121 protein-coding genes, 12 tRNA genes and 2 riboswitches are annotated in these 114,408 nt (G+C 48.2%); of the genes, 46 read left to right on the forward strand and 87 right to left on the reverse strand.

Annotated elements, in window-relative coordinates; genetic code table 11:
- Positions 1-397: 397 nt before the first annotated feature.
- From H615_RS0119945 to H615_RS0120005, 13 genes are all read right to left on the reverse strand, one after another.
- Positions 398-474 (reverse strand) — tRNA-Ile (locus H615_RS0119945).
- 17 nt (positions 475-491) lie between these two features.
- Positions 492-565: transfer RNA gene (locus H615_RS0119950), tRNA-Gly, on the reverse strand.
- Between the two features lie 23 nt (positions 566-588).
- A tRNA-Pro gene (locus tag H615_RS0119955) sits at positions 589-665 on the reverse strand.
- 6 nt (positions 666-671) lie between these two features.
- Positions 672-748 (reverse strand) — tRNA-Arg (locus H615_RS0119960).
- Positions 749-836: 88 nt separating this feature from the next.
- Positions 837-924 (reverse strand) — tRNA-Leu (locus H615_RS0119965).
- Positions 925-963: 39 nt separating this feature from the next.
- Positions 964-1,045, reverse strand: a tRNA-Leu gene (locus H615_RS0119970).
- A gap of 7 nt (positions 1,046-1,052) precedes the next feature.
- Positions 1,053-1,128, reverse strand: a tRNA-Lys gene (locus H615_RS0119975).
- A gap of 108 nt (positions 1,129-1,236) precedes the next feature.
- Positions 1,237-1,311 (reverse strand) — tRNA-Gln (locus H615_RS0119980).
- Between the two features lie 7 nt (positions 1,312-1,318).
- Positions 1,319-1,395 (reverse strand) — tRNA-Asp (locus tag H615_RS0119985).
- Between the two features lie 20 nt (positions 1,396-1,415).
- Positions 1,416-1,487 (reverse strand) — tRNA-Glu (locus H615_RS0119990).
- A gap of 10 nt (positions 1,488-1,497) precedes the next feature.
- Positions 1,498-1,588: transfer RNA gene (locus H615_RS0119995), tRNA-Ser, on the reverse strand.
- Between the two features lie 4 nt (positions 1,589-1,592).
- Positions 1,593-1,667 (reverse strand) — tRNA-Asn (locus H615_RS0120000).
- 174 nt (positions 1,668-1,841) lie between these two features.
- Positions 1,842-2,294 (reverse strand): SprT family protein, encoded by a 453-nt coding sequence (locus H615_RS0120005; protein ID WP_244877783.1) that lies wholly within the window; start codon positions 2,292-2,294, stop codon positions 1,842-1,844.
- Positions 2,295-2,368: 74 nt separating this feature from the next.
- On the opposite strand from H615_RS0120005, the gene cmpA reads away from it, so the two are divergent.
- Positions 2,369-2,479 carry a cortex morphogenetic protein CmpA gene (gene cmpA, locus H615_RS22465; protein WP_156896544.1) on the forward strand — a complete coding sequence of 37 codons (111 nt, stop codon included), beginning with the start codon at positions 2,369-2,371 and terminating at the stop codon, positions 2,477-2,479.
- A gap of 34 nt (positions 2,480-2,513) precedes the next feature.
- On the opposite strand, the gene H615_RS0120015 is transcribed toward cmpA, so the two are convergent.
- From H615_RS0120015 to acpS, 15 genes are all read right to left on the reverse strand, one after another.
- Positions 2,514-4,685 (reverse strand): Tex family protein, encoded by a 2,172-nt coding sequence (locus H615_RS0120015; RefSeq protein ID WP_027956776.1) that lies wholly within the window; start codon positions 4,683-4,685, stop codon positions 2,514-2,516.
- A 129-nt stretch (positions 4,686-4,814) separates the two neighbouring features.
- Entirely contained in the window at positions 4,815-5,390 is a 576-nt protein-coding gene (locus H615_RS0120020) for a SpoIIE family protein phosphatase (protein WP_244877784.1), read from the reverse strand.
- A 20-nt stretch (positions 5,391-5,410) separates the two neighbouring features.
- Positions 5,411-6,190, reverse strand: a complete 780-nt coding sequence (gene sigB / locus H615_RS0120025; RefSeq protein ID WP_027956778.1) for an RNA polymerase sigma factor SigB — start codon at positions 6,188-6,190, stop codon at positions 5,411-5,413.
- Positions 6,162-6,638, reverse strand: coding sequence for an anti-sigma B factor RsbW (gene rsbW / locus H615_RS0120030; RefSeq protein WP_027956779.1), 477 nt, complete (start codon positions 6,636-6,638; stop codon positions 6,162-6,164). Before rsbW ends, sigB begins: the two co-directional genes overlap by 29 nt.
- 2 nt (positions 6,639-6,640) lie before the next feature.
- Entirely contained in the window at positions 6,641-6,967 is a 327-nt protein-coding gene (locus tag H615_RS0120035; RefSeq protein WP_027956780.1) for an STAS domain-containing protein, read from the reverse strand.
- Between the two features lie 62 nt (positions 6,968-7,029).
- On the reverse strand, positions 7,030-8,040 hold the full coding sequence (locus tag H615_RS0120040) for a PP2C family protein-serine/threonine phosphatase (RefSeq protein WP_027956781.1): 1,011 nt from the start codon (positions 8,038-8,040) through the stop codon (positions 7,030-7,032).
- A 14-nt stretch (positions 8,041-8,054) separates the two neighbouring features.
- Positions 8,055-8,456, reverse strand: coding sequence for an anti-sigma regulatory factor (locus tag H615_RS0120045; protein ID WP_027956782.1), 402 nt, complete (start codon positions 8,454-8,456; stop codon positions 8,055-8,057).
- Positions 8,457-8,458: 2 nt separating this feature from the next.
- Positions 8,459-8,815: an STAS domain-containing protein gene (locus tag H615_RS0120050; protein WP_027956783.1), complete on the reverse strand. Its 357-nt coding sequence runs from the start codon at positions 8,813-8,815 to the stop codon at positions 8,459-8,461.
- 5 nt (positions 8,816-8,820) lie between these two features.
- Positions 8,821-9,690, reverse strand: coding sequence for an RsbT co-antagonist protein RsbRA (locus H615_RS0120055; RefSeq protein ID WP_027956784.1), 870 nt, complete (start codon positions 9,688-9,690; stop codon positions 8,821-8,823).
- Positions 9,691-9,916: 226 nt separating this feature from the next.
- Positions 9,917-10,267, reverse strand: a complete 351-nt coding sequence (locus H615_RS0120060; RefSeq protein WP_027956785.1) for a type II toxin-antitoxin system PemK/MazF family toxin — start codon at positions 10,265-10,267, stop codon at positions 9,917-9,919.
- Between the two features lie 5 nt (positions 10,268-10,272).
- Complete coding sequence (locus H615_RS0120065; RefSeq protein WP_027956786.1) at positions 10,273-10,554, reverse strand: CopG family ribbon-helix-helix protein; 282 nt, start codon at positions 10,552-10,554, stop codon at positions 10,273-10,275.
- 160 nt (positions 10,555-10,714) lie between these two features.
- Positions 10,715-11,872, reverse strand: a complete 1,158-nt coding sequence (gene alr, locus H615_RS0120070) for an alanine racemase (RefSeq protein ID WP_027956787.1) — start codon at positions 11,870-11,872, stop codon at positions 10,715-10,717.
- A gap of 162 nt (positions 11,873-12,034) precedes the next feature.
- Positions 12,035-13,063: a LolA family protein gene (locus H615_RS0120075; protein WP_027956788.1), complete on the reverse strand. Its 1,029-nt coding sequence runs from the start codon at positions 13,061-13,063 to the stop codon at positions 12,035-12,037.
- A 42-nt stretch (positions 13,064-13,105) separates the two neighbouring features.
- On the reverse strand, positions 13,106-14,599 hold the full coding sequence (locus H615_RS0120080; RefSeq protein ID WP_027956789.1) for a bifunctional ADP-dependent NAD(P)H-hydrate dehydratase/NAD(P)H-hydrate epimerase: 1,494 nt from the start codon (positions 14,597-14,599) through the stop codon (positions 13,106-13,108).
- A gap of 62 nt (positions 14,600-14,661) precedes the next feature.
- Positions 14,662-15,027 carry a holo-ACP synthase gene (acpS, locus tag H615_RS0120085; RefSeq protein WP_027956790.1) on the reverse strand — a complete coding sequence of 122 codons (366 nt, stop codon included), beginning with the start codon at positions 15,025-15,027 and terminating at the stop codon, positions 14,662-14,664.
- A gap of 130 nt (positions 15,028-15,157) precedes the next feature.
- On the opposite strand from acpS, the gene H615_RS0120090 reads away from it, so the two are divergent.
- Positions 15,158-15,928 carry a rhomboid family intramembrane serine protease gene (locus H615_RS0120090; RefSeq protein WP_027956791.1) on the forward strand — a complete coding sequence of 257 codons (771 nt, stop codon included), beginning with the start codon at positions 15,158-15,160 and terminating at the stop codon, positions 15,926-15,928.
- A 76-nt stretch (positions 15,929-16,004) separates the two neighbouring features.
- Here the strand turns inward: H615_RS0120090 and cshA are convergent, their stop codons facing one another.
- Complete coding sequence (gene cshA, locus H615_RS0120095) at positions 16,005-17,477, reverse strand: degradosome RNA helicase CshA (protein WP_027956792.1); 1,473 nt, start codon at positions 17,475-17,477, stop codon at positions 16,005-16,007.
- A 217-nt stretch (positions 17,478-17,694) separates the two neighbouring features.
- On the opposite strand from cshA, the gene H615_RS0120100 reads away from it, so the two are divergent.
- Positions 17,695-18,612, forward strand: a complete 918-nt coding sequence (locus H615_RS0120100; RefSeq protein ID WP_027956793.1) for a DMT family transporter — start codon at positions 17,695-17,697, stop codon at positions 18,610-18,612.
- Positions 18,613-18,661: 49 nt separating this feature from the next.
- On the forward strand, positions 18,662-19,516 hold the full coding sequence (locus H615_RS0120105; RefSeq protein ID WP_027956794.1) for a DegV family protein: 855 nt from the start codon (positions 18,662-18,664) through the stop codon (positions 19,514-19,516).
- A 63-nt stretch (positions 19,517-19,579) separates the two neighbouring features.
- Here H615_RS0120105 and H615_RS0120110 read toward each other — a convergent pair whose 3' ends face one another.
- From H615_RS0120110 to H615_RS0120135, 5 genes are all read right to left on the reverse strand, one after another.
- Complete coding sequence (locus H615_RS0120110; RefSeq protein WP_027956795.1) at positions 19,580-19,813, reverse strand: hypothetical protein; 234 nt, start codon at positions 19,811-19,813, stop codon at positions 19,580-19,582.
- A gap of 251 nt (positions 19,814-20,064) precedes the next feature.
- Positions 20,065-21,330, reverse strand: a complete 1,266-nt coding sequence (locus H615_RS0120120) for an MFS transporter (protein ID WP_027956797.1) — start codon at positions 21,328-21,330, stop codon at positions 20,065-20,067.
- The gene (locus H615_RS0120125; RefSeq protein WP_027956798.1) at positions 21,327-22,037 is read right to left on the reverse strand and encodes an alpha/beta hydrolase; all 711 of its coding nucleotides are present in this window, start codon (positions 22,035-22,037) and stop codon (positions 21,327-21,329) included. The genes H615_RS0120120 and H615_RS0120125 overlap by 4 nt, the downstream gene beginning before the upstream one ends.
- A gap of 72 nt (positions 22,038-22,109) precedes the next feature.
- Positions 22,110-22,493 carry a YppG family protein gene (locus H615_RS0120130; protein WP_027956799.1) on the reverse strand — a complete coding sequence of 128 codons (384 nt, stop codon included), beginning with the start codon at positions 22,491-22,493 and terminating at the stop codon, positions 22,110-22,112.
- A gap of 123 nt (positions 22,494-22,616) precedes the next feature.
- Complete coding sequence (locus H615_RS0120135; protein WP_027956800.1) at positions 22,617-22,895, reverse strand: glutaredoxin family protein; 279 nt, start codon at positions 22,893-22,895, stop codon at positions 22,617-22,619.
- A gap of 193 nt (positions 22,896-23,088) precedes the next feature.
- Between H615_RS0120135 and H615_RS0120140 the strand changes: the two genes are divergently transcribed.
- Positions 23,089-24,183 (forward strand): SDR family oxidoreductase, encoded by a 1,095-nt coding sequence (locus H615_RS0120140; RefSeq protein WP_027956801.1) that lies wholly within the window; start codon positions 23,089-23,091, stop codon positions 24,181-24,183.
- A gap of 62 nt (positions 24,184-24,245) precedes the next feature.
- Here H615_RS0120140 and abc-f read toward each other — a convergent pair whose 3' ends face one another.
- From abc-f to H615_RS0120160, 3 genes are all read right to left on the reverse strand, one after another.
- Positions 24,246-26,081 carry a ribosomal protection-like ABC-F family protein gene (gene abc-f / locus H615_RS0120145; RefSeq protein WP_027956802.1) on the reverse strand — a complete coding sequence of 612 codons (1,836 nt, stop codon included), beginning with the start codon at positions 26,079-26,081 and terminating at the stop codon, positions 24,246-24,248.
- Positions 26,082-26,354: 273 nt separating this feature from the next.
- Complete coding sequence (locus H615_RS0120155) at positions 26,355-26,819, reverse strand: MarR family winged helix-turn-helix transcriptional regulator (RefSeq protein ID WP_027956803.1); 465 nt, start codon at positions 26,817-26,819, stop codon at positions 26,355-26,357.
- Between the two features lie 94 nt (positions 26,820-26,913).
- Positions 26,914-27,837, reverse strand: a complete 924-nt coding sequence (locus tag H615_RS0120160) for a YegS/Rv2252/BmrU family lipid kinase (RefSeq protein ID WP_027956804.1) — start codon at positions 27,835-27,837, stop codon at positions 26,914-26,916.
- A 395-nt stretch (positions 27,838-28,232) separates the two neighbouring features.
- On the opposite strand from H615_RS0120160, the gene H615_RS0120165 reads away from it, so the two are divergent.
- From H615_RS0120165 to H615_RS21710, 7 genes are all read left to right on the forward strand, one after another.
- Positions 28,233-28,685 carry a MarR family winged helix-turn-helix transcriptional regulator gene (locus tag H615_RS0120165; RefSeq protein ID WP_035532851.1) on the forward strand — a complete coding sequence of 151 codons (453 nt, stop codon included), beginning with the start codon at positions 28,233-28,235 and terminating at the stop codon, positions 28,683-28,685.
- Positions 28,682-30,058: an MATE family efflux transporter gene (locus H615_RS0120170; protein ID WP_027956806.1), complete on the forward strand. Its 1,377-nt coding sequence runs from the start codon at positions 28,682-28,684 to the stop codon at positions 30,056-30,058. The genes H615_RS0120165 and H615_RS0120170 overlap by 4 nt, the downstream gene beginning before the upstream one ends.
- Positions 30,059-30,234: 176 nt before the next feature.
- Positions 30,235-30,906, forward strand: coding sequence for a hypothetical protein (locus tag H615_RS0120175; RefSeq protein ID WP_027956807.1), 672 nt, complete (start codon positions 30,235-30,237; stop codon positions 30,904-30,906).
- A gap of 22 nt (positions 30,907-30,928) precedes the next feature.
- Positions 30,929-32,200, forward strand: a complete 1,272-nt coding sequence (locus H615_RS0120180; RefSeq protein WP_027956808.1) for an efflux RND transporter periplasmic adaptor subunit — start codon at positions 30,929-30,931, stop codon at positions 32,198-32,200.
- A gap of 257 nt (positions 32,201-32,457) precedes the next feature.
- Entirely contained in the window at positions 32,458-33,468 is a 1,011-nt protein-coding gene (locus H615_RS0120185) for an LLM class flavin-dependent oxidoreductase (protein ID WP_027956809.1), read from the forward strand.
- A 140-nt stretch (positions 33,469-33,608) separates the two neighbouring features.
- Positions 33,609-34,556, forward strand: coding sequence for a BMP family lipoprotein (locus tag H615_RS0120190; protein ID WP_027956810.1), 948 nt, complete (start codon positions 33,609-33,611; stop codon positions 34,554-34,556).
- A 17-nt stretch (positions 34,557-34,573) separates the two neighbouring features.
- Positions 34,574-36,289 carry a methyl-accepting chemotaxis protein gene (locus tag H615_RS21710; RefSeq protein ID WP_051254792.1) on the forward strand — a complete coding sequence of 572 codons (1,716 nt, stop codon included), beginning with the start codon at positions 34,574-34,576 and terminating at the stop codon, positions 36,287-36,289.
- 13 nt (positions 36,290-36,302) lie between these two features.
- On the opposite strand, the gene H615_RS0120200 is transcribed toward H615_RS21710, so the two are convergent.
- Together H615_RS0120200 and H615_RS0120205 are read right to left on the reverse strand one after the other, a co-directional pair.
- Positions 36,303-36,554: a DUF2164 domain-containing protein gene (locus H615_RS0120200; RefSeq protein WP_244877785.1), complete on the reverse strand. Its 252-nt coding sequence runs from the start codon at positions 36,552-36,554 to the stop codon at positions 36,303-36,305.
- Between the two features lie 27 nt (positions 36,555-36,581).
- The gene (locus tag H615_RS0120205) at positions 36,582-37,169 is read right to left on the reverse strand and encodes a class I SAM-dependent methyltransferase (protein ID WP_027956812.1); all 588 of its coding nucleotides are present in this window, start codon (positions 37,167-37,169) and stop codon (positions 36,582-36,584) included.
- 161 nt (positions 37,170-37,330) lie between these two features.
- Between H615_RS0120205 and H615_RS0120210 the strand changes: the two genes are divergently transcribed.
- From H615_RS0120210 to H615_RS0120230, 5 genes are read left to right on the forward strand one after another with little or no spacing between them, the layout of a single operon-like run.
- A complete protein-coding gene (locus H615_RS0120210) occupies positions 37,331-38,557 on the forward strand; it encodes an ABC transporter substrate-binding protein (protein WP_027956813.1) in 1,227 nt (408 codons plus the stop codon).
- A complete protein-coding gene (locus H615_RS0120215; protein ID WP_027956814.1) occupies positions 38,538-39,398 on the forward strand; it encodes an ABC transporter permease in 861 nt (286 codons plus the stop codon). The genes H615_RS0120210 and H615_RS0120215 overlap by 20 nt, the downstream gene beginning before the upstream one ends.
- Positions 39,395-40,195 (forward strand): ABC transporter permease, encoded by an 801-nt coding sequence (locus H615_RS0120220; RefSeq protein WP_027956815.1) that lies wholly within the window; start codon positions 39,395-39,397, stop codon positions 40,193-40,195. The genes H615_RS0120215 and H615_RS0120220 overlap by 4 nt, the downstream gene beginning before the upstream one ends.
- Positions 40,192-41,163, forward strand: coding sequence for an ABC transporter ATP-binding protein (locus H615_RS0120225; protein ID WP_027956816.1), 972 nt, complete (start codon positions 40,192-40,194; stop codon positions 41,161-41,163). Before H615_RS0120220 ends, H615_RS0120225 begins: the two co-directional genes overlap by 4 nt.
- Complete coding sequence (locus H615_RS0120230) at positions 41,156-41,800, forward strand: TVP38/TMEM64 family protein (protein WP_027956817.1); 645 nt, start codon at positions 41,156-41,158, stop codon at positions 41,798-41,800. The genes H615_RS0120225 and H615_RS0120230 overlap by 8 nt, the downstream gene beginning before the upstream one ends.
- Before the next feature lie 54 nt (positions 41,801-41,854).
- On the opposite strand, the gene H615_RS0120235 is transcribed toward H615_RS0120230, so the two are convergent.
- The 4 genes from H615_RS0120235 to H615_RS0120255 form a co-directional block, all read right to left on the reverse strand.
- Positions 41,855-42,937: an FAD-dependent oxidoreductase gene (locus tag H615_RS0120235; protein WP_027956818.1), complete on the reverse strand. Its 1,083-nt coding sequence runs from the start codon at positions 42,935-42,937 to the stop codon at positions 41,855-41,857.
- A gap of 58 nt (positions 42,938-42,995) precedes the next feature.
- Entirely contained in the window at positions 42,996-43,313 is a 318-nt protein-coding gene (locus tag H615_RS0120240) for a thioredoxin family protein (protein WP_027956819.1), read from the reverse strand.
- Positions 43,314-43,394: 81 nt separating this feature from the next.
- A complete protein-coding gene (locus tag H615_RS0120245; protein WP_027956820.1) occupies positions 43,395-44,213 on the reverse strand; it encodes a DUF368 domain-containing protein in 819 nt (272 codons plus the stop codon).
- A 122-nt stretch (positions 44,214-44,335) separates the two neighbouring features.
- Complete coding sequence (locus H615_RS0120255) at positions 44,336-45,853, reverse strand: glycine betaine uptake BCCT transporter (protein WP_027956821.1); 1,518 nt, start codon at positions 45,851-45,853, stop codon at positions 44,336-44,338.
- Positions 45,854-46,197: 344 nt separating this feature from the next.
- On the opposite strand from H615_RS0120255, the gene H615_RS0120260 reads away from it, so the two are divergent.
- Both H615_RS0120260 and H615_RS21715 read left to right on the forward strand, forming a co-directional pair.
- Entirely contained in the window at positions 46,198-46,749 is a 552-nt protein-coding gene (locus tag H615_RS0120260) for a GNAT family N-acetyltransferase (protein WP_027956822.1), read from the forward strand.
- A gap of 103 nt (positions 46,750-46,852) precedes the next feature.
- Positions 46,853-48,385, forward strand: a complete 1,533-nt coding sequence (locus H615_RS21715; RefSeq protein WP_035532856.1) for a BCCT family transporter — start codon at positions 46,853-46,855, stop codon at positions 48,383-48,385.
- Between the two features lie 44 nt (positions 48,386-48,429).
- On the opposite strand, the gene H615_RS22470 is transcribed toward H615_RS21715, so the two are convergent.
- The 6 genes from H615_RS22470 to H615_RS0120295 form a co-directional block, all read right to left on the reverse strand.
- The gene (locus H615_RS22470) at positions 48,430-48,579 is read right to left on the reverse strand and encodes a hypothetical protein (protein ID WP_156896545.1); all 150 of its coding nucleotides are present in this window, start codon (positions 48,577-48,579) and stop codon (positions 48,430-48,432) included.
- Positions 48,580-48,591: 12 nt separating this feature from the next.
- Positions 48,592-49,617 carry an AimR family lysis-lysogeny pheromone receptor gene (locus tag H615_RS0120275; protein ID WP_027956823.1) on the reverse strand — a complete coding sequence of 342 codons (1,026 nt, stop codon included), beginning with the start codon at positions 49,615-49,617 and terminating at the stop codon, positions 48,592-48,594.
- Between the two features lie 108 nt (positions 49,618-49,725).
- The gene (locus H615_RS0120280) at positions 49,726-50,337 is read right to left on the reverse strand and encodes a metal-dependent hydrolase (protein WP_027956824.1); all 612 of its coding nucleotides are present in this window, start codon (positions 50,335-50,337) and stop codon (positions 49,726-49,728) included.
- A 69-nt stretch (positions 50,338-50,406) separates the two neighbouring features.
- Positions 50,407-50,691, reverse strand: a complete 285-nt coding sequence (locus H615_RS0120285) for an iron-sulfur cluster assembly accessory protein (RefSeq protein WP_027956825.1) — start codon at positions 50,689-50,691, stop codon at positions 50,407-50,409.
- A 116-nt stretch (positions 50,692-50,807) separates the two neighbouring features.
- The gene (locus H615_RS0120290; RefSeq protein WP_027956826.1) at positions 50,808-51,224 is read right to left on the reverse strand and encodes an organic hydroperoxide resistance protein; all 417 of its coding nucleotides are present in this window, start codon (positions 51,222-51,224) and stop codon (positions 50,808-50,810) included.
- A gap of 71 nt (positions 51,225-51,295) precedes the next feature.
- Entirely contained in the window at positions 51,296-51,577 is a 282-nt protein-coding gene (locus H615_RS0120295; protein ID WP_027956827.1) for a YkvA family protein, read from the reverse strand.
- 186 nt (positions 51,578-51,763) lie between these two features.
- On the opposite strand from H615_RS0120295, the gene H615_RS0120300 reads away from it, so the two are divergent.
- Positions 51,764-52,315 carry an NADPH-dependent FMN reductase gene (locus tag H615_RS0120300; protein ID WP_027956828.1) on the forward strand — a complete coding sequence of 184 codons (552 nt, stop codon included), beginning with the start codon at positions 51,764-51,766 and terminating at the stop codon, positions 52,313-52,315.
- A gap of 445 nt (positions 52,316-52,760) precedes the next feature.
- On the opposite strand, the gene H615_RS22855 is transcribed toward H615_RS0120300, so the two are convergent.
- Positions 52,761-53,402 (reverse strand): lytic transglycosylase domain-containing protein, encoded by a 642-nt coding sequence (locus H615_RS22855; protein ID WP_027956829.1) that lies wholly within the window; start codon positions 53,400-53,402, stop codon positions 52,761-52,763.
- A 524-nt stretch (positions 53,403-53,926) separates the two neighbouring features.
- Between H615_RS22855 and H615_RS0120315 the strand changes: the two genes are divergently transcribed.
- Complete coding sequence (locus H615_RS0120315; protein WP_027956831.1) at positions 53,927-54,118, forward strand: hypothetical protein; 192 nt, start codon at positions 53,927-53,929, stop codon at positions 54,116-54,118.
- Positions 54,119-54,147: 29 nt separating this feature from the next.
- Here H615_RS0120315 and H615_RS0120320 read toward each other — a convergent pair whose 3' ends face one another.
- The 7 genes from H615_RS0120320 to H615_RS0120350 form a co-directional block, all read right to left on the reverse strand.
- Positions 54,148-54,576, reverse strand: a complete 429-nt coding sequence (locus H615_RS0120320) for a YueI family protein (RefSeq protein WP_027956832.1) — start codon at positions 54,574-54,576, stop codon at positions 54,148-54,150.
- Positions 54,577-54,669: 93 nt separating this feature from the next.
- Positions 54,670-55,557 (reverse strand): diacylglycerol/lipid kinase family protein, encoded by an 888-nt coding sequence (locus H615_RS0120325; RefSeq protein ID WP_027956833.1) that lies wholly within the window; start codon positions 55,555-55,557, stop codon positions 54,670-54,672.
- 26 nt (positions 55,558-55,583) lie between these two features.
- Positions 55,584-56,066: a GNAT family N-acetyltransferase gene (locus tag H615_RS0120330; RefSeq protein WP_244877786.1), complete on the reverse strand. Its 483-nt coding sequence runs from the start codon at positions 56,064-56,066 to the stop codon at positions 55,584-55,586.
- Positions 56,067-56,086: 20 nt separating this feature from the next.
- Positions 56,087-56,362 carry a GNAT family N-acetyltransferase gene (locus tag H615_RS0120335; protein ID WP_027956835.1) on the reverse strand — a complete coding sequence of 92 codons (276 nt, stop codon included), beginning with the start codon at positions 56,360-56,362 and terminating at the stop codon, positions 56,087-56,089.
- A 97-nt stretch (positions 56,363-56,459) separates the two neighbouring features.
- Positions 56,460-57,902, reverse strand: coding sequence for a carbon starvation CstA family protein (locus H615_RS0120340; protein WP_027956836.1), 1,443 nt, complete (start codon positions 57,900-57,902; stop codon positions 56,460-56,462).
- Positions 57,903-58,040: 138 nt separating this feature from the next.
- Entirely contained in the window at positions 58,041-58,769 is a 729-nt protein-coding gene (locus H615_RS0120345; protein WP_027956837.1) for a LytR/AlgR family response regulator transcription factor, read from the reverse strand.
- A complete protein-coding gene (locus tag H615_RS0120350; RefSeq protein WP_027956838.1) occupies positions 58,766-60,511 on the reverse strand; it encodes a sensor histidine kinase in 1,746 nt (581 codons plus the stop codon). Before H615_RS0120350 ends, H615_RS0120345 begins: the two co-directional genes overlap by 4 nt.
- A 114-nt stretch (positions 60,512-60,625) precedes the next feature.
- Between H615_RS0120350 and H615_RS0120355 the strand changes: the two genes are divergently transcribed.
- A complete protein-coding gene (locus tag H615_RS0120355) occupies positions 60,626-61,408 on the forward strand; it encodes a carbon-nitrogen family hydrolase (protein WP_027956839.1) in 783 nt (260 codons plus the stop codon).
- 141 nt (positions 61,409-61,549) lie between these two features.
- Here the strand turns inward: H615_RS0120355 and H615_RS0120360 are convergent, their stop codons facing one another.
- Positions 61,550-62,626: a nitric oxide synthase oxygenase gene (locus H615_RS0120360; protein ID WP_027956840.1), complete on the reverse strand. Its 1,077-nt coding sequence runs from the start codon at positions 62,624-62,626 to the stop codon at positions 61,550-61,552.
- Between the two features lie 67 nt (positions 62,627-62,693).
- Entirely contained in the window at positions 62,694-64,025 is a 1,332-nt protein-coding gene (locus H615_RS0120365) for an FAD-dependent oxidoreductase (protein ID WP_027956841.1), read from the reverse strand.
- A gap of 149 nt (positions 64,026-64,174) precedes the next feature.
- On the opposite strand from H615_RS0120365, the gene H615_RS0120370 reads away from it, so the two are divergent.
- Both H615_RS0120370 and H615_RS22475 read left to right on the forward strand, forming a co-directional pair.
- A complete protein-coding gene (locus tag H615_RS0120370) occupies positions 64,175-65,347 on the forward strand; it encodes a pyridoxal phosphate-dependent aminotransferase (RefSeq protein WP_027956842.1) in 1,173 nt (390 codons plus the stop codon).
- A 159-nt stretch (positions 65,348-65,506) separates the two neighbouring features.
- Positions 65,507-65,674 carry a hypothetical protein gene (locus H615_RS22475; RefSeq protein ID WP_156896546.1) on the forward strand — a complete coding sequence of 56 codons (168 nt, stop codon included), beginning with the start codon at positions 65,507-65,509 and terminating at the stop codon, positions 65,672-65,674.
- Positions 65,675-65,809: 135 nt separating this feature from the next.
- Here H615_RS22475 and H615_RS0120380 read toward each other — a convergent pair whose 3' ends face one another.
- Together H615_RS0120380 and H615_RS0120385 are read right to left on the reverse strand one after the other, a co-directional pair.
- Entirely contained in the window at positions 65,810-67,264 is a 1,455-nt protein-coding gene (locus tag H615_RS0120380; RefSeq protein ID WP_027956843.1) for an aldehyde dehydrogenase family protein, read from the reverse strand.
- A 75-nt stretch (positions 67,265-67,339) separates the two neighbouring features.
- A complete protein-coding gene (locus H615_RS0120385; protein ID WP_035532861.1) occupies positions 67,340-67,789 on the reverse strand; it encodes a GNAT family N-acetyltransferase in 450 nt (149 codons plus the stop codon).
- Positions 67,790-67,906: 117 nt separating this feature from the next.
- Between H615_RS0120385 and H615_RS0120390 the strand changes: the two genes are divergently transcribed.
- Entirely contained in the window at positions 67,907-69,283 is a 1,377-nt protein-coding gene (locus tag H615_RS0120390) for a DUF2254 domain-containing protein (protein WP_027956845.1), read from the forward strand.
- Between the two features lie 122 nt (positions 69,284-69,405).
- A complete protein-coding gene (locus tag H615_RS0120395) occupies positions 69,406-70,290 on the forward strand; it encodes a cation diffusion facilitator family transporter (protein WP_027956846.1) in 885 nt (294 codons plus the stop codon).
- Between the two features lie 35 nt (positions 70,291-70,325).
- On the opposite strand, the gene H615_RS0120400 is transcribed toward H615_RS0120395, so the two are convergent.
- On the reverse strand, positions 70,326-70,751 hold the full coding sequence (locus tag H615_RS0120400) for a pyridoxamine 5'-phosphate oxidase family protein (RefSeq protein ID WP_027956847.1): 426 nt from the start codon (positions 70,749-70,751) through the stop codon (positions 70,326-70,328).
- A 209-nt stretch (positions 70,752-70,960) separates the two neighbouring features.
- On the opposite strand from H615_RS0120400, the gene H615_RS21720 reads away from it, so the two are divergent.
- Positions 70,961-71,851: an alpha/beta hydrolase gene (locus H615_RS21720; RefSeq protein WP_035532863.1), complete on the forward strand. Its 891-nt coding sequence runs from the start codon at positions 70,961-70,963 to the stop codon at positions 71,849-71,851.
- A 34-nt stretch (positions 71,852-71,885) separates the two neighbouring features.
- Here H615_RS21720 and H615_RS0120410 read toward each other — a convergent pair whose 3' ends face one another.
- The gene (locus H615_RS0120410; protein ID WP_027956848.1) at positions 71,886-72,569 is read right to left on the reverse strand and encodes a class I SAM-dependent methyltransferase; all 684 of its coding nucleotides are present in this window, start codon (positions 72,567-72,569) and stop codon (positions 71,886-71,888) included.
- 191 nt (positions 72,570-72,760) lie between these two features.
- A riboswitch (cobalamin riboswitch) is annotated at positions 72,761-72,934 on the forward strand.
- Positions 72,935-73,064: 130 nt separating this feature from the next.
- Here H615_RS0120410 and H615_RS0120415 point away from each other — a divergent pair.
- The 7 genes from H615_RS0120415 (at position 73,065) to H615_RS0120445 (ending at position 80,116) form a co-directional block, all read left to right on the forward strand.
- Positions 73,065-75,296, forward strand: a complete 2,232-nt coding sequence (locus H615_RS0120415) for a ribonucleoside-diphosphate reductase subunit alpha (protein WP_027956849.1) — start codon at positions 73,065-73,067, stop codon at positions 75,294-75,296.
- Between the two features lie 16 nt (positions 75,297-75,312).
- Positions 75,313-76,350 (forward strand): ribonucleotide-diphosphate reductase subunit beta, encoded by a 1,038-nt coding sequence (locus H615_RS0120420; protein ID WP_027956850.1) that lies wholly within the window; start codon positions 75,313-75,315, stop codon positions 76,348-76,350.
- Between the two features lie 186 nt (positions 76,351-76,536).
- Positions 76,537-76,878 carry a P-II family nitrogen regulator gene (locus H615_RS0120425; protein ID WP_027956851.1) on the forward strand — a complete coding sequence of 114 codons (342 nt, stop codon included), beginning with the start codon at positions 76,537-76,539 and terminating at the stop codon, positions 76,876-76,878.
- A gap of 24 nt (positions 76,879-76,902) precedes the next feature.
- Positions 76,903-78,300 (forward strand): ammonium transporter, encoded by a 1,398-nt coding sequence (locus tag H615_RS21725; protein ID WP_035532866.1) that lies wholly within the window; start codon positions 76,903-76,905, stop codon positions 78,298-78,300.
- Between the two features lie 191 nt (positions 78,301-78,491).
- Complete coding sequence (locus H615_RS22215; protein ID WP_156896547.1) at positions 78,492-78,587, forward strand: putative holin-like toxin; 96 nt, start codon at positions 78,492-78,494, stop codon at positions 78,585-78,587.
- A gap of 340 nt (positions 78,588-78,927) precedes the next feature.
- On the forward strand, positions 78,928-79,494 hold the full coding sequence (locus tag H615_RS0120440) for a sigma-70 family RNA polymerase sigma factor (RefSeq protein WP_027956852.1): 567 nt from the start codon (positions 78,928-78,930) through the stop codon (positions 79,492-79,494).
- Positions 79,487-80,116, forward strand: coding sequence for a hypothetical protein (locus H615_RS0120445; RefSeq protein ID WP_027956853.1), 630 nt, complete (start codon positions 79,487-79,489; stop codon positions 80,114-80,116). Before H615_RS0120440 ends, H615_RS0120445 begins: the two co-directional genes overlap by 8 nt.
- 168 nt (positions 80,117-80,284) lie before the next feature.
- Here the strand turns inward: H615_RS0120445 and H615_RS0120450 are convergent, their stop codons facing one another.
- Complete coding sequence (locus H615_RS0120450; RefSeq protein ID WP_027956854.1) at positions 80,285-80,929, reverse strand: uracil-DNA glycosylase; 645 nt, start codon at positions 80,927-80,929, stop codon at positions 80,285-80,287.
- A 133-nt stretch (positions 80,930-81,062) separates the two neighbouring features.
- On the opposite strand from H615_RS0120450, the gene H615_RS0120455 reads away from it, so the two are divergent.
- Positions 81,063-81,284 (forward strand): hypothetical protein, encoded by a 222-nt coding sequence (locus tag H615_RS0120455; protein ID WP_027956855.1) that lies wholly within the window; start codon positions 81,063-81,065, stop codon positions 81,282-81,284.
- Positions 81,285-81,302: 18 nt separating this feature from the next.
- On the forward strand, positions 81,303-82,307 hold the full coding sequence (locus H615_RS0120460; protein ID WP_027956856.1) for a DUF3231 family protein: 1,005 nt from the start codon (positions 81,303-81,305) through the stop codon (positions 82,305-82,307).
- A gap of 32 nt (positions 82,308-82,339) precedes the next feature.
- On the opposite strand, the gene H615_RS0120465 is transcribed toward H615_RS0120460, so the two are convergent.
- The 3 genes from H615_RS0120465 to H615_RS0120475 all read right to left on the reverse strand — a co-directional run bounded on the left by H615_RS0120465 (position 82,340) and on the right by H615_RS0120475 (position 85,509).
- Positions 82,340-83,326, reverse strand: coding sequence for a sodium:calcium antiporter (locus H615_RS0120465; RefSeq protein ID WP_027956857.1), 987 nt, complete (start codon positions 83,324-83,326; stop codon positions 82,340-82,342).
- 101 nt (positions 83,327-83,427) lie between these two features.
- Positions 83,428-84,942, reverse strand: coding sequence for a phytoene desaturase family protein (locus H615_RS0120470; protein WP_035532869.1), 1,515 nt, complete (start codon positions 84,940-84,942; stop codon positions 83,428-83,430).
- Between the two features lie 12 nt (positions 84,943-84,954).
- Entirely contained in the window at positions 84,955-85,509 is a 555-nt protein-coding gene (locus H615_RS0120475) for a methyltransferase family protein (protein WP_027956859.1), read from the reverse strand.
- 128 nt (positions 85,510-85,637) lie between these two features.
- On the opposite strand from H615_RS0120475, the gene H615_RS22480 reads away from it, so the two are divergent.
- Complete coding sequence (locus H615_RS22480) at positions 85,638-85,796, forward strand: hypothetical protein (protein WP_156896548.1); 159 nt, start codon at positions 85,638-85,640, stop codon at positions 85,794-85,796.
- On the opposite strand, the gene H615_RS0120485 is transcribed toward H615_RS22480, so the two are convergent.
- The 9 genes from H615_RS0120485 to H615_RS0120525 all read right to left on the reverse strand — a co-directional run bounded on the left by H615_RS0120485 (position 85,793) and on the right by H615_RS0120525 (position 96,084).
- Positions 85,793-86,020, reverse strand: coding sequence for a hypothetical protein (locus H615_RS0120485; RefSeq protein ID WP_027956860.1), 228 nt, complete (start codon positions 86,018-86,020; stop codon positions 85,793-85,795). The two genes, H615_RS22480 and H615_RS0120485, sit on opposite strands and share 4 nt — an antisense overlap.
- Before the next feature lie 192 nt (positions 86,021-86,212).
- Complete coding sequence (locus tag H615_RS0120490) at positions 86,213-87,454, reverse strand: dicarboxylate/amino acid:cation symporter (protein ID WP_027956861.1); 1,242 nt, start codon at positions 87,452-87,454, stop codon at positions 86,213-86,215.
- 444 nt (positions 87,455-87,898) lie between these two features.
- Positions 87,899-89,587 (reverse strand): acetate--CoA ligase, encoded by a 1,689-nt coding sequence (gene acsA / locus H615_RS0120495; protein ID WP_027956862.1) that lies wholly within the window; start codon positions 89,585-89,587, stop codon positions 87,899-87,901.
- A 12-nt stretch (positions 89,588-89,599) separates the two neighbouring features.
- Positions 89,600-90,313 (reverse strand): ABC transporter ATP-binding protein, encoded by a 714-nt coding sequence (locus H615_RS0120500; protein ID WP_027956863.1) that lies wholly within the window; start codon positions 90,311-90,313, stop codon positions 89,600-89,602.
- A gap of 18 nt (positions 90,314-90,331) precedes the next feature.
- A complete protein-coding gene (locus H615_RS0120505) occupies positions 90,332-91,168 on the reverse strand; it encodes an ABC transporter permease (RefSeq protein ID WP_027956864.1) in 837 nt (278 codons plus the stop codon).
- Between the two features lie 12 nt (positions 91,169-91,180).
- Positions 91,181-92,164 (reverse strand): aliphatic sulfonate ABC transporter substrate-binding protein, encoded by a 984-nt coding sequence (locus H615_RS0120510; RefSeq protein ID WP_035532873.1) that lies wholly within the window; start codon positions 92,162-92,164, stop codon positions 91,181-91,183.
- 20 nt (positions 92,165-92,184) lie between these two features.
- Complete coding sequence (locus tag H615_RS0120515; RefSeq protein WP_027956866.1) at positions 92,185-93,963, reverse strand: PLP-dependent aspartate aminotransferase family protein; 1,779 nt, start codon at positions 93,961-93,963, stop codon at positions 92,185-92,187.
- Positions 93,964-94,095: 132 nt separating this feature from the next.
- A riboswitch (SAM riboswitch) is annotated at positions 94,096-94,204 on the reverse strand.
- Between the two features lie 76 nt (positions 94,205-94,280).
- Entirely contained in the window at positions 94,281-95,426 is a 1,146-nt protein-coding gene (locus H615_RS0120520) for a trans-sulfuration enzyme family protein (protein ID WP_027956867.1), read from the reverse strand.
- Between the two features lie 58 nt (positions 95,427-95,484).
- Positions 95,485-96,084, reverse strand: coding sequence for an NUDIX hydrolase (locus H615_RS0120525; RefSeq protein WP_027956868.1), 600 nt, complete (start codon positions 96,082-96,084; stop codon positions 95,485-95,487).
- A gap of 110 nt (positions 96,085-96,194) precedes the next feature.
- On the opposite strand from H615_RS0120525, the gene H615_RS0120530 reads away from it, so the two are divergent.
- Together H615_RS0120530 and H615_RS0120535 are read left to right on the forward strand one after the other, a co-directional pair.
- A complete protein-coding gene (locus H615_RS0120530; protein ID WP_027956869.1) occupies positions 96,195-96,383 on the forward strand; it encodes a hypothetical protein in 189 nt (62 codons plus the stop codon).
- 101 nt (positions 96,384-96,484) lie between these two features.
- On the forward strand, positions 96,485-97,924 hold the full coding sequence (locus tag H615_RS0120535) for a hypothetical protein (protein WP_027956870.1): 1,440 nt from the start codon (positions 96,485-96,487) through the stop codon (positions 97,922-97,924).
- 705 nt (positions 97,925-98,629) lie between these two features.
- Here the strand turns inward: H615_RS0120535 and H615_RS0120540 are convergent.
- Positions 98,630-99,394: an alpha/beta fold hydrolase gene (locus H615_RS0120540; protein ID WP_027956871.1), complete on the reverse strand. Its 765-nt coding sequence runs from the start codon at positions 99,392-99,394 to the stop codon at positions 98,630-98,632.
- 170 nt (positions 99,395-99,564) lie between these two features.
- On the opposite strand from H615_RS0120540, the gene H615_RS0120545 reads away from it, so the two are divergent.
- Complete coding sequence (locus H615_RS0120545) at positions 99,565-100,146, forward strand: SCO family protein (protein ID WP_027956872.1); 582 nt, start codon at positions 99,565-99,567, stop codon at positions 100,144-100,146.
- An 80-nt stretch (positions 100,147-100,226) separates the two neighbouring features.
- Here H615_RS0120545 and H615_RS0120550 read toward each other — a convergent pair whose 3' ends face one another.
- A complete protein-coding gene (locus tag H615_RS0120550) occupies positions 100,227-101,129 on the reverse strand; it encodes a DUF1002 domain-containing protein (protein ID WP_027956873.1) in 903 nt (300 codons plus the stop codon).
- 159 nt (positions 101,130-101,288) lie between these two features.
- Between H615_RS0120550 and H615_RS21730 the strand changes: the two genes are divergently transcribed.
- Positions 101,289-101,696: a DoxX family protein gene (locus H615_RS21730; RefSeq protein WP_035532877.1), complete on the forward strand. Its 408-nt coding sequence runs from the start codon at positions 101,289-101,291 to the stop codon at positions 101,694-101,696.
- A gap of 17 nt (positions 101,697-101,713) precedes the next feature.
- Positions 101,714-102,238: a type 1 glutamine amidotransferase domain-containing protein gene (locus H615_RS0120560; protein WP_027956874.1), complete on the forward strand. Its 525-nt coding sequence runs from the start codon at positions 101,714-101,716 to the stop codon at positions 102,236-102,238.
- A 39-nt stretch (positions 102,239-102,277) separates the two neighbouring features.
- Here H615_RS0120560 and H615_RS0120565 read toward each other — a convergent pair whose 3' ends face one another.
- The 5 genes from H615_RS0120565 to H615_RS21735 all read right to left on the reverse strand — a co-directional run bounded on the left by H615_RS0120565 (position 102,278) and on the right by H615_RS21735 (position 106,443).
- Positions 102,278-103,444, reverse strand: coding sequence for an acyl-CoA dehydrogenase family protein (locus H615_RS0120565; protein WP_035532880.1), 1,167 nt, complete (start codon positions 103,442-103,444; stop codon positions 102,278-102,280).
- A gap of 172 nt (positions 103,445-103,616) precedes the next feature.
- The gene (locus H615_RS0120575) at positions 103,617-103,916 is read right to left on the reverse strand and encodes a putative quinol monooxygenase (RefSeq protein ID WP_027956876.1); all 300 of its coding nucleotides are present in this window, start codon (positions 103,914-103,916) and stop codon (positions 103,617-103,619) included.
- 215 nt (positions 103,917-104,131) lie between these two features.
- A complete protein-coding gene (gene ytvA, locus H615_RS0120580) occupies positions 104,132-104,935 on the reverse strand; it encodes a YtvA family blue-light photoreceptor (protein WP_051254799.1) in 804 nt (267 codons plus the stop codon).
- A gap of 88 nt (positions 104,936-105,023) precedes the next feature.
- Complete coding sequence (locus H615_RS0120585) at positions 105,024-105,596, reverse strand: nucleotidyltransferase family protein (protein ID WP_035532883.1); 573 nt, start codon at positions 105,594-105,596, stop codon at positions 105,024-105,026.
- Positions 105,526-106,443, reverse strand: coding sequence for a LysR family transcriptional regulator (locus tag H615_RS21735; RefSeq protein ID WP_242520509.1), 918 nt, complete (start codon positions 106,441-106,443; stop codon positions 105,526-105,528). The genes H615_RS0120585 and H615_RS21735 overlap by 71 nt, the downstream gene beginning before the upstream one ends.
- Positions 106,444-106,554: 111 nt before the next feature.
- Here H615_RS21735 and H615_RS0120595 point away from each other — a divergent pair, with 111 nt between their 5' ends.
- Positions 106,555-107,763: an MFS transporter gene (locus tag H615_RS0120595; RefSeq protein ID WP_027956879.1), complete on the forward strand. Its 1,209-nt coding sequence runs from the start codon at positions 106,555-106,557 to the stop codon at positions 107,761-107,763.
- A gap of 279 nt (positions 107,764-108,042) precedes the next feature.
- On the opposite strand, the gene H615_RS21740 is transcribed toward H615_RS0120595, so the two are convergent.
- Together H615_RS21740 and H615_RS0120610 are read right to left on the reverse strand one after the other, a co-directional pair.
- Complete coding sequence (locus tag H615_RS21740) at positions 108,043-108,510, reverse strand: GNAT family N-acetyltransferase (protein ID WP_051254795.1); 468 nt, start codon at positions 108,508-108,510, stop codon at positions 108,043-108,045.
- Between the two features lie 54 nt (positions 108,511-108,564).
- Positions 108,565-109,455, reverse strand: coding sequence for a LysR substrate-binding domain-containing protein (locus H615_RS0120610; protein WP_027956880.1), 891 nt, complete (start codon positions 109,453-109,455; stop codon positions 108,565-108,567).
- Positions 109,456-109,563: 108 nt separating this feature from the next.
- Between H615_RS0120610 and H615_RS0120615 the strand changes: the two genes are divergently transcribed.
- From H615_RS0120615 to H615_RS0120625, 3 genes are all read left to right on the forward strand, one after another.
- A complete protein-coding gene (locus tag H615_RS0120615) occupies positions 109,564-110,568 on the forward strand; it encodes a YeiH family protein (protein WP_027956881.1) in 1,005 nt (334 codons plus the stop codon).
- A 166-nt stretch (positions 110,569-110,734) separates the two neighbouring features.
- Entirely contained in the window at positions 110,735-111,625 is an 891-nt protein-coding gene (locus H615_RS0120620; protein WP_027956882.1) for a DMT family transporter, read from the forward strand.
- 14 nt (positions 111,626-111,639) lie between these two features.
- Positions 111,640-112,197, forward strand: coding sequence for a cysteine dioxygenase (locus tag H615_RS0120625; RefSeq protein WP_027956883.1), 558 nt, complete (start codon positions 111,640-111,642; stop codon positions 112,195-112,197).
- An 85-nt stretch (positions 112,198-112,282) separates the two neighbouring features.
- Here H615_RS0120625 and H615_RS0120630 read toward each other — a convergent pair whose 3' ends face one another.
- Positions 112,283-113,434 (reverse strand): AI-2E family transporter, encoded by a 1,152-nt coding sequence (locus H615_RS0120630; protein WP_027956884.1) that lies wholly within the window; start codon positions 113,432-113,434, stop codon positions 112,283-112,285.
- A 63-nt stretch (positions 113,435-113,497) separates the two neighbouring features.
- Positions 113,498-114,406 (reverse strand): DMT family transporter, encoded by a 909-nt coding sequence (locus H615_RS0120635; protein ID WP_027956885.1) that lies wholly within the window; start codon positions 114,404-114,406, stop codon positions 113,498-113,500.
- Positions 114,407-114,408 lie beyond the last annotated feature (2 nt).

The raw sequence follows: 114,408 nt of genomic DNA on the forward strand, positions 1-114,408 counted from the left end.
TACCTCACCAACTAGCTAATGCGCCGCGGGCCCATCTGTAAGTGATAGCGAGAAGCCATCTTTCAACTTATCTTCATGCGAAGAAAAGTATTACCCGGCATTAGCCCCGGTTTCCCGGGGTTATTCCGATCTTACAGGCAGGTTGCCCACGTGTTACTCACCCGTCCGCCGCTCGTTCCACGAGCTTCACCCCGAAAGGATCCACTCGCTTCCCGCGCTCGACTTGCATGTATTAGGCACGCCGCCAGCGTTCGTCCTGAGCCAGGATCAAACTCTCCATAAAAGTAGTTTGACTTGCTCATTTGCACACCGAATGTGCTTTGTTTCAAATTTCTTCTTTAATGAAGAAATGTTTTGACGTACTGGTTGGTTCGTTCAGTTTTCAAAGATCAAATAATGGTGGGCCTGAGTGGACTTGAACCACCGACCTCACGCTTATCAGGCGTGCGCTCTAACCAACTGAGCTACAGGCCCCAATGGTGATTGAATAATGGAGCGGGTGAAGGGAATCGAACCCTCATCATCAGCTTGGAAGGCTGAGGTTTTACCACTAAACTACACCCGCATATATCATGTTGTATTTCTCGATGGTCGGGAAGACAGGATTCGAACCTGCGACCCCTTGGTCCCAAACCAAGTGCTCTACCAAGCTGAGCTACTTCCCGTTAAAATGGCGCGCCCGAGAGGAGTCGAACCCCTAACCTTCTGATCCGTAGTCAGACGCTCTATCCAATTGAGCTACGGGCGCATTTTATAATAGCTTTGCGTTGAAAGCGACTTTTCTATCTTAACACGTTTCCGTGTCGATTGCAACAACTTTTTTAAAAGAAATTAGTTGGTGCGGTCGAGAGGACTTGAACCTCCACGGGATTAACTCCCACTAGGCCCTCAACCTAGCGCGTCTGCCGATTCCGCCACGACCGCAGCATCATTATAATGGAATGCTGATCATGGTAATTAAAGTGCGGGTGGAGGGACTTGAACCCCCACGCCGTGAAGCACTAGATCCTAAATCTAGCGTGTCTGCCAATTCCACCACACCCGCAAATAAATGGTGAGCCATGAAGGATTCGAACCTTCGACCCTCTGATTAAAAGTCAGATGCTCTACCAGCTGAGCTAATGGCTCTAAAGAAAGGAATCTATTACACTTGAAAATGATTTGTTCTTTTTAAAAGCACAAGAACCATCATACATCTTATTGATAATGTTGTCAACCCTTTTTCCGAAGAAAAAATGGCTGGGCCAGCTGGATTCGAACCAGCGCATGACGGTACCAAAAACCGTTGCCTTACCGCTTGGCTATGGCCCAAAGATAATGGCGGTCCGGACGGGACTCGAACCCGCGACCTCCTGCGTGACAGGCAGGCATTCTAACCAACTGAACTACCGGACCCCTTAAAGGGTGATGCAAAGTGACCCGTACGGGATTCGAACCCGTGTTACCGCCGTGAAAGGGCGGTGTCTTAACCACTTGACCAACGGGCCATTAAGAAAATGGCGGAGAAGGAGGGATTTGAACCCTCGCGCCGCTTACGCGACCTACACCCTTAGCAGGGGCGCCTCTTCAGCCACTTGAGTACTTCTCCGTAATGGCTCCAACGGTAGGATTCGAACCTACGACCGATCGGTTAACAGCCGATTGCTCTACCACTGAGCTACGTTGGAATAATGTCTCAATGTGTGCCGCTCGTTTATCGGCGACGTTTAATATCTTATAACATCCTGCCTTTAATGTCAAACCCTTTTTCGTGAAAAAATGTAGTTTCTTACGTTTTTTTGGATTGTTTTGTTAAGGCTTATTTAATTTAACATGTGTGAAGTGGTTCGTCAACACAATTTTTACTTCTTTTTTAAACGGCCTTTACATTTCCCGCAGTGATACTTTTTCGTATCCACCTTCCTCTTCCGCTGATAAGTCTGACCGCACTGGACACACTCATAATGGTGGAACCCTTTCTTCTTTTCAGAAGGAAGCTGTGCGCAGAATCTCGGAGAGTCTGTCTTATGTAAAAGGTCTTTGAATTCAGGATCACCATGTCCAAAGCCTTTCCCTTCTATATGAAGGTGATAGTGGCACAGTTCATGTTTGATAATCCCTTCTAATTCAGCACCATCCAATTCTACAATATACTTCGGATTGATTTCAATGGTTCTTTTTGAAGGAATGTACCGCCCACCTGTCGTTCGAAGACGAGAGTTGAAGTATACATCATCCACAAACGGTTTGTCAAAATATTTTCGTGATAATTCGTCCGTCCATGCTTCCAGCTGCTGTTGTGTCAAAGACTGCACAAGCACACCTCCTCTGTTCTGTGCATACTGTATCATACGTATTTAAAAAGAGGAACAGAAAGGAGCTGTCCGTCATGCCTTCCTGGCTGAAAGTACAGATGGAGCGTGCTTTCTTCAATAAAGATAAGTATCAGATCAAGCTGCTTAATCAGTGCTGGTACTATTATCAGCACCTCTATAAATAGAAATACCCGGAAGCCGCAGCCCCCAGGTATCCCTTTACGATTGAGGAATCATGGTCAAAGCAATTCTCTGCTTCTGGACATCCACCTTGTCCACCCATACTGTAACAACATCTCCGACAGAGACCATGTCCATCGGGTGTTTGACGAATTTGTCAGCCAGTTTGGATATATGGACAAGCCCGTCCTGTTTTACTCCGATATCGACGAACGCACCGAAGTCAACAACGTTACGAACGGTTCCTTCCAGTTCCATTCCCTCTTCCAAATCCTCCATAGAAAGGACGTTCGTCTTGAGCAGCGGCTTAGGAAGATCGTCACGTGGGTCACGGCCCGGCTGGATCAATGCCTTTTGAATATCTGTCAGCGTCAGCGTGCCAATGCCGAACTCTTCCGAAGCGGCATTCAAGTCCATCTGCTTCAGTTTTTCACCCAATTGTCCATCCCCGAGGTCCTTACTTGTAAATCCAAGATTCTGAAGCAGCTTCCTTGTCGCCTGATAACTTTCCGGGTGGATCGACGTACGGTCGAGCGGTTCTTCTCCGTCCAGTACTCGAAGAAATCCGATACTCTGTTCGAACGTTTTCGCTCCGAGCCTTGGAATGTCCTTCAATTCTCTGCGTTTCGTAAACTTCCCGAGTTCCTCCCGCTTCTTCACGATGTTATTAGCAACCGTTTTACTCAAGCCGGATACATATTGAAGCAGGGAAGCAGAGGCTGTATTCACGTTTACTCCGACTTGGTTGACGGCCGTTTCTACAACAAACGTCAGGGACTCGTTCAATTTCTTCTGGGTAACATCGTGCTGATACTGCCCGACGCCGATGGATTTAGGATCGATTTTCACCAGTTCCGCGAGTGGATCCTGGATTCGGCGGGCAATCGATACCGCGCTTCTTTCTTCGACCTGAAAATCCGGGAACTCTTCCCTGGCCAGCTTGGATGCTGAATACACACTGGCTCCCGCTTCGTTCACGATCATATAGGAAGCTTTCCAGCTGTGCTTCTGGATCATATCACTAATGAACTGCTCTGTTTCTCGAGAGGCGGTTCCATTTCCAATGGCGATAAGCTCCATGTTGTACTGTTCCATGAATGACAGGAGCTTCTTTTCTGCGCCTTTGGTGTCTTTTTTAGGTGCGGTTGGATAAATGACTCCGATATCGAGCACCTTTCCCGTTTCATCAATAACCGCAAGCTTACAGCCCGTACGGTATGCCGGATCAACTCCAAGGACGACTTTCCCTTTAAGCGGAGGCTGAAGCAGAAGGCTTCGCAAGTTGCTCGAAAACACATCAATCGCCTGTTCCTCAGCCACTTCAGAAAGAGAATTGCGGATCTCCCTTTCCACAGAAGGCTGAATGAGTCGTTTGTAGCTGTCCTGGATCGCGTCAGTCAGGATTCCCCTGAGTTCTCCGCCCGTTCCCCGCTTCACGACTTCTTTTTCAAGGTACTGCGTAATACTGTCCTCAGGCGGCTGAACGGAAACCTTGATAATCCCTTCCTTCTCCCCACGGTTCATGGCCAGCACACGGTGGGAGGCAATAGAACGGACGGGCTCCTGGTAATCGTAGTACATCTCAAAGACACCTTTTTCATCCTTGGCCTTATCCTTCTCTGAAGAAGCAATTGTGCCTTTCTCGTGTGTCTGCTTACGAATCCTTTCCCTGAACGCTGCGTCCTCTGATATCCATTCGGCCAGAATGTCATTCACACCTGCACGCACGTCTTCAACAGCCGGCAGCTCCTGTTCTTCGGAAATGTACGTCTGCGCTTCTGCTTCAAAGCCGAAAGATTCCTGTGCCCATACTTTAAGGGCCAGTGGTTCAAGCCCCTTCTCTTTCGCCACTGTGGCACGAGTCCTCCTTTTCTGCTTGTAAGGACGGTAAAGATCCTCCACCTTCTGGAGTTTCTCTGCTTTTTCTATGTCGGCTTTCAATTCATCCGTTAGTTTCCCCTGCTCATCGATCAAGCGAACGACTTCCTCTTTACGCTCAGCAAGGTTGACGGCATAATTCCACTGATCTTCAATGGTTTTAATTTGAACTTCATCAAGACCACCGGTCATCTCCTTACGATAACGGGCGATGAACGGGACGGTGTTCCCTTCGTTCAGCAGTTGAATCACCTGCTGGATTATTCCTTCTTTCAGCTTCATCTGTCCGGCTACTGACTGAATCAATTCCGGACTGTTTTTCCAATCACTCAAAAAAAGACCTCCTTCAATGACGTCCCTCTTATTGTAACAAATCAACGAAGGGTTTACCTCGTTGTTCGAGGACGGTTCAACGAATTAAAAAATCCTTATTCCCGGATTCACACCGAAGAATAAGGATTTTTAATGGTAAACCATGGCTATAAGCGTTGTATCATCATCGCGGTTCTGCCCGTACAGATTTTTGTACAAGGACGTAATTTCTTCCGCGTTTCGTACATGTGTGATCTTAGAAGACAGGCGGCGGTCATTCACTCCATCAGAGAACATCAGAAAAATCATCCCTTTCTGGATATTTCCGTGAGTAACCCGCAGTGACTTCGAATACCCCGATAAATAACCCGCCAGCGGGATATTCCGGTGGCGTGTACCGTCAGGGTCTACAGTAATGACTCCAATATTCCCGATGGAGGAATACGAATAACTCATCGCACGGTAATCGATTTTCAAAATACCGAGCACAACCCCGCGTTTGCCGACCAGCACTTCATTGCATTTTTTTACAAGCGCCTCTACAGAAAGAGAAGGGTGATCTTCTATGATTTCCATCACAGCTTTCGAAGACTCCCTGGCCATCTCTCCACTGCCGAGGCCGTCAGCCAGTGCACAAAGGAACGCATCATCTGTTTCACGGTAAAAATAACTGTCGCCACAGTAGTAATTCCCTTTTTTAGCTTTCTGGAAGACAGATAACTCCACCCGTTCGTTCCCCTTTTCCACTAGAACACCTCAACCGATTCCGACTGGAGAGCTTCCCTCAATTTACGCAGCGCCCGCCTCTGCAGCCGGGATACGTGCATCTGGGAAATGCCAAGCCGCTCACCTGTATCTTTCTGACTCATGTTTTCAAAATACGTACATTGAAGAATCTCCTGTTCACGCTCACTCAAAATCGGGAGGACCTTTTCGAGCAGCATCCGCTGATCGATATTGGAGTATCCTTCATCCTGATTCCCGATAAGATCGAGAATGGTTACAGTACTTCCATCTGAATCCGCTTCGATTTTACGGTCTACGGAAAGGGCTTTGTAGCTTTTACCCATTTCCATCGTTTCCAGTACATCCTCTTCAGATACTTCCAGGTATTCAGCAATCTCGAGGACGGACGGGGAACGCTGCTGGATATTCGTCAGTTCTTCGGCCGCTTTCTTTATCTTCGGCCCAAGTTCCTTGATCCGGCGTGGTACGTGCACACTCCACGTCTTATCGCGGATGAAGCGTTTAATCTCACCGATAATGGTCGGGATGGCGAACGATTCGAATGATTTTCCGAAATCCTTATCATACCTGCGGATCGCTGCCAGCAGGCCGAGCATTCCGACCTGAACGAGATCTTCGTGGATCGTACTGTTCTTCGAATATTTACGAGCAATGGACTCTACAAGGTCCTTATAAACAAGGACCACTTTCTCCTGTACAGCCTCATCTTTTGGATTCTCCTGTAAATAGGCAATCCATTCGTAAATTTCCTCATTGTGGTGTTGTGATCTGGTCGCCATTTTGACCCACCCCGGTTTCATGGAGGTATTTCGTCATTAATACGATTACTCCATATTTACTGTTGATTTCGACTTTATCCATTAAGGCATCAATCAAAAACAGGCCAAATCCGCCCTCGCGGAGCTCTTCAATATCACCGTCCTGTTTATAAGGTCCGATGTCTTCTTTCACTTCACCAAGATTGAAGCTTCCGCCGTGATCGGCCACCATCACCTCAAGCCTGTCCTGATACACGCCGAAACCGATGGTGATTTCTCCTTCACCCGTTTCTTTGTATGCATGTTTGACAGCGTTGGTAATCGCTTCTGAAATCGCCACTTTCAAATCTTCAATATCTTCATAGGAAAAGCCCATGCGGTTGGCAATCCCGGACGTGCTGAGACGCACGACTCCGATATATTCCGCTTTCGCAGGCACCTTCACTTCAACAAAATCAAATGGTTCCATCATTACATTCCACCTTGCACTGTAGAATCGATGTTCATAATTTCAGTCAGGCCGGTAATCTTGAACAGACGGTAGACACGGTCCTGCATATGAATCAGACGGAGCGTGCTGTCATGTTCTTTCGTCGCTTTCAAGGCACTGATAAAGACACCCAGTCCTGTGGAATCCATATAATTCACGTCTTGAAGGTTCACTTCAACGACATCCTGTTCCTTCGTCAGTGGAAGAAGCGTTTCTTTGAGCTGAGGTGCCGTGAATGCATCGACTTCACCGCCGAGCATCACGTTCGCCACGCCGTCATTTTTTGTCACATCTATCGATAAATTCATAAATATCCCTCCCGTGTTGCTGAAAAGTAACCTAAATACCCAATACCCGGATCGATAAAACGTTAAACATTCCTTCTGAGAATGATCAACGTAAAATCATCACGCAGGTGGAAGTCCTGCAGGCGTTCAAAGTGTTTGTACACCTGGTCGACGATGCCCTGTGCCGGCAGATGGGAATACTGCTTGATGACGTGCAGCACCTCTTCCTGCTCGATGAAACGGTCGCCTGTCCGGCATTCTGTCACACCGTCGGTCAAGAGGACGATCATATCGCCTTTTTCCACTTGTTTCTCATACTGGGTGTAGGTGATTTCAGGAGATACACCGAGTACAAGGCCCGGAGCATCGATTTCTTCAAATTCGTCCTTATCCTTATGGTAATAAAAGCCCGGCTCATGACCGGCAGAAGCATAAGTAAACGTATGATTGTTGTTGTTATATAAGCCGTAGAACATCGTAATGAACATGCTGGCATCCACATTGCGTTCCACGACCCGGTTCAAGCTGCCCAGAATGACACTTGGATCGGTCTGCATCTCAGAGAAGCTGTCCATGGAATATTTGATCATGGACATGCATAAGGCGGCGGGCACGCCTTTTCCGATGACGTCAGCCACCGCAATACCCAGGCCGCCTTTGTTGTCATGGACAAAGTGGTGGTAGTCACCATTCATCTGTTTCGCCGGTACACTGAGTGCCCCGACGTCCAGCTCGTCAATGTCAGGCTTCACCGTAGACAGCAGTGTTTTCTGCATATTGGCCGCAACCGATATTTCGGATTTCAATTCCAGCTGCTTTTCACGCAGCGTCTGATATTCCTGATAGGCGAGACCATAGGAAATCATGGTTTCTAAAAGGAAATTCATGGATGTTTGTATATATTCCGGCATATCCGGGTATATTTCCTGTAATGATTGTATATGCACGTTAATAATTTCTTCTGGTGATATATTCTGCTGCATCGAGTGTTTACTGAACTGCTCTGCCTGATACAGAGCCTGCTCATCTTTCGTAGTTATATACTCCTGCAGCAGCTCTTTGTAATTCTCCAAGTCGAGTTTCAATGTACTCATCGTTTATACCTCCTCTAACGGAGCCATTTCACAACCTTGATTTCCGTACCTTCTCCTACATGGGAGATAATATCGAACTCGTCCATCAGCCGCTTTACGCCGGGAAGTCCTGCGCCAAGTCCCCCGGAAGTCGTAAAGCCGTCCTCCATGACCTGGCTGATATCCTGAATCCCAGGTCCCTCGTCCATGGCAACGATCCGGATGCCTTTTTTGTTCATATCCTCAAGCGTTTCAAAACAGACTTTTCCGGTCCCTGCATATAAATAAATGTTTCTCGCTAATTCCGAGATGGCAGTGGCGATCCTTGCCTGGTCAACGGTGCCGAAACCGATTTTTCTAGAGATGTCACGGCCCAGCTGCCTTGCTCCGACAATGTCCCACTCCTTTTGTATGTTCACACAGGATTGAAAATCCATACTCACTCCTCCAATTCCTGGCGAAGTTTAATCAATCCTTGTTCTAGATCTAATGCTGTAGGAACATCCTGCATATGAATGCCCAAATCAATCAACGTCATGGCTACCGCAGGCTGAATTCCCGTCAGCACTACTTTTGCCCCCATCAAATCTGACATCGTCACGACATCGCCGAGTACTTTAGCAATAAACGAATCAATAATGTCGACAGAGGTCAGGTCAATGACGACACCTGTAGCTCCACTTTCATGGATTTTCTTCAACAGGTCTTCCTGGAACTGGATAGCCGTTTGATCATCAAGATCGATTTGGATGGAAATAAGCAGGTAATTATGAAGCTTTAATATAGGTATCCTCATTTGTTTCACTCCCCATCTAGCGAATCAATCAGTTTTTCAATATCCTGGTCATTGGAACGCGTATCCTCAATCCGGCGGTTTGTCAGCTCAAGTGCCGATTGGAAGCCTTTACGAAGGGAACTCTTCGTCGGGAACTTCCCAAGGTCGATACCGAGGTTGACGATCGTCTGCGCAATTTCCGGTCGGATACCAACAAGAATACAGCGTGAACCGATCAGACGGACTGCTTCTGCCGCCTGGATGATATGATGCGCCACCATCGTATCGACAACCGGCACACCCGTGATATCAATCAACACGACCTCGGCATTATGTTTGATCACTCCATCAAGCAGGTTCTCCATGATCAGCTTGGCCCTTTCCGTATCAATCGTACCGATCAAAGGCATGATTGTTATGTTATCCATCACTGGAATCAGCGGTGCTGACAATTCCTGCAGAGCGACCCGCTGCAGGGAAACGATGTGCTCCCAGCTTCCGGAATACTCATTGACGAGGCGGTTGATGATCGGATCGACCCATCCATCCACCTCCCGCAGGATTTCAGAAAAATGATCGGAATTGACCTTTTCTGACTGCTTGAGTATAAAATCGGTTACAACGCGGCGGAATACCTGCATGCCGTCCGTCAGGTAGCTCAAAGGCCAGCCTAGATTAATGAGGCGTTCAGAGAAATCATCCAGATCCGAGGACAATCCCTGTTTTTCAATGCTTGAAAAAATGACATTCACGAACTCACGGTTCGTATTCTCAAACATTTCCTCAGAAATCGTTGATGTATAATCATTCTTTTTATGAGCGTCAACTTCCTTCAACCACATATTGACAATATCGTCGCTGTGTTCCAGCACTACGTTTTTTAATCGTTCATCCATTATCGAACCCTCCGCCATTGATACCATTTCATATTTTCCAACTGCTGCTTTTGCTATTTGGGTATAATGTTAACAAAAAAGGCCGGGTAGTTACACCAATCCGTTTGTAAAAAAACATGCCAACAACAATACCCTTTGTATTTCTATTATAAACTACATTCGACAAAAAAAATAAAGCCGCCTGCATACGAGGCAACTTTATTTTAACAAAAAGAAAAAAGATAAGTTAGAAGTCGATCAAACCGAGGCTGACCTGCAGGGATTTGTTCACCTGCTGCATCATCGGTTCGTCCAATTGGGTGATCTTGTCGGTCAAACGCTGCTTGTCAATCGTTCTGATTTGCTCCAATAGGATCACAGAATTTCGCTCGAACCCATATTTTTCTGCATTGATTTCAACGTGAGTAGGAAGTTTGGCTTTTTGTATTTGCGCTGTAATCGCAGCAATAATTACGGTCGGGCTGAAGCGATTACCAATGTCATTCTGAAGGATGAGTACAGGACGAACGCCGCCTTGTTCGGACCCCACAACCGGGGACAAATCAGCGAAATAAACGTCACCTCGTTTGACTATCACAGGCTTCACACCCCGCTCACTAATTGCTCCAGGGTGTGTTCGGCCTCCTCTTCAGCTTGAAACGCTTCTGAAGCGATGTTTAAATTAATTTTCGCCATTTCCATGTAACCTCTTCGCATCGATTCCCGAATATGACGTTGTTTTTTCTCACGCAAATACATTTTAGTAGCTTGACACATGAAATCGCTCCGATCACTGTTATCGAGTTGAATGAAGCCATCCACTTCATTGAGTAGGTTATCCGGAATCCGGATGACAATCTCCTGCATGCTGTCGGACAAAACCATACACCTCCACCATCTTCTCTCAAAAGAAACCAGTCAAATAGTCCACTCTAATCTTATCAAACGGGAGTGTCCATTGCAAAGGCGTGTTGGAATTTTTTTGTGTTTTGTGCAGCTTTCTATCCTTACATCGGGAGATTTGTCCGAAACCTCTTCCTTCCTGTCACAACGTATTTCTTACTTCGATGGTCTTCCCGTCTTTCCGGTATACACGGGGGACCCTGCGGCTGATGATGCAGGGAATTTCGTAATTGATGGTATCCAGGTAGTCAGCCACCTCATCTGTCGTTACTTCGTCATTCCCCTGTTTACCAATTAAGGTAACCTTTGTCCCTATAGGATATTCCTGATCCAGCCGAATCATGAATTGATCCATGCAGATTCTTCCGACAATCGGATGACGTTTTCCGTCGACAAGGACTTCCATGCCCTGCAGCCGGCGGATCCAGCCATCGGCATAACCCAACGGAACGGTTCCGATCCATTCCTCTTTTTCTGTCGTATACGTCGCTCCGTAGCTGATCGATTCCCCAGGTCCTACCTGCTTCACGTGAACCAGACAGCTGGTCAGGGAAAAGGCAGGCGTCAATTCTATCGGGCGTTCCTGTTTTACATCTGCGGATGGATAAAGTCCGTACATGCTGATACCGAAACGGACAAAATGGTCCATCCGCTCTGGAAAACGCATGCTTGTCGCACTGTTACTCGTATGTATTTCGACATCTTCCGGCCAAACCCTCTTAAAATGGGCCATTAATCGCTGAAATTCGTCCGCCTGCCGCTGATAATAGCTGGTATCCCCATCATCTGCCGTGGCAAAATGGGTGAAGATGCCTTTCAGCTGAAACGTTCCCTCTGCTTTAACAGCTTCAAGTACAGCGTCCATTTCTTCCGTGTCACGGATGCCGATTCTTCCCATTCCTGTATCCAGCTTCAGATGAATCGACAGCGGCTTCGAGCACGCGTCCGTCTGCACTTGGTGCAGCCATTCCTTCTGGAAAACAGTGACGGTAATATCGTTCGCTGCCGCCAGCGGAGCGTCTTCCGGGCGCGTCCATCCCATCACAAGAAGGGGAGCCTCAATGCCTGCGTCCCGAAGTTTGAGTGCTTCATCCATTATCGCAACCGCCAGTCCGCCTGCTCCCGCCCGCAGGGCCTCGGCAGCGACCTGTACGTCGCCGTGTCCGTAAGCATCCGCTTTGACGACCGCGTAGATCCCCGATTCAGGGTGAAGCCTCTGTCTCAACTGCTGAATGTTTGCTTCAATGGCGGATAAATCAATTTCTGCTATCGAATCTCTGTAATATCTGTCCTGCTGCACCTTGCCCGCTCCTCTCCTTTAACTATCCTATTATTATTGAGCGGAACATTCCTCCCTGTCAAATGGACACCTCCTTTCCCATACAAAACATCCGCAGAGCGCTTTCTGCGGATGTGTAAGAAAGAAAATAAAAGCAGACGATGACGCCTGCTCCACCTTCACTTATTTCACCATAGCCCCATGGTTGATAGAACTGGCAACGGAAACCATTTCTTCCTGGGTCAGTTCATTACTTGCAAGCTGGTAGGTCGTTCCGTTATGACTCCACTCCAGACGGTTGTGCTCAAGCGCAGCAATGACACCGTCATCCAGCTGCACCGGATCCCCGTTCACGTGGACAGAGTACCCGGCACTTGCCGGCTGCACTTCCGCCTTTTCCTGAACGAGTGTGAAGTTTTTCTCTCCGGCATACGTCATGATCATGCGTTTGCCGTCCTCTGTCTTCACTTCGCGTTCTTCCGCAAGCTCTGCACCGAAGGTTTCCTGCGGATACAGCACTTCCTCAAGCTCTTCCTCCGCCCCTTCCATGTTCGCTACTGGAGCCTCGGCCGGCGACATCGCCATATTCTTGTCTACATCGAAATCCTCTTTTTTCAGCGAGTCATCTTTTGTGAAGTTCGCAAAAGAGACCTCGACGAGTGCATTCATATCCTGATCGAAAACTTTGACCATAACCGGCTGGTAGGATTTTTTATCAAAATAAATTTCCTGATAAGGGAGTGTTTTGTTGTTTTGATAGTTGGTTTTCGTCTTGAATTTAAAATAGTTTTCGGTTGCGGTGAATTCTGCTTCCGGGTCGGCCTTGATATCGTTTAAAAGAGAAGCGAATAAATAGGGCTGACTTGTATTCTGCGGCCAGTCACTCTGGAATTTGAAGCTCTTATTCAGAGCCGGAGTGAGGACATAGACACCGGTATCGTTTTTCAGAATGACCTGACTTCCCTTTTCGTCCTGATCATTCTGAAGTTTCACGCGGTAGTAATCATCTTTCTTGTGCCATACTTGAATATGGTACTTCTGCTCTTCCTTGCCTGTGCGCATCTTCATGTTTGCTTCCGTTTTATAACCCGCCATCTCTTCTGTCTGCTTCTCAAGCTTCTTGATTACGTCCTCTTTTGACTGGGAGCCGCACGCGGTCAGAGCCCCCAGGATGAACAGGCTGAATAAAAGGATCAGAAAACGTCTTTGCATCAGACTCCACTCCTTTGTCTCTACTTATGGACAAAGGGAACGTTAAGTTATGGATGAAGAGAGTGTACGAAAGGTTCCGGGCAGGCCTTCTATCACATCGGTGGCCAGCAGATCCACTTTGGACCGGCCCTGCTGCACGACCCGATCGGCTGTATGGCCGTGCAGGACACATCCGCTGCTGAGTCCGTCCAACATGGATTCCGACTGCATCAGCATCGTCAGCAGGATTCCCGCCAGCGCATCTCCACTGCCGCCCTTGGCAAGCCCCGAATTTCCGGTGACATCCACGCGCTGCTCTCCGTCCGGCGCCGTAATGATCGTGGACGGACCTTTCAGGACGAGGTAAACCCCATACCTGCGGGCAAACGCTTTTGCCAGGGAAAACGGAGAAAGCAGCACGTCCTTGACCGATCGCCCGGTCAGATGCGCAAACTCTCCCGGGTGCGGAGTGAGGATGGTCGGTTCCTCCCTCTTTTCCAACTTCCCAAGAAAGTCTTTCAGCACATACAACCCGTCCGCATCAATCAGCAGCGGCCCTTTAGTATGAGTGACCACATGATGGACCAACGCACGGGCATCTGCTCCCCTGCCGATGCCCATGCCGGCCGCTACACCATCATAGGCGGACAGTTCCATTGTCTCCCTTTCCACAAAAGTAGCCTCCTGGACATAAGGAGTTATGGATGGAACCGCTCCTTCCTCTGTGGCGATGGCGATCAGCCCAGCCCCACTTCTAAGGGCCGCCCGCGACGTCATCGCTGCAGACCCAGGCATCAACAGAGACCCTCCGATGACCAGACCTTTGCCATGGGAACCTTTATGCGAATGATCATCACGGGAAGGGAGCGTCCGTTTCACATCCTCCACCGTCCACATACTTCGGCGCACGGCAGGAGATACCTGTGACGGAATACCGATTTCAACGACGGACCACTGCCCGTACCAGGGCTGTGTATGCTGGAGAAACGCACTCAGTTTCGGAGCTTCAATCACCGAGGTGTAATCGGCTTTGTATGCTGTGAATTCCTCTACTCCTTCATCCGCAGGAACGCCGGTTGGGAGGTCGACGGCAAGACGAAGTAGAGAAGCTTCGTTACAGTGCTGGACGATTTGTTTATAAGGTTCACGCAGATCTCCCTGGACGCCGATGCCGAGCATGGCATCAATGGAAACATCCGCACGCAGCAGGTATCCTTCCGCGTCTTCCACATCCGTCCATTTTTTCACTGTGTGACCGGAAGCTTGGAAGATCTGCTTGTGCACGGCGGCGTCTCCCTTGATTTTTTCGTCCGAAACGACCTGCACAGCCTCTGCCGTGTACCCAAGGTTCAAAAGGGTACGCGCAATCACGAATCCGTCTCCGCCATTGCTTCCGGCACCGATCCATACGATGATGCGGTCCGATTTCTGAATGTGTTTAACCAGATCATAGGCGGCTGCACGTCCGGCATTCTCCATGAGCATGGTTCCTGCCAGTCCGGCCTCCGCTGCAGCCTGATCCCGTTCGTACATCTCTTGTGCGGTTACAATATCCAACTCGTTCCCTCCTACCCGCATTACATGTTATGAGACAAGCGGTTCAATTATGTCTTGCCTGTCTATTCCCGGCCGCTCTCTTCCAAAACCACCTGGGCGACCGCATGAGTCCGGCTGTGGGTGATCGACACCCAGATGCGGCAGGATTCAAAGCCCTTGGCGGTCATCTGCGGGGCGCCGTTTTCCGTTGGCAGGATTTCCATATCCTGAAAACCGAGGGCACCGATGCCGGTCCCAGCCGCCTTTGAGAAGGCTTCTTTGGCAGCGAAGCGCCCGGCGGCAAACTCCGCCTGACGCTGTTCCTTAAGATTGTGACAGCGCTGATATTCATTTTCCGTTAATATTCTTTGAACAAAGCGCGGCTGACGCTTTATACTTTGTTTAATACGATCGATTTCAACCATATCGATCCCGATTCCTCTGATCACACAGCATCTTCCTTTTCCATATCAATCTACCACCAGTATACCCGAACGTACCTTTGTTAAAAAAAGAATACGCAGACGGTGGTGGGACTACACTTTTAGATAACAAGACATCACAAAGGAGACGAATGTCATGTTTTTACGAACAGAAAGCTTCAAAGAGTTTCTGAGATTTTATCCAGTGGTTTCCGCGCTTGTCGGAATTCATTTTGCGTTATGGCTGCTTGCGGATTTCCTTCAGCTTGGTTTTGCTGTCGACTTGAAGCAGTGGGGCATCGGCGTGAACGTACTCGTATTAAATGGAGAGTACTGGAGACTGATCACTCCCATCTTCCTGCATGCCGGCTTCATGCACGCCGTATTCAATTCCTTCTCCCTCGTCCTGTTCGGACCTGCGCTTGAACAGATGCTCGGCCGCGTCCGGTTTATCGTCATGTACCTGGCCGCCGGTATTGCCGGCAACATCGGGACATTCATTGTAAACCCCGATGCTTACTACGCGCACCTCGGTGCATCCGGAGCCATCTTCGGAATTTTCGGTGTGTATCTGTTTATGGTGCTGTTTCAGAAGCATTTAATCGATCAGGCCAATGCACAGATCATCATCGTCATCTTCGCTCTCGGGCTTTTCATGACGTTCACCCGTCCGAACATCAACGTGCTCGGCCACTTGTTCGGTTTGATCGGCGGTTTCGCCATCGCCCCTGCCATCTTAAAAAACGCCCGTCCCTTTTCCCTGTGGCAGGTCCGCACCCGTCATTCCAACCGGGACAGCGATGAGATCTCCTTCAATCCCAACCGCTGGAAAAAACGGCGGTTCGGCCGTGGAAAAATCGGAAAATATGTATTGTGGGGCATCATCATTTTCCTCGCCCTGTTCGCGCTTGTGAACCGGTCACTTTAATTCGTGCGCCGGACCGCTCCCTTGAAACAAAAAAAGATCCGCTTCCTGACAGATAGGAAGCGGATCTTTTTATATATTAGCTGCGGCCTTTGTTCTGGTAGCTACCGCGCTTACCACCTTTACCGCTGAAGTTGCGGTTGCGGGATTTGTTTTTGTTGTTGAAGTTACGGCCGCCTCCGCCTTTGCGGTAGCCGCCTTTTTTCTTGCCTTTGTCACGCTGGGCGTTTTTCACGCTGATTGGTGCAACGTAGGACAAATTGACAGGAACTTCACTGCGCTCTTTGGTCATCAACTTCAGAGCTGCTGCGATAAGGTCAGAAGGCTCATAGCGCTCAAGCAGTTCTTCCGCTGCATTTTTGTAGTTGTTCAAGTCATTGTTGTTCACAGTTTCAGCAATCTTTTCGACAGCCACTTTCTGCTGACCGCGTGCAGCTTCTTCAGAAGAAGGCACTTTCAGACGATCCACTTTTTTCTTCGTCAGCTTTTCAATCAAGTTAAGCTGATCTTTTTCACGTGGTGTAACAAAGGAGATAGACTCTCCTTTACGTCCGGCACGACCAGTACGGCCGATACGGTGTACATAGCTTTCCGGGTCCTGTGGAATATCGAAGTTGTACACGTGGGACACTTCAGAGATATCCAGTCCGCGGGCAGCTACGTCTGTAGCGACAAGGATTTCAATACGGCCACGCTTGAACTTGTTCAACGTAGACATACGCTTTCCTTGAGTCAGGTCTCCGTGAATCCCTTCCGCGCTGAATCCGCGGGCTTGAAGACCGTCAGCCACTTCGTCTACACGACGCTTCGTACGACCGAAGACGATCGCCAAGGCTGGATCATGAATATCAAGCAGGCGTGTCAGTGTATCGAACTTGTGTTTTTCCGGAACTTCTACGAAGAACTGCTCGATGTTTTCCACCGTCATTTCCTTCGCTTTCACTTTAACTTCTTCCGGATTGTTCATAAGAGTTGTTGCGATGTCGCGGATCTCTTTTGGCATTGTCGCAGAGAACAAGAGTGTCTGACGTTCTTCTGGAAGAGCCTTCAGGATGTCGCGGATATCATCGATGAAGCCCATGTTCAGCATTTCGTCCGCTTCATCAAGGACAGCTGTATGCACGTTCTCCAATTTGATCGTTTTACGACGAATGTGGTCAAGTAAACGTCCAGGTGTCGCTACCACGATATGGTTGTTTTTCAGCGCACGGATCTGGCGCTCCATATTGGATCCACCGTAAATCGGAAGGACGCGTGCGCCTTTCCCTTTACCAAGGCGGTTCATTTCTTCAGCTACCTGAATAGCCAGTTCTCTTGTCGGGGCGATGACAAGACCTTGAACGCCTTTCACCTGTTTGTTGATTTTTTCAAGCATCGGAATACCGAATGCCGCCGTCTTACCCGTACCTGTCTGAGCCTGCCCAATCACGTCTTTCCCTTCTAGTCCTAGAGGGATGGTCTGTTCTTGAATTGGTGTGGTTTCTTCAAAGCCCATTACGTCTAATGATTTTAGAATCGGCTTTGATAATCCTAGTGATTCGAATGTTGTCACTTAATTCCTACTCCTTTATGTTTAAATCTTCTACCTATATCCATGTAAAAAAAGCCTTCTGCCACAGGAAACGGGAGAGGCTTCTCTGGTATCTGCCTGATAGATTTATTCATCATAACATATTTAACACATTATATTCTACACATTTCCGCTATGCTTTTCAAACCCAATAATGATAAAATGAGTAAAAACCGACCTATACCAGAGGAGGGCTAGATTGGAAAAGCCTCCGGTGCATCCTTATTTCATCCTGTTTATCGGAGTGGTTTCCATATCCACCTCGGCCATTTTCGTCAAGCTTGCGGGCGGCGCCCCTGCTTCGATGACGGCGTTCTACCGGCTGCTGCTTGCCGCCGGACTGATGGCCCCTTATGTATTATGGAAACATTCCGGTGAATTCAAACACATTCATAAAAAAGATTGGCTCCTTGCCACGATTTCAGGAATTTTTCTCGCCTTCCACTTTATCTTCTGGTTTCAATCCTTAAAATATACATCCGTGGCAAGCTCTGTTCTTCTCGTTTCCCTCCAGCCCGTCTTTGCCTTTACGGGCGCCTATCTGTTTTTTCGGGAACGATTTACCGTCGGAGCCATTCTCAGCCTTTTCATTACGTTAATCGGAAGTATCATCATTGGATGGGGAGATTTTCAGCTGAGTGGAACAGCCCTGGCCGGTGATATTCTTGCGCTCCTCGGAGCGGTTACCGTCACTGGGTACTTTCTGCTGGGACAGAGTCTCCGCCAGCGGCTGTCGCTTCTTACCTATACACTGATTGCCTATGGAATGGCAGCTGTCACCCTCGGCCTCTACAACCTGGCCGTCGGGACTGCCTTCACAGGCTACTCCGGAGAGCAGTGGTTCATCTTTCTGGCCCTTGCCGTGATTCCTACCTTCTTCGGACATTCACTGTTCAACTGGACACTGCGCTGGCTGAGCGCAGCCTCCATATCGATGGCGGCCCTCCTGGAGCCTATTGGAGCCTCTCTTTTAGCTTACTGGATCCTTAAGGAATCCATCACATGGGTGCAGTGGCTTGGTGGATCCATCGTTTTATTCGGCTTGATGATGTTTATTTTGAGCACCACGAAAAAAGTCGAGCCGAAACTGACCCACGAATTGAAAAAAGATCACTGAAACGAGTCTGGTATACTGGAAAGACGATATTTTGAGAGCAGGTGAACGAATGAATACACAACTAATCATCGACGGCGGCGGAGATGTCGCGCCGGGAATGATGGAGAAGCATAACATCCTCTCCGTCCCGTTAAATATCCATTTCGGAGACGAACATTATAAAACGGAAGAAACCATTGATCTGGACACCTTCTATACGAAGATGAGGCAATCAGAAGAGCTTCCCGGCTCCTCTTCTCCGAGCCCGAATGATTTTTATGAAATGTACAAACGCGTGGACCCGTCTAAGAATATCCTCGTCCTTGCCATCAGTCACGGGTTGAGCAGCACCTACGAAAGTGCTGAAATCGGCAAAAACATGCTGCTTGAAGAAGAGCCTGACCGCCGGATTGCAGTTATGAACACCAAAACGGCCTCCTGCGGTATCGCTCTTCTTGTCGATGAAGCAGGAAAGAAAATCGACGAAGGCGTCTCCTTTGAGGAACTTGTCGCCCATATGGAAGATCGTATCGAAAACACGACGACACTGTTCATTTTGAAAACATTGGAGAACGTCATCAAAGGTGGACGGCTGGATAAAGTGAAAGGCGCTCTCGCGAAGACGTTGAACATCAAGCTCCTTATGAAGGCCAGTGACGTCGGCGCTGTAGAAGTAACGGAAAAGGTGCGGGGAAACAAAAAGTCCATCCGCCGCTTTGTCGATCAAATCGGGGAATACGCACATTCCTTCGAAGACCGCGTCATTGCTCTGTCCCATTCCAATGATGAGGAACGCGGCAGTCAGGTACTTGAAATGATCAAAGACCGCTATCCATTTAAGGAAAGCCTGTTTATGGATATGGGTCCTTTGATTGCTACCTATGCAGGTGAAGGCGGCCTCGTCATCGCCTTTTTCAAAGATTAAAACGGAAAACTCCTTAGGCCTCAGCCTAAGGAGTTTTCAGCTTGTAGAGAAACCCCTGTTTCTTTACAAGCTTTTTTCTTTCTTACCGCCAGGAGCGAAAGCCCCTTGGGATTTCTTTAACATCGACAAAGACTCTCCTTCACCCAGCTCATCCTTGCTGGATGGAGGAAAGTCTTTTTCATATTCCGGCTGACAGCTGTCATCAGTGCCTGTTCTTTCTATTTTTCTTTTCCACGCAAGCGGCAATAGCGCGCAGCCCATCCCGTTCTTTTGAACCTGCGAACCTGCGTAGGTCACAGTCTCTCTCCTCTATTTTCTAACGTCGGCACGAGGAGCGTTCGGTGGGGATGCCTGCGGGAACAGCACGGGCCGAAGATCCACTTGGGCAGGCGACCTTCCTGACCAAGTTAGCTGCGGGCGTGCCCGCGGCATTCATCCACCAACAAGCGAAAAGTGACCCTTCACACGACAAATCGACAACTCTAACTGATAAACACAGGCTTTTTCTACAGCCAACAAACTCCTTAGGCCTAGCCTAAGGAGTTTGTTTATCCATGATAGTCTGCGTAATCAGGCTGCGGGGAAAGCAGTGCCAGAACTGTCGCGGTGACTGGAAACAAAACGGTAAGCACAATGATTTCCTGATAGCCCCCGAGCCAGTCATAAAAAATACCGAAAGGCAGCGGCCCGAGAGCAGATCCAATGACCATCACCGTCTGGGCAAGCCCCTTAATGCTCCCGAGGTAGGCACGCCCGAAATAATTCGGCCATACGATGTTCAATACAATCCGCTCAAATCCATTCACCACTCCCCATAAACAGCCAAAACCGACAGCGGCAGCCCAGGAATCCGTCACAAGAAGCAGCAGCAGCGTCAATATATGACCGAAAAATGTAACAGCCAGAATGTAATGCACTCGGAAGCGGTCGACAAGCCAGCCACTAATAAAAGTGACAGGAAATCCGACAACGGCCATAAGCGTCAACACCATTGCTGCTACTCCAGCGTCAAGGCTGCGCAGTTCCATAATGGAAACCATATGAAACGTGATCGCTGTGTTGACGAGAGCGGGAACCGTCACACAAAACAAAATGAACCAGAAAGCTCTCGTAGCCATTGCTTCTTTTAATGTCCAGCTCTTTTCATTCACTTCGACATTCGGATTCTTGATCTCCTGCCCGTCTGCCGGTTTACGGCTCCCATCAGGCACTTCCCCTATATCTTCCGGACGATTTTTCACAAGGTAAAAAGCAAGCGGCACGAAAATCACCAGCAGAGCGGTTCCCCAGATTCCCCAGGTCATTCGCCAGCCGAACGCTTCAATCAGCCACGTATTCAACGGTGGCAGTAAAGCAGAGCTCGCGAAACCTCCAATGGCCATCACACTGAGTGCCCGCCCCCTTTTCCGGATGAACCACTGTGGAACAAGTGTATTCGGAATCAGTGTCATCGATCCCTGTCCAAAGAGCCGGATTAGGAAAAAACCGATGAACATCATGACAGGACCAGCTAAAAAAGCATTCCAGAACAGCGCAAGGGCGAGGCACATTCCGACGGCGACCATCATCGCCCGCTGTCCGAAACGGTCAATCAGCCGCCCCATCATAAACAATATGAATCCAGCTGCAAGCGTAGCACCAGAATAAATGCCAGAGACAAGCGAGCGGGTATAATCGAAATCATCTATGTAATAATCAATGAAAATGGAAATGGAATACGTCTGGCCCGGACCGGAGAAAAACACACTCAGACCGGCAATAAAAACGATCACCCATCCATAATAAAAGGGTGATCCGTCTGTTCGGCTATTCAAGTTACCCCCTCCTGCTGAGCGCTGCCGATGAATTCGAGCACTCTGTTAAACAGTTCGTCTTTATCATCTCCGTGGCAGATGAGATGCTTCGACTGCTTCAAAAAGACCACTTCTTTTTCTGTTGACGGAATTTCCTCCTCCAAATAAACCGCTGCGGCTTTGGGAACCATGCCGTCCAGCTCCCCCTGGATAATTAACACAGGGCAGGTCACTTCTCTTAAATAGGGGCGGGTAAATTGTACACATTTCATAAATTCAATGGTTGAAAATACATACGTATCACGCATTTTTTTCTGATAACGCCGGAACAGATCATTGTCGGCCAGCACACCATTCCACGCATCTCCAGCCATCTCCAGAACATCCTTCGCCATCTGCGGAAGGCTCACATACTTGCCTGCGGCTGAGAGAAGCACAAGCCGGTCGACCCGGTATTTGGCCGTCAAATAGGCCGCAATCATGCCACCCATGGAGAATCCGACGATATACACTTCATCGTGACGTTTCATCAAATCCAACAGCGCAAGTTCAGCTGCTGCAATCCACTCCTGATAATAATGCCCTTCAAGGTCCAGATCCTCCCCATGGCCGGGCAGGGTCGGGTTGGCGATTTCCCATTCGGTTCTCGCTTCCAGAAAATCCACGAGTGGCTGCACTTCCTCCGGGCTTCCTGTATATCCGTGAATGCACAAACATCCAATACTCATAACCTTTTTCCTCCGCATCCTGCAGTTTTTCCAATATGGAAGAAAGAAAACGCGCTGACATCGGCAGCGCGTCTATTTGATCCCTTTCACAAAAGTACCGATACCTTTGACAATCGGACTGACTTGTTGAACGGTCTTCATCACCTGACCGGTGGTATTCATCATTTTATCAAAGTCAAATTGACCTTCCTCATTTTGAAAATAGCCGATCACGCTCTTCCCTGCTGCTGCGGGTTGGAAAGAGGTGGAGCCGCCTTCATTCCCGGTTTCAGTATAACCGGAGTAGGGGTTACTATTCACCTGGTAGTAAGGAAAGCCGTAGGATGCACTTCCCTGATATGGGTAGAAGGCGTTCCCCTGATAATAGGTCTGCGGGTAGGTATCCTGGCTGTACACAGGAGGAGCCGGATACCGGTACCAGTTTTCGTAATAAGGGTAGGAATAATATGGGTACATGACTGTGCCACCTTTAACGTATTTACTTCAGCCTATGACAGAGGCAGTAAAAAAGTGAGACACAATCATCCAGTACCCGACACGATAAAAAAACAAGTGACTCTCATCACTTGTTTCCTTTATTTATGAAAAGTTGAATGAGTCCGTTTGAGCATATAGGTCTTCCCTCAACCCCAGCACCTGCTGGAGCTTGCGCTTCTGAAACCCTAAAACACGGTGATCATCGACAAAGGTGGCCGGGGTCCCGTAGACACCCTTCCCCTGAAGCTCCTTAAAATAGGTGCGGTTTTCCGATACGTTCCGTTCCTCAAAATCTACATTCCACTCATCTAATAAATCCATGACCTGGTTACAAGAGGCACAATCGCGACTGGTGTACACAACAACATTCTGGTTTCCCATGACTCCCCTCCTCATGCCGGTTCAATAAACGTTCCTACAGATTTTTACCCTGATCATTTACGTTTAAACGTCTATTCCTCACCTATGTTTACCACGTATTCCCACTTATTAATCCCCCTTTTTTCATAGGAAAAAAGGAATTCACCTCCGCCATCCCGAATGGAGGTAAAAACAAGATGGAGGAGGCGGTTTTATGGCTTTTACGTATGTATGTACTGGTTTCCCCGGGTTTCTGGCGGCTGAGCTTCTGAAAGACCTGTTCCGCACACAGAAAGTGGAGCATGTCTATCTTCTTCACCTTCCTCATATGGAAAAGGAAGCACGGACGCGGCTTCATGACTGCCTGGAGGACCCTGCCGTGGATGGCGGCCGGATTACACTGATAACCGGAGATATTACAAAGAAAGATCTCGGGCTCGACGCTTCGACAGCTGAGGAGCTGAAACAGAACCTCACTCATTTTTATCATCTGGCTGCCTTATATGATCTGGCCGTTCCGCTGGCGCCTGCCCTTCAAGTAAACGTTCAGGGAACACGCGAAGTGCTCCGTTTTCTGCAAGTCTGCCTGCGATTGAACCGCTGTCTTTATTTCAGCACGGCTTATGTATCCGGAAAAAGGCAGGGAACGGTCTACGAGCATGAGCTGAAGCATAGTCACGGCTTCAAAAACCATTACGAATTTACGAAATACGAAGCAGAAAAGCTGGTACAGGAATATCAGCACCGTCTGCCCCTCACCATTGTCCGGCCGGGCATCGTCGTCGGTCATACGCGGACAGGATCGACAGCGAAATTCGACGGCCCTTACTTTATCTTGAACCTCCTGCATTCGCTGAAGTCCCTCCCTGTTGTCCCTTATTTCGGGAAAGGCCGGGCCCGGGTGAACCTCGTCCCTCATGATTATGTAGTCCAGGCGGCCAATGTTCTCACCCACCTGCCTGCCGCAGAAGGTAAAACCTATCATCTGACAGATCCTCACCCCTATACAGCCAGGGACATCTATTATCATTTCGCGTATCTGTATGCCGATAAGCAGCCTCATCTGACGGTGCCGCTCGCGGCTGCCCGTCCACCGTTAAAACTGAAACAAGTCCGTAGAAAGCTGGGCATTCAAAAAGAGGCGCTCGACTACTTTGAAACCGCCGCCGATTATGATTCAGCCCAGGCAGAAAACGATTTGGCATCTTCCGGCCTCTACTGTCCGGACCTCTTCTACTATACACAGCCGCTCGTTCATTATTATGAAGAGCATAAAAACAATCCAGCTAAGCATGTCCCTATTCTTTAAGTATGTTTCGATGGAAACTTCTACAAAAAGAAACGGGAGGGCCTGTCTGCCCTCCCGTTTTCTCATTCTCCCGCTTCGTCCAGCCAGCTCTCATACAATGCTTCCAGTCTTTCATCAAGCTCTTGTTTTTCCCGTTCCAGCCTGCCGGACTCTGAAAGCGAAGCCACCGCCCATTCTTCTTCCAAACGAGCGGCCTCTTTTTCAAGATCCGAAATCCGGTCTTCCAGAGATGCGGGTTCTTCCACAGGTTCAGGTGCCGCCTTCTTGTCCGCTTCCTCTTTTCTTTCCTCCGGCCAGTGGTGCTTCGTATCTTCATACGATCCTGAATATCGATATCCTTTTCCACCTGCCAGATACATGGTTTCCGGAAAGCACCGGTTCAGAAAATGGCGGTCATGGGAAACACCGATTACCGTTCCGGAGAAGCGGTCCAGCGCTTCCTCCAGAACCTCCTGGGATTCAATATCCAAGTGATTAGTCGGCTCATCCAGGAGCAGCACTTGTAAGTCCTGCTGCATGAAGATGGCGAGTTTCAGGCGCATTTGTTCCCCGCCGCTCAAATGGCGGATTTTCCGAAAGACATCATAGCCGTAAAATAGAAATCCTGCCAGTTGACGCCGAGCCTCTCCTTCGGTTACACGAATAGATGCGCGGTAATAATCAATCAACCTCTGCTCTTGATCGGCCTCCTGCAGCGGATGTTGAGGAAGATACCCCACCTTCATCCCAGGTGCACGTTTTATAGTACCCTCATCCAGCTGCTCTTCCTCCAGAAGCAGACGAAGAAGTGTCGACTTGCCACTCCCATTCGTCCCGACGAGAGCCAGACGGTCCTGATAACGGACGTGCAGGTTGAAGCCCTGAAGAATCAAGGATCTCCCATAGGACTTCCCACCGTTTTCCACGATGAAGACATCCTTCCCTGTCCGGTCTTCTGAATCAAGGGAAAGCTTCATCCGTTTTGGATCCATGACAGGTTTATCGATTTTCTCCATCCGTTCCAGCGCCCGCTCCATGCTTTTCGCTTTTTTAAATAACTTCTCACTGGGAGGAGAGGCCTCGTTGGCCCACTGCCTCAACCGGCGGATGGCATCCCTCATTTTCTTGATCTTCTTCTGCTGTTCTTCATAATGATGAAACTCGACCAGCAGCTTTTCTTCCTTTTTCTTTTCAAAGGTTGTGTAATTTCCTTTATAGGCTTCTATATCACCAGAATCAAGATCATAAATATCCGTAACGACCCGGTCGAGGAAAAAGCGGTCGTGAGAAATGATGCAGAGTGTGCCGGGATATTGTTGGAGAAACTCTTCCAGCCACTCGACCACTTTGACATCCAGGTGGTTGGTCGGTTCATCCAGCAGCAGCACATCCGGCTTTTCCAACAGCAGCTTCGCCAGACCGAGCTTCGTCTTTTCCCCACCGCTCAACGTGGTAAAGGACTGATCAAGAAGGTGATGGACCTTTAATCCGTGTGCGACCTGACGGATGGATGACTCCATTTCGTAGCCCCCTCGATCTGCAAACCGCTCCTGCAGGAAGCCGTATCGTTCTACAGCTTCCTCCATATGTTCCGGAATCCTCATCTTCTGTTCCAGCTCTTTCATCTCTGCTTCCATTTCCTGAAGCTTTTGGAAGGCCGAGCGTAAATACTCCCGGCCGGTTCCCATCCAATTGAATGGCAACTGGGTCAAATATCCGATGGTTTTTCTTTTCTGGATAAACACATCGCCCCCATCAATCGGCTCTTCCTTTGTTAAGATCCGGAACAATGTTGACTTCCCGCTTCCGTTTCTCCCGACAAGACCGACACGCTGATGTTCTTTGATTTCCATATTCAAGTTTTCGAATAACACTTCGCCGCCCATGATTTTGTATATATGTTTAAAGGTTATAATCATTTCCGTTCCTCCTAAAGACGTTTTAAGCGCACAAAAAAGCCAGAGGTCCCGTTACCTCTGACTTTTTCCGTGCGTATTCTATCAGGTATGAGACGTTACAGCATTCCTATTCAGATGTCATTTTGGACATACGTGTCCCGTTGACAGCTGAAATGTGAATAATGGCACGGCGCAGATAGTTCAATTGATAATCAAGCGCATGCATCTGTAACATCTTTATACCCCCTTTGTCTTTAGTCTTACGTCCATCATAACGGATAATCTGAAAATTGGCTACTCTTTTTGGTGACCGGCATTTTTTCCGAGTTTCTTCAGCAGGTCAATCGCCGTTGTTTTCTCCTCATCTGTCAGGCCGCTCATAATAGATTCAATCTGCTGCCAGTGATCCGGAAAGATGCCGTGAAGCAGTTCCTTGCCCTCTTCCGTAATCGACGCATACGTAATCCGGCGGTCAGTCGGACATGGGACACGCTTCAAAAACCCTTTCTTTTCAAGCTTGTCTACCACATACGTAATGCTGCCACTGGCAAGAAGGATCTTCTCGCCGATTTTCTGCAGCGGCTGATCCCCCTGATGGTATAGAAGCTCAAGTACACCGAATTCCGTCGGGTTTAATTCATAACGCTGAATATCGTCCTTCACTAAATCACCGATGGCCCGCTGCGCCTTAGATAAGACGACAAACAGCTTCAATGATGGATCTTGTTTCTTTTTCAAGTATAATTCATGTTCGTTCATCCGGTTCGCCCATCCTTTTTAAAAGATAGAGATAGTATAAGTTTAACAAATTCGCACTGTCAATCAGGACACGGACGGATAAGCTTGAAGGCCTTTATAGATCAGTTGTCGTTCGAAGGGCGTTCGGACCGCCTCCTAAAAAAGTGAAATGGCCCGGGAGCACCCCGATTTGTGCAGGCGTCTCTGTCTTAATTTCGCCGTCCATATCCACTTCTTCATCCGTCTCCGTTTCAATGGTAATATGCTGTCCCTGACGATAGCTGAGGTCCTGGAATTTCTGATCGACAGAGCGTTCTCTTCCCATGGCCAGCCACTCTCTGAATACAGCCAGGCTGGAATTTTTGACGATCAACACATCCAACTTCCCGTCCTGCAGGTCGAGCGATGACATCGGAACTTTCCGGGTACCGATGAACTGCCCATTCATAACAAGGATCATCACCGCTTCCCCCTCCAGTTTTTCTCCATCGACAGTCAATGAAAAACGAAAAGGTTCGGATCGGTTCACTGTTTTCAATGCACTGATGAAATAACTGAGCACACCCAGACGGTTTTTCTGGTTTTCATCGATGTTGAACGATGTCTGGGCGACGAGGCCGATGCCCCAGAAGTTGATGAAATACGTATCTTCTGTTTTTCCCGCATCCACCTTTACAGCCTCCCCCTTCATAATGGACGCAGCTGCCTGATCCAGACGCTGCGGAATATCAAGGACACGGCTGAAATCATTGCATGTTCCGGCGGGAAGCACACCGATCACCGGTCGCTTTTCCAGTTCCGCCATGTTGTTGATGCATTCATGGATCGTCCCGTCTCCCCCAAGGATTAGGAATACATCGGTTTCCGGACCATACGTCCTGCAAACGTCACGAAGTTCTTCCAGCGAGGCCGTCTGTATCACACGCAGATCCTTGACCTCTTTACTAACTTCAGGAAGAACCTGTCTGAGTGCAGGTGTGATTTCATTTTCTTCTTTATTTCCGTTATATAGAAGTATCCCGGTTTCAAATCGCGGCATATTATCCCTTCCTTCCTCCTTACATAATTGACGAAAAGCGCACCTTTGAAACGATTTCCTCTATTTTCATTCCACTCCCTCCCAAGCAAATCCTTTCGGCGTCTAAGTAAATAGACAGGACGTTCTCTCTTTGTGAAAACCGCTGGGTTCCCCTTTTGAACAGGAATCATCAAAATGAGGACGCTGACTTTTTCCATAGAGGATCTCAGGAGAACATCACCGGAAATTACGCTGTATTTCTCACTATTCCTCCATATCATCCATTGTACACCACTTCTTTCCTCCACCTGTCGGCTTGTCTGTCAGAACAAGCCGCACCCATCCACCAAAGCAGAAGGGTTTACGAATAGTCTTCTTTGTTTTATACTATATTTTGTTTAGGGGGCTAAGTAATTATGAAAAAGCAGATGGATGAATCACTGGGATATCAGATTCATATGGTTTCCCATTTTCTAAGAAACGTATATAACGAACGGCTCGGGGAGTATGGATTGACCCATGCACAGGGCAAGGTCATCCACATTTTAGCCAGAGAAGGCGAGCAGCCACAGGTGGAACTCCAGAAACGGCTGCATATCAAGCCTTCCTCTATGAACGGCGTTGTGGAGTCTCTCCTTAAATATGAAAGAATATCAAAACGGCCGAGTGAAGAGGATAAGCGCACAAAACTGATTACTCTGACAGAAGCCGGCATGGAACTCCACGAAATGATAGTCACAACCATTAAGGAAATTGAAACAGAAGCTTTCGCTGACCTCTCTCAAGAGGAACAGCAGATCATGACATCCTGGTTGAAAAAAACCCAGGAACGCATAAAGTCACAAACAGCAGGGAGAGAAAACGAATGAAAGAACAAAGCCAGCGTTTAGGCACCCAGCCTATACCAAAGCTGTTGGCCAATTTGTCCATTCCAGCGATGATCGGAATGTTCGTTATGGCGCTTTACAACGTCATTGATACATTATTCATCGCACGCGGTGTCGGAATTCTCGGAGTATCAGGTGTGAGCATCGGCTTCCCGGTTATGATGATCATCATGGCCATTGCCGCAGCCGTCGGTATTGGTGGTGCTTCCGTTATTTCACGGAGGCTTGGAGCAGATAAAAAGGACGAAGCTGATCTTGTTTTCGGAAATGTCCTGATCATGATTGTTCTCATAAGCAGTGTCGGCTTCATCGGCGCATTCACCTTTTTAGAGCCGCTCCTTACCATTTTCGGAGCTACAGAGAACATCATGCCGTATGCGAAGGATTATTTATTCCCGATCATGGTCGGTTCGCTGTTCTTCTCCTTCGCCTTTGCGACCAACAACATCATCCGTTCAGAGGGGAATTCCAGGTTTGCCATGATCACGATGATCATTCCTGCGGTTCTGAACATCATTCTTGACCCCATCTTCATCTTCGGACTCGACATGGGCGTACAGGGGGCTTCCATAGCGACGGTCATTTCCCAGGCGACTGTATCGATTGTCGTTCTGAACTATTTCCTTAAAGGAAAATCCTCTCTAACAGTCAGAAGAGCCGCCTTGAAGCTTCAGACGAAGATCATCAAAGAGATCATCACCATCGGTATGCCGGCGTTTATCCGTCAGGTGGCTGGAAGCGCGATGATGATTGCTATCAACTTGATGCTTATCAAGTTCGGCGGCGAATTCGAAGTCGGTGTCTTCGGAATCGTCCAGAAGCTGGCCATGTTCACCATTATGCCGATGATCGGCGTCCTCCAAGGTATGCAGCCTATTATCGGCTACAACTACGGGGCACAGAATTATGAACGTCTAAAGGAAACCGTCAAGCTCGGAATGAAAGTCGTCACCATCATTTCTGGCGGTATTTTCGTTCTCATGATGGCTTTCCCGAATGTATTGATGATGATTTTCACAGGAGATCAGGCGACGATCGAAACCGGGGCTCACGCCATCCGGATTATGTTTGCCTTTGCCGTCCTGATTGGCGCTCAAGTCGTGAGCGGTGGTCTTTACCAGGCTCTCGGTATGGCCAAACCGGCGATGATCCTGTCTATGGCCCGACAGGTGCTGTTCCTGATTCCGCTGGTACTGATCCTCCCGAATTTCTTCGGTGTTACAGGTGTATGGCTTGCCTTCCCGGCGGCCGATCTTCTGGCGTTTATTTTATCCATGATCTTTCTTTACAGAGACCGATCCCTTTTCTTCAAACCGAAACGCGGGGCATCCAATTACGAAACGGCCCCGTCTTGATCAACAGCCCGGCGGCTTGACGCCGGGTTTTTTATTTTTCTGCAGAAGAACCTGAATGAGGACCGCATGGTTCTCCATCTTTTCCCAAAGATTCTCAGCAATGGATAGCAACCCATGACATTTTCCGTTAAAATGATACAGAGAATGCTATTTTTCACTGGTAAAGGATGAAGTGTATGACTTACTCGGTCCACTTGATCAAACTGTTCATCCGCCGTGATGATCATTTGTTCAAGCTGAATGAAGCAGAAAAATTGAAAAACGTCTGGAATCTATTATTCTTTTTACTCGCTCTCACTTTACTCACCTTTGTCTGGACAGCCTGGCTCGGTCTGGGTACCGATGCGATTTCCGCAAATATGACAGAATTGACCCGGACTGATTATGAACTGAGAAAAGCATGGTTCCTGATCGGCAGAGCTGCATACGGGCTGCTGTTTTTTTTATTCCTTTTATTTATCTCTTCGTTTTTTTACTGGTTATTCAATCATGTATCCTACAAAAAGCTGATCATTCTACAAATGAACGTCCTGCTCGTTATGCTTCTTGAGCGTGTAACCTGGGTGCCGTTGATGGTCTATGCAGGAATCGACTGGTATGTATCACCTCTTTCCTTTGGTGTTGCAGCCTCCTACTTCACTTCTCTGGAGTGGGTCATTTATTTTTTCGGTTCCATATCCCTTTTCCAGCTGTTTATCATCTGGTATCAGGTCAAATGCCTTTCCCGGCTGTCCAGAACAAAAATCGGCTGGATCTGGACCGGCGTCATTTTCTGGCATTTATTGCTGTGGGCTGGAACCTCCGCCCTTGCCTATTACGATTTGTATCTTCTTTATTTAATAAGGTAGGAAAGCCGCAGGTGGACATATTATGAAGAAAATTAACATTAAAGGAAGAATGACCGGATTGTTGATCATCGCTTTTATTACGACGAATGCCCTGTTGATTTATTTGGACGAAGACGACAGAGTGGACCGCAAATCCTATCTCCATACATGGTCGCAGGCGGTTACATATGACCTCTTTGAAAGAGTGGAAACCAAAGGCGTCTTCACATCGCAGGAATCTGTCCCGGTTTACTTTGACGGCGCAGATGGTTCCTTCCAGCAGTTTCTCGTAAGCGAGGGGGACAAGGTGCAGGAAGGCGATGACCTTTATACCTATCAAGTTGAAGACTACGCTGCAGAGGAATCCCGTCTCCAAGGAGAAGTGCAGCGTATCCAGGAAGAAATAACAGCCGTCGAGGACTATATGGATAAACTGGAGGCCTATGATATCCCTGATTCCTCATCTACAACAGACCGGTCCACTTCTTCCTTTTTAGGAGAAGACAGGAATCCTGCCGAGGAAGAAAGCTCTTCTTCCCCGGATTCCTCTATAGAAGCGGAGTATCTCAAAGAGGAGGAACTTGCCAGACAGCAGGCCGAACTTTCCAAACAGCAGGGACTGCTTGAAATGGCGGAAGACCAGCTGGACCAGCTCCAGGAAACGGGAGAACAGATTACAGTCACCAGCCAGTTTTCAGGAACTGTAACCGATATCGATGAAGAACTCAACGCTCCCATCCTTACGATGAAGTCTGCCAATCTCGTATTGGAAGGCGAAATCCGAGAAGAAGACCGGACACAGGTGGAAGAAAACTTAACCGTTGATATCTTTGTACCGGAGCTTGAACTGGAAACGACCGGCACGGTAACGCGGGTGGACGAATTCCCGGAACAGACAGACCTTGGCGGGAAGAGCCGGTATCCATTCATCGTGACACTGGAAGAAGCTGATGAACAGCTTCTCCCCGGCTACCATGCGGAGATGCAGGTGATCACAGCGGAAGCGCCGCAAGCCGTCGCTGCCTTGGACGATGCCTTGACGACGGAAGAAAATCTGTACGCCTGGATCATGAATGAAGAGGGCATCCTGGAACGCCGGGAAGTGACAACCGGCATGGAGGAGGACGGACTTGTCCAAGTCGTATCCGGCCTCGAGGACGGGGAGTGGATGGCCGTTGCACCGAAGGACGAATTCCGTAACGCCTCTGTCTTTCTGACCTCTATGCAGGTGGAGGACCTTCCTATCAAAGACCTGATTGAACTGGATCAGTCAACGATGCTCAATTACGGACTTCTCGGACTTTTATCGAGGTAGTCACACAAAGAAGACGGCCGCCTGAGGCCGTCTTCTGCATGTAGAAAAACCCCCGTGTTTTGTACTGCTTTAAGGAACCGGTCAAGACGCTCTTCCAACCTAAAAAGACAGGCGGAAGATCCTTCCATTACAGCCGGAAGACAGAAGCAGGCAGCGGGGCATTATCACACACATTCCAAGCCATATGTATTGCATCTTTTACGTGTCCATGGGACGATAAAAGATAAATAAACCGTTTACTTCAAAGGGGGCCCACAATGAAATTAAGTGTATTGGATCAGTCCCCTGTTTTAGCTGGGACAGACCCACAGGAAGCATTAAGACAAACAACTGAATTAGCAGAATGGACCGACCGGCTTGGGTATCACCGATTCTGGGTATCCGAACACCACAGCACCGGCAGCCTTGCGGGATCTTCACCGGAAATTCTCGCCGCTCACCTGGCTGCTCATACAGACACCATACGAATTGGCAGCGGAGGCGTGCTTCTGCCGCATTACAGTCCGTTTAAAGTAGCTGAATCCTTCCGTGTTCTTGAGACTCTTCATCCGGACCGGATTGATCTGGGGGTCGGCCGGGCACCCGGAGGCCTGCCGAACATCAATCTTGCCTTGAATAAAGGGAACGTTCCGAATGTGGAAGGCTACCCTGCACAGGTTGAAGAACTGATTGCTTATCTGCATGGGCACGACCCGCACGGAATGGGGATACAGGCGACACCGACAGGCGATACTGCACCACCCGTATGGATGCTCGGTTCCAGCGGGACGAGTGCGCGGGTGGCCGGGGAGCTGGGAGCTTCATATTCCTTTGCCCACTTCATTAATGGCCGGGGCGGCACAAGAGCCATGGAGCGTTATTTCAACCATTTCACCCCTTCGCTGCAGCAGACCGAACCGGACGCCAATGTTTCTGTTTTCGTCGTATGTGCAGAAACGGATCAGCGCGCCGAGTATTTAGCATCAAGCCTGGATCTTGCTCTGCTTCAAATTGAAAAGGGTGGAAGACGCACCCACTTCCCTACACCGGAAGAAGCTCTTTCCCACTCCTACACTGTCTTTGAAGAGGAGCGCATCGCGGATAACCGCAAAAGGATGATTGTCGGTTCGATCGAGCGGGTGAAGGAAGAAATTGAGGAACTGGCTTCCCTTTACCAGGTAGATGAAATCATCGTCAATACGATTGTCACTCCATTTGAGGAGCGGCTGAAATCCTACGAACTGCTGGCCGGCGCTTTTGAACTGTCCACGTCCACCACTATGACCTGAGGTCGTAGTGGTTTTTTTTATGCTTTTCTCCACTTCCTATTGATTTCCACTCCGCATATGCCGATGTATATAGTTGTCAGACATCTCTTTCATAGCGAAGGAAATGATGTCAGCGGATTTTATACAGAGGAGTGAAATAGTTGAAGCGTTCGACCTTTTTTATTGTCCTATTTCTGTTTAGTTTTCTTATATCCGGCTGCAGCAGCGGTTCTGCTGAAGGAACGGAAGAGTCTGGAATCAGTGCAGGTCTGCTTGTCACTGAAAGCGGTCTCGGAGATGATTCTTTCAGTGACTCCGCTTTTCAGGGCCTTGAGCAAGCCCGCGATGAGTTGAATATAACGTTTGATTACCGTGAACCTTTTGACCAGAATTATGAAGCTCATGCCCGCGATCTGATTGATCAGGGGCACGATGTCATTATCGGTCTCGGGTATAACTCACAGCCGGCTGTCGATCAGCTGGCCGCCGAATTCCCTGACCAGGATTTCGTTTTGGTTGATGCCGTTTCCGACCAGCCCAATGTATCATCCATCACCTTTAAGGAAGATGAAGGAAGCTATCTGATCGGGTTAATTGCCGGTATGAAATCCAAAAGTGGTGTCGTAGGATTCATTGGAGGGGAAAACATTCCTGTCGTAAACCGGTTTGAAGAGGGATTCACAAAAGGAGTTCTGGAAGCCTCTCCCGACGCCGAAATATTGGTCAGCTATGCGGATACCTTTGATGATGACCAAAAAGGCGCTTCTCTTACGGCGGAGATGATCGATCAGAACGCCGATTATATTTTTCCAGCTGCCGGCTTTACAGGCATTGGTGTCCTGAAGGAAGCCGAAAAACAAGACATCTACGCTTTCGGAGTGGATAGTGATCAATTTTACACGGCGGAAGAATCCGTTGTGACGTCCATGCTGAAAAACGTCAATGTCGCTTTATATGGAGTGATGGAACAGTTGTCTGAAGGAGAAAACCTGGACGGCAGTGCCCGTACGCTCGGGCTTGAGGAAAACGGTGTGGGCCTTGCCCCCATCCGCCTTATCGATTTAAACGATCAGGAAGAGAAAACGCTCCAAAAATCTATGGGGCAGTAAAACGAGGAGGAAAACAAATGAGTATCAGCCGCAGACTATTTGTCATGACTTTGCTGCCTCTGGTGTTGTGTATCATTTTAATCGGTGTGATTGTGTTTCAAATGATTGGATTGCAGCGCTCTACGAATGAAGATATCCAGGTGCTCCTGGATGGTAAGGAACTTCACGGGCAGCTCGTCCGTGTAGAACAAGCCTTGACGACGTATGGATACAACCCTTCCGAAGCTTCCAAACAGGAAGCCTTCACCCAGGTGGAGCAGACGAAGCAGCTGTTTCAGGCTGTGGAGCCGCTCATTGTCACCGATACACAGCGGCAGTGGTTTGACCAGGCCCAGGCGAAATTCAACGATTGGGAAGGCCTTGCCACGGAAGCTTTGAATACTGATGACACGAATGAGATTCAGCGGCAGGCATCAAGAACAGCCGGGTTAATCAATGATGTGTACATGCTTCAGCGGGAATCACAGGCATGGTATGAAAACAAAATGGAGGCACAGCAACAGACGATCGGTCAGTTGATTCTGTTCACCATCATTGCGGCCGTTGTCTTAATTATCGGCACCTTGTACTCCACTTTCCGCCTGACCGCACATATCGCCCGCCCCGTCCGGCAGCTGGCCGCCCAGGCTGCTGATGTGGCCAAAGGGAACTTGACAGTGAACATCGAGGACGATCCAAAGAAAAACGATGAAATCGGCCAACTGACCCAATCCTTCCGTGTCATGGTGGAGAACCTTCAGGAGACGGTTCAGTCCGTAGACGAAATCGGACAGAGCGTCAAAACATTCAGTTCCAGATTGAATCAGGAAATGAACGGCCTTTCGGAAATATCCAGCCAGGTGGCTCATTCAACGGATGAACTGGCCCAGGGGAGCCAGTCGATCTCCAACGACGTTCAGGATGCCGCTGTATTGATGGAGGATCTGGACGGCCGCTTTGCGAAGAACCGTAATGACGGACAGGAATCAAGGGAAATCAGCACACAGGCCCTTCATTCTGTCGAGGAAGGGCAGAACAGTCTGATGAATCAGCGGACATTGATGGATCAAAATACGGCGTCTTTAGCAAAAGTCGAAACATCGGTGCACCAATTCATTCAATACACCGATCAAATTGAATCGACTGTACACCTTGTGAACGATATCGCCAGCCAGACCAACCTGCTTGCCTTGAATGCAGCCATTGAAGCTGCACGTGCGGGAGAGCATGGAAAAGGATTTGCCGTTGTAGCTGAGGAAGTGCGCAAATTAGCCGACCAATCCACCGCTGCGACAGCAGACATCTCCGATATGGTGTCACAAATCCGGAGCGGCGTGGATACGATCCGCAGGGAAATGACGGAAACTGTTCAGGTGACAGAACAGCAGAACACGTCTGTTTCTGCATCAAAAGCCGCCTTTGACCAGATCAGTACGTATGTTCATACAATCGACCAGCACCTGGAAGCCCTCGTACAAGGGCTCGATCAGTCCCGTCACCAGAGCACAGATGTTCATGCGGCCTTTGAAAACGTAAGCAGTGTCATCCAGCAGACCGCAGCAGGAACCGAGGAAATCTCAGCTTCTACTGTGGAGCAGCAGTCCGCCTTCCAGCAGCTGCTTTTGGAAAGCGAACAGCTGGAAACGATGATCGGCCAATTGAATGAACAGATCCAGCAGTTCCAATGGCAGAAGGAACCGGAAACGACTCCCCCACCTGCCGATGAGGAAATCATCACCGCTTCAGCTTCCTGAAGCGGTGTTTTTTTTACCGCCGCTTCGGACGCCCGGCAGGACGCTCAAGGGAGCGAAGATCCTCATCTACATTCATGACCTTCTGTTCCACCATCCGTCGGGCATCCTCCACTCCTTTGTTATAAAAGAAAGGCCCCATTTCCTCTGCCATCTGATGAACCCATTGATCGGCCGCCAAATCACCAATGACCTCTCCACGCTCAAGCTCAAACCACTCTTTGATCCGTTCAGCCATGTATTCTTGTTGTTCTTTTTTCAACTTCATAACCATCCCCCTTTTCCCTCTATCCTATCACACCATCCCTGTGACACAGACCGCTTTATTCGGCTTTTCAGGACGGATATGGATGCAGACATCCCGGAACCCTGCTTGCACCAGCATCGCCTTCATCTGGCCCCCCAGGATATGTGTCGTATCATCTCCCGCCCCCTCTTCGTGAGGACGGAGCGTTAAGGCTATTCTTCCGTTTTGATTCATGTTTGTATACAAATGGGCCAGTATCTCTTCCGGGTCTTCCCAGAAGGTGACATTGTTAACGGCATAGACTTTATCCATCGGACGGTGGAACTGGACCAGGTCTTCAGCCCGTCCGTGAATGACGCCCACCTGCGCAGCATTATTGAAGCTCCGCCATTTATGCAGAACCGTTTCGACCATCACCTCGGATGGATCCAAAGCGTAAAGACGGAGTCCCTGAATACTGGATGCCTGCTCTAACGCTTTTCCTGCTCCACATCCGATTTCAAGAACTTCCTCTCCTTTTTGCAGATCCAGAAACGATAGTGTCCACGCATTCAGCTTTTCATTTTCTTTTTCCATAAAATGTCCGGCAAGCTTCCCCATCCAGCCGGAAGGCCTTGCGAAATGTTGATACAGCATCGGTTCCCTCTCCTTTCTTTCCCGCTTCTTGTACCCGTCTTTAAGAACAGGTATGCCGATTGGTGAAAAGGGTTTAGTTTCCTTCCCGGGCGTTTGTTTGTATGATAGATGACAGAGACTTGTACTTATTTTTTTATAAAATGATCCTAAGGGGGAAAATCATGAAAAAGTGGAGCATTCTTATGCTGCTGTTCACACTATTACTGGCCGCCTGCAGCGGCGGCGGTTCCCAGAAAGAAGCATGGAAGGATATGTCCTGGGAAACCATTGAAGAAGAGGCCGACGGCACGGAGGTGCGTCTCTATATGTGGGGCGGCGATGAAGGGATCAACCGCTACATTGATGAATGGGCGGCTCCCCGCCTGAAAGAAGCACACAACATAACCCTGGAGCGTGTTCCTATGGATGCGGCGGAAATACTCCAAAAACTCCAGACAGAGAAACAAGCCGGGAAACAGGACGGCCCGATCGATGTGATCTGGATCAATGGGGAGAACTTTAAAAATGCGAAAGAAAACGAACTGCTGGCAGGATCGTTTACAGACAAGCTGCCTGCTTTCAATGAATATTACGACACAGAAGATCCAGCTTTCCAGACCGATTTCGGAACATCTGTAGAAGGGATGGAAGCTCCGTGGGGCAAAGTCCAGTTCGTCTTTCACTATGACGCCGACCGGATCAGTGAGCCTCCTTCCTCTTTTGAGGAACTGCAGAACTGGATTCATGACAACCCAGGAATGTTCACTTATCCGAGAGCGGAGGACTTTTCCGGGAATGCTTTCTTACGCCACGTCTTATATGCCCAGGCGGAAGAACCATCAGATATTTATGAGAATCCCTTGAATGAAGCTGATATCCAGCCGGCAGCGGATCGCACATGGGCTTACCTCAAGGATATTCAGCCGGATTTATGGCGTTCCGGAAATCACTACCCGAATGACTTAACAGAGCTGGATCGCTTATATAGTCAGGGAGAAGTCTTGATGACGATGGGCTACAATGAGTCCCGGGCGGAATCCTTGGTCGCTGATGGAGTGTTCCCGGAATCCACCCGTTCGTTCGTCCTGGAGCCAGGTTCTATTGGAAATACACACTTTTTGAGCATCCCCTTCAATAGTTCCAATCCTCCCGGAGCGCTGGCTGCCATTAACTTCCTGCTTTCACCGGAAGCCCAGCTGGCCAAGTTCAAGCCGGATTACTGGGGAGAAAACACTACGATCAGCTTAGATCAACTACCCGAAGATATGAAACAGAAATTTGAAGCGGTGGATAGAGGGGACAGCGTTCTTTCCACAGAAAAGCTGGAGGAAAGCTTCCTTCCTGAATCAGAAGCCGCTTATGTCGAATGGATGAAAGAGCAGTGGTTTGATGAAGTCGTTCAACCTTAAACATTCTCTCCTTTTCCTGCCGGCTGTCCTGTTTATGCTCCTTCCTCTTTACGGGCTTCTGACAGCTGTCTTGAACAGCTTCGGCCGGCACAGAGGATGGACACTGGACTATTACCGGCAGATCTTTGAATCCAACCGGTTTGTTACGTCTCTTGTTTTCAGCCTGCAGACAGCCTTGATCGCCACCCTGTTGTCTATTCTTATCGGGATCGCTTTCACACGCAGTTTTTATCCCATCCTGGAAAAAATGGCACCAAGGGTGAGTGTATGGATACCGATGCTGTTCCCGCACTTTGTCTGGGGCTATATGGTCATTCTCCTTCTTTCGGAAACCGGAGTGGCCGCTCAGCTGTTAACGGCTGCCGGCTGGATAGCTGACCCTCAGCAATTTCCGATACTCACAAGGGACCCTGACGGAATCGGCATCATCTTAACCTATGTATGGAAAGAGGTTCCCCTTGTCATCTTGATGCTGCTGCCAGTGTATGCTTCAATCCGGCCGGAATACTATGCACTCGTCGATACACTTGGAGGGTCCGCTTGGAACAGAATCACTGCGGTTGAACTGCCTCACCTGCTTCCGGTTCTGATGGAAACAAGCCTGATCATTTTCTCTTTCACCTTGTCGGCTTATGAAGTGCCCGCTCTGTTGGGAACCACGTTTCCGGAGATGGTCTCCGTACTCAGCTATGACTGGTTTTACGGAAGCTCCTGGCAGAAACGTCCACTGGCGTTTGCCGCTATGGTCAGCATCAGCCTCGTCCTGCTGGTTCTATCCTTTATCGGATACGGGTACTTAAATAAAGCCAGATGGAGAGCTATGAGAGGAAGTCGTTCATGAAGCAGAACTCACATATATTTTTAGTGCTCACTCTCCTGTTTTTCCTTATACCGCTTCTCGTACTGGTCGCTCAGAGCTTCAGTGCGCCGTGGCGGTTTCAGACAGGCGCTGGACTGGACTGGGAGCTTCGCAGCTATGAACAGCTGCTGCAGAACCCGATGCTCTGGAAAGCCACATTCACGTCGATATGTATCGGCTTTGTCGTCCTGCTCCTGAATGTGCTGATTGGTGTGTTCACTGGCAAAGCGCTCACCACCGTCCCATTTAAAGGAAAACCCTGGGTGGAGGCTTTACTGCTGTCACCGATTCTTATCCCCGTCCTTGCGATCGCTATGGGTCTTCACATCTTTATGATCCGTGCCGGACTGGCGGATACAGCACTTGGTGTCATCATCATCCACCTTGTACCGACCGTCCCTTACAGCATTAAAGTATTTCACAACAGTTACCAGCAGATTGGACGGGCGATGCTTGAGCAGCCTCACATTCTCGGATCCGGATTTTTCAGGCAGCTGTTCACGGTGGAGCTGCCTCTCTTGAAACCGGCGCTTCGAAGTGTCACTTTTTTAACCATTGTCATCAGTCTGAGCCAGTACGCGATTACAGCTGTGATTGGCGGAGGACGTGTGCTGACGCTGCCTCTCGTATTCTTTCCATTTCTGGAAAATGCGGATGCTTCCGTCATGTCTGCGTTTTCCCTCTGGTTTGCTGTCATACCCGTATGGATGTATATCCTGGTGGAAGCTGCCATCCTTCTGCTTCCCTACTCTCGCCTGCCTTGGAGGAATAAAAGATGAGCCCGACTACATTAGAAGTGAAGCAATTGAAAAAAAGCTTTCAAGAAGACCTGATTCTGAACGGCCTTTCCTTTCAATTAAAGAAAGGGGAAATTCTCAGCGTTGTCGGTCCTTCTGGAAGTGGGAAAACGACGCTGCTCCGCGTCCTTGCCGGCCTCGAAACCCCAACACACGGGTCCCTCTGGATGAACGGAAAGGACATTACAGCTACAAAAGCCAACCGGCGGGATATCAGTCTCGTTTTCCAGCAGCCGCTTCTGTTCCCTCATATGACAGTAGAAGAGAATATTGTCTATGGAGCGAAAGTATCTAAGAAATATAACAAACAGAAAGTAGAAAGACTGCTTGAAGCGATCGGAATGAGCCGGTATAGAAACCATTTCCCTGCGGAAATATCCGGTGGTCAGCAGCAGCGGACAGCGCTTGCCCGCGCCATGGCGACTGAACCGGAAGTGATTCTTTTTGATGAACCGTTCAGCAGCCTGGATCCATCGCTTAGGCAGGACCTGCGCTACTGGGTCAGAGATTTCCTCGTTGAACAGAAAACGACAGCCTTGTTCGTCACACATGATATGGAAGAAGCTATGATCATGGGAGACCAGATTGCCGTCTTTCAGGACGGAACGTTTCAGCAGATTGGAGAAGCATCCGTCCTCCATCACCATCCTGCCAATCAAAAAGTCGCTTCCTTCATGGGCGGGCACCTGATCCTGAATGAAAACGAATTTGTCCCACTGGGGGACATACAGCTTTCCCCGGGCCATGGAGACGGCGAGGTACGCACATTCCAAGGGCGGATGGAGCACCTGACGTACCAGCACGGACATCCTGTCGCTCATATCAACGTTCCCGCCCTCGGCTCCAGAGTGGCGTTACCCGTTCAACAGGTTACAACGGATACAGAAGAAGTCACTCTGCACATCCCGACTTCCCGCATTCAACGATTTGAGGTGAACCAACATGAATAAAAAAACTCTGCTCCGTTCGCTTTTGTTCCTGACGATTTTTATTGCGGCGGCCTGGTTTGCCCGGAGCCGGTTTAACGTCGATCCACAAAACATCCGTGCCTACATCCTGTCGTTCGGCAGTATCGGCCCGCTCATTTTTATGGGACTGTATGCCATCGGTCCCATTGTCGTCTTTCCAACCTCCGTGCTCTCCTTGGCAGCAGCCTTTGCCTATGGCCTGTGGCCGGGTATGTTGTACATCGTCATCGGAGCGACAGGGGCAGGAATCACCGGATGGGTGATGGGGCGCTTCTTCGGGGATTCCGTGTTGAAGTTCCATCAGTCCAAATGGGCTTCTTCCATCTATGAGCGTATGAAAGGACAGGGATTTTTATATGTATTTGTCCTCAGACTCATCCCGCTTGTCGGATTTGATATCCTCAGCTATTTATCAGGGATGACGCGAGTGAAACTGCCACCCTTTATCCTGGCCACGGTCCTCGGTATGCTGCCCGGCACATTCGCCTACAGCCTTGTCGGTACCAGTCTTGCCAGTGGGGACAGGACGTTGATTTTCGCCGCCCTGAGCGTTTTTGCCCTTATTCTTGTAACGACTTACCTTTTCCGGAATAAAGTACGGGCCTGGTTGAAGATTTAATCATAAGAAAAGCCTTTGAACCATCCCTCTTCGGCATACGGTTCAAAGGCTTTTTTATTTGTATTTCGCCATAAATTCACGATCGATCTTATGCTTCAACTGCCATGCTTTGTGATTATGTGTATGCAGAGGTCCGTAAATCAAAAACCCTTTCCGATCTCCAGTCGAAAGAATATACAAAGCGTTCTTTTGAGGCACGAAGGTTTCCAGCGGCTGATGATGGAAGAAATTCTTTACGTTTTCCCATAAAACCGGGCCCTGACGAACGGCATAAACGCCGCTTTTCGGGAGATCAGGGTCGGTTTCCAGCGTGACACAATCTCCCGCTCCGAACAAATAGTCATAGTTTTTGAACTGCAGCGTTCGCGACACAAAAGCAAAACCACGATCATCCACATCCAGCCCTGCCCGCGTAAATATGGCATCCCCGACAGCTCCGCCCAGCCAGAGGACACCGGTGTGTCGGATTTTATTTCCTCTGCTGGTCTCAATGCTGGAATCCGTGACGGCTTTCACCTCTTCATCTTCCCACACCCGGACACCTTTTTTCTTCAGGATATGCTTCATCCGCGCCCGGACCCATTTAGGAGTATCCGGCAAAAGAGGTCCTGAAGTAACGAGACGTACCTGCCCCGGCCGCTGGTGCATATTTTTATAAGCCTGTATGGAAAGGGCCAGTTCCGTTCCGGCCGCTCCCCCTCCGACAATCAAAGGCTGAGGGGTTTCTCGTAGATCCTTCATGCGTTCAGTGAAAAGGTAGTTCGGTTTAATGGACTGGGCGGCCGTATGCTCGACGGACTCCGGCAGGCTGCGTGAGCCGATATCAAAACTGGCGGCATCAAAAGGGTAAACGCTACCATCATGGCAGATGATCTTCTTCTGTTCCGGCCTGATCGTCACAGCTGTCTTCTGAATCAGCTGAACACGGGCTCTTTTCGTGAGTGGACGAAGATCGACTCTCGTGTCTTCTTCTGTGTAGATTCCTTCGGTAAAACCGGAAAACATACCGGAATAATATTGATAGGGGGATGGTGTAATGAGGCACACATCCACATCAGGCAGACCGTGTTCAGTCAACTGCTTGAGCACTTCCAAATGAGCATGACCGGCGCCGACAAGCAGCAATCGTTTGGACATCCTTTCACCTCCTTATAAAAAACGCCCACATGGAACCAGCCATGTGGACGCTCACCCATTATAGGCTTGCCTGTAGGAATTCCTGCACTTCTTCCGGCGTTTTAGCATCCGCACTGTGCAGATGAGCGGTCTTTTGACCGTTTTGGAAAACCAACAGACTAGGAATGCCCATAACTTCATACTTTTCAGCCAGTTCAGGAAGCTGGTCACGGTTCACATCGTACCAGTGGTAACCATTATATTCCTCGATAATCGGACCGATAAACATGTCCATGCGGCGGCAGTCCGGACACCAGTCCGCCTGGAATTTCACGATGACCGGCTGTTCACTGGCAATCGTTTCGTTAAATTGATCCACGCTTTGAATAGATTCCATTCCTATCAATCTCCTTTAAGCAAGCTCTACCCTCATGATAATCAAATCACGCTCATTTGTCTTACTTTCCGCTCACGGATGCTAGTCCTTGTATTCCACACGGCCGAGCAGCCAGGCAGCAAGCAGTCCTGCAAGGAAAGTGACGATACTGACGATGAGAAGTCCTGTCGATTCAGGAACGCCGGGAAAGATGACAAACACGGAACCAATCACAAGGCCGATAATGACAGCAAAGGTTCCAGACGTGTAATTTTCCAGGAAAAACTTCACGATTTTACTCATAGAAACCAAACCAAGCAGAATGCCTAATCCGACCACGGCGATGATATCGATACGGAAATCCGAAATGCCTGAAGTCACGGTTGTGTACACACCGATGATCAGAAGGATGAACGATCCGCTGATGCCGGGAAGAATCATGGCACTGCTGGCAATCCATCCGGAAAAGAACAGCAGCAGGTATCCGGACAGTGTGATTTCCTCCATTGCCGTCGTTTCCGATGTCTGGAAGATGGCCATAGAAGCCACGACAGCAGCACCAATCAACAGCAGAATATAATGCTTCGCTTGAAATTTATTTTTCATGTCTGCTTTATGGGTCAAATAGGGAAGCACCCCGATAATCAATCCAAGAAAGAAAAACTGCGTCGGACCCGGGTAATGTTCAAACAGCCATTCAATGACGCTGGCCAGCAGCGCGATGGATGTGACAATCCCAAGACCGAGCGGCAGCAGAAACTTCAAATGTTTTTTCCATTCCTTACTGAAAAATCCGTTGATGGCCTCAATCAAACGATCATAAATCCCCAGAACTACAGCAATGGTGCCTCCACTGACGCCGGGAACGACATCGCTGGCTCCCATGAGAAGACCACGGTAAATATTTCTCCATTCCCACATGTTTCTTTACTCCTTTTTCACAGGCAGATATTTTTAGTCATTCTTTAAGCTTCCATCATACCTTGTCTTGAAGAAAAATACAAAAAGCAAAAGGCCCGGTTTCCCGGACCTTTTTTCATGCATCAGGCAGATGTTTTTTCCTTTTCCTCCTTCCCTTTTTCAAGAGCGGCCTTATCAGCGCGCAGCGCCTTGTAAAGGGAGACAACCATGAGAATCATGATGAAGGAAAACGGGAATGCGGCAGAAATCAGAGCATTTTGGAGCGCCTGCAGTCCTCCGGAATACAACAACACAGCCGCCATGGAAGACTGCACGATCCCCCATGCGAACTTGACCATCGTCGGCGGGGTGAGCGACCCGTTCGTCGTCTGCATGCCCAAGACGAAGGTTGCAGAGTCTGCAGATGTAATAAAGAACGTTCCAATCAGAGTCATAGCAATAATCGAAAGAATCAAACCTAATGGATAGTTATCAAACATTCCAAACATCGCCTGTTCTGTAGCCAGTCCGGCCAAGTCGGCATCGCCGGACTGCTGCACTTTAATCGCCGAGGAACCGAAGGTGGAGAACCAAAGGAATCCGACAACAGACGGAACCAGAAGGACACCGGACAAGAATTCCCGGATGGTACGCCCTTTGGAAACACGGGCAATAAAGATTCCGACAAACGGAGACCAGGCAATCCACCAGGCCCAGTAGAAGACAGTCCAGTCGTTGATCCATGCACGGTTTTCCTCATTATTCGGAGCCAGACGGAAACTCATCGTCGGCAGATTCTGCAAGTACGCCCCAATCGTATCCGTAAACATGTTCATTATGAAGAGCGTCGGCCCGACAATCAGCATAATAACAAGAAGAGCCAGCGCAAGGAACATGTTCGTATTACTTAAGTATTTAATGCCTTTGCTCAATCCTGTATAGGCTGACATCATGAACAGAACGGTAACAATCCCGATAATGATCAGCTGCACTCCAAAGGAATCCTCAATAGAAGTCAGGTAGGTCAGACCCCCATTAATCTGTGCGGCACCGAAACCAAGTGTTGTCGCTACACCCACAATCGTGGCGAAAACGGCAATGATGTCGACCAGCTTGCCGAGCGGTCCATTCATTTTATCTCCGAATATCGGCTCGAGTGTGGAGCTGATCAAAGCGGGAGCTCCGCGTCTGAATTTAAAATACGCAAGGACGAGGGCAACGATCGCGTAAATGCCCCACGCATGCACGCCCCAGTGGAAATAGACAAAGCGCATGGATTCATTCAACGCCGCTGCTGTACCGGTCTCCGCTGTGGGCGCATTATTTGCGTAGAAAAAAATCGGTTCCGCAGCCCCCCAGAAAACAAGACCGATCCCCATGCCTGCACTGAAAAGCATGGCAAACCAAGTGGCATAATTATAATCCGGGGTATCGCTTTCCTTCCCGAGCTTCATTTTACCGTACGGGCTGAATATCATATAAAGACAAAAAACGACGAAGCCTGTAACGATTAATAAATAATACCACCCAAAGTGAACAGAGATGTAAGACTGGATTTTACCTGTAATGGACTCCAGACTTCCCGGGGCCCATGCCCCCCAGATGACGGAAAATAATGCGATAGCCAGTGTAACCCAGAATACCGAGGTAACTTTTTGCATGATTTGCTCCTTTCTTCCTAAATAATGGTCATAGAGGATATGAAATGCGGGGAAAAAGTTGGGTCCTGCATAATTATCGAATACCCAAACCTAGAAAAATTAAACAATTGTCGTCATTTCCTGCATAAAAAAACAGCCCTTATGATGGATAAGGACTCCTCGGATCAAAGTGTACCAAATTTTCCCGCAAACTCAAAAAAACGTCAAAAGCCGACAGATCCATACTGTCCAGGTCATCCTTCAAAGTTGGATTATTGAAGAACTATGCACATGTGAGCCCTTATGACTACCCTTATTTTTCCATAAATCATCTGCTACAATGAACAAAAATAAGGAGGTGGATGATGTTAAAAGGACAGTTAGTCGAACTGCGTCCAGTCGGAAGACATGACTTGGACCATTTATACAGATGGGCGAACGACGAACAGCTGGCCGATCTGGGTCACGGCAGCTCTTCCGCCTATCAAAACAACAACCCGAAGGAAGATATCGAAGCGTTTTACGAAAAAAACCTGACCCATCAGGCGTTATGGGAAAAAGGCCGTGTCTTTATTGTGTACACCATCGGCACAAACGTTCCGATTGGAAAATGCGATTACAGAGCACTAAACCCTGTCACGCGTGCAGCGGAAGTCGGTATCAGCATCGGAGAACGTGCCTACTGGGGGCAGGGCTATGGACAGGATGTCTTATCCACCCTTTTAAAACACCTGTTCTATACGTTGAACCTTGAGCGTGTGCAGATGGATACGTGGAGCGGCAACACCCAGGCCCTGCGTCTTTATGAAAAAGCAGGCTTTGTCGAAGAAGGACGTTTGAGGAAGAATGAGTTCGTCCAGGGCTCTTATTATGATACGGTCCTTCTCGGTATGCTTAGAAATGAATTTGAAGCATAAAGAGAGACAAAGGTTTCTCAAGGAAAATGTAGGGAATTATATACACAACACTCCAGAACCCACCCCTTTTTTTCTCACGTCATTCTTATGAAAGGAGACGACGATGAAAGATCACCTGAAAAACCCTGTATTCCTCATTTCCGCTTCTGTGATTCTCGTACTTGTCGTAATTGGAGCGGTCAACCCGGAAGGTTTTGGTGCTGTAGCCGGAACCTTATTCGAATTCACCACCATCAATTTCGGCTGGTTTTACTTAATTTCTGTGTTCGGCTTCGTCATTTTCCTTGTTGGACTTGGCTTAAGCAAATACGGAAAAATTAAAATCGGCCCGCCGGATTCCAAGCCAGAATTCCCGTTCTTCACTTGGATCGGCATGCTTTTTTCCGCCGGTTTCGGTGTGGGCCTCGTTTTCTGGGGCGTTGCTGAACCGATGAGCCATTTCTTTGAAACACCGTTTTCTGAAATGGAAGCTCAGACAGAGGAAGCGGCGCGTGTCGCAATGGGCTACTCCTTCTTTCACTGGGGGGTTAACCAATGGTCCGTATTTACTATCGTCGGCCTGCTGATTGCTTTCCTGCAGTTCCGTAAAGAAAAAGACGGTTTGGTATCTACAGCCCTTGAACCAGTTCTCGGGAAGTCAAAGCCTGTCAAATACACCATCGACTCCCTTGCCGTGATTGCTACAGTCATGGGCATCGCCACTTCCCTCGGACTCGGCATCCTGCAGATGAATGGAGGATTGAATGCCGTCTTCGGTGTACCTAATAACACCACGATACAGCTTGTCATCACAGGCGTGCTTTTAATTTTATACTTAACTTCCTCCAGTACAGGGCTTGATAAAGGAATCAAGTGGCTCAGTAATTTGAATCTCGGCCTCTGTCTACTGCTGCTTTTGTTCGTTTTCATTGCCGGTCCTACAGTTTTCATCTTAAACAGCTTCACCCTTGGACTGGGAGATTATATTACGAACTTTGTGACCTACAGCCTTCGTCTCACCCCTTATGAGGGAGGAACATGGCTGAGAGAGTGGACGATCTTCTACTGGGCTTGGGTCATTGCCTGGTCCCCCTTCGTAGGTGCCTTTGTGGCCCGTGTTTCGCGGGGGAGAACGATCCGCGAATTCATTTTCGGTGTTCTCGTTGTCCCTCCACTTATTGCCTGCTTATGGATTGCAACATTCGGAGGAACAGCTTTGAACAGCGATCTGAATAATGGAACACAAATTGCGCAGGCCGTCAGCAATGACGTCACCGTAGCTCTTTTTGAAACCTATGAGTTTCTTCCGCTGACCGGAATCCTGTCGCTGCTGTCCATTTTCCTGATTGCTACGTTTCTAATAACATCTGCAGACTCAGCAACCTACATCCTTGCCAGTATGACGACGAACGGCAGTCTCACTCCTGCCCTTTTCATTAAGATTGTCTGGGGAGTACTGATGGCGGCCATCGCCGGTGTTCTATTGGTAGCTGGAGGTCTCGATGCGCTGCAGACAGCCTCTCTCGTATCGGCCCTGCCGTTCACGGTGATTATTATTCTCTTTATCTACGCCTTCCTGAAGATCATACGAAAGGAACCGCTCCCGCAGCGGAAGTATGATTCCAGCGAAGACAACAGTCATAAAAAGAATGCATAGATCAAAAAAACAGCTGTCCTGCAAAGGACAGCTGTTTTTCTTATTCAACCGATTCCTGGATCACCGGGATCATACATCACTTCTGCGTTTCCAGCTCTGCTGTCCTGAATTTCACTCATAAAGGCGGACGATGATAAAAAAAGAGAAAACATGAGAACGAAACCAACCACTGACGTTTGAAATGCTTTTTTCATTTTCACAGCCTCCTAACAGGTTTTTAAACGTTTCATATATTCCAACGGAACACGGGCGAAAAAGTGATCGCCCCTTTCTTTAATAAAGCGCGTATAGGAACGGTAAAGCATGTCCATATCCTGGTTGACGTAACCGAGGTAGCTTTCCTGAAAAGGTGTAGGGGTTGGAAGGGATTCCAATGCCTGACGCGCTTTTTCAAAGCGGCCGTCCGCCAGATCCAGATGAGCCTGTTCCACGACATCCGTCGTAGATACGCCGGCTGTACGGTGATGAAAGGCGGAAATGAACGGGATGGTATGAACACGGATCATATCCGCAAAAGAAGATAATTCGTACTGATCAGCAATCGCCAGCGCTTTCGTCAGCGGATCCATAGCTGAATCATAGCCGTTGAACAGCTGACAAAGGGCAAGAATGAAATACATACGGCTTTTCCGACGCGGCGAAAGCTCCGTATTGATCATTTTGTAGGCGTGCCGGCTGGCTAGAATTGGGTTGTCTGTTTTCCAATAATGATGAAATAAAAGCTCCTGGTACCGCTGATTGAGATAGTAGTACATCAATGGCTCATCCACGTTGGCCAACGCACGGTCACAATCGTCAATGTATTTGTCCAGGGCTGTAAAAACTTTCAGGTCATAATAAGCATAAATCATGAGAAAGAGATGAAGGCAGTGCAGGGAAGGATGACTGCATTGATACTGCTGCAGCAGGGTCAACTGCTCCTTTGACACGGGGGTTCTCACGCGTTGGAGCAGAAGGTTGTAAAGCGGAAGGACTTCCTGGTGTATGTAAGGAGAATGGAGCACGACAGCTAAGTCCTCGAAGAAATCATTCATATAAAAGAATTCAAGGCAGGCCAGCTGATCATCGATGTGAGTCGGAAAATCCCCAAGAATAACATCCCTTGTACGAAGCAGCGCTTCTTTTTGAGAGTGGATTTTAAGATTTTCCAGGTAAGTCATGTACAACGAGGATGTATGCCGCATATGCAGGCTGGCCAACGGTCTCGGCTCTATTAATTGGTGATCCTTCATCAGTCCAAGGACTCCTCTCCTATATCTATTACCATTTTATTGAAAATTCTACCATTTGTCTATATAAAGTTGAAGCACTGTTCAATCTTTAATCACCGATGAGGCAGATTAAAAGATGGTTGAGGTAAGGAACCAGACGTTCCATAGAACAAGACTGTAGACAATCATTTTCTCACTGGGCGATCCAGTACGGAATGTAATGAGGAACTGCTGGTGCTTTTTCGAGAACGGATAAAAAAGCGGGATGCCTTTTTTCGTCAAGTAATCACCGAACAAATGAGAAATGACTCCGACCACCAGCCCGGCAGCAAGAACACGTGGAACTTGGAAAGCTTGTTCAAGAATCGCACTGTAAACAATCAACAGGCCTACAAACAACAAGGAGTGAGTCATTTTTCTGTGCCCCCGGATCATAATAAGAACCGGAAGCAGCATCATAACAAATATCTTCAGTTCATCCCGGTATGTATTCAAATAAGATGGGAAAAACAAATAACACAAAAATGCGAGCGTAAAGATGGTTAGTAAGCCGCGCCAGAATTTCTGTCCGAATGTAGAGGTCGGTGTATCAATATCCGGCAGCAGCGAACCGATTAAAACAAACACTAAAAATAAGACCATTTGAAACGGCCGCTCGGAAACAACTTCAAAAGCAGGAATCAACGTCAGCGCGCCTACCCCGAAGGTGAAGCCGACAACCTGGTGTCCTGGTGCCATCATGGAGTATGCCGCTCCCCTTTCTTCTTTTTCAAGCTAAAAAAATAAACCCACACTAAAGTGGGCTTTCGGTTAACAGTCTTTCTCAGGAAGACCGGTCATTTGAAACTTCGGCCCTTCCATCGTCTGTTTTCCTTCTATAGTCAACGGTTCAATTAAATGAGCAATTCTCTGGTCAACAGCGACAGGAATCGAATTGATATAATGCAGTTCGTCATCGGCTTCAGGTTCGCCGAGTGTCATACCGATATCAGGCTCTCCGCATCCATATCCGGCAAAAAACAGCCGGAGGCCCGGTGCCTCTTCCTCTTCTAATATCTGCTGCAGTAAGTCACGCGCTTCATCGGTGATTTGCACAGCTCTTCACCCCTTCCATTATAAAATACCACACGCCTGATGGAAATAGAAATCATCCGCCTAAACACCCATAAAAAAATCCCGGGGAAAGTCCCGGGATTTTTCCTTCTTATCAATTATACCGCCTGAGCATTGATCTCTACATCAATGTTGCCGCGTGTAGCTTTGGAATAAGGGCATACTTTATGAGCTTCTTCTGCAAGCTCTTCTGCTTCTTCCTGGGATACACCTTTAATTTTCACATTAAGGACAACACCGACTTTAAAGCCATTGTCTGCTTCATCTTTCATGAGGCTTACATCAGCAGTGATTTCAGAATCGATATCCTTTTTCTGATTGCTTGCCACAAGGTTCAGAGCACCATCATAGCAGGCAGAATATCCTGCAGCAAACAGCTGTTCAGGGTTTGAACCTTTTTCTGAACCTTCACCCGGCATAGTCAGGTTCAGATCAATAAGACCGTCATCAGATTTTACGTGTCCATTACGTCCACCTTGGGCTGTTGCGTGCGCTGTAAACATAACTTTACTCATCATTATCACTCCTTGGCTAGTATAGAGACTCCATCCATTACATACCTCATCTTCCCTAATGGTAAACCTTTCTATTCCTTGTACACCCGAAATTCCTCCTGCAGCGATTCCGGTGCCATTTTCACCATCCACTGAAGAATGTACGTGAACACAGCCAGATCATCGACAATCCCAAAGAAGATGAGCACATCCGGAATCAAGTCCCACGGAAATGCAAGGTAGGCTGTAAGAAGAAGAACGGACAACCATTTCTTTTTCATACTTACCTGCCTGGACTGAAAAAAGCGTACGATAAACGGCACAGACTTCCGCACATTAAAAAGAAACTTGATTCTTCTCCAGAAACGTATCATTCCTCATCCCTCCCCTTCTATTCATTCCCTGTTTGAGCGCTTTTACAGCCACTGCTTTCCATTGCTTTCACTGTGCGTATACTTTACCATAAAAAGGAGAACAACCCGGGATCACAGAGAGAGAATAGCCCAGACAACATCATTGGCATATACTATAAACAAAGACCAAAAGGGGAGAAGGATGTCATGAAGATCTTGCTGCTCAACGGAACAATTGTCGGAAAAAAAACACGGACACTGCTAAATGAAATAGATAAATACATTCAACTGCTGCCAGATGATCACGAAACGAAAATCATCGACCTGGAAAATTACGAACTTCAATTCGTCGACGGGCGTCCGGCCGAGGAATACAATCAGGATATGCAGCGCCTGATACAGGAAATTGAGGAGGCCGACGCCTACGTGATCGCAACCCCTATTTTCCAGGGCTCCATTCCAGGAACGTTAAAAAACGTATTTGATGCCGTATCACCACTGGCTATGCGCTACAAACCCGTCACCATCATCGCCAACGGAGGGACGCTTCAGCACCACCTGGTTATCGAAAATCAACTGAAACCAATCCTGAATTACTTCCGCTGCATGGTCACACCGAACTACGTCTATACCCATACCAATCATTTCTCCACCGACGGCGAGCTCATCGACGAAGACGTCCGCAGCCGCCTCAAAGAAATGACCATCGTCTTCAACCAATACCTGCAAATGAGCCGCCATTTAGAACCCGATAAGTAAAATAGGGTGTGGAGAGGAGCGGGGAGGCCTGACACGTATAAGCCGGGCATTGCAGTGAAGGGGACTTTCTTCACGAAAATGAACGGCTGATATTGCGAAGGACTGCTCCTCGGAACCGGATTAAAAAAAGAAATGCGGAGGCGCCCTGATCAGCCCAAGCCATCTGCAGCTGGACAGTACTTGATCTGGAATGTAACTGGATGGAAAATCACGGTTCTTCTTGAGAAGTCGATATAAATGAAAAACCCCTGACAGTCCCTGTCAGGGGTTTTTCGTGAGAATGTGTATCCCTCTTTTATGATTTAAAAATACGAAGAAGGGGTTCTTCTCTTCTGCTCACTATCCGGCTGTCATGAAAAACTTATCCATGGTACCGCCTGTAAATACATCGATCAATAAGCAGAACATAAGCGCCACTCGACATACACCGGGTGACAACTGGTCTTTATACTCGCCCAAGGACCTTGCTTACGTAGTTCTCGGTTTCTCGAAAAGGAGGAATACCTCCGTACTTATCAACATTTCCCGGCCCGGCATTATACGCGGCAAGAGCCAGGGACGGATCATCATTGTAGCGGTCAAGCATTTGTTTTAGATACTTGGTCCCTCCCATAATGTTCTGTTCCGGATCAAAAGGATTCTCCACCCCCAGGCCTCTTGCTGTGGCGGGCATCAACTGCATAAGCCCCTGGGCCCCGGCATGACTGACAACATCTGCATCAAAATTGGATTCGGTCTGAATGACAGAACGAATCAGACTTTCATCCACCCCATATTGGGAAGATGCCTTCGATATCCAATGATCCAGGCTTTCTGATCCTTTTGTTTGTTCAGCAGGAGCCGGCTGCTGCTTCGGTGCTGTTGTCACCGGAGAAGCTAGAGGTCGATCCGTCCCGTTCAAATAAAGGGACTCTGTATTCATCGACACGGGGGCCACCCCTGCCGCAAACGCCTGACTGACTGCCGCTTGAAACAAATCCTGAAAGGACAACCCCTGCAGATCCTGTCCCCCATTTCCCTGCTGAGTGCCGCCCAAAAAAGAAAAGCTCTGCATCTGCATCATCCATTGAAGCTTGTTGACATCCATTGCTTCCACCTCGTCTCATTGATATGTAAAGTGTACAGGATGCGTCACATTCCGACAATCACTTGTTGGATCATTTTTACAAGTTTCCAGACTTAGACAAAACTTGAGAAAAAACTTTCCTGAATCACTCATTTAAGTATCGTTTTCCACTCTCTTTTTCCCAAAGCAGAACCCACCGGAGCAGTGGTACAATAAAAGAAGCAAAAGAGTTTCCTCATCACCGTAAGTGAGATGGCGTGCAGGTTGTCCACGCCTTCAGCGATTGTCACATCGTAACTGTTCTTACATAGGTACACTCTTTTGTCTCTTACGTCGAATGACCCTATTATTTTTCCCCGCCAGGAAAAATAACCTGTAGATTTCATGGTACGTCTTCCCTCATCGAAAGACGAGCACCATCTCCCTTTTGTTTTCAAAAGGGAGTTTTTTTATGTTTTTCATGAAGGACAAAATATTTTCCAAAAGATAAATATTGCCTGCCTGCTGCTCATATATTGAAAGTACAAAGGAGGTGGGAAACCATCATGGAATTCAACAACAATGCGTTTTACTTCCTGGCTGCTCTGCTCGCTGGTTATGCCCTGTTCAGCTTAGGTGATACGGGTGGAAATTTCTTTGATCAATTCTTGTACTATGCAGGCTACATTGCGATGATTCTGTTCTCATTTGTACTTATATTTACTGGCTTAGCCCGGTTCCTCAAACAATATCAATAATAAAAAAGGACTGCTCCCGGCAGTCCTTTTCATATTCCGAACAATCGTTTCAAGAAACTTTTACGCTCGGGGGCTTCTTCTTTTGGAGCCGGAGGATGATAATGAATCTCTTCTTTTTCCACAGCGTAATCGAGCGTTAACACTGCCCCGTACTCCGTTTCTGTATCCTGATTGGAGATTGTAGTATGATGAATGTTATGCTTCTCCGCTATATCCTTTAATGGCGATAAAAAGCGGTAGCTGATCTCCCCGTTCAATAACAGTGTCGCCTCGGGGTTGCGGCTCATTTCCTTCTCCAGCTCCCCAAAACCTTCCTCCTGCATCACTTGCCCGTTCGTCAGCGCAAGGAGAATCCGTTCCCGCAGCGTACCTAAAAATTGTCTGCGTTCACCCGGGTTGGTTTCTCTGCTTCCATATATCCCTTCCTGCAGGTAATCCTCCAGATCCGGTTTTTTCATCTTTCCATCACCTCACTCTTCTATTATGAACGTTCAAACAACGGACATCCATTCAAAAAGCCCAGCAAAAAGGACGGGTCCTGCGACACCGCCCTAAGGTACAGAAATCACTTCTATATGAGAAGGAAGAACATCTAGGACGACAGGGAGAGGATCGCCCTCTTCCCCATCCACATTGGTTTTCACCGTTTCCCGGGACGAGATCTCCACCCGCCGGGCTTTGAAATACTCAACCGAGGAATCTTCCTGTAATTCTCCTCTTAAAATGGAGGTAACGATGGAGGCAAGGCGCATCATGTTCATACGCGGAAGAATGAAACAGTGCAGCAGACCGTCATCTACTTCTGCGTCGGGCGCCAGACGCTCAAACCCACCTGTCGAGTTCGTTAGAGCGGCCAGAAAAAGGAACGCGTCCCCTTCCCACGTTTTATGATCATCGAACTGAATGGTCAGCGGACTGGTTCCATCTGAAGAAAGGGTTTTGATTCCTTCCATCACATAGGCAAGTGGACCAAAACGCGTCTTCTGCTCCGGACTGACTTCATACGTCGCTTCAGCGAGAGCTCCGACAGCTGTAATATTTACAAAATACCGTTCGTTCACTTTACCTATGTCCACTTTCCGGGAATGGTCATTACGCAGCAGCTGGACCGCTTCATCCGGATGAAGCGGTATATTCAAGGCTCTGGCGAAATCATTGACGGTCCCCAGTGGAATCACAGCCAGAAGGGGCCGGTGTTCTTGATCGACCATGCCGTTAATGGTTTCATGAAGCGTTCCATCCCCTCCAAGAGAAACGACCAGATCATACGCTTCTTTACAGGCATCCCGGCAGTATTTGGTAGCATCCAATTCTTTTTCCGTCTGTACTTCTTTCACAGCATATCCTTTATCTTCAAGTATCTCCTGAATTTCAGCCACATACGTAACGGCTTCCTCTTTACCTGAAGAAGGATTGACGATCAGCATTGCGCTTTTCATGATTCAGCCTCCCTGAAGCCGGGATCTTATTCTTCCGGACCCCTGCCGAGTAAATGTTCAGGATATTGATACACCGTCCGCACAGGAATGAAACCGAACGATTGGAAGAACTCCTGCCCTCCATGTCCGGCTCCCTGCCATTCCACTTGGATGTGCTCGATGCCCTGTCCTGTCATCCAATCCAGTAAGGAGCGGCACATCTGTGTACCGATGCCTTCCCTGCGGTAAAATTCATCGACATACAGTTCTTCGATCCGCCCCTTTCTTTCCTCAACGGAAACCGGATCGATCACAGCAAGGCCGTAGCCGATCAGCCGGCCTTCCACCTCGGCGGCAATCAGTTTCTGTTCCGGCGCGACATTCGTAAACTGATCAGCGGCCCAGAATTTCCGCTCCCGCAGAACATCTCCTGAGAGTTGTCCTTCCTGTTCATCTTTCACGGCATGAAGATAATCCACGGCATATCTTGTAAAGTGCATTAAATCCCTGTCCTCTACTTCCCTGATCACTGCCAAATCAAACGCCTCCTCTACTTCTTGCGAACCACCTGATATTCCGGGGTTTCTTCTATTACATTATGCGCAAAAGAGCACACAGGGTCGATCATTAATTTATGTTTTCTCGCATAATTCACAGCTTCATCTACGAGCTCCCTGCCAAGCCCTTGTTCACGCTCGTCCGGATCCACATGAGTGCTCAGAATGATCATTGTATCATCTTCCACATCAAAAACCAGTTCGGCGGCTGGATCCTGTTTTTCTCCCATATAAAGTCTTCCTTTATCTTCATGAATCATTCGTTCCATGTTCAACTCCCCTTTCATATAAAAAGCATTCCCTCCTGCCTATAAGAAAAACATCCATGGAAGGCCCATGGATGTTAGGAGAATAAGGGAAGATGCTTCAGGCTGTCGTCTTCAAATCCTCTTCCAGCGGGATGTTCCGCTGCAGGCCGCGTTTGGCAGCTATGAAGAAAGCTGTCACAACCCCCACTGTAATGACCGCAGCCAGCGCATAAGCTACGTTCAACGGAAGGCCGAATCCGATGGGCGCATTGATGATGTACGTAAATGTAGCCATCGTCATGAATGCGGCCGGAACAGCGGCGATCCAATAGTTTTTTCGAGCGAGGAACAAGTACATCGCTCCCACCCACAGCGCAATGACAGCCGTGGATTGGTTGGCCCAGGAGAAGTATCTCCAAAGCAGAGTGAAGTCAATGCGTGTCAAAGCAAAAGAAATGACAAACAGCGGAAGTGCTATCCAGATACGGCTGGCCAGCTTTTTCTGGGAGATGTTCAAGTAGTCGGCGATAATCATGCGGGCACTGCGGAAAGCTGTATCCCCCGAAGTGATCGGCAGAATAATGACACCAAGGACAGCAAGCGTCCCGCCAAACGCTCCAAGCATAGCAATCGATACTTCACTGACGACCGCCGCAGGACCGCCACTGGCAAGGACTTCATTCAAGCCTCCGGATCCGCCGAACAGGCTCATCGCAGCAGCTGCCCAGATCATGGCAATAATTCCTTCCGCAATCATCATGCCGTAAAAAATGCGGCGTCCCTGTTTTTCCTTCTGAGTCGTTCTTGAAATGATCGGCGTCTGGGTGGCATGAAAGCCGGACAACGCTCCACAGGATATCGTTAAAAATAACAGCGGGAAGATCGGTGCGTTGTCAGGGTGCATGTTCGTCAGGGACAACTCTGGAATCGGTGCGCCTGTAGCCACAAGTGATACGCCGACTCCAATGGCACTGATTAATAACAACGCTCCGAAGACCGGATAGAAACGTCCGATAATTTTATCAATTGGAAGCATCGTAGCAAGTAAATAGTAAACAAATATTGCTGCCAGAATAACAGGAAGGGACAGCCAGCTGTTCGTCATATTGTGCAGAAGATCGGCTGGAGCTGTTACAAACACAGTTCCGACCAGAACGAGAAGCAGAATAGCGAAGGCGTTCACGACGTGCTTCATCACTTTCCCGAGAAATTTCCCAGCCAGTTCAGGCAGGTGGGCGCCGCGGTTCCTGATGGATATCATGCCTGTTAAATAATCATGGACAGCCCCGGCGAAGATGCAGCCAAACACAATCCATAAAAAAGCGACCGGCCCATACAGCGCCCCCAGAATAGGACCGAAAATCGGACCGACCCCGGCAATATTCAACAGCTGAATCAACGAGTTCCGCTTTTCGCCCATTGGCAGATAATCCACACCGTCCCCATGCGTATACGCAGGAGTCTCGCGTCCTGTTTGAACACCAAACTGTTTTTCTACGTATTTTCCATAAGTAAAGTATCCGGCAATTAAGAGTGCAATACTTACTAGAAATGTAATCATCCGTTGTTCTCCCCTCATCTTTGTAATCGGTTGCAAACAGCGTATCATGATAACGCTTACAAAAGATGAGGTTCTGTTTATCATGTCGTTGAACGCGTTCAACGTGTAGAAAAGACGCATCGAAAAAGAATGCGCCTTTTACAACTCCATCATTCTCCTTAAATCCTTCACGTAATTCCTGCTGACGGACAGCTTTTCCTCCGCTCCCCGCAGCTCAAGCTGCCAGGCTCCATTAAACCAGGGTGTGAGACGGTGAATATAATCAATGTTAACGAGATAGCTTTTATGAATCCTGAAAAAAGAAAACGGCTGCAGGCGCTCTTCCACATCCTTCAAAGCATCGTTGGTTTCGTAAACAGAAGCGCGGCCGACAATTTTCGTTGCTCTGCCCTCTCTGTACACGTACATGATATCTGAAGGATTGAGGTATTCAATGGTGTCGTCCACCTCCACCGCAAACTTAGAAGGAACCGGACCCTGCTTTTGATTTTCCTCCGGCAGCAGCTTCTTTTCCATCCGGTTCACCGCCTCAGCTAATTGGTCCTCGTCAAACGGCTTAAGCAGATAATCGAGCGCCTGATGACGGAACGCTTCCACGGCAAAATCGGGATAAGCTGTTGCAAACACGATTTCAGGCACCTTTTTCAAATCCTTTATGGCAGCAGCTACAGCCAGTCCATCCATCTTCGGCATCTCGACATCAAGAAACATGACGTCCGGCTGGTACTTCAAAGCAGCCACAATCGCTTCATCGCCGGAGGCCGCTTCCCCGACCACTTTAATCCGTTCGAAGGGTTGAAGCAGATAGGCTAATTCTTCCCGGCTGAAGCGTTCATCATCAACGATCAGCACGCGTATATCCGTCATGCCGTTTCCTCCTTTTCTTCCAGAGGAAGAGTGAAGCTGATCATCGTCCCCTGCCCGGGCTTGCTTTCGATGTGCAGCTTCGCGCCTTCCCCATGCATATATTCCAACCGTTTGTTTACATTATACAGACCAAATCCAGCCCCTTTATCTGAATCTACGACTTCGTCCCCAAGTTGTTGAAGACGCTCCGTATCAATCCCTCTGCCATTATCAGCGATGGATACGCGGACACAGGCGTCTTCCCTGTGAATGGTTAGAGTGATCCGGGCTTCTTCATTTTGATCCTTCACGCCATGCTTCATGCTGTTCTCCACTAAAGGCTGGAGCGTAAGCGGAGCGATCTTTGCAGATAGGGCAGATTCATCGATTTCATAATCAATCTTCAATCGGTCTACAAAGCGTGTTTCTTCTATTAATAGATAGGCACGCACGTGCTTCAACTCTTCGGCGAGACTGACCCGCGTTTTCGTTGTCGCCCCCAGATTCTGACGGAAAAATTTAGAGAGTGCGATGAGCAGGGAACGGGCTTTATCCGGCTCCGTCCGCGTCAAAGAAACGATAACGTTCAGCGAATTGAACAAAAAGTGTGGGTTCACCTGAGCCTGCAACGCCTTCACTTCAGCTTTTCTTGCCATCTCCTCTGCCTGGTCAGCATCTGCCAGTTCAAGCTGCTGGCTGAGGAGGGCGCTCAGCCCCTGAATCAGTTCCAGAAGAACCGTTGAAATTTCTTTCTCTGTTCTTACATAAAATTTCAATGTTCCCACCACTTCATCCCGTTTTTTCAGAGGTACGATGACAGCCGCTCCCAAAGGACAGTCCTTGTTCCGACACTGAATATCCTCATGTCCGGCAATGACACGCCGCCCGGAATAAATCACTTCTCTCGTTGCATCGGTTTGAATGGATTCCCCGTAATGATGGTGATCATCAGCCAGGCCGACATGGGCAAGAATCGTCTGTTTATCTGTCATAGATATAGCGCTTACATCAACTTCGTCATAAATGATCCGGCAAGCTCTTGCTGCCGATTCTTTCGTCAAGCCTTTACGCAGGTGGGCAACCGTCAATTCAGCCAGTTTCAGGGCCTTCTGCGCTTGAACAGCACCTGCTTTCTCCTCCTCATTTAACACATTACGGATAATGAGCAGAAAAAGGGCTGACCCGACACCATTGGCAGCAATCATGGGAAGACCGATTTCCTGGACCAGCTCCCACGCTCTTGTAAACGGCTGGGCCATCAGGAGAATGATTCCCATTTGGATCGTCTCTGCCAGAGCACCGACGAACAACGCCGTTTTCAGCTTCAAGGGCTTCCCTTTTTTATGAAAAAATCCGGCAATCAAACCAGCAACGACAGCGGAAACACCACAGGCCAGACCTGTAAATCCCCCGAGGAAATACCGGTGAAACCCTGCAATCAACCCTGCCCCAAGGCCGATCCGCCAACCACCGAACAGACCAGCGGCCACGATACCGATGACCCTGGAGTTCGCCAGTGCCTCTGTATCCACCAGCTGATACGCCCAACGACCGAATTCCAGGGAACTCGTATCATACGTAATGCCTGTATAGGTGCCGATCATTCCGAACAGGCCAAAAAATCCGATCGCAGTCATCTGCTGCTTCCCTGTTAACATCTTCTGGTCGGCCAGTTCACGGAAAAAATGGAACCGGGTGAATATAAAGGCTGCCGTGACGATGATTCCAAGCCGTTCCAGCATAGGAAGAAAAAGTTCAAACATCGCACATTCCTCTTTCTACCTTTTTTTCTATTGTAGCACGCTTCCTAAAAAGACACGGAATGCAGGAAAACGTCAGAATTATTTGATACACTAGGAAAAAATGAGGTGATGATAATGAAAACGAAGATCGCTATGATTCAAATGGATATTGCCTTCGGTGATCCGTCTGCCAATCGGAATGCGGCGGAGGCCAAAATAAAGGAAGCGGCCGACCAGGGAAGTACTTTGATTCTGCTTCCAGAGCTTTGGACAACCGGGTATGACCTGACACGCCTGGGAGAAATCGCTGAAGACCTGGAAGGACCGACCCACCAGCTGTTGAAGAAGCTTGCCCGCGACAACAGGGTAACCATTGCAGGTTCCATCGCTGAACGGGACAAGGAGTCCTTTTATAACACGATGGTCGCTTACAATGAACACGGGGAACGTGTGCTGAACTATCGTAAAGTCCACTTATTCCGTCTGATGGACGAAGAAAAATATCTCGAGTCCGGAGACACGCAGGGAAACTTCCACTTACATAACATACCGCTGGCGGGAGCCATCTGCTACGACATCCGCTTCCCTGAATGGATGCGTACAGAAATGCTCGACGGAGCCCGCGGCCTGTTGGTTGTCGCAGAATGGCCGAAGCCTCGCGTCGATCACTGGCGCAGTCTGTTAATCAGCCGTGCTATTGAAAACCAATGCTTCGTCATGGCCTGCAACCGCTCCGGTTCCGACCCGAATAATACATTCGGCGGGCACTCGCTCATCATTGATCCGTGGGGGACGATTGTAGCCGAAGGAGGGCTGGGCGAAGAAATCGTATACGGAGATGTCGATTTTTCCGAGGTGGAGGCGATCCGGAAGCAGATCCCGATTTTCCAGGACCGCCGTCCTGACCTCTATCAGTGATTTCGTTGATGTCTATGAAAAAAATGGATATCTGCTTAAAATAATAGATATACGGAAGATGAAATCGATATTTCTCCCAATAAATCGATAGTCACTTCATCATTAAAAAACCGCCGGCCCTTCACAGGTCCGACGGTTTTCTTATTCATAGGCTGGCGTCTGATAGAAATAATTCGGTGAATCCATCCGGTTTTCGTAAGAAGAATGGAAAATGTGCGTCGCGGCGGGCGATACAGGTGGAATCAACCAAGTCCAATCACCTGTTGCCTGACGTCCACATTTATTTTCTTTCTGTTCAAACCGCTGAAACTGCTTGGCTGCCGTATGATGATCGACGATGTTCACTCCATCCGTCTGGTAGGAATGAAGAACGGCCTGATTCAATTCGATCAAAGCCCGGTCCTTCCATAACGATGCATTGCGGCGGGTATCCAGCCCCATCGCTTCAGCGACTGCCGGAAGCAGATCATAACGGAATTCATCAGCCAGGTTACGGGCACCAATTTCCGTTTCCATGTACCACCCGTTGAACGGCGCCGCTGTATAATTCAACCCGCCGATTTCAAGACGCATATCGGAAATAATCGGCACAGCATACCATTTCAACTTCAAATCCTTAAACCAGTCAAAATCCGGATGCCTCAGCGGGACTTCCAAAATTTTTTCCTGAGGGATTTCAAACCACTGCGGCTGCTCATGATCCGCTTCAATGACCAAAGGCAGGATATCATAGGCTGTTCCTTCCCCCTGCCACCCAAGCTGTTGACAGCGTTTAGTGAATGCCACGGAAGCCGGGTCCCCGGTCACCGTCCCATTTTCTTCATAGCCGGCGTACCGGATCAGCTGGTGATTCCAAAGCCGGACCTGGTGCTCTTCCGTTTCCGGTTTGAAAATAGTGATCGTTGAACGGATCCGTCCTCCATTCGTAGCGTAATCGATGTGGTCAAACAAGGCATCGCGCATAGCTTCGGGTGTATCAAGATGGCGGGCATCAAAGACGCGCAGCGTGTCCCAGAACAGACGGCCGATACAACGGTTGCTGTTCCGCCATGCCACCTTGGCACCGAATTCCAATTCCGTAGAGGTATGGGTATAAGTGCCTTCCTCATTGATGGACTGCCGGATTTCATCCAGTCGGTCCTCCACTCCGGAAAGCTGTTGCTCATAGTAGAACAGGCGGATGAATTCCTCCGCCTTTGTATATAGATCTGTATTCACAGCATGACATCCTCCTGTAGGTTGCTCATCCCCCATCCTACCATATTCCCATAGAATCCCCTATCGATCAGTCTGCTTTACGTGCCGCCTGCTGGATCGGATCCCATACGCTGTTATAAGGAGGCGCATAGCTGAGATCCAGATCCTGCAGATCATCCACCTTCATTTTGTGGAACAAGGCGGTGGCAAGGACGTCGATCCGTTTGTCCACCCCGTCCTTTCCTATGATCTGACCACCCAGAAGCTGGCGGGTTTCCGCATCGTAAATCACTTTTACAGTCATCGGGTTATCCTTGGAGTAGTAACCCGCTTCATGTGTGGATTGGACAGTCATCGTCTTCACAGGAAATTTCTCCTGTTCGGCTTCCCGTACGGACAGGCCGGTGCGCCCTAGCGTCAAATCGAAGAATTTCAAAATGGATGTGCCTGTAATTCCACGGAAAGGTGTACGGACACCTGCCATATTCAATCCTGCGATCTGCCCCTGTTTGTTGGCATGGGTTCCCAGCGGGATGTAATCCATTTTTTCCTTGACCCGGTGATATTGAACAGCACAATCACCCGCGGCATAAATGTCCAGAATGCTGGTTTCCATAAAAGCATTCACGGCTACAGCGTCTTTGATCCCTTTGTATATGCCTGTCCCTTCAAGAAATGATGTATTGGGGGTCACACCAGCAGCCACAAGAACGAGATCCGTTGCATACGTCCCTTTGTCCGTGACAACAGTTTCCACCTGTCCATCCCCCCTGAATCCTTCGACAGATTCATTGAGGTGGAGTTCCAAACCATTTGTGCGGGCCTCCTCATGCACCAGTTCACCCATGTCTTCATCAAAAATTTTCGCAAGCTGAGCACCACGGTCAATGATTCTCACCTGTTTTCCAAGTGCGCGGTAGCTTTCCGCCATTTCGAGGCCGATATACCCTCCACCGATAATCGTTACATGTTCCGTATCTTCCGTCGTTCCTGCTATGATTTCCTCAATATCAGGAATGGTCTTCAACGTGTAAATACCATCCAGATGCCGTCCCTTCCAGGGAGGGACGATGGGAGAAGCTCCGGAAGCAATCAACAGCTTATCGTACGTGATTTCCACCTGTTCATCACCGTCAAGGTTTCTGGCGTAGATTTTCTTCCGGTCACAATCCACCTGTTCCACTTCATGACGGATGCGTACATCAATGCCGTATTTCTCACGGAAGGTTTCCGGTCTTCTTGCAATGAGGTCTTCCGTTGAATCCACCACACCTTTCAGTACATAGGGCAGACCGCACTGGCCGTAGGAAGTAATCTCCCCTTTCTCCAGTACTGTAATGGTACCGCCTTCTGTGTTACGAACGATCTGCATCGCCGCACTCATACCGGCCGCATCGCCGCCAATGATCACATAATCCATTCTTTCCACTCCTTTTCCTGTTTGCAGACGTTCCTTCTATCTTTACTTCTTTACCATTAATGTTCCCACTCAAACTTCCGTCATGTTACACTGTCTATATTATCTTTTTGTTCGACTTTTCCAAAAACATATGTCTGAGGTGACCATCCATGAAAGAATTCCAAACATCCAAAGCCATCCAGCGTCTGCCGGATCAATTTTTCGCAACGCTGATTGATAAATTAAATGCCTATGAAAATAAAGGCTGGGACACCATTAATCTGGGTCAGGGGAACCCGGATCAGCCGACTCCTGATCACATTGTTGAATCCCTTAAGGAAGCTGCCGACAACCCTGAATTTCATCAGTACCCTCCTTTCCACGGATATCCGTTCTTTAAGGAAGCGATCGCTGAGTTTTACAAGCGCGAGTATGATGTAGACCTGGACCCCGAAACAGAGATCGCCATCATGCCCGGCAGTAAAACCGGTCTGGTGGAGTTAAGCCAGTGCTTCCTTGATCCTGGAGATGTCGCGCTCGTGCCTGATCCCGGATACCCGGATTATTGGTCAGGAATCGAAATGGTCGGAGCGGAAATGAAGCCGATGCCGCTGCTGGCTGAAAACCAATTCCTTCCTGACTATGAAGCTATTGATGCCGAAAGCTGGGAAAAAGCCAGGCTTATGTTCCTCAATTATCCGAACAATCCCACCGGGGCAACAGCGGACAAGGCTTTTTACGAAGAAACGATCAAAGAAGCCGAAAAGCATGATGTCTGTGTGATTCATGATTTTGCCTATGGAGCCATCGGTTTTGACGGCGTCAAACCGCTCAGTTTCATGCAGGTGGAAGGTGCCAAAAATGTCGGTGTAGAAGTCTACACGATGTCCAAAACCTTTAACATGGCCGGCTGGCGCGTGGCCTTCGCCGTTGGGAACCCCAGCGTTATTAAAGCCATCGAAACCATCCAGGACCACTATTTCTGCAGTATTTTCGGCGGCCTCCAGAAAGCGTCTGCTACAGCTCTCCTAAGTTCCCAGGCTGGTGTAGAGGAACTGGCGGCTACGTATGAGCATCGCCGCGACCTTCTTTTATCCGGGTTGGAAGAGGCTGGATACCATGTAGAGCCATGCAAAGGTTCATTCTTCGCCTGGCTGCGCGTGCCGGAAGGCTATACCTCCCAGTCCTTTGCAGATGCTCTGCTTGAGGAAACCGGATTGTTTGTGGCGCCCGGCATCGGGTTTGGAGCGAGTGGCGAAGGATATGTACGGATCGGCTTGAATAATTCAGAAGAAACACTGCAGGATGCTGTTGTACGCTTCAAAAAATTCGCAGAAAAATAGACATCAAAAACGCCTGTTCTACAAGGAACAGGCGTTTTTTTGTTGAAATTCTTCTTAATCATTTCGATTTTATCGTAAAATAAAAGTTGCACTTTTATTGTAAATCGATTTAAATATATATTATACAAAGATCACACATATCTTATAGGAGGGGTTTGAATGTACGCGCTTGTACGAAAAGACAGCAGTGTAATTGAAATCCTCAGGGATCCCATCGACCGGAGAGAACGGATATTCACTCGCAAAGAAGATGCAAAGGAATATGCCGATAAACTCAACGTGTTAATTGCCCATGGACCTAAATGGGAAATAGAGAAGTATTTGTAACATCACTCCTCCCTTTCCACTACTATTTATCCTTATGCAGCCTTTCTGACGGCAGAAGAATTTTGGTGAACCCACAACGATATAATACCAAAAAAACCCGGACCTTTTTAGAAAAGGTCCGGGTTTTTCATTTGATTAAAATGGGTATTCACGATAGCCATTCATGACTCCGATCCATTTTACGGTTGTAAATTTGTCGAGGGCCCACTCGCCACCGAAACGACCGAGGCCTGACTCTTTTTCTCCTCCGAAAGCGACATGCGCTTCATCGTTCACAGACTGATCATTGATGTGAATCATACCCGTTTCCACACGCTTCGCTACTTCGACTCCGCGGTGGACATCACGGGTGAAAACAGACCCACTTAAACCGTAAGGAGAACCATTCGCGACTGTAATCGCTTCTTCCTCAGAAGACACTTTGATGACAGAAGCTACAGGGCCGAACACTTCATTATTGGCAATCGGCATATCGTTGGTGACACCGGTCAGCACCGTCGGCTGCAGAACATTTCCGTCTGCTTCTCCACCCGTAAGCACTTCTGCCCCTTGGTCAAGGGTCTTTTGCAGGTCTTCCTGGATGCGCTCGACAGCTTCGCGGTTGATCAATGGTCCGACCGCCGTATCTTTTTCAGAAGGGTCACCGACTTTCAGGCTTTCCACTTTCTGTTTGAACTGCTCGACGAACGTATCATGAACACTTTCATGAACGATGATTCTGTTCAGAGACATGCAGATCTGGCCCTGGTGCAGGAATTTACCGAAAGCAGCGGCCTGCACGGCTTTTTCCACATCTGCATCATCAAGGACGATCATGGCGTTGTTCCCGCCAAGTTCAAGCGCTGTGTCTTTAATGTGTTTACCGGCCAGCTCTCCGATATGGCTGCCCACTTCTGTTGAACCGGTAAAGGAGATCAGCTTCGCGGCCGGGTGAGTAACAAAAGCGTCGCCAATTTCAGATCCTCGACCGACAACAACGTTGATCACACCTTCCGGGAAGCCGGCTTCTTCAAATAAATCAGCAATGAGCAGGCCGGACGTTACCGGTGCATCAGAAGCTGGTTTAACGACGACCGTATTTCCTGTCGCAACAGCCGGCGCAATGGATCTCAAAGCAAGGTGGAATGGGAAGTTCCACGGGCCGATAATGCCGATTACCCCTTTAGGAGAGCGGTAGACCCGGTTTTCCTTACCCGGCGTGTTGGACGGAAGAATTGTGCCGGACATTCTCGTCGGGAAGCTGGCCGATTCACGGATGATGGACACAGCCGCCTGATATTCTACTTCAGCTTTGACAATCGTACTTCCGGATTCCTTCACAAGCCAGTCGACGATTTCTTCTTTTCGCTCCTGCACGACGTGAAGCAGCTTATCAAAATACGTCTGCTTCTCGGCAGGCAGCGTTGTCATCCAGCCTTCCTGCGCCTGGACAGCCGCGTCATATGCCTCATTCAAATCGTCTTGGTTGGCGGACGGGATCGATGCGATGGACTGTTCTGTATATGGATTGACATTCTCTACAAATTTCTCACTGGAGCCGTTTTTCCATTGGCCATTGATATATTGTTTCGTAAATGTTTGTGGACTCATTTCTATATTACCTCCATTTAGGAACTTTACAGGGCTATCATTCCCGCCTGGATACCTTTCAAACATTTGGGCACTTTACAAATTTTTCTTCATATCGACGTGGGGAATACCGTCTTCCAAATAGACTCCGGTCATTTCCTCAAAGCCGAAGGAAGCGTAAAACCCTCTTAAATGCTCCTGTCCTGAAAGCAGGATGTGATCGGTATTATAGTTCGTTTCAACAGCTTGAATCGCTTTATCCATTAACCTTCGTGCCGTTCCTTTTCCACGGTAATCCTTATGTACAATGACACGGCCGATGCTGTAGGAGTTATGATCCTCTACAGGGGGCACAATCCGGCAGTAGGCAGCTACTCTTCCTGCATCCTCCAGCCAGATGTGCAGACATTCGGGGTCTCGTCCGTCAATCTCTGGATAAGGGCATGCCTGTTCCACGACAAATACTTCGACGCGTAATTTTAAAATGCTGTACAGTTCCTCTTTTGTCAGCTGCTCATACGTTTTTTCCTTCCAGTTCAAGTCCATTCCTGATCACTCTCCCTCTATTTTCCTACAATTATGACGGTTTTAACAAAAGAAGGGAAGGGAATTATAAGGAAGGCTCTTTCATAACAATCCCACCCAAAAAAGGAGGGAACACCAATGCTTTTAAAGATACTGCCGGTATCTTTACGTAAATATTTTGAAATGTCGAAGCGTCAGCGGAAACACGAGATCCAAATGACCATTTGGTATATGCCGCTTATTTATATTGCCGCTTCGGTTGTTTTCGTCATAGCTACCCTGTATCTGGACCTGTCTTTTCAGCTGGAACAATACACGTATGAGTTCTTCCGGATTAACGCAGATATCACACGAATGCTCGTCAGTACGCTGATCGGCGGAATTCTTACATTGAGTGCCTTTACATTGAACTCCCTGCTTGTTGTGCTTACAACTTTCAGCGGACAATTCTCTCCACGGATGCTTATTAACTTTGTTTCTGATAAACGGACCCAGCACGCTCTGGGTATTTTTAATGGGAACTTTGTTTACGTGCTGCTTGTATTCCTTTTCATCGGGAATGCAGAATATGAGTATTTTGTGGCTGTCCCCACCATTACGATTCTAATGGCCTTCACTTCATCCGTTACGTTTATTTACTTCATCAACCATGCGACAACATGGATGCAGGTACATAACATCACGGACTCCATGAAGCAGTCATCGGAGAAAATCATCAACCAGACACTCCGAAAAGACCTTGAGGCTTACCGCTGTGAAAACCCGGGCAATCTGCTGGAGGATCATCAGGAAAAGACGTTCCATATCGGTGCTGTTCAATCCGGATATGTCCAGCTTGTCGATTACCACACGATGATTGAAGAAGCTCGTAAAGATAACATCATCGTTCAATTCAAAGCACAAGTCGGCGATTACATCCTGCGGGGAAATGAACTGATCAGCTACTGGGGGCCTGGAGCTGATCATATCGAAAAGGAGAAATACGGCCGGATGATCAGCATCGGCTATAAGGAGACGGAGCTGCAGGACCTGCAGATGGGGATGCATAAGCTTGCCGAAATTGCGATAAAATCCATCAGCAATGATGATCCTAAAACGGCTTCCAATGCCATTTACCGCATGTCAGAACTGATGCTCACCGTCGAGGATTATATTACCTTCACCCCTTACTTGATGGATAAGGACGGGCAGGTTCGAGTCATCCTTCTTTCCGAATCCTTTGAGTACTACATCTACCGGGGGTTCGGCTATATCCGGCATTATGCCCGGGACAACCACCTGGTTATTACCGACCTTGTCGGTTCAATCGCATCCATTGCTGAATCCATTGATGAATCCAAACACGAAATGCTTTGGGACTTTGCCTGCAATACGATTGATCACATTGAAGAAAAAGTCATCTATGAACTCGACAAAACCTTCCTGCTTCAGGAGATGGAGAGGCTCGCGATGACGACGGGGCATAAGCTTGACTATTACCATATTTACCGACGATTTTATCCAGTGGATGGCTGAAAGAAATGGCAGGAGAAGAGGAGCCCCTCTCAGGGGGAAACGATGAAAAACCGTTTGACAACCTCTTCTTCTTTGCTTATTTTTAATATATGAACATATACTCATATAAGGGGGGGTTAAGGATGAGTCATCACCATCATCATCACGTAGATTCAACAACCGGAAAAATCAAAACCGCTTTCTTTCTGAATTTCGCTTTTACCATTATTGAAATCATCGGCGGATTGTTAACGAATAGTATGGCGATATTATCCGATGCACTGCACGACCTCGGCGACTCTCTCTCTCTCGGTCTTGCATGGTTTTTACAGAAGTTCTCAAAAAAAGGAACTTCCGAAAGTTTTTCTTTCGGCTACCGGCGCTTCTCCCTTCTGGCCGCTCTTATCAATAGTATCGTACTAATTGTAGGATCCATTTTCATATTCATCGAAGCCGTTCCCCGGCTTTTCGATCCTCCTGAGCCCCATGCCGGGGGGATGCTGGCCGTGGCCATTCTCGGCATCGTCATTAACGGAGCTGCAGTTTTCCGCCTGCGCGGCGGAGATTCCATGAACCAGAAAGTCCTGACATGGCACCTTCTCGAGGATGTCCTCGGGTGGATCGCTGTTCTTATCGCCAGTGTCATCATGATGTTCTTTGACGTGCCGATCCTTGACCCGGTGGCTTCCATTGGAATCACTCTGTTTATTCTATATAATGTCGTCAAAAATCTTGTCCAAACGATGAAGCTGTTTCTGGAAGCTGTCCCTTCGGATGTGGATCTTAAACGGATCATTGAAAAAATCAATGACCTTCCAGGGGTGTTATCCAGCCACCATACCCACCTGTGGTCTCTCGACGGGGAAAACCATGCTTTTTCCACCCATGTAGTCGTAGCAGGAAATGCGGGGAAACAGGAGATCTGTACCATTAAGGAAGGCGTAAAACACACACTGGAATCCATCCATCTGGAGCACGTAACGATTGAAGTTGAATATGAAGACGATCCATGTGGGCTGGAAACTTAAAAACAGCAGGCTGTCCAGCCTGCTGTTTGTTGTCCTTATAATTTCAGGGTTTCCGGTGTCTTGGAACCTTTGTTCATGTAACGGATCGTTTCCGGGAGGATTTCAAGAACGACAAATTCCGGATCATCCTTGCCATCGAACCATCGTGTCATCTCATCATTCCAAATCCACTCTTTAATCTCCTGATCACTGCGGATTTTCGCCTGCCCCTGTACTTCCAGGTAGGTATCACCGTAGCCTTCTCCTTCATATCCCAGAAGGATATGAACGTGTGGATTTCCCTCGATTTCCTCTGCTTTATGTGTTTCCTTGCTCGTCGGTGTGAAAAACGTGAAATTCTCATCGTTGAAAAAAGTCATGTAACGGGTGTGCGGTTTGCTGTCCTTTACCGTAGCGAGTGTTCCAACTTTATGATTATCCATCAGTTGATGGATCCGCTGCTTCAATTCTTCCTGATTCAATGTCATGCTCCTTTCCACTTTTCATTTCTTTGATTTCACAGTCAGTTTTCCCCGAAATAATGGAAGTAAACCAAAAAGTATGCCGGGATAAATCATTGACATGAAGTTCACACCACAGGGGTATAGTACATCTATGCGCAGCGCCCAACCGGGTCTGTGCTAAAATAAAAAGAAACGATCACCTAACAGAAGGAACAGGAGGAAGCGTGTTGAATCGGCAGCTGTTTACAAAAAAATGGAGCCTCATTTTCATAGGCTCGATTTTTATCGGTCTTCTCATATTTTTCATAAGCGCAAAATCAAGCAGCTCTGAACCTGTGGAACGCTCTGAGCTGACACCCACATTGTTTGTACATGGATATAAAGGCGGCCCGCGCAGCTTTCAGTCGATGATGGACCGGATGGAAAACCTTCAATGGGGGAAAAAACATATGACCATCTATGTTTCTGCATCCGGTATGGTATCGATTCAAGGAAACTTCTCCAATACACCACGCCCATTTGTCCAGGTACTTTTCGAAAACAACCGGGCAAGCATTCAGGACCAGACGTACTGGCTACAGCAGGTGATGAAGAAGCTGCGGACGGAACATAAGATCCAGCAGGTGAATCTAGTCGGTCATTCGATGGGCGGCCTGGCTTCTGCCGGGTATCTCATGTCAGAGTCCGACCTGCCGGCGCCTAAGGTTGAAAAACTGGCCGTCATTGCAAGTCCGTTCAATGGGATTAAAAAGGAAGGCTACTTTGCCTCCAACTACGGGGAGGCGACCACAGATCTCCAGCCCGGCTCAGAAGCTCTCCGACAGATGGAAGAAGACAAGGAAAACTTCCCACCCGAAATTGAAGTTCTTGCCATTGCGGGCGTCATCAACGGAACGGAACCGGAGGAAGACCATTGGGATGGACTCGTCCACTCTTCCAGCGTCAGCAGACTGGAGAAGATTGTTCCCTTCGGTCAGTACAAAGAAGAACTGATTTTCAACAATCTGGCCACACATTCCGGTCTGCACGAGCTTGCAGAAGTGGACCGGATGCTTGCCGTTTTCCTTTGGGATGAAACGGACGAAGATAACCTTAACTCTTTTGACGAGCATTTATAGTCCACATACCCGGCACCTTTTCAGAGGTGCCGGTTTATTTTTTCTCCAAAATGAACAGCCACATAAATGTCAGCGCCTGCTTCAAATCCTCATCAAGATCGGCAATAAGGTGAGGTTCCACTCCTCTTTTATAAACGCCTTCTCCATCTATCACTTCCCAGCCATTTTCAACAGCCAGCTGCTGTAATTCCCATGGCATCATCGTATTGCAGATCACCTCTTCCCCATAAAGCCTCCGATAGCTGTTCACTCTCGGCATTGCTGTGGGACCGAGAAGCCCGATACAGAGGCGTCCACCCGGCTTCAGCACCCGCTTCATTTCCTCCAGACCCGCTGCAGGCACTTCTGTCCATTCCAGTGAGTTAACAGCCATTCCACCATCAAACTGTTCATCTTCAAAAGGCAGATCCGCCAAATCTCCCTGCACAAACCTCAGCTGAGAATGATCGTTCACCCGTTGATTGGCCTTGTTGACCATATCTTTGGAGAGGTCCACGCCTGTCACATCATACCCTTCCTTGGATAACAAATAGGAACCGTATCCATCTCCACAGCCAAGGTCCGCGATTGTCCCAGCCGGCATATATTTTTTCACAAAAGGGACAATGCTCTTCCTGCTTCCCTCTTCCCACATGGTGCGGCTCTTTTCTCCCCACATATCCGAACGGCTGTCCCATTGGCGTTCTGCTTCCTTATGCCAGTTAAACGTTTCACTCATTTTGAACCCTCCCGAAAAATTTTCTCCAACTTTTATTATAGTATATAAAACCGCGCCACTCACTGGTTTCCCTTGTCGAAAAAAGGGGAATCCTACCATCAACCCAAAAGAAAAGAGTTGCATGATTCATCCACCCACGTTATGATAAAAACACAAGATAAGCTATTTAATAATAACAAAAACACTATATATAGTATGAACGAATCGAAGATGCCACAAGGCTTAATAGGGAATCCGGTGTAAAACCGGAGCTGCCCCCGCAACTGTCAGCACTCGCGAAACGGTAAAACCACTGTGCCACGCACGGGAAGGACCGGAGTAAGAACGAGTGTCAGCCAGGAGACCTGTCTTCATTCGTCGCAGTTTCAACTTCTTCGGGGATTGAGAAGATGAAGCGATGAAATGAAAGAGCCTTGTCTCTTCCTTTTTTCGTTTCATGGTTTCATCCGCTCACCCCAAGAGCGGTTTTTTTTATGAAAAAAAAGGAGTGACACTATGGCTGCCACATTAACGACGACAAGCTGGACGGACAAAATCAAACAATGGAAGGACGATTTCCCTCAGCTTCCTCTGGACGATTTTTTGGAACAGCAGTCTTCACAGATCGCAGACAAACCCTATAATGAACAGGCAGATGCTCTTATCCTCAAGTGCCTTGCCGAAATAGATGAAGCGGCACCGGACTGGACTTATGCAGCCAGCCGGATTCAGCTTACCCGTATGTACGAAGCCTCTGCCGGGAACCGCGGCACAACGAAGGCCTATCAAAATTTTCATGGCTTGATTGAGACGCTGATCGAGAAACAGATTTACACACACAAGCTGCTCACCTATTACAAAAAAGAAGAACTGGACGAACTGGAACAAGTTATCACACCGGAACGCGATCACTTATTTACGTATATCGGTCTGAAAACGCTGTCGGACCGTTATTTGGCAAAAAGTAAGTCCGGGGAGATTTTTGAGCTCCCTCAAGAGCGTTTTATGATTATTGCCATGGTTTTAATGGCTCAGGAAAATGAAAGCAAGCGCCTCTCTCTTGTGAAAGAAGCGTACTGGGCCCTCAGTCACCTGTATATGACCGTTGCTACGCCGACCCTTTCCAACGCCGGAAAAAGATATGGACAGTTAAGCTCCTGTTTCATTGACACCATCGATGATTCCCTCCAGTCCATCTATGACAGCAACACTGACATCGCCAATTTGAGCAAGCATGGCGGGGGCATCGGTGTGTACTTAGGAAAAATCCGCAGCCGAGGCAGCGACATACGTGGATTCAAAGGAGTCTCCTCAGGGGTCCTTCCATGGATGAAACAGCTGAACAACACCGCGGTCAGCGTGGACCAGCTCGGCCAGCGTCAGGGAGCGGTCGCCGTCTATCTGGACGTATGGCATAAGGATATCTTTCCGTTTCTGGACAGCCGGCTGAACAATGGGGATGAACGTCAGCGCACCCACGATTTATTTACAGGAGTATCCATCCCCGACTTATTTATGGAGGCGGTGGAAAACCGGGAGGACTGGTATTTATTCGATCCTCATGAGGTTCGTACGGTTATGGGCTTTTCTCTGGAAGACCACTTTGATGAACATAAAGGAGGCGGCTCTTTCCGGGAAAAATACCAGGCTTGTATCGAAAACCATAATTTGTCCAGGGAAAAAGTGCCCGCCATTGAAATCATGAAGCGGATCATGATCGGTCAGCTGGAAACCGGGACCCCTTACATGTTCTACCGGGATGAAGTAAACCGTATGAATCCCAACAGCCATCAGGGCATGGTTTACTGCAGTAACCTCTGTACAGAAATTGCCCAGAATCAAAAAGCGACCGTGCAGGAGGAACAGTATGTCGAAGACGGAAAAATCATATCGGTCAAAACCCCGGGAGATTTTGTTGTCTGTAATCTGTCCAGTGTCAACTTAGGCCGTGCCGTTCCTGCCGGCGTGATGAAGCGCCTCGTAAGCATCCAGGTTCGTATGCTGGATAATGTCATTGAACAAAATACGATTCCTGTCCTTCAAGCGCAGTTAACGAACCATTCCTACCGCGGAGTCGGTCTCGGTACCTTCGGCTGGGCGCACCTTCTCGCCAAGAAGCAGCTGGACTGGGAATCAGATGAGGCTCTCGAGTATACATCCGAAGTGTATGAAGCGCTAGCCTATCATGCCATTGAAGCAAGCAGTGATCTGGCCGCTGAAAAGGGAAGCTATCCATATTTTGAGGGATCCGACTGGGAAACCGGAGAATTTTTTATTAAACGGTCGTTTGACCAGGAAGGTACGTGGAACTGGAAAGCCCTGCAGGAGAAAGTCTCCCGGCAAGGCATGAGAAACGGATATTTGATGGCTGTGGCGCCAAACTCCAGTACCTCCTTAATTGCCGGCAGTACAGCAAGTATTGATCCGGTATTCAAAAAATTCTATTCCGAGGAAAAGAAAAATTATAAAATTCCAGTGACAGCTCCCGAACTGAACCATGAAACCTACGGGTTCTATCCATCCGCTTATGATGTGGATCAGCACGCAAGCATCCGCCAGAACGGCATCCGCCAGAAATATATTGATCAGTCCATTTCTTTCAACCTGTATGTCAGAAATACCATTCAGGCCAAGGAACTGCTGGCGCTGCATATGGATGCATGGAAAAACGGTCTGAAAACCACTTACTATACCCGCTCCACTTCAAGTTCTGGAGACTTTGATGCATGCGAAAGCTGCTCATCGTAAAAGGAGGCCAAGACTTATGGAAACATTAAACAAACGAAAGTTAGTCGACCACGAAGCACCTAATGCGTCAACCGGAATCGTCAACGGACGCAGCTCCAATATATTGAACTGGGATGACACCCGCTATCCGTGGGCCTACCCGATGTATAAAACGATGCTCGCCAACTTCTGGATTCCGAGTGAAATCAACATGAGCAACGACCTCAAGCAGTGGCCGGAGCTGAGCGCTCAGGAGCAGGAATCGTTCAAGAAGATTATCGGCCTGCTCGCTTTTCTGGATTCGGTCCAGACTGATTACTCAGGAAAAATCGCGGATTATCTAACCGATTCCAGTTTGTCCGCTCTCATGCAGGTGCTGGCATTCCAGGAAGTTGTCCATAACCAGTCCTACTCTTATGTCCTGTCCTCCCTGGTAGACCAGCAGGAACAGGAAAAGATTTTTGAATACTGGAAGCACGATGATGTCCTGATGGAGCGCAATCAGTTCATTACCGACGGTTATCAGGATTTCATTGATGCCCCCTCCCTGGATTCCTTTTTGAAATCCATCGTCTATGACGTCGTCCTGGAAGGACTGTTTTTCTATGCCGGGTTCGCCTTTTTCTATAACCTTGCCCGTAACCAGAAAATGGTCTCCACCAGTACAATGATCAACTACATTAATCGTGATGAGCAGATTCACGTGAGCTTGTTTACACGGATATTCAATGAGACGTTGAATGAAAATCCTCAGCTTGATGCCGATGCTTACCGTGAATTCGCGAAAGAAACGTTCCAAACAGCGACAGAGCTTGAGATCAAATGGGGACGCCACCTTATCGGAGATCAGTTCCCGGGCATACCGATGGACGATCTTGAAGATTATATCCGCTATATCGCAAACAAACGGTGCCGGATGCTCGGCACGGATAAGCCCTACCCTGAACAGGATACAAATCCATTCAAGTGGATCCGTGCCTATCAGGACGTGGATGAAGGAAAGTCGGATTTCTTCGAACAAAAATCCAGACAATATACAAAAGTATCCGATACGAACGGATTTGATGACTTATAAGCCTATCGAAAAGCCTGCCGGGACCCTTGTGTTCCGGCAGGCTTTTTTCTCCACTCATGAACACGTCAACTTTCCTGACATATTTACAATAAAGGTGTTGATTTTTCAGAATATTTCACTTATAGTAAATAACAACTACTACGCATGTCATATTTCCTGACATGAATATGAGGAGGAAATGAGCCTATGAAAAAGGTCGAAGCCATCATCCGTCCCGAAGCATTCCAGGAGCTCCGGCAGCAGCTGGACACCCTCGGAGTCAAGGGGCTTACCGTTTCAGAAGTAGCTGGCTGCGGTCAACAGAAAGGTCAGGAAGGAATCTTCCGCGGGAACCGCTTTGAAATCAAGCTGTACCCGAAGGTCAAGGTTGAAATGGTCATTGAGAACCACGAGCTCGGCTCTGTCGTAGATGTCATCCTGGAAGCCTGCGCTACTGATGAAGTCGGGGATGGGAAAATATTCGTATCCACCATCGATGAAGTCTTCCGGATCCGGACAGGGGAAACAGGCAAACAGGCACTTATTTAATTTATAGGAGAGGACGATTCATTTATGAAGAAAGTTATTCCTTTATCACTGCTGGCGCTTTTCAGCTTTCCTGTCGCCGCCAGTGCTCAGACGACCGTAACCGCTGAATCTGTGCTTCAATCCGTTGATATGGCCTGGGTAATGATTGCCGCCTTTTTAGTATTCTTTATGCACGCAGGCTTCGCAATGGTCGAATCCGGATTCACCCGCTCGAAGAACGCCTTGAATATCCTCATGAAAAATTTCATGACGATGTCGATCGCCGCTGTTCTCTATTTCATTGTTGGTTACGGCATCATGTTCGGATCGTCCGGAGGCGGCCTCATCGGTCTAGACGGCTTCCTATTATCCGGACAGGAAGATCAAATCGGATTCTTCGTCTTCCAGGCTGTCTTTGCCGCTACCTGTGCAACAATCATTTCAGGTGCTGTAGCGGAACGTATTAAACTGGGATCCTACCTTTTACTTACGATTGTGATGACTGGTTTCATATATCCTGTTGTCGGCCACTGGGTATGGGGTGGAGGCTGGCTCGCTGAACTTGGGTTCGTAGACTTTGCCGGGTCCACCGTCGTCCACCTCACGGGTGCCCTGGGTGCCGTCACGGCCGTTCTATTCCTCGGACCCCGTATCGGAAAGTACAGTGGAAAAACCGTGAATGTCATTCCTGGACATAACATTCCTCTCGGCGCTCTCGGTGTTTTCATTCTATGGTTCGGCTGGTTCGGGTTCAACGGCGGAAGCACACTGGCTGCCGATCCATCCCTCGTCCCTTCTGTCATTGCAACTACACTGCTGTCCGCTTCTGCCGGTGTACTCGGGTCAGGTTTTTACTCGTATGCGAAGTTCAAACGTATCGACGCCTCCTTAACATTAAACGGCGCCCTTGCCGGCCTTGTCGGGATCACAGCCGGTACAGCAAACGTATCCCTGGCCGGCGCCATTGTTATCGGATTGATTGCCGGTGTCATTCTTGTGGAGGCCGTACAGTTCCTTGACCGCGTCGTACGTATCGATGACCCTGTAGGCGCCATCGCAGTGCACGGCATCTGTGGAATCTGGGGTACATTGGCTGTCGGATTGTTCGCTGTCGAAGGTGGTTTACTATACGGAGGCGGAGCGTCCCTGCTTGGCATTCAGGCCGTCGGCATACTTGCTGTCATTGCCTGGACAATGGTAACGACTGCAGCTACAGTGTCTGTCATTAAAGCAACTGTCGGCATCCGCGTTTCACGTCAGGAAGAAATTTCAGGCCTGGACTTCGCCGAACATGGTTCTCAGGCGTATGAAAGCTCCAGAGGAATCTTCAACGAAAACCTTGATTACGGTTCTAAAGATTTCGGAGTCGGATTGCTGCACCGTTTAAATGACCTGCAGTCTGAACAGGTCCCCGAAAAACCAAAGGAAAAAACCGCACAATAAGTAAAAAAGCAATACCCTGCCCCTGCCAAAAGGGATAGATTCACTCCACCGTGAATCTATCCCTTTTTAGTTCCTTTCGTCTATTTTACGAACACACGTTCTTATTTTTCGAAAATTATGGTATCCTTGTAGATAGATACCGTTCCCTACCATAAACAGAACTTTGTACTAGAAAGGGTGTGAGGCCTGATATGAGCACATATGAAGCCCTCATGATCATGTTTGCGTTCGGAACATTCATCATTACACTCCTTGCGCTCATCATAAAAATGAACAATAAAAAATAGACCTTCACGAACGTGAAGGTCTATCCTGTCTTCCTGTGCGAACGGTATCGCGGCGGCAGCTGCATCTGCCGCCGATTCTCTTATATTATAGCATAAATAGGAGAGAACATAAGAAAAAAGTTTACCGCTCACACGCCGTTTTTCCTCCATCAGCTTCTTTATTTCTACACGCTCTGCCCTATCATTCCTTATCATCCGCCAGGTTTCACGTGGAACAGCTTTCATGATCCCGAAAAGCAGACAAGGATAATCTGATCATTACGACGAATATAAAAGGAAAAGACAACGGATGAAAACTTTTTTCCGGGGAGTGTCGTCTAAACAGATGAGGTGGGACAAATTGATACGCAGACAGCGGCCGCAGCCTACTTATGAACCCGATGAACTGGATGAACAACGGATTGAAGAATGGATACACCAATACGGCCATGACCTCAAGTGGCTCGCTTATTCTTATGTGAAAGATTATGCAGCAGCCGAGGACATTACCCAGGAAACCTTCATCAAAGCCTACCAAAGCTACCACTCCTTCAAACAAGAATCTTCTATTAAAACATGGCTGTACAAAATTAACGTCAACTTATGTAAAGACCACTTGAAAAGCTCCTATATGAAGCGTGTCGTTAAAAAAGGAACCGAACTGTTCAGATCGATTCCTTCTCCAAGAGAAAACCCGGAGGAATTGGTGCTGCGCCAGGATGAAGACGAAGCACTTCTTGCCCACGTATTAGCTTTAGAGGATAAATACCGGGAAATCATCATCTTCTACTACTTCGAAGATTTTGATATCAAAAGCATGGCAGACGTCTTGAATACCAGCCCGAACACGGTTAAGACAAGGTTGAGACGGGCCCGCCAGCTGCTTCAGGAACGGATGACAACGGAAGGGAGTTCACAGAGTGAATGATTTGACGGACAGAAAATTAAAGAAAATGAACCACCGCGTCAAGTACGACCATGTTCCATTTGATGAACGCTATATGAAGAAAAACGTGATTCACACGATGAATCACGGAAAGACCCGGCACAAGTCCAGCTTCTTGATGAAAAAAAAGCTGTGGGTCCCGGCTTTCGTTACAGCAGCCGCTTTTACAGTCACGTGGAATACAAACGGCCCCTCTACAGAAGAAGCTGGTTCAATGGCCTACCAATCCATCCCAAGCCATGTGAAAGTACCCGCTCCTGCAGCAGGTGCCGATATTGCTCATACCTCTTCAACGATGGTTCGTGAAACGTATATCATTTATGAGGATGAGGAATTTCATCAGACTAACACTCTTGTTTCCAAAGAACAGCTCGGTGAAGTCGTCGGCGTTATCGGCCACCAGTCTCCCGGCGAAGAAGCCGAACCTTTGACCCAAGTGAACAACTTCCAGCCTGAAGCGAATATTTATACAATCAAAGGAGAAAACCAAACAGACAAAGTGGCCGTCCAAAGCTGGCGCAACACAGGAATCGGATCGCCTACTGTCAGCACACAAGGGTATTTCGTATTTGAAAAACTTCCTTCAAGCAGTTCCGACAGCTGAATAAATGAATAACACAGAATTGAAGACCTCTCCCGGAACAGGTGGCTTCGTTATACGGCGGTCAGGGTGCCCCCCGAAGGGCCTGCAAGATCCTTCCCACATACGAAGAACACAGCCACCTTTTAAATAGAACCCCCACCCTGACCTGAATCTTCCACAAAAGGACAGTCATTCTTTCCGGCGGCTGTTCTTTTCTATTTCGCTCTTCAGATGATCCAAAGACTCCCAAATGGTATCTTTAATCCTCGGATTATAAAAAACCGCAGCGGGATGATACAACGGGATGATTGTATATGTTTTTTCGGTCAGCTCATAGCCAGTACCCCTTTTTTTCTGAACAGGAACCTGAAAGGATTGCCCAATCACGTCTGTCATCTTATCTTTTTTCCCGGTCAACCGTTGATAAGCGACACCTCCGAGAGCAATAATAATTTTCGGATCCATTTCGGCAATCTGGTAGTCCAGCAGGTGGGCGTGGGCATCGATTTCTTTTTGATTGGGCTTCCGGTTCGCCTTCCGCCTCCCTCCACTCCCTTTTTTATTTGTATCCACCCACTTATAAGGACGACTCCTTACAACGCTTGTAATATAAACCTCATTCCTTGATAGGCCTGCATAATCCAGGTGCTTGTTCAGCTCGTCTCCGGCACGGCCGATGAACGGCCGGCCTTTAACCGCTTCATTCTCCCCCGGCGCCTCTCCGACAATCATAATGTCCGCTTTCTCATCCCCGGACCCAAGAACAAATCCTTCCACATCGTAGGGTTCCATATTCTTTTCCGCCTCATTAACCAGCTCTTCGGGCCATTTCACAGCCATCTCCCCCTTACTTTTTTATTTATGTTCCACCAGGACCCGGCTGTTACACGCGGACCTCTGGATTTCCCTCTTCTGTCGTATAATCCGGCAGTAGGATGACACGCTATAAGAAAAGGAGGCGGTATTTGTGACAGAGCAGGATATGGCTGACATTTTCAGCGATAACGGGTATAGCAGCGTCTACCATCGATTTAAAACACCCCTGTATGTAACAGGACTGCTGGATGACATGGAACCAGAGCTCTTGGAAGATTTTTTCGAGCACATGGAGCTCTCTCCTGAGTTGTTCTTTGATGAATTCCGCTTTTGGATTCAGTATTATGCAGCCTCTCAGAATAATCATTCATAAACCAGGAAGGTGTTTCATGTGAGCCAGGATGGACGTATTGTTTCATTAACTTCAGGCGAAGTCGGGGTGCTGTGGTCCGGATATCTAGGAGAAACACTGATCAACTGCGTGATGGACAGCTTCCTCCAAAACGTCAAAGACAGAGATGCCCATAGACTTCTGGAACTTAATGCCTCTTTAGTTAAGAAGCGGATCAAGCACTATCGACAGGTTTTCGATCAGGAAGGCATGAAAACGCCGGAGGGATTCGATGAGCAGGATGTGTTCCTCGATGCTCCACGCATGTTTTCGGATAAGTTTTATATTTTCTATCTAAAAGAAATGAGCCGTTCATCGATTCTGAATTATTCCAACGCGATGTTCGCCTCTCACCGCCGTGATATTCGGATGTTTTTCCTTAAAAGTCTACAGGAGTATGCCGACATTTTTAATGCAGCCATCGAAGCTCTCCTTGAGAAGGGGATCGTTATCCGCACACCCGCCATTCCTATACCTACCGACGTCAAAATGGTGGAGGACCGGTCGTTTCTGGGACACATAAAAGGGTCACAGCGGGCCATTTCTGCTTTGGAAATCAAAGAGTTGTATATCAATCTTGATACAAATATGCTTGGGAAGTCATTGATGATCGCCTTCAGTCAATCCGCTGATTCTGATGAATTGCGTAAGTATATGGTGAAGGGACGAAAAACTGCCCATAAGCATATCCATTACTTCATCGATCAATTGATGGAGGAAGACCTGCCCGCTCCCCAGCTGTGGGACCCTGAAGTGACGGAATCTGATGTTCCTTTGTTTTCTGACAAACTGATGTTTTACCACGCAGGACTTGCTGCATCGAACGGAATGGCCAACTACGGAACGGCCCTGGCTCAAACAGCACGCAAAGATCTGTCTCTCGCCACCGCCCGGCTTCTGTTGGAAAGCGCCCGCTTCTCCGCAGAAGGCTTTCATATCGGAATTAAAAAAGGTTGGATGGAGCAGCCTCCACTTGCGCCGGACCGCCCACGCCTGTCTGAATAACAAAAAGCAGGAGGAACCTTCCCCCTGCTTGATTATTTGATCTGAAAAACGAGATACGTCGTCACAAAATAACTGATGATGATTAAAACGGAAGGAAGCAGGTAGCTCCAAGGCTGCACCTTTCTCCTGGTTATGCTGTAAATAATCAGCAGGATAAACAAAATCGAAGCCGCTCCTGTAAAAAGGTTCGCAGGAGAGGACTGCTGAAGCAGATTTCCTTTGATGTAAATCAAATCGGTAATCGCGAGGATCATTAAATTGAAGGCGTTACTGCCCAGCAGCGAACTGATGCCGAGGTTGAAATTCCTTAACTTTAAAGCAGTCCCTACACTGACGGCATCAGGAAGCGAAGTGCTGATCGCTACTAGGAAGGCTCCGATAAACGAGGCCCCAATACCAGTAATTACAGATATCCGTTCGGCTGTAATCGTCAGGACACTCCCAATGACCATGATCAAAAAAGCATACATGATAAACCTGAACAACACCTGCTTGTACGTAAAGTCCTTATACCGCTCGTTCTGCTTCTTAACTTTCCTCCCCTGATAGGACGTCCGGTCATTGATGAATTTAGACCCGATGAAATACAGCACAATCACTGCGATGGAAGTATAACTGATATGGAAAATATGGGTCGGGAGCGTGAGACTCAATCCAGCTATGACGATGATCGTCATATAAATAACCAGCCAGCCGTACATCTTGCTTTCCGCCGTGGCATGGGTAAGGATTTGATACCTTCGATAAACGATATCAAAAATAGCCAGCCCCATAATATTAAATAAGTTACTTCCAATTAAATTACCAACAGCCAGATCAGGACTGTCAATAATGATTGCTGTAACACTTGATGTCAACTCCGGCAGGGATATGGCAATTCCGATGATTGCTCCCATAAATGCAGAGGACGCTTTCGTTTTTTCCTTTACCGCATCTCCATATATCGATAATCGGGAAGCTACAAAAAATGTGCTCACCCCTGATAATATAAAAAGCGTAAAAATGATCCAGCTGCTCATATAATCACTCCAGACTCAATTCTCGCAACTCCTACCCCATACCCCAGGGAATCTGCGTATAAACGAAAAGACCAGCGTTTTCCGCTGGTCTTTTCTGGATATCAGGATTGAGGAACTGGTTCGCTTTCATACTCTTTGATTAAATCAGCGGTCAGCTGGCCGGAAAGTGTCACCATAGGGACACCGCCTCCCGGGTGGGTTGACCCGCCAACAAAGTACAAGCCTTCAAACACCTGACTCTTGGAAGGAATTTTAAATCCACCATTGGATTTCTTATCCGCTGCAATACCGTATATGGAGCCCCCGTTCGGACCGTATAGAGCCTCCAGATCTTCCGGGGTAAAACGGTATTCAAACTCAATCGAATCACGCAGACCTTCAATTCCCATACGTTCCAGCTTATCCAGAACTACTTCCCTGTAGGCATCCCAGTCGACACGCTTCTGCTTTTTGCCCGTCATCGGCGGAACGTGTGTCAACACAAACAAGTTGTCCTTGCCTTCCGGCGCCTGGGTTTCGTCGGAACGAGCAGAAATGCCGATATAGATGGTTGGGTCGTCCGCAGGCTTTCCTTCTTCGAAAATCTGCTTGAACTCTTTTTCAGGATCTTCAGAGAACAGGAAGTTATGGTGCTTCAAGTGATCGAACTTGCGGTCTGTACCAAGAAGCAGAACTAGACCGGAAACCGTTGGATCGAATTTCTTCTCCAAGGATTTCGTTTCCTTCTTCACTTTCGATGTCTTCGGTGCCAGCTTTCTGTAAGCCGGGATCGCTTCGAGGTTGGAAACGACAATATCAGCTTCGTGCAGCGTGCCATCTTCCGTTTCTACACCTGTCACGCGGTCATTTTCGACGACAAGGCGCTGCACAGGTGTATTCAGATGAACATCGACGCGGAGTTCATCCATCAACCGGCCCATCCCCTCTGCAATCTTATACATGCCGCCTTTGACATAGTGAATACCAAGACCCAGCTGCACGTAAACGAGCTGATTCAATATGGCAGGGGCTGAATATGGGTTGGAGCCCACATACATGACGAAATAGTTGAACAGCTGCTCTAAATAAGGATTGTTGAATTGTTTATGCGTGGACTTCGCAACCGTACTCAACGGATCCATCTGCATCAATTCGTTCAGCTTGTGATGTTTCTTCAAGTCTTTCAAGTCCTGGATGCTGTACTTATAAAAGCTCTTCATGCACAATTCATACATATCCTGGCTGTAGGAAAGAAAATCCGTCAGCTTCCGGTTCGGGCGGTTCGTCACTTTGGACATTTCCTCCAACATGTTCGGAAGGTCACTCGTTACATCCACCTGTGTACCGTCTTCGAAGAAGGTGCGCCACTGCGGCTCCACCCGCTCCACTGTAATATAGTCTTCCAGACGTCGGTGAACACTGGCGAAGAGCTGCTCCAGCACCCACGGCATCGTCAATATGGATGGGCCTGTATCAAACGTAAAGCCTTTTCCTTCGCGGCGGTTCAATTTTCCGCCTATATTGCTGTTCTTTTCAATGACCTTTACATCATATCCATCTGCGGACAACCGGATCGCAGCGGACATCCCGCCCAGTCCTGCACCTACAACAATCGCTGTTTTCTTATTCAAACCCATCCACCTCCAAATTTAATAAACAAAAGGAATGAAGCGGTACCTTTTTCCACACCATTCCCTGTACATCTCGCCGTGTTCTTTCGTTAACATCGCTTCTTCGAGCCGGATTCTATGTAGTAAAGCGACCGTTATCAGTATGCCAAATAGAACAGCGGGATAGACATTGCCGGTTCCGAGACAGAAGCCGACAACAATGAAAAACAACCCTGTATACAAAGGATGACGCAGCAGCCGATAAGGTCCTGAACTCACAAGTCTGTCCCCTTTCCGTACCGCCACATTCCTTGTAAACTGCTCCTTCAAATGGAGAATCCCCCAATACCGGAGAGCCGTCCCAGAAGCATACAGGATCAGTCCAGTCCACCATACCCAGCGGGCAGTGGTGATTCCCACCGCACCTTCCCTTAATCCAAGGGAAGAACCGACGGTCAGGACAACAATGATAAAGATCAGCGGAAAGGAGCGGCGCTCCTGGTCACCACCGTCAGATCTGTCGTTTCGGAAAATAAAAAACTCCGCAAGCCAGAAGATGGTCACCAGTATAAAAATCAGTTCAAAGACAGACAAGGCAGCCCCTCCTTTCCACATGCATAGCTGCTACTAATCTCCTTTTTCCCCTGTTCTTTCATCCGTAAACAGGTCTTGCCCATCCCACAGAAGGGCTTTAGTATATAAAGAAAGAAAGGAGCATCAAGATGGAAGCATTTTATTGGATCTTCATCCTCTCCGCTGTAACCGCTACTTTTTTCGTGATTTTCAAAAAGTTATCAAGAGGAACCTACTGGACAATCGCAATTCTCGCTCTCCTCTATCTGATCGTCCTTTCCTACAGCCTGCTTACCGGCACTCGTTAAGCCCGGTCTTCTCTGCGCTGTTTATTGATAGCCTCCCTGATGTGATAGAGCTCTGCATACATAGCCGTTACATAAACCAGCAGAATACTCAAAAACATGGAAAGGATAAAGGCTGTTCCACCGAGATCGAACCCGAGCACAGCGGAAAAGCCGACAACTGCCCCGATAATCACCCCGATGGCGGTTAAGTAGATAATTTTTTGGAACGTTACAGAATAAAACATGGGAACACTCACCTCTTCCTACTTTTATATCTATCTTCTACTATACCCCTGCAGGACTTTCCTTACACGTCGAGACGCGGATGATCCCCGGCGCTCCCTCCCCCCTTTCGAAGCAGAATGAAGCCCGGCACAGCAGACTTTTAGAAAATAAAAAAAGTGCAACCAAAAGGTTGCACTTTTTCAGTGTTCCGTTTATGCTTGCATACGTTGTGTTTCTTCATCCAATCCACCGTGCTTTTTCTCGGATTCAGCGACAACAACTGCACACGCAGCATCTCCAGTAATGTTAAGAGCTGTTCTTGTCATATCTAGAAGACGGTCGATACCAATAATCAACGCAATACCTTCGACCGGCAGGGACACCTGATTCAGTACCATGGCAAGCATGATCAGACCGACACCCGGGACCCCGGCCGTACCGATACTCGCAAGTACGGCAGTCAACACGACCATAATTAATGAAGTGAAAGATAAATCAGATCCATAAACCTGGGCGATGAAAATCGTCGCTACACCCTGCATGATTGCTGTCCCGTCCATGTTGATGGTCGCCCCGAGAGGCTGAACGAAACTACTTACAGGTTTAGGGACATTTAAGTTTTCCTGCGCCGTTTTCATAGAGATCGGCAGCGTGGAACTTGAACTGGATGTACTGAATCCAACCGTCATAGCAGGGAAAAACCCTTTGAAGAACGTAATCGGATTCATCTTACCCAGGAAGGATACAGCAGAACCATACGTTACGATCGCATGGATAAACAGTCCCAGAAGGACGACAAACATATACATACCCATCGCACGCATACCGTCAATACCCATCGTTCCGATAGCGGAAGCAAGAAGACCAAAGGCACCATACGGCGCAAAACGCATAATCAGATTAACAAGGAACATCATAATTTCGTTCCCCTGCTCCACCAGTTTGTAGATCCCTTCTGTTTTCTTGCCGAGCATAGCAAGAGCAAAACCGATAAAGATCGCAAAGGCAATGATTTGCAGCATGTTTCCATCCGTCATAGACTGGATCGGGTTGGTCGGAATAATGTTCGTAAAGGTTTCTACAACACCAGGAGCCTCCTGAGCTTCATACTCCGCATTAGCCGTACTGATATCAATATTGCCCGGCTGGAAGAGGTAGGCAAGCCCGATCGCAATGGAAATGGCAATCGTTGTTGTAGCTAGAAAGAAGCCGATGGTTTTCCCGCCGATTCTTCCCAGTTTCTTCGGATCACCCAGGGAAGCCGTTCCCAAAGTGATGGAGAAGAATACAATCGGGACGACGAGCATCTTAATAAGATTTAAAAAGACGGTCCCCAATGGACTGAAAATATAGGCATCCAAAGTTGTAAATAGATCGGGTGCAGCTAAATGAAGACCCAGACCTACCGCAGCACCAAGGATTAAACCAATAAAAATCTTGGTTGTTAACTTCATGACGTAACCTCCTGAAAACAAATATGATAGCGCTTTCTTATTATTTCCTTTGAGCGTAGTTTCTTAAAAAAAGTAAAAAAAACATTCTTGAACCATTAAAAAAAGACGTACGCAGTGGGGCGTTTGTACCTCTTTGGGTATGAGTGTGTAGGCGTAGTTTCGGACATTAACTTTTGGCTGCAACCAAGTGGATGGATCGTGCTTTATAGATTATAGCACAGAATGACTAAATTTTGAATAGAATTTGCTGGCAGTTTTTTATGCATCAGCATACTAGAGAGATTGCCTGCGATTCACCCGCCGGAAGAACCGCTATAGGACAGTCTTTACAGGATTATGAGAAATTTTAGAATATATTACAATTTTATAAAAATATAAAAGTCGTTGTATATTATATACAATCCATGCATAAAAAAACAGCCGCCTCTCAAGCGGCCGTTCTTATTAAAGAACCCCTTCACTTTCCCACTTCTTAAGTTCTCTCCGCAGAACCTTACCACTAATCTGTGTTTTAGGAAGCTCTTCTATAAATGCTATTTCCCTTGGGGCAGCGTGTGCCGCGAGCCCGCTCTTCACGAAGCTCCGGATTTCTTGCGCTAACTCCTCCACCCTTTCATACCCTTCATTTAAAACGATATAGGCCTTGACGATTTCTCCGCGTACATCATCCGGTTTTCCGATGACTCCGGACTCTTTTACAGCAGGATGCTCCATCAGCTTGCTTTCAATTTCAAAAGGCCCGATCCTCTCTCCGGAAGAGTTGATCATATCATCACTCCGTCCTTGAAAGAAAATATAGCCGTCTTCATCCATATACGCAAGGTCACCAGCGAGATACCAGTCTCCTCCGAACGGGAAATACGTCTGATACTTTTCTGGATTTTTCCAAACTTCCTTCATCATGGACGGCCAGGATGCCTGTATGGCAAGATGGCCTGTTTTTTTGGAGGGAAGCTCCTTTCCGTCATCATCCAGCACCGCTGCCTTTATTCCCGGTATCGGCCGGCCCATGGATCCAGGTTTGATGGTTCTCGTCGGCAGATTGGCTACAAGCTGGGCGCCTGTTTCCGTCATCCACCAAGTATCGTGGATTCTCAGGCTCCACGTTTCGTAAGCCCAGTGAATAACTTCCGGGTTCAAGGGCTCTCCGACACTCAGCACATGCCGTAGTTTTGATAAGTCATAGTCTTTATGCAGACGTTCCGGCTGAGATTTCAGCATACGGAAAGCGGTCGGTGCGCTGTACCAGACGGTTACACCCGCGCGTTCCAGCACCCCATACCAGGCCTCAGCAGAAAAACGCCCACCGTGAATGACTGTGGTCACCCCGTTCAACAGAGGAGCAAACACGCCATATACCGTACCTGTCACCCAGCCAGGATGGGCGGTACACCAATAAATATCCGATTCATGGAGATCCAGTACCCAGCGTCCTGTCTGGTACTGCTGTATCATATTACGGTGGGCGTGGATGATGCCTTTCGGCTTCCCGGTAGAGCCGCTTGTGTAATGAATGTTTAAACCGTCTTCCAGATCGACCCATACCGTTTCAAGCTCTGGATTTTCCTTCTCCGCTTCTTTTGTAATGGAAATGTAGTCCCCGCCCTGCTTGTCGGTAACAAAAATATTTTTCAGGCTTGGAATGTCCTCCCGAATAACACGATCCAGAAAAGAGTGGTCGGTTATTAAATATTCCCCTTCACAATCGTTGATTCTATCCTTTACGGCTTCTTCCATAAAGGCTTCAAACAAAGGTCCGACGACAGCTCCCAGCTTGATGGCAGCCAGCATGGCGATATGGCAGGAAGGGTGCTTGGGGAGGAATACAAAAACAAAATCCCCCTTCTTCACACCATGCCTTTGAAGCACACGCGCCCAGCGGTTCACTTCACGCTGAAGCTCAGCATACGTATAGGTGATTTCTTCTTCATCCGACAAATAATGCAGCGCTGTTTTGTTCCCTTTTCCTTCCGCCACGTGCCGGTCGACACACTCATAGGCCATATTCACCTTCCCGGTTTTGTGCCAGGTAAAGTTGGAATGAATATCCTTCCAATCAAATGGAGCGCCCTCCCTCCATTCGCGTCCGACTTGGTAGTCTCCCTTCTCCGGGGGGATTGTCGCGTTTGTCATAGATGTACCTCCTTATCGTTTCGTAAAGTCCAGTTCCTTGAGGATCTGCTCTTTCAATTCACCTAGAACGGCATCGCCACGTTTTCTCGGCTTCGGTCTCTGGATGAACAGTTCCGACTCGATCTGACCCGGCTGCCCTCTCATGATGACAATGCGGTCACACAGATAAAGGGCTTCATCAATATCGTGAGTCACGAGGAGGGTTGTCGTATGGTGCTTCTCCCATATAGAAAGCAGAAGGTCCTGCAGCTGCATTTTCGTAAAAGCGTCCAGGGCACTGAAGGGTTCATCAAGGAGAAGGATGTCCGGCTGACTGAGCAGCGACCTTGCAATAGCGGCCCGCTGTGCCATTCCACCGGATAAGTCCTTTGGATAATGATGCTCAAACCCTTTTAATCCGACAGTTTCTATCAGTTCCAAGGCGGCCTCCTTTTTGGACGGCTTGGAAAAACCGAACGTGACGTTGTCAAGGACATCCAGCCACGGCATCAGACGCGGTTCTTGAAACATCATTCCGAAAGCATTCCCGCGGTTTTCAGATTTTGTCTGGATGCTCCCTTCGTACTCCGGATCCAGCCCGGAAAGAACACGTAGGAGCGTGCTTTTCCCACACCCGCTCGTGCCGAGCACTCCGACAACCTCTCCTCTTTTCACTTGTAAATCTATATTTTCAAATCCTGTCGCTCCCGATTGGAACGTTCGTGACACTTTTTTGACTGTCAGCACGTAGATCGTTCCTTTCTATTAGGCATTTTCTAAATTATCCTGCCACTTCAATGCTCTCGTCTGGATCCTCTTCAATACCTCATCTGTAATCTTGCCGAAAACGGCAAAGAGAAGGATGCTTCCTATAACAATGGCGGGGGCAGACGTATTCTGCCCGTACACCATCAAATAACCAAGTCCCTGGCTGGCACCAAGCAGCTCGGCCGCCACTACGAACATCCAGCCGAGGCTGAGTCCGCTCCTGAGACCAACGATGAAAGATGGAAGCGCGGCAGGAAGAATGACTTTCTTAATCTGCTGCAGGCTCGTAAAATGATAGATACGTCCGACTTCGATCAATTTCCGATCGACCCCTTGAATGCCCGACGTTAAATTTAAATACACAGGGAAAAACACCCCTACAGCGACAAGCGTAATTTTCGACGCTTCACCGATGCCGATCCACAGGACGAACAAAGGTACCCAGGCGAGCGATGGGATCGCTCTAAGGGCCTGGAGCATCGGATCAAGCAGCTGACGGGCGATCCGGCTGTACCCTGTAGCCGCTCCCAGTACAACAGCCGCGGCCAGACCAGCAAAAAATCCTGCAAAAACACGGTAAAGGGTGATGCTGATGTGCCCCCATAACTCTCCTTCCTGTGCCATGCCGCTCATTTCTTCAACGACGGCTGTTGGAGAAGGAAGCAGGTAAGGAGCCACCCATCCCGCCCGGGAAGCTGTTTCCCAGAGAATAAGAATGAGCACCGGGAGGACCAGTCCTAACAAAGCCCCTCCCCACTTCCTTTTAGGAGCCGGTTTTATTTTCGTTCGCTGCACAGCTGGTGATGAAACAGCAGCTTCTGTTCGACTGGACATCGTTGAACCTCCTTATTCAATCACTTCTTCTGCAAATTCCGGCCGGACAAGATCTTCCGTCAACTGATCGATATCCACATCCGGTTTGATCACTTCTTCTTCCTGAAGGACCGTGCCGGCTCCTTGAATCGTTTCTTTTAAAGCATCTCCCGGAACAGGATCCGATAGGTCGTTGCGATCAAGGCTTTTCTTCGCTACCTCAAGATCGAGGTTGGCTTCCTCGGCCAGAATTTCGGCGGCTTCATCCGGGTGTTCTACCGTCCACTCCCGCGCTTTTTCGTAGACTTTAATCACATCTTTAACGACGTCAGGATGGTCATCCGCAAACGCAGAACGAACGTTCAACGTTCCGTACGTATTGAATTCAGGCTTACGGTAAAACAACTCTGCCCCTGCTTCCAGTTCATTACGTGCCATGTGGGGGTCAAGCCCTGCCCATGCATCGACATTGCCGGAGTTCAAGGCAGAAGCCCCTTCGGGATGCTGCAGATTGACAAGCTCAATATCATCCACACTCAGTCCGTGGTCCTTCAAAGCACGGACAAGGAAAATATAAGGGTCGGTTCCAAGCGTGGCAGCAACTTTCTTCCCTTTCAAATCCTCTACAGAAGAAATACCAGAATCCGGATTCGTCACTAAAGCCGTCCATTCCGGCTTGGAATAGAGATAGACGGATTCTACAGGAGCATTATTCGCTTTAGCCATCAACGCAGCCGCTCCGGCTGTAGAACCAAAATCAACGCTGCTTGAATTCAAAAACTCAAGCGCCTTGTTGCTTCCCTGGCTGAGCACCCATTCCACTTCGATGCCCTGTTCTTCAAACGCTTCCTCAGCCCATCCCTTTTCTTTCAGGACCAGACTGGTTAGAGAGTAGTAGGCATAATCAAGGGTCACCTTATCCGGCTGTTCCTCCTGCCCCTCGGCATTACTTGAACATCCGGCAAGCCCGACGGCGGCAGCTGCACTGAGGACAGCTATGGCTTTTTTCCAATTCATCTTTTTACCCCTTCCCTTGTTTAAATTTCGCATGCGTACGTATCTATGCTTCCGCGCAGCCGCTGTGCTTCTTTGTAGGTACAACGGTTATGGACAACTTCCAGACCTGCTTCACTGGCGATTTCCGCTGCTTTTGGAGAAATGACACCTTCCTGGAGCCAGAATACACCGGGCTGAATGTCCGCTGCCTCCCGGGCAATCTCAATGGCGGCCTCAGGGCTGCGGAACACTTGGACGACGTCGATGCTGAATGGGATCGATCTCAAATCCGGGTAAGCTTTCTCGCCAAGCACCTCTTCCTCCCGAGGGTTCACCGGGACGATCTGATACCCGAGCCGCTGCATTTTTCTTGCGAGACGGTGACTCGGACGGGAAGGCTTTCCACTGAGGCCGACGACAGCCAGTCGTTTCGGGCGTGTTTCTCCTTCTTCGGTGATCTTCGCAGAGCTGAGTGCCCATTTGATGACACCTTCATCATTCTCAGTGATTGCCCGCTTTCCGGAATCATTGCCTGTTGCCTTGGCAATGGCCCGATCAAGGTCATTGATTAAATCCTTACTGGATTCGAGTCCGATGGAAAGACGAATCAGCTCTTCCGTCACCCCACTCGCCGCAAGCTCTTCGACGGAAAGCTGCTGGTGGGTCGTGGACGCCGGGTGGATGATCAGAGATTTCGCATCGCCGACATTGGCGACATGGGACCACAACGAGATGTTGTTGATCACCTGACTCCCAGCCTCTCTGCCTCCTTTGATTCCAAATACGACAATGGAACCGTAGCCGCCCTCTAAATATTGATTGGCCAGTTCATGGGCCGGATGGTTTCTCAAGCCTGGATAGGAAACCCATTCCACATCAGGGTGTTCCGCCAAGTATTCAGCTACTTCCCGGGCATTATCTGAATGACGTTCAACACGAAGGTGAAGAGTTTCAAGTCCCTGCAGCAGAAGGAAAGCGTTCTGCGGGCTGAGGCAGGAGCCAAAGTCACGAAGCAGCTGGACCCTGAGTTTTGTAATGTAGGCGAGCGTGCCGAAATCGGCTGTATAAACAATGCCGTTGTAGCTCGGATCCGGCTCTGTAAAAACAGGGAATTTCCCATTCCCCCAGTCAAACTGCCCGCCGTCTACGACTACACCTCCGATAGCTGTTCCATGCCCCCCAATCCATTTCGTAGCCGAGTGGACGACAATGTCAGCTCCGTGTTCAATCGGACGGCACGTGTAAGGTGTGGCAAACGTGTTATCGACGATCAATGGAATCTGATGCTCATGGGCAATGGCGGACACCTTCTCAAAATCAAGCACGTGAAGACTCGGATTACCGATGGTCTCAGCGAAGACGGCCTTCGTATTCTCATTGATGGCCTGTCTGAAATTTTCCGGATCGACCGGGTCAACAAAATGAACGTTAATGCCATATCGCGGTAAAGTGTTGGCGAATAAATTATAAGTTCCGCCGTATAAATTGGATGCTGCCACGACTTCATCCCCCGCACCAGCTACATTCAAAATGGCCAGGGCAATGGCGGACATGCCTGAAGCCGTCGCTACCGAGGCTACTCCGCCTTCCAGAAGAGCCATACGTTTTTCAAATACGTCCACCGTCGGATTACCGAGTCGGGAGTAAATATTCCCCGGTTCATCGAGGGCAAATAGACTCTGGGCGTGATCGGTATCATGAAACACATAAGATGTGGTCTGGTAAATCGGAACGGCCCGTGAACCTGTCGTAGGATCCGGTGACTGTCCTCCGTGCAGAGAAATGGTATCAATATCGTATCCTTCAAAAGAGTTGGTCATTGTATGTCCTCCTAAAGTTTATTATTCACATCATTTTAATCAGTTTTAAAATCAAGTAGTCCTTTCAGCATCTTTATTCATGCAAAAAGCCCTCTTCCATATAAGAAGAGGGCTGACCGTGCTGATATCCTCCTCTTATCTACCAGATCCATGATCTGTAGGACTTGGCACCTTTTCAAACCGATGTTTGAAGGTTGCCGGGCTTCACAGGGCCTATTCCCTCAGCCGCTCTTAATAAGAGTACTAGTTATTTAATTTTGATTATGATGAGAATTATAGCTGACCGTCCGCCTTAATGTCAATAACATTCTGAATTTTTATTTTATTGAAGTGTCGATGGTGCTTTTCAGCTGATGAATGATATCTTCACCGCTCTCAATTCCGATGGATAAGCGGATGACGTAATCGTTCACTCCGATTTTTTCGCGTTCTGATTCTGACAGAGCCCTGTGTGACGTACGGACAGGGTACGACACGGTCGTCTGGACACCAGCGAGTGTCGGCGCAATTTTGATCCATCCAAGAGATTTGAAAAAGGCTTCCACATCCACGCTCTCATTGAGCTCGATGGTAACAATCGCTCCATGGCCCCGTTCAGATACGTATTCAGGATAAAACACCTTTTTGACCCCATTATGCTCCCGAAGAGCCTCTGCGACACTCTTTGCATTCGCAGACTGCTGTTTCATCCGGAGGGCAAGTGTTTTGGCCCCTCTCTGGGTCAACCATGCTTCAAATGGACTTAAATTCGCACCGAGGGTCACGATTTTCTGGGATGCTTTGGAAATCAATGCTTCCGAACCGACCAGAACACCGCACGTGACATCACTATGACCACCTATGTATTTCGTAGCACTGTGCACAACAAGGTCCACTCCATACTCATAGGGCTGGACAAGATAGGGGGTGGCGAAAGTGTTATCCACCATCGTCTTTAAGCCGTGTTTTTGAGCGAGACTGCTTAGACCCTTCAAGTCTTCCACGCGTAGGAACGGGTTGGAAATCGATTCTGTATAAAGCAGATGTGTATGAGGCTGGATGAATTTCTCCACCTCGTCCAAATCGTTAAAGGATACCGTGGTGACGTCGATTCCGAAGGAGGGCAGTTCTTTAGTCAGGAGTTTGTGCGTACCTCCATACACATCTTCTGCAGCTACAATATGGCCTCCGGGTTCAACAGCCGCCAGAATTCCTGCAAGGATGGCTGACATTCCCGAGGAGGAAGCGACTCCAGATGGGGCACCTTCGAGCTCAGCAACCGTTCCCGCAAGTTCATCGGTATTTGGATTTTTTTCTCTTGTATATAAGTATGGACTTTCCCCTTCATAGTAACTTTCCAGATGGTCGAGGTCCTTGAACGTAAAGGCGGATGTCTGATAAATCGGTGTCGTCTTGCTGTTATGCACCTGTGACTGATCCTGTTTATGGTGGACAATTTTTGTTTCAAAGCTTGGATGTGTCATTCGTCGACTCCTTTCTGATCACTTAATCAAAAATTATATCGATGGAGAGGTGTTATTGTCAAAGTTTTTCGACATATTCAGACAAAGCCTTCAGCAAGTGACTTTGATAGGCAGGGGTATGAGGAACAAATGATTCCACCTTCATCCTTTCTTTTTCTCCGGTGCAAATCGAAACACCTGCAGCCACTTCCCTGTCTCCGGTCATCAAGGAGGACAACTGGTCCAGAGGGATGGCAAGTACGTCAGCCACTTCAACTCCGACCGGTAGATCCCCACCAGGCCAATGATAGAAAAACAACCGGCAGATTTCCCGGTCCACCTTGTCTTTCCCAATCAATTCCTCCCTTACATATCCGGCTGATGTTAAAGCAGAACGTTCCAGTGACAGCCCCAATTCTTCCTGGATTTCGCGCAGTCCTCCCTCGATCAATCCCTCTCCTGCTTCGAGGTGTCCGGCTGCCGTTATATCATACAATCCGGGATAATCTTCTTTATCAAAGGCTCTTTTCTGAAGCAGGACATGCCATTTTGAATCGATTTTCCTTACAAACCAGCAGTGAAACGTTTCGTGCCAGTCTCCATCTCTGTGAACGTCCCCTCGTGCCTTGACACCCTTTTTTTCTTCCTTTTCATTAAAAATATCCAGCAATTCCTCCATCTTTGAAGCTCCTCTCCCTATGTACGGATTTCCCTGTAATTACTATCTATGATATCCAGAAGTTTAATTTTACAGCAAGGAGGAAATCTTAAACAAAAGGAGGTGGGACGATGAGTGAAAATGAAAAGAAAACCCGGCGCGGGCGTGTCGAACAATCGAATGAGGCAGCAGAAGCCTTCAACCGTTCAGCAAAATTTAATCAGGCATTTTCCCATGAACCCCCGGAAGCTTTACAGGAAGACCACAACCATTCGGAAGGAGATTCCCTTCTCCACCATTATTCCGATGAAGAGAAATAACCTGCGTTGATCCGCGGGTTTTTTTTGATCTCTCAAAAATATAGAAAATTCTGTTAGTATGGAAGGGAGCGTGACACGTAGGAGGAAAGGATGAAACCATCATGCGGGAAAACACAAAAAAATGGATCATCATTGGTGCTGTGCTGATCCTCTTTGCCGGAGGGACATACCTCTATACTGGCTCCCAGGACTCCGTCAAATTGGTTCACAAAGAAGACAGCTCCTTACATAGGAAAGCAAAACCGGTCGATATGGAGAACGTTCCAGGCAGCTGGAACGAAGTCGAGTCCGAGGAGCTTCTGAATGAGTTCTTTGAGGGGCGCATCCCCGGCCTGGCCCTTGCACGGGAAGAAGGGCTGACCACAACAACTGAAACTTCGGCTTCGCTGCCGGGTCGTGACGGCAGAGCTCAGATTTACGAAGTATGGCATGGGGAACAATTCATCCACTTCTTGTACCGTATCGATTTATCTGCCCTCGTTTCTAAGACGAAGGAAACGGAGGGGATTGGGAATATGCCGTCGCTGCATTCCATCCATATGGAAGCAACAGAGGATAACGGTGCCCAGACATTGGACCTCAGGCAGGAAGGGGTCGGTAACCAGGAAGCTGTGATCTACGAAAACCGCCTGTATGGAGCAGTCTCCACCCCTCCGGTCAATGACCCTTGGGAACTCAATGATTTTGAGACGAAAGTTGAAGAGGTTAACCGGACTGTTCCGACATCCCTGACGTTTCAAATTGACGGGGAGACCTATGAAACAGAAGCCGCACCTGTTTCTTATGTATACAATGAGGACGCGAATATCTTGAAAACATTCACCACCACCGGGACCTACGAAAAAGATAGTCTTGTCATTGAACCCGAAGAAGTCCAGATCCGAGCATCCTATGGAAAAGTGAGAATGGCCATCGAAGATGAAGATGATGTGTTCAATCATACGATGAATTCCTATTTTAAGATGGACACAGGCGAGAAGATCCCGGTATTTCTCGGTTATGATCAGGAAAAGAACGCCGGCACTTATGAAGGGCGGTTTCAACCATTAGGAGAGATTCCTGAAGAGCTTACGCTTGTTGTAGAAGATATCCACCTTAAGGAAGATGCCTCTTATTCGTTTACTGTAGATATAGACCATATGGACTTGAACGCGTCTACTTCTACACGGATCAGCGAAAAAATCGGAGAAGCGCGCCAAACGGATATTTACCTGGACAGCGTGGAAACAACAAGTGACCAGCACATGAGCTTGGAATTGAGCTACAGCCCGCACGACTACCACCAAAACGAAAAGCTGGTCGGAGAATCCTTTCATCCCCTTCCTGCATCAGAAAATGGGCAGGAAGAACCTTCTTCTTTCGTTTCTGTTCTGGGAGATAACGGCCAGGAAGTCCAGGCCGATTATGCAGGCACAGATGGGATGGCCACAATATCTTTCCCAACCCACAACTTCCAGGAAGCCTCGACGCTCACTATTACCGTCAACCAGATGGTGTATGGAAAAGAAGTCGACACGACATTTGATTTAAAACCCCAATAAGAAAGCAGAGGCACAGCTTTACCTTCGGGTTTTTATATGTATCCAGGAACTCTGAACATTCTCTTTGCGCACAAACGTCCATAGGAGAACGTACTTTGTTCCCATGATTGAGATGATGAAAGAGGTCGCGTGGAGCGTTCGGTGGTGACGCCTGCGGAAACAACGCGAACTGAAGATCCACTTGGTCCAATGGTTTTCTTGACCAAGTCAGCTGAGGCCGTGCCCGCGCCAAGCACCCACCGATAAGCGGAACGTGACCACCTACACGCTATAGGAGTATGACCCCGGGATGAAAAAATATCTTTCAGCTTGTAGAGAAACCTTTTTCTAGTGACTCCAAAGGAGTGGTCATCAATACTTGGTCATGGATAGGATTTTTCTCACACAGGCGGCAGAAACGCAGCTTGTACTGTTCTTTTGAAACCGCGAAGGAGCTATGCTCAACGTTCTCTTTTATCATAGGATAAAGCTGTCTTTCCACAGGCATCGGCACGAGGAGCGTTCGGTAGTGACGCCTGCGGGAACAGCGCGAGCCGAAGATCCACTTGGTCAAATGGGTTTTTTTGACCAAGTTAGCTGAGGCCGTGCCCGCGGCAAGCACCCACCGATAAGCGGAACGTGACCACCTACACGCTACAGGAGCATGACCACGAGATGAAAAAATATCTTTCCAGCAAGCTGAAAGCAGAGGCACAGCCTCTGCTTTTATAATGCGTCTATGAATTGAGATGCGGCTTCATTGAAGCGGTCATAGTGAGTCGCAGGTGTCTGATGATAGGCGTCCTCGATGACGACCATCTTCGCCTGCGGACACGCCTGATAAAAATGACTGTGTTCACTGATCCAGAACTCTTTGCTTCCATAAACGAGAAGCAGCGGCTGGCGTAAGTTCTCCAGCCGGTGGCTGCAGTCATAATGAAGTGCCCGGTCATAAAAGGCATGCCATGCTTCATGATCCGACTTCGCCATATGTTCATTCAGCTCCCGCTTCAGTTTTTCATCCTTAAAATGAGAATGACTTAACAACTTAGCGAGGGTTTCAGGACTTTTCTCCACCCAGTACATCCCCCCGTGGAACTCAAAACGAAGCCCGCCGGTTTCAACTTTTGGAAATCCTCCTGCAAGAATGACTGCTCTGGCTCGCTCAGGGTAGGTTAAAGCCGTCTCCTGAGCCACCATTCCTCCACATGAATAACCGGCGATGACCGCAGATTCCAGCTGGAGATGATCCAGCAGACTGATCACCTCCCGGGCATACCAGGTAATGTCAGGGGAGTGTGTTACCACATCAGAATCTCCGTTCCCACTCAAATCCGGTAGAAGGATGCGGTACTTTGCTGCCAGCTCGTGCTGCATTTTAAACACCATCCGTCCCATTCCCGGCGGATGGATGAAAACGACCGGCTGCCCTTCCCCTGAATCCTCATAAAACAATGCTTTTCCGGAATGGCTGTCCGTATAATAAGGCATACCCTGTCACTCCCTGATCGAATATCATGGACCCTTAGGATTCCCTGGACTGAAAGGGTTATACAAGCAGGTATATTTGTCCAATTTAAGAACAGTCCCTCAGCCGATTGACACGTTGTTTAAGGCGGTCGTAAACTAGAAGAGACTTTATAACCTGGAAGGAGAAACCTATGAAGCGCTTGTTACTCTTAGGCGGATTGCTCAGCCTCGCCCTTATACTAGCGGCCTGTGGATCCAGCGAACTGGAAGATACATTGGACTGGGAGATCCAATCATTCGAAGGGACCACCCAGAATGGGGAATCTTTTTCCACTGATGAACTGGAAGGCGAAGTATGGCTTGCGGACTTCATTTTCACCAACTGCAACACAGTCTGCCCGCCTATGACAAGAAACATGGTGAAAGTGAAAGAAATGTTGAAAGAAGAAGGCATCGATGTACATAGTGTCTCATTCAGTGTAGACCCGACCGTCGACACACCAGATAAGCTGAAGGAGTTCGGAAGCAAATACGGCGTGGATGAATCCAACTGGACATTTTTGACGGAATATACCCAGGAAGAGATTCAAGACTTTGCACGGGAAAGCTTCAAAGCCTCTGTTTTAAAAACGGAGGGCAATGACCAGGTCACCCACGGCACATCCTTTTATTTAGTAGGAGAAGACGGGAAAGTCCTGAAAAAATATAAAGGGGACACCGACGTTCCTTTCGAACAGATTGTCGAAGATACGAAAACTGCCGTGGATTCATAAAACAAGAAGCCGTTCTCCTCATAGGGAGAGCGGCTTTTCTTTCGGCAGGCATCCACCGATATAAAAGCCGGAGAACCGGCTTAATTGAACAAGGAGCTTATGAAGTTCTTCAAAGACTGGAAGAAGCTTTGAACGGCACTGCGGAAGCTGCTCCAGAACCCATCATCATTAATGATATCCTGGATACTGCCCGTCAGATCATCCAGTTGGTTTTTCACTTGATCGAAATTGATATTCAAATTTCTCATTTGATCAAACAAATCCGTCAATCGCTGGCGGTCTTCTTCACTCAGTTCGATGTTCAGCGTCTGCAGCTGCTCCTGAACAATCTGCTCGACCTCTTCCTTCGTTGCTGGATCCTGCTCAGCAATGGCTTTCTTGATTTCCGTCAGCAGTTCGCTGACTTTATCCTGATCGATCCCCTCTTCTTCTGCAATATCTGTTGCAATATCCAGTTCATCGCTCGCGACTTTCATACGGCTCTCATCCAGTTTCACTCCTTTGGCATCATACGCTTTGTAGATCCCTGTAAGAGCGGAATGTCCACTAACTTTCACAGAGGAAGCCACCAGCACTTCAGCGTTTTCGACGCCGGCAGTGAGGAGAGCATTCGTATACATTTCTTTTGTCACCTGTGTTATGTTATCTTGTGTAACGATTTCAATGGACAATCCTTCTCCGTTGTCCTTATGAAGGATTTTCACAGAAGAATACATATTCGAATTTGGATTACCACCGATGTACTCATTCAGATCCTGTCCGTTGACCGAAAACTCGTCGACCTGTTCATGCTGGTCCACCTTGAGTAAGTCCGCCACCTCAGATTTCTGCGCTTCTGACAGGGCTTCACCGTAGACAACGATCGGCAGTCCCAGCTTTTCATTGATGCCCTGGTCACCTGTAGAGGCGTAACTTTCCAGAGGCACCGCCCAAACAGAAAAGAGAAGCAGAGCCATCATCCAGATACTTGTCAGTTTTTTCATAACGTCGACCCCTTAATCATGGTTGATTCCTTCTCATACAACGAGGCGGAATCACCTTACTAGTATACCCGCATTCTCAAACGGGTCTTTTACATAGACGTCCGAGAGGGAAAAAAGGTTTCAAAACCACTGATATTTTTAAAGGAGCGTGACCATGCCATGATACGAAAAATCGGCCTTTATATTTTTGCTGCCGCTTTGTTCTACGCAGGAATCACTCATTTCATCTACGACCACGGATTTGCCAGAATGCTTCCGCAATGGGTGCCGCTGAAGCTTGAAATTGTTTACATGTCCGGCATCACCGAATGGCTGCTGTCGCTGCTCTTGGTTTTCCCGCAGACGAGAAAAGCCGCCGGTCTCGCTACAGCCGTCTTCTTGATTGCTGTGCTCCCTGCCAATATCTACGCAGCCATCTATTCAATACCGGCTCCATGGTCGGAGGAAGCAAGTCCGGCCGCTCTCTGGATCCGCCCGCTTTTTCAGCCTGTGCTCATTTGGTGGGTACTGGCGTGTTCGCAGGATTCGAAACCAGCGCAGCGGTTTGATAAAATGAAGAGGAATTAAATCGGAGGAGGTAGTCTATGCGTTTAGCAGATAAGAAAATCATCGCTCTTGTAAGCAAGGATTTTGAAGACTTGGAATTATGGTACCCGCTTCTCCGTCTGCAGGAGGAAGGAGCTGAGGTTCATCTTGTCGGTGAAAAAGCCGGCGAGGAGTACCCAGGGAAATACGGTGTTCCTGCCGTATCTGATTTCGCTTTTGATGAAATCGACCCTTCTGATTATGACGGAATTCTCGTCCCCGGCGGGTGGTCTCCCGACAAGCTCCGCAGATATGACAAAGTTCTCGATATGGTCCGGCATATGGATGAACATGAAAAGCCGATCGGTCAGATCTGCCACGCCGGCTGGGTACTGATTTCTGCAGGTATTCTGGAAGGACGAACGGTAACGAGTACACCCGGCATTAAAGATGACATGACAAATGCAGGAGCCACCTGGGTGGACGAAGCGGTCGTCCAGGACGCCCACATCGTGTCCGCAAGACGTCCGCCGGATCTTCCTCCTTATGCGAAAGCTTTCGCCGACCTGCTCGCTGAACAATAATAAAAAAATCCCAAAGCGGAGAGCCGCTTTGGGATTTTTTTATTGATCATCAGAAACGGCGTGCTTGGCGAGCATAGACACAACCGCATCATCCATCGGCGGATTATGCAGCCCGGCACGTACATCACGGTAATATTTCTCAAACGGATAAGTCTTGGACAGCCCGCGGCCGCCTGCAATCCGCATGGCGAGATCCACCACTTCATTTGCTGTGTTGGTAACCGCAAGCTTCACAGCGCCCAAGTCAGGACCCATGTGTTTTCTCTTTTCCGGTTCTTCATCCCATTTACGCGCCACACTGTAAAGGTAGGCATGTGCCTGCATCAGCTTCCATTCCATCTCTCCGATTTTATCCTTGATGTGAGGAACTTCTGCGATTGGTTTATCGAGACTGTTCGGCTGAAATTCCTTCGCAAAAGCCACGGCATCATTGCGTGCAGCTACAGCAATGCCTAAGTAACAAGCAGGAATATGAAGCAGCCACCCTTTTGGAGACGGCTTTCCCTCCTGTTTTAATTCGACGAGGTCATCTTCATTCAACTCTACTTCGTTCATGACCAAATCATGACTGGCTGTCCCTCTCATACCGAGTGTATCCCACGTCTGTTCCACAGAAAGGCCGGGCTGGTGGCGGTCGATCATAAACCATCCGACACTGTCTTTGTCTTCCACATAGGCGGATACAATGTAATAATCCAGATGCTCAGCCATTGACGTAAAGGACTTTCGTCCGCTGAGGACATAGCGGCCGTCCCTTTTCACTGCGGTCGTCTCAGGGATTCCTCCGCGCGTCGGGCTCCCGGTTGCCGGTTCTGTAGCTGCCCGGTTGACGACTTTCTGACTGGAGACGACTTCCTGGACAAGTCTGTTGTAAGAGGCGGGCTCCCATAACTCCTCCTGCGATAGTTCCATCATCGTTCCCATGTGCCAGCCGATGGACAAAGCGACGGAACCATCGCCTTCTGCAATTTTTTCCTGAAGCAGCAGCAGCTCATACAGGGAAAGACCTTCTCCGCCATCTTGAGGGGGGAGAGCGAGGGACGGGTACCCCTCTTCCTTTATTACCTGCAGCGTTTGCGGAGAAAAGGCTGCCTGCTGATCGGTTTCCTGGATGTGTTTTTTTGCTTCATCGGCAATCGCTGCGGCTTTTTGAAAAAGACGTTCCTGACGTTCGTTTTTAATCCACGTTTCAATCATACCTGTCATTCCAATCCACTCCCGGTTCGTAATCTATAATTAAATCATACCTGACAACTCGGAATGAAGCCAACGCGGCGCTTCTTTTGATTCTCTTTTCAACATACCCCGCCTCTTCATAAATCATTCCCGTCTCCTCTTTGTATGTAAAAAACCCGGCTGTCTTCAGCCGGGCTTCTGTTTATCCTTGGTTTACTTCTTCACCTTCATATATCTTAATGGACAGAGGAGCAGCTAAAAATTCAGAAGCTTTTCCGACAAACGCCTGGAAATGCTCACTTTGATTATGCTTCTCTACGGCTTCCCCATTCTGCCACACTTCCACCATTTTGTAGGTGTTTTCTTTCTCCATATCCTTAACCAGATCATAAGAGACATTTCCCTCTTCTTCTCTGGATGCCTGAATCAGTGGGCGGATTTCCTCCAGAAAGCCATGTTCCTTATCAGGAGCCACTTCAAATACAGCATGAATAATATACATACCATCTTCCCTCTCTTCTTATCGCATTTGTGAATTCGTACTCCAATAGAGTCAACCAGAATCGTGCTCTTTATGAGCAGACATCCAGGTTCCTCGATCCGAATTCTCCTCTACATCGTAATGGATATACCGGAGGACAGGAAATGATTCGCTCACCAAGCACTCTCCCTCCACATAAAAAAGCACCGTCTGAATGCATCAGATCGGTGCTTTGATCATTTCCTTCTGGGAATTTGTTTCAACGCCTGTTTCACAGAGGCATAGGTCTGCAGCGACAGTTCACTGAAGTCCGCATAGGGAGCACTTTGGATCGCAAAGGTCGGCTTAATGCCTGTGATGACCAGCGTCGTCCCCATCAAGTCCAGAAGCTGATTCATTTGGTAAATCCCCATATGTATCGCTTCATTATAGGAATGAACCGCTGACATATCCATGATGAGATAATCTTCCTTTGTTTCTTTCACGTGATGACTGACCGCTTCCAACATCTGCTGCAGCCGTTCATCATCCACCGTTCCAACGAGCGGAAGAACAGAAATGTTGTCTTCCACAGGCACAATTGGAGTGGACAGACGCTTCACTTCAGAAAGATAGTGACCAATCAATTCCTCCTGCTCCCTGCGCTGGGTCACGTCTTTCTGAACCCCTACAAAATAAGTCTGATCCATCTGAGAAATGTACACCGGGAAAATTTGCAGCTCGTTCCAGAACGGTTTCCCGTCCTTCCGGTAGTTTTTAATCTCCAGGAGGATCGGCTCTTTGCTGTCCAGCCCTTCTCTGATGCGTTCAACCTGACTTTCGCTCGTGTCTTCTCCCTGAAGAAAACGGCAGTTGCGTCCGAGAATTTCCTCAGCTTTATATCCAGTCAGTTCTTCAAATCCTTTATTACAGTAAATCATCGGATTATCTTCCTGCTCCGGATCCGAAATCACGACACCCGCACCCACGCGGTCGATCGCAGCTTTTATGAATTCATTTTGTTGGATTTCTTCTAATCTAGCAAACGAAAGTTCATTCACGGTCATCCAGCTCCCTTTAAAATGGAATGAATACTATTATAATAAAATGAATGACAAACCCCTTGCAAGTTAATCTGTTCACTTCCACCTATTCCCAAGGTAAAATAGTAAGTTTCGGCCAGCGCTTTTTCCATTTCGCTGCCTTTTTCAAATAGACTTCCTCCGGGATCAGCCGCTTGTTCGGCCGGACAATTAAGCTGAATAAATCCTCCAAACCAAAAGGGGCATAAATATCGAAGGTTCCTGGTGCTCTTCTTTGGACAGCGAGTGAGGACGCTGTCGTCGGCCATGTGTCCACGGCTGCTTCGAGGGACGGATAGGGATCAATGGGAATATCGAATTTATCTTCATACCATAAATGAACGAGCGCCTCGTTCGTTACGTCCATTTCAAAAGGGTGACGGGAAAGCTGCTTTCGCATGTCCCTTTCCAACTGCCGCTCCTCTTCCAATGTTCCTTCTGGATCAAAATAGATCAAATCCGCGTCTCCAATCCCATACGCTGGGTCGAATCCGTGCTTTTCATTCCATACACTCTGCACAAGTGCTCCCGCTCCTATGTAATAACATGAAAAATAATGATCGGCTTGATCAAAGATCGGAAGAAGGTGAGGGGTTTTCTCCTGAATGATTTCGATCAGCTCGCTTTCCAGAGAATTCATGATTTCCACTCCTTTTTTTTAGGTGTTGAAGAAAGGCATCCACCTGTGGAAGTGAACGGACATCCGGCTTCACGCATGCCCATGTCTCCCTGATGACAGCATTCCCCTCTTGATTTACAAGAGGCAGACAGGCATACTCTTCCTTTTCCTCGTGCGCAATACTACCTGGAAGGACCGTCATTCCGAGCCCATGTTTCATCATTTGTTTAGCGGTTTCAAAATGATCGACCTTCATCGTCGGCCTGTAGATGAGTTCCTTTTGATTTTCCCGCCACTCCTCAAGAAGACGTGTAAAGTCCGAGTCTGTTTTGAACTCGATAAACGGCCGTTCCGTTACAGGGGGGAGAGGGAAAAGATCGAATAAATAAAGCGGGTCATTCAATAAATGGATCGAGTCGAATCCGGAAATCGGCTCCCCCCTCACGATGGATAGATGATTGTCGAACGCCGACGAACGGACTTCACTGCTGATCCCAGTGATCAGATCAATCGTTACCTCAGGATACATCTTTGTAAACGACTGGAGTATTTCCGGAAGAAAATACTGGCTGTAGAGCGACGACGCTCCTATGGAAAGAGTGCCGGACACTCTCCCTTCTGCCATCGCCAGTTTATCTTTGAGCTCCTTTTCCTTTTGCAGGATCTCTCTGGCTGAATCAAGCGCCAGCTCACCGAAAGGAGTGATCCACAGTTTTTTCGAGGTGCGGACGAAAATGGCTCCTCCCAGTTCTTCTTCTATGTATTTCAATCGCTGAGTGATCGCCGGCTGGGAAAGAAGAATTTTTTTTGCTGTCGAACGGATGGTACCACATTCATGAAGCTGGATTAACAAATCATAATCTTCCATTCTCACCGAATGTTCCCCCTATCCATTTTTCTTATCACCTTTTATTATAATTAAATATTATTCAAATCTCTATCCTTCGAGTAAGATAAAAGGGAAAAAAGGAGGGATCACATGCTTCATATGAAAACCGGCCGTCTGCTCGGAAGTTATTTTCTATACGAATGCGGGCGGGCCATGTATTTTGTGCTGACAACCTGGATCTTGTTCCAATGGACGAACGACCCTTTGTACACAGGGTTATTTGTCAGCTTCGGCTTTCTGCCCGGGATGGTCTCCAACCTTTTCTTTGGAGTACTTGTAGATCGGTACAGCCGGAAGAAACTCGCTGTAGCTGCCGGGGCATCCAGTGTGCTCATCCTCTTATTTCTATGGACGACATTTGCCATGGGTACAGAATCCCCCTGGCTGATTATTCTTGTCCATATGCTCCTTCAGACAGCCGGCTCCTTATTCCGTCCTGCCCTGCAGGCTCTGACAGCCGCGATTTTTCCGAAAGACGCGCTCCCGAAAATCTTCTCCTGGTCCAATTCCTCGACAATCACAGGCAGCCTGATCGGTGCAGGCGGAGGCGGGGTTCTGGCAGGGACTCTTCCTGCGGAGATTTCCTTAGGAGTCGTCCTTCTCTTGTTTACGGCGTCCACCCTCTCCGTGATGCAGCTGGGTGAAGCTCCCTTTAGAAAAGAACAGCGGAAACACCTTTCATTTTTTCTGGATATGAAGGAAGGCTTCCGTTATGTCCATCACCACCCGCTGTTTTACGGTTTGTTCTTTCTCTTAATGATCGGTCAGCTGACCTTTCATACTTCTCTTGGCTTTTTAAGCGTTTATACCAGTGCCCACCTGCTGCAGGGGGCTTTCCTCTACGGACTGCTTGATGCGGTGTTTTCGATTGGAGGTATGGCTGCCGGGCTGCTGGGGACGTGGTGGTGGAAACTATTCAAAAACAGCTTAGCGGTCTGGGCCTTTGCCGTTACTTCATGTGGTCTGCTCTTCGTCAGCCTGACTAACAACGTATGGCCCGCTTTTATAGGTTTTTTCCTTATCGGTTTCGGCACATCATGCATTCGTGCTTTACTTCAATCGGTTCAGCAGATGGCGTCGGATCCGGCTTTCCACGGAAGACTCTCCAGTCTGCGTATGCTCGCCAACCAGTCTTCTGTTGTCCTCAGTGGGCCGTTATTCGGAGCCATTGCTTCCACTTCCGGTGTTTCCTTTGTGTTCCTATGGCTGCTTCTTCCGGCTGGTGCCGGTATTTTGTGGGCACATATCCAGTCCCGTCATCCAGATTTTCAAGCGGTTACAAACCAGAGGACGGCCTGATCATAAAAAAAGGTATGCTTGATTAAAAGCATACCTTTGTCATGTATAAGTTAAGTACGGTTATCTTGTCTCTTCCTTCGGTGTACGGTACACTTTTTCAACCTCGATCCCCAGTGTCTTCAAATAATCGACGATCTGGTCCAGTCTCTGCATGTTTTCACCTCAGTATGAAATAAGATTTGGCAGGAAATCTGACGACAATCTACTTATTGCTTTATATACGTCTCCCATCGCAAAACGTTTCACTTGACTTACAATGAACCATACCCTTGTCTTAAATCAGATATGCACCTTTTTACACATTCGAACATTTTTTATAACCGTTCCGTTCAGTGTCTTCTCTTGATGGCGGACCTTCTCATAACCGTGCTTCATGAAGAAAGGAACGGCAGCAAAACTGGCTTCTGTATGGAGGCGCACCGCCCCCATGGATTCAGCCTCTCTTTCCAACTGTTCCAAAAGGATGGATGCTGTTCCTGTCCGCTGGTCATCCGGCCTGACATATAGGAAATCAATACATTCCCCACCGGCTAAGGAAGCCATTGCAATGACCTGACCCTCTTCCAAGGCAAGCAGGGTGAACCCGTTCAGCAGCCTTCCAGACAAGCTTTCATTCAATGAAACGGCCCCGGCCCATGCTTTTTTCTGTTCATCCGTATACACGTCCTGCGGAATGTCCATAATCGCATCAACCATCAAGCGGATGACTTCTTCTGTATCGTTGTTCCCCATCTTTCTTATCTGCACCAAATCTCTCTCCCTTCCATCATAACAAAATGGTCATGCTGTGACGTTAAGGTTTTATGACAATTGAAATAACTCCCTCACCTTTCCGATAAACGCCTGCACCTGTTCCGTGATTTCCTCTTCACTCATCGGAGTGACGACTGAAAAATAACGGGTGGTCGGCTGAATATAAGGAAGGGGCATAATCAGGTGCTCGGCAGCTGTATGGGTCACGACCGTCTCTGAAATAAAGGAAAGCCCCAGCCCTTCCTTTACCCCCTGAACGACTCCATGATTGCTCCCGATTGTAATCGTCTTTCGCGGACGGATATTGTACGACTCCAGCATCGATTCCATCATCGCCCTTGTACCGGATCCCTCTTCCCGGATAATCCACGTGTGATCCTGCAGGTCCTCGAACGCCAGCGTTTCACATCTGCGAATCGGGTGCTCATCCGGCACGATGACGACCATCTTATCCTTCATAAAAGGGAAAGAAGACAATCCCTGATCAGCCACGCGCCCTTCAACAAGCCCTATGTCCAGGGAATGAAGCTGAACTTCTCTGTTGATTCTCTCAGAATTGGCAATGGTCACCTGAAGGTCCACTTCAGGAAACTCCTGGTCATACGCCCGGAGAAGGGAAGGAAGAATGTATTCCCCTACAGTATAACTCGCTCCTATTTTCACCGTCCCTTTCATCTGTTCATGATACTGCAGCACTTCTTTTCTGGCTTTATCCATTACCCCGAGAACCTGTCTGGCTCTCTTATACACCATCTCGCCTGTCGGTGTGACATCAAAACGTTTCGGTGACCGGTCAATCAGCACGGTATTGAATTCTTCTTCCAGATGCCGGATGTGGGAGCTTACTGTGGGCTGTGAAAGCCGGAGCAGTTGAGAAGCTTTTGTAAAGCTTTTCTCATCGATCACCGTGATGAGCGTTTTCAATGATTCAAAATCCATGATGACCCTCCTATTATTATTAAATCCTATTGTTAACATTATAAAGTTTTATTTTACTAATAATCAACAGCCACTTATGATAAGGAAGGAATAGAAAGGAGCATCATCATGAACATGATTACATCAACGATATATAAACAGCCACTTCTTTCTGGCATTGCATTCACAGCCTTATTATCAGCGGCCGGTTTTCTGGCTGCCCAGCTTCCTGGAGTCAGTCAGATCGGACCTTTAGCTGCCGCCATTCTGCTGGCTGTCCTCTACCGGCATTATTTTGGTTATCCCGAACAAATGAAAAGCGGTATTCAATTCGCAGCGAAAAAACTGCTTCGGCTGGCCATCATCTTATTCGGCCTCCGTCTGAATATGAACATGATCGTCAATGAAGGACTTCCCCTCTTATGGAAGAGTGTCCTCGTCATCATTTTTGCAGTAGGATTCATGGTCCTTGCAGCTAAAATGTTTAAAGCCGACCTTTCGCTTATGACCCTGCTCGGAATCGGCACCGGCATCTGCGGGGCCTCAGCAATCGCAGCCGTGTCGCCGATCATTCATGCTAAGGAAGAGGATACAGCCGTAAGTGCCGGAATTATATCGATTGTCGGTACGCTCTTTGCGATTGGCTTCACCATTATCCGGCCGATCCTTCCTCTGGATGCAGACGCCTATGGCATGTGGGCCGGTCTCAGCCTGCACGAAATCGCCAATGTTGCCCTGGCCGGTGAACCGGCAGGAGCGGATGGGCTGGGCATGGCCTTTCTCGCAAAGCTGGCACGCGTGTTTCTCCTTGTCCCTGTGAGTCTTCTGCTTCTCTGGGTCATGAAGCTCCGGAGCAAAGGAGAAAACCAAGGATCCATCACGTTCCCCTGGTTTCTGCTGGGATTTATCGTCATGAGTCTGTTCGGAAGTTATGTCGAAGGTACGTATATCACCATTCCCGATCCTGTCATGAACAACCTGCTCACTCTCACGTCCTTCCTGCTGACGATGTCGATGGTCGGCTTAGGGCTGAGTGTCAGTCTCAGAGATGTTCGGGACAGAGCATTAAAACCGACGGTGATATTGATTTTCGTCTCCATCCTGCTGGCTTTTTTCACATACTGGATCTTTTAACTCCTCTCTCACGAGGAGTTTTTTTGTCTCTTTCCTGCACTCTTTGTCGAAGGACTTAAGCTCACCAAGTCTTTTGGTAAAATAAAGGAGGATCAGGGTGTCTGACATGCCTGTCCTTTCTATGCATATAGTAAAAGCAGCGGACTTATAGAAAGGATTCAGGTATATGAATGCTCCAGCTAAAATGAGTGCATCCCTGTATGCCCTGTTGTCCATCACTTTCTGGGGAATTTCTTTTGTTTCGACCAAGGCGGTGCTCGAAAAAATAGACCCGTACTCCCTGCTTGTTCTACGCTTTGGAATTGGAGCTCTATTTTTATTCTGTATGATTGTCGTCTTCCGCTACCCCTTAAAAGTACGCATAACTCATCTGCCCCATCTCCTCGTTCTCGGCATTCTGGGGGTTTACGTCCATCAGTTGATTCAGGCGACCGCCCTTTTATCCATCCAGGCCTCCGATGCCGGATGGCTCATTTCTTTTTCACCCATTTTCACGATTGCTTTATCATTCATCTTTCTACACGAACCTCTAAGTCTGAAAAAAACAACAGGAATCATTACAGCTGTTCTCGGTGTGCTTCTTATCACCTCCGGAGGGGAAGGATCTTTTATCAAGCTTTCTTTGAGCATGGGGTATCTGCTTATGATTTTAAGCACTCTGAACTGGGCGGTCTATTCGGTACTTTTGAAGAAGCTGGCTGTCCCTCTCCCTTCCATCGTCCTAACCTTTTATATGAGCATCATCGGCTGTCTGCTGACCCTGCCTATTTTCATCAGAAACCAAGGGTTGACTCAGCTGGCTGCCTTGGAATTGAGCCATTGGGCCCACCTGTTGTTTCTGGGTATTTTCGTTTCCGCTGTGGCCTACTGGTACTGGGCGAAAGCACATGAAATTCTACCCGCCTCCCAAGTGTCTGTGTTTATGTATTTGGAACCCCTGGCCACATTGTCCGCCGCCATGCTTCTCCTTCATGAAAAGCTGGCAGCCACATCAGTCATTGGTGGTCTATTCATTTTAACAGGGGTTCTGCTGGCCCAACATCAAAAAAGAAAATAAAGGAGGAAACCGTGATGCACATGGAAGAACGGGTGCAAAACGCTTTTCGTACGCTGACAGATCACTCTCCGGCATCATTGAAAAAAAGACTGCTTGAATGTGACATTACACTTGAGGAGCTGGATCCCTACCTAAAGGATCCTGACGGTAAACCGTACTACCGCCAGATGATCTATGAGGATGAACATGTGGAGATGATTGTGATGAATTGGGCAGACATTGAATGTGCCCCTCACGATCATGGAGAATCTTCCGGCTGGATACTCGTTATGAACGGGGAAACGAAACAAACCATCTATAAAGGAGGAAGTGAAAAGCTCCCTGAACCCCTTTTTACAGAATACAAGGAAAAAGGACGGACAATGTTTGCTCCAAAAAAGGGGATTCATAAAATGGGACGCAGCGGAGAAAATGATCTTGTCACCCTTCATTTATACTCCCCACCGATTCGGGGCATGAAAGTATATGACCTGGACACATGCGCTGCTTGTGTCGTTTCCGCAGACTGTGGTGCCTGGTGGCCGGAGGAACAGCGTCAGCGGCTTAAGGAAATACAATTGGAGAAGAGTTGAGCGAGTGAAACCGGGAACTCCTGGAGGCACCGGAAGACAACGGAATATCAGCAAAAAAAGAGGAAGCGGGGCCCCGCTTCCTCTTTTAATCCATTTCGTATTGATCTTTTTCTTCAACAAAGCGGTTATACCGGCGCTGGAACCAGTGGAAAAAGTGAGAAACAAACACCTTTAAAATGGCATAGCCCGGGATGGCCAGGATGATTCCAATGATTCCAAAAAGGTGACCGGCCGTAAGCAGGACGAAGATAATCGTGACTGGATGGATGTGCAGGCTTTTCCCCATGATCTGGGGAGAAATGAATTTTCCTTCCAACAACTGCACAACCGTCCAGACGAAGACAAGCTTCAGCACCATGAACGGGGAAGTCACAATAGATATGATTAACGCCGGCGTGATTGCAATTACCGGCCCTAAGTAAGGGACTACGCTCGTGACACTGGCGATTGCAGCCAACAGCAGGGCGTAATCCAGTCCGATGATCAAAAATCCGATATACATCATGACACCGATGCAGAAACTCACGATGATCTGCCCTTGAATATAGGCACTTAACTGATGATCAATCCCTTTGAATACACTTGATACCTCCGGGCGCGCTTTAGGCGGAAACAGACGGATCATGACTCCGGGCAGCTTATGACCGTCTTTTAATAAGTAAAACAAGATGAAGGGAAGAGTCACAATGGCTACAACGACACTGGTGACTGTAGATATGATACTTGTGATCCCTTCCACTGTCTGCGTGGCATAGGATGATATGTAGTCCGGTACTTGGTTGATCATCCCATCTACATCCTGAAACATATTGGTGTAGTATGCGGAGAAATAAGAATTCTTCAGCCACTCATCCATCGATGATATTAAGTCGACGACATAGCGTGGAAGTTCTTCCGAAAGACTGATCAACTGTTTTTCCAGGAAAGGTATGATCAAAACGATCACCAGCGTAATTAACCCGATGAGAACGAGCAGCGTTAAGACAATACCCCAAATGCGTTTGATTTTCCACTTCTCCAGTAAGTTAATCACCGGCCGGAGCAGATAATAGACAACAACAGACAAGATGAGCGGGAGCGCTACGGTTTTCACAAATACGGCAACGGGCTCGAATATAAACCATACATTTGAAAAGACCAGGATATTCAATCCGATCATTAGTAGAATACCTAATAGAAATAATGTTTTACGGCCTCCAAAGAATCGGATGACCGGTGTGGAGTCCCAGCGATTCATAAACATTTCTCCTCAGCACAGCATGATTGATTTTATTCTATCACACAGAAAGCTCTTTCCACGTTATCCAGCTTTTACAGATGGAAGCTGTTGGCTGTGACCTTTTCTCTTCGTAGACAGGTAGACGCCTGCAAAGATTGTCAACAGGCCGTATATAAGGTTGGGCGTAACAGCTTCCCCCAAAAGTACACGACCCCAAATCAAGGCGGTGACAGGGACAAGGTAGGTGACCATACTCGCAAACTCGGCCCCAGCCTGATTAATCATATAATAATAGAGAAGGTGAGCCGCCCCTGATCCGAGACATCCAAGACCGATGACAGCCAGTATGGATTGAAGGTCCAGATCGATGACATTTCCCCAGCTGGCCGGATCGAGCCAGAACATTCCGAGCGCACCGGAAGCGGCTCCGACCAACAGACCGGCTAAAGCCAGCAGGACGACGTCTGTCCCTTGAAGATACCTTTTGGTGAAATGGGATACAAACCCGTAGCAGGAAGCCGCTAAAAGCATTGTACCGACTCCGATGAAACGCTCCCCTGTAATCTCTCCGGGGCGAAACCCGGTTAACAGGATGATACCTGCAAAGCCGATCATAATACCTCCCCACTGTCTCCAATGCAGACGGACAGAAAACAACAGAAATCCTGCCACTCCTGTCAGAATGGGTGTAGAGGCATTTAATACAGCAGCCATATTGCTTGTCAGTGATGTCTGACTTAGAGCAATCAGTCCCCACGGAAGTCCGGCATTGAACAAACCGACAACGATGAGACGCTTCCACGGAAGAACAGCCGGCCGCTTCCCCTTCCACCATCGATAAAGAAACAGCGGAAGAAGGACGGCGGCGCCGGCCATACACCTCAGAAACACAGTCCCCCATACTCCCGCAACAGGTATAAGGACCTCAATAAAGACAAAGGATAACCCCCATATCAAGCTAAGTGCCATTAATGCCCCGTACAGCTTCACGC

It is taken from the genome of Halobacillus kuroshimensis DSM 18393, assembly GCF_000425705.1.
Taxonomy (GTDB): Bacteria; Bacillota; Bacilli; order Bacillales; family Halobacillaceae; genus Halobacillus; species Halobacillus kuroshimensis.

Bases quoted from the DNA above. Each gene is read 5' to 3' on its own strand.
- H615_RS0120390 (WP_027956845.1), top strand. From the start codon at position 67,907: ATGCTTTTAAAGATACTGCCGGTATCTTTACGTAAATATTTTGAAATG.
- H615_RS0120625 (WP_027956883.1), top strand. From the start codon at position 111,640: ATGCACATGGAAGAACGGGTGCAAAACGCTTTTCGTACGCTGACAGAT.
- H615_RS0120245 (WP_027956820.1), bottom strand. From the start codon at position 44,213: ATGTGGGAATGGAGAAATATTTACCGTGGTCTTCTCATGGGAGCCAGC.
- H615_RS0120125 (WP_027956798.1), bottom strand. From the start codon at position 22,037: ATGAGTATTGGATGTTTGTGCATTCACGGATATACAGGAAGCCCGGAG.
- H615_RS0120465 (WP_027956857.1), bottom strand. From the start codon at position 83,326: ATGAGCAGCTGGATCATTTTTACGCTTTTTATATTATCAGGGGTGAGC.
- H615_RS0120380 (WP_027956843.1), bottom strand. From the start codon at position 67,264: ATGAGTCCACAAACATTTACGAAACAATATATCAATGGCCAATGGAAA.
- H615_RS22475 (WP_156896546.1), top strand. From the start codon at position 65,507: ATGTACGCGCTTGTACGAAAAGACAGCAGTGTAATTGAAATCCTCAGG.
- H615_RS0120370 (WP_027956842.1), top strand. From the start codon at position 64,175: ATGAAAGAATTCCAAACATCCAAAGCCATCCAGCGTCTGCCGGATCAA.
- H615_RS0120235 (WP_027956818.1), bottom strand. From the start codon at position 42,937: ATGTCCAAACGATTGCTGCTTGTCGGCGCCGGTCATGCTCATTTGGAA.
- H615_RS0120325 (WP_027956833.1), bottom strand. From the start codon at position 55,557: ATGAAAAGCGCAATGCTGATCGTCAATCCTTCTTCAGGTAAAGAGGAA.
- H615_RS0120395 (WP_027956846.1), top strand. From the start codon at position 69,406: ATGAGTCATCACCATCATCATCACGTAGATTCAACAACCGGAAAAATC.
- H615_RS0120040 (WP_027956781.1), bottom strand. From the start codon at position 8,040: ATGAGTACATTGAAACTCGACTTGGAGAATTACAAAGAGCTGCTGCAG.
- H615_RS0120550 (WP_027956873.1), bottom strand. From the start codon at position 101,129: ATGAAAAAACTGACAAGTATCTGGATGATGGCTCTGCTTCTCTTTTCT.
- H615_RS0120420 (WP_027956850.1), top strand. From the start codon at position 75,313: ATGGAAACATTAAACAAACGAAAGTTAGTCGACCACGAAGCACCTAAT.
- H615_RS0120140 (WP_027956801.1), top strand. From the start codon at position 23,089: ATGGCTTTTACGTATGTATGTACTGGTTTCCCCGGGTTTCTGGCGGCT.
- H615_RS0120340 (WP_027956836.1), bottom strand. From the start codon at position 57,902: ATGATTACATTTCTAGTAAGTATTGCACTCTTAATTGCCGGATACTTT.
- H615_RS0120615 (WP_027956881.1), top strand. From the start codon at position 109,564: ATGAACATGATTACATCAACGATATATAAACAGCCACTTCTTTCTGGC.
- H615_RS0120520 (WP_027956867.1), bottom strand. From the start codon at position 95,426: ATGACACATCCAAGCTTTGAAACAAAAATTGTCCACCATAAACAGGAT.
- H615_RS0120275 (WP_027956823.1), bottom strand. From the start codon at position 49,617: ATGAAGGATCACCAATTAATAGAGCCGAGACCGTTGGCCAGCCTGCAT.
- H615_RS0120350 (WP_027956838.1), bottom strand. From the start codon at position 60,511: ATGTTTGAACTTTTTCTTCCTATGCTGGAACGGCTTGGAATCATCGTC.
- H615_RS0120365 (WP_027956841.1), bottom strand. From the start codon at position 64,025: ATGGATTATGTGATCATTGGCGGCGATGCGGCCGGTATGAGTGCGGCG.
- H615_RS22855 (WP_027956829.1), bottom strand. From the start codon at position 53,402: ATGGATGTCAACAAGCTTCAATGGATGATGCAGATGCAGAGCTTTTCT.
- H615_RS21735 (WP_242520509.1), bottom strand. From the start codon at position 106,443: ATGGAAGATTATGATTTGTTAATCCAGCTTCATGAATGTGGTACCATC.
- H615_RS0120335 (WP_027956835.1), bottom strand. From the start codon at position 56,362: ATGGAACGAATGATTCATGAAGATAAAGGAAGACTTTATATGGGAGAA.
- H615_RS0120160 (WP_027956804.1), bottom strand. From the start codon at position 27,837: ATGCCGCGATTTGAAACCGGGATACTTCTATATAACGGAAATAAAGAA.
- H615_RS0120410 (WP_027956848.1), bottom strand. From the start codon at position 72,569: ATGAGTGAAACGTTTAACTGGCATAAGGAAGCAGAACGCCAATGGGAC.
- H615_RS0120175 (WP_027956807.1), top strand. From the start codon at position 30,235: ATGACTTACTCGGTCCACTTGATCAAACTGTTCATCCGCCGTGATGAT.
- H615_RS0120300 (WP_027956828.1), top strand. From the start codon at position 51,764: ATGAAGATCTTGCTGCTCAACGGAACAATTGTCGGAAAAAAAACACGG.
- H615_RS21710 (WP_051254792.1), top strand. From the start codon at position 34,574: ATGAGTATCAGCCGCAGACTATTTGTCATGACTTTGCTGCCTCTGGTG.
- H615_RS0120595 (WP_027956879.1), top strand. From the start codon at position 106,555: ATGCTTCATATGAAAACCGGCCGTCTGCTCGGAAGTTATTTTCTATAC.
- H615_RS21725 (WP_035532866.1), top strand. From the start codon at position 76,903: ATGAAGAAAGTTATTCCTTTATCACTGCTGGCGCTTTTCAGCTTTCCT.
- H615_RS0120620 (WP_027956882.1), top strand. From the start codon at position 110,735: ATGAATGCTCCAGCTAAAATGAGTGCATCCCTGTATGCCCTGTTGTCC.
- H615_RS0120355 (WP_027956839.1), top strand. From the start codon at position 60,626: ATGAAAACGAAGATCGCTATGATTCAAATGGATATTGCCTTCGGTGAT.
- H615_RS0120630 (WP_027956884.1), bottom strand. From the start codon at position 113,434: ATGAATCGCTGGGACTCCACACCGGTCATCCGATTCTTTGGAGGCCGT.
- H615_RS22480 (WP_156896548.1), top strand. From the start codon at position 85,638: ATGGAAGCATTTTATTGGATCTTCATCCTCTCCGCTGTAACCGCTACT.
- H615_RS0120065 (WP_027956786.1), bottom strand. From the start codon at position 10,554: ATGGTTTTGTCCGACAGCATGCAGGAGATTGTCATCCGGATTCCGGAT.
- H615_RS0120575 (WP_027956876.1), bottom strand. From the start codon at position 103,916: ATGTATATTATTCATGCTGTATTTGAAGTGGCTCCTGATAAGGAACAT.
- H615_RS0120530 (WP_027956869.1), top strand. From the start codon at position 96,195: ATGAGTGAAAATGAAAAGAAAACCCGGCGCGGGCGTGTCGAACAATCG.
- H615_RS22215 (WP_156896547.1), top strand. From the start codon at position 78,492: ATGAGCACATATGAAGCCCTCATGATCATGTTTGCGTTCGGAACATTC.
- H615_RS0120490 (WP_027956861.1), bottom strand. From the start codon at position 87,454: ATGAAGTTAACAACCAAGATTTTTATTGGTTTAATCCTTGGTGCTGCG.
- acsA (WP_027956862.1), bottom strand. From the start codon at position 89,587: ATGACAAACGCGACAATCCCCCCGGAGAAGGGAGACTACCAAGTCGGA.
- H615_RS0120055 (WP_027956784.1), bottom strand. From the start codon at position 9,690: ATGGATGAACGATTAAAAAACGTAGTGCTGGAACACAGCGACGATATT.
- H615_RS21730 (WP_035532877.1), top strand. From the start codon at position 101,289: ATGATACGAAAAATCGGCCTTTATATTTTTGCTGCCGCTTTGTTCTAC.
- abc-f (WP_027956802.1), bottom strand. From the start codon at position 26,081: ATGATTATAACCTTTAAACATATATACAAAATCATGGGCGGCGAAGTG.
- H615_RS0120200 (WP_244877785.1), bottom strand. From the start codon at position 36,554: ATGAAGTTGAAAAAAGAACAACAAGAATACATGGCTGAACGGATCAAA.
- H615_RS0120385 (WP_035532861.1), bottom strand. From the start codon at position 67,789: ATGGACTTGAACTGGAAGGAAAAAACGTATGAGCAGCTGACAAAAGAG.
- H615_RS21715 (WP_035532856.1), top strand. From the start codon at position 46,853: ATGAAAGATCACCTGAAAAACCCTGTATTCCTCATTTCCGCTTCTGTG.
- H615_RS0120505 (WP_027956864.1), bottom strand. From the start codon at position 91,168: ATGTCCAGTCGAACAGAAGCTGCTGTTTCATCACCAGCTGTGCAGCGA.
- H615_RS22470 (WP_156896545.1), bottom strand. From the start codon at position 48,579: ATGAAAAAAGCATTTCAAACGTCAGTGGTTGGTTTCGTTCTCATGTTT.
- H615_RS0120050 (WP_027956783.1), bottom strand. From the start codon at position 8,815: ATGAGGATACCTATATTAAAGCTTCATAATTACCTGCTTATTTCCATC.
- H615_RS0120205 (WP_027956812.1), bottom strand. From the start codon at position 37,169: ATGCTGTATCAACATTTCGCAAGGCCTTCCGGCTGGATGGGGAAGCTT.
- H615_RS0120470 (WP_035532869.1), bottom strand. From the start codon at position 84,942: ATGGGTTTGAATAAGAAAACAGCGATTGTTGTAGGTGCAGGACTGGGC.
- H615_RS0120210 (WP_027956813.1), top strand. From the start codon at position 37,331: ATGAAAAAGTGGAGCATTCTTATGCTGCTGTTCACACTATTACTGGCC.
- H615_RS0120185 (WP_027956809.1), top strand. From the start codon at position 32,458: ATGAAATTAAGTGTATTGGATCAGTCCCCTGTTTTAGCTGGGACAGAC.
- H615_RS0120320 (WP_027956832.1), bottom strand. From the start codon at position 54,576: ATGAAAAAACCGGATCTGGAGGATTACCTGCAGGAAGGGATATATGGA.
- H615_RS0120260 (WP_027956822.1), top strand. From the start codon at position 46,198: ATGTTAAAAGGACAGTTAGTCGAACTGCGTCCAGTCGGAAGACATGAC.
- H615_RS0120240 (WP_027956819.1), bottom strand. From the start codon at position 43,313: ATGGAATCTATTCAAAGCGTGGATCAATTTAACGAAACGATTGCCAGT.
- H615_RS0120105 (WP_027956794.1), top strand. From the start codon at position 18,662: ATGAATACACAACTAATCATCGACGGCGGCGGAGATGTCGCGCCGGGA.
- H615_RS0120045 (WP_027956782.1), bottom strand. From the start codon at position 8,456: ATGGATTTTCAATCCTGTGTGAACATACAAAAGGAGTGGGACATTGTC.
- H615_RS0120130 (WP_027956799.1), bottom strand. From the start codon at position 22,493: ATGTACCCATATTATTCCTACCCTTATTACGAAAACTGGTACCGGTAT.
- H615_RS0120515 (WP_027956866.1), bottom strand. From the start codon at position 93,963: ATGACCAACTCTTTTGAAGGATACGATATTGATACCATTTCTCTGCAC.
- H615_RS0120425 (WP_027956851.1), top strand. From the start codon at position 76,537: ATGAAAAAGGTCGAAGCCATCATCCGTCCCGAAGCATTCCAGGAGCTC.
- H615_RS0120090 (WP_027956791.1), top strand. From the start codon at position 15,158: ATGTTTTTACGAACAGAAAGCTTCAAAGAGTTTCTGAGATTTTATCCA.
- H615_RS0120415 (WP_027956849.1), top strand. From the start codon at position 73,065: ATGGCTGCCACATTAACGACGACAAGCTGGACGGACAAAATCAAACAA.
- H615_RS0120155 (WP_027956803.1), bottom strand. From the start codon at position 26,819: ATGAACGAACATGAATTATACTTGAAAAAGAAACAAGATCCATCATTG.
- H615_RS0120280 (WP_027956824.1), bottom strand. From the start codon at position 50,337: ATGATGGCACCAGGACACCAGGTTGTCGGCTTCACCTTCGGGGTAGGC.
- H615_RS0120610 (WP_027956880.1), bottom strand. From the start codon at position 109,455: ATGGATTTTGAATCATTGAAAACGCTCATCACGGTGATCGATGAGAAA.
- H615_RS0120295 (WP_027956827.1), bottom strand. From the start codon at position 51,577: ATGATACGTTTCTGGAGAAGAATCAAGTTTCTTTTTAATGTGCGGAAG.
- H615_RS0120585 (WP_035532883.1), bottom strand. From the start codon at position 105,596: ATGAATTCTCTGGAAAGCGAGCTGATCGAAATCATTCAGGAGAAAACC.
- H615_RS0120535 (WP_027956870.1), top strand. From the start codon at position 96,485: ATGCGGGAAAACACAAAAAAATGGATCATCATTGGTGCTGTGCTGATC.
- H615_RS0120230 (WP_027956817.1), top strand. From the start codon at position 41,156: ATGAATAAAAAAACTCTGCTCCGTTCGCTTTTGTTCCTGACGATTTTT.
- H615_RS0120525 (WP_027956868.1), bottom strand. From the start codon at position 96,084: ATGGAGGAATTGCTGGATATTTTTAATGAAAAGGAAGAAAAAAAGGGT.
- H615_RS0120540 (WP_027956871.1), bottom strand. From the start codon at position 99,394: ATGCCTTATTATACGGACAGCCATTCCGGAAAAGCATTGTTTTATGAG.
- H615_RS0120220 (WP_027956815.1), top strand. From the start codon at position 39,395: ATGAAGCAGAACTCACATATATTTTTAGTGCTCACTCTCCTGTTTTTC.
- H615_RS0120560 (WP_027956874.1), top strand. From the start codon at position 101,714: ATGCGTTTAGCAGATAAGAAAATCATCGCTCTTGTAAGCAAGGATTTT.
- H615_RS0120545 (WP_027956872.1), top strand. From the start codon at position 99,565: ATGAAGCGCTTGTTACTCTTAGGCGGATTGCTCAGCCTCGCCCTTATA.
- H615_RS0120075 (WP_027956788.1), bottom strand. From the start codon at position 13,063: ATGCAAAGACGTTTTCTGATCCTTTTATTCAGCCTGTTCATCCTGGGG.
- H615_RS0120485 (WP_027956860.1), bottom strand. From the start codon at position 86,020: ATGTTTTATTCTGTAACGTTCCAAAAAATTATCTACTTAACCGCCATC.
- sigB (WP_027956778.1), bottom strand. From the start codon at position 6,190: ATGGCGACCAGATCACAACACCACAATGAGGAAATTTACGAATGGATT.
- H615_RS0120165 (WP_035532851.1), top strand. From the start codon at position 28,233: ATGAAAAAGCAGATGGATGAATCACTGGGATATCAGATTCATATGGTT.
- H615_RS0120510 (WP_035532873.1), bottom strand. From the start codon at position 92,164: ATGAATTGGAAAAAAGCCATAGCTGTCCTCAGTGCAGCTGCCGCCGTC.
- H615_RS0120135 (WP_027956800.1), bottom strand. From the start codon at position 22,895: ATGGGAAACCAGAATGTTGTTGTGTACACCAGTCGCGATTGTGCCTCT.
- H615_RS0120225 (WP_027956816.1), top strand. From the start codon at position 40,192: ATGAGCCCGACTACATTAGAAGTGAAGCAATTGAAAAAAAGCTTTCAA.
- H615_RS0120170 (WP_027956806.1), top strand. From the start codon at position 28,682: ATGAAAGAACAAAGCCAGCGTTTAGGCACCCAGCCTATACCAAAGCTG.
- rsbW (WP_027956779.1), bottom strand. From the start codon at position 6,638: ATGGAACCATTTGATTTTGTTGAAGTGAAGGTGCCTGCGAAAGCGGAA.
- H615_RS0120035 (WP_027956780.1), bottom strand. From the start codon at position 6,967: ATGAATTTATCGATAGATGTGACAAAAAATGACGGCGTGGCGAACGTG.
- H615_RS0120180 (WP_027956808.1), top strand. From the start codon at position 30,929: ATGAAGAAAATTAACATTAAAGGAAGAATGACCGGATTGTTGATCATC.
- H615_RS0120345 (WP_027956837.1), bottom strand. From the start codon at position 58,769: ATGACGGATATACGCGTGCTGATCGTTGATGATGAACGCTTCAGCCGG.
- H615_RS0120255 (WP_027956821.1), bottom strand. From the start codon at position 45,853: ATGCAAAAAGTTACCTCGGTATTCTGGGTTACACTGGCTATCGCATTA.
- H615_RS0120290 (WP_027956826.1), bottom strand. From the start codon at position 51,224: ATGAGTAAAGTTATGTTTACAGCGCACGCAACAGCCCAAGGTGGACGT.
- H615_RS0120215 (WP_027956814.1), top strand. From the start codon at position 38,538: ATGAAGTCGTTCAACCTTAAACATTCTCTCCTTTTCCTGCCGGCTGTC.
- H615_RS0120315 (WP_027956831.1), top strand. From the start codon at position 53,927: ATGGAATTCAACAACAATGCGTTTTACTTCCTGGCTGCTCTGCTCGCT.
- H615_RS0120565 (WP_035532880.1), bottom strand. From the start codon at position 103,444: ATGACAGGTATGATTGAAACGTGGATTAAAAACGAACGTCAGGAACGT.
- cmpA (WP_156896544.1), top strand. From the start codon at position 2,369: ATGCCTTCCTGGCTGAAAGTACAGATGGAGCGTGCTTTCTTCAATAAA.